Source organism: Mesorhizobium sp. LNJC391B00 (genome assembly GCF_000502535.1).
Classification (GTDB): Bacteria; Pseudomonadota; Alphaproteobacteria; order Rhizobiales; family Rhizobiaceae; genus Mesorhizobium.
Genome location: NZ_AYWI01000003.1, coordinates 60,172 through 173,935, shown reverse-complemented (window position 1 = coordinate 173,935; position 113,764 = coordinate 60,172). Strand labels below are relative to the sequence as shown.

Annotated in this window: 112 protein-coding genes and 1 pseudogene (2 of these 113 running past the window's edge); 50 read left to right on the top strand and 63 right to left on the bottom strand. The window is 63.4% G+C overall.

Going from position 1 to position 113,764, the window contains the following annotated elements:
- From X750_RS0132405 to X750_RS156125, 4 genes are all read right to left on the bottom strand, one after another.
- Positions 1-640 carry the 5' portion of a CoA transferase gene (locus tag X750_RS0132405; protein WP_031205140.1) on the bottom strand. Its footprint begins 539 nt before the window's first position, so 640 of the gene's 1,179 nt are visible here — the first part of the coding sequence; it begins with the start codon at positions 638-640; the stop codon falls past the left edge of the window.
- A gap of 15 nt (positions 641-655) precedes the next feature.
- Positions 656-2,179, bottom strand: a complete 1,524-nt coding sequence (locus tag X750_RS156115) for a tripartite tricarboxylate transporter permease (RefSeq protein ID WP_023747051.1) — start codon at positions 2,177-2,179, stop codon at positions 656-658.
- A gap of 4 nt (positions 2,180-2,183) precedes the next feature.
- The gene (locus X750_RS156120; RefSeq protein ID WP_023683087.1) at positions 2,184-2,720 is read right to left on the bottom strand and encodes a tripartite tricarboxylate transporter TctB family protein; all 537 of its coding nucleotides are present in this window, start codon (positions 2,718-2,720) and stop codon (positions 2,184-2,186) included.
- 125 nt (positions 2,721-2,845) lie between these two features.
- Positions 2,846-3,823: a tripartite tricarboxylate transporter substrate-binding protein gene (locus X750_RS156125; protein WP_023686552.1), complete on the bottom strand. Its 978-nt coding sequence runs from the start codon at positions 3,821-3,823 to the stop codon at positions 2,846-2,848.
- Between the two features lie 206 nt (positions 3,824-4,029).
- Here X750_RS156125 and X750_RS156130 point away from each other — a divergent pair, with 206 nt between their 5' ends.
- Entirely contained in the window at positions 4,030-4,803 is a 774-nt protein-coding gene (locus tag X750_RS156130) for an IclR family transcriptional regulator (protein WP_023686553.1), read from the top strand.
- Here the strand turns inward: X750_RS156130 and X750_RS156135 are convergent.
- From X750_RS156135 to X750_RS156145, 3 genes are all read right to left on the bottom strand, one after another.
- Positions 4,790-5,890, bottom strand: coding sequence for an OmpA family protein (locus tag X750_RS156135; protein WP_023747050.1), 1,101 nt, complete (start codon positions 5,888-5,890; stop codon positions 4,790-4,792). The two genes, X750_RS156130 and X750_RS156135, sit on opposite strands and share 14 nt — an antisense overlap.
- Positions 5,891-6,010: 120 nt before the next feature.
- Complete coding sequence (locus X750_RS156140) at positions 6,011-6,550, bottom strand: GNAT family N-acetyltransferase (protein WP_023686555.1); 540 nt, start codon at positions 6,548-6,550, stop codon at positions 6,011-6,013.
- A 142-nt stretch (positions 6,551-6,692) separates the two neighbouring features.
- Entirely contained in the window at positions 6,693-6,923 is a 231-nt protein-coding gene (locus X750_RS156145) for a YdeI/OmpD-associated family protein (protein ID WP_023683083.1), read from the bottom strand.
- Between the two features lie 141 nt (positions 6,924-7,064).
- Here X750_RS156145 and X750_RS156150 point away from each other — a divergent pair, with 141 nt between their 5' ends.
- The 4 genes from X750_RS156150 to X750_RS156165 all read left to right on the top strand — a co-directional run bounded on the left by X750_RS156150 (position 7,065) and on the right by X750_RS156165 (position 10,766).
- The gene (locus X750_RS156150) at positions 7,065-7,520 is read left to right on the top strand and encodes a DUF2214 family protein (RefSeq protein ID WP_023735112.1); all 456 of its coding nucleotides are present in this window, start codon (positions 7,065-7,067) and stop codon (positions 7,518-7,520) included.
- 178 nt (positions 7,521-7,698) lie between these two features.
- Positions 7,699-8,676, top strand: coding sequence for a tripartite tricarboxylate transporter substrate-binding protein (locus X750_RS156155; RefSeq protein ID WP_023683081.1), 978 nt, complete (start codon positions 7,699-7,701; stop codon positions 8,674-8,676).
- 98 nt (positions 8,677-8,774) lie between these two features.
- The gene (locus X750_RS156160; protein WP_023683080.1) at positions 8,775-9,248 is read left to right on the top strand and encodes a tripartite tricarboxylate transporter TctB family protein; all 474 of its coding nucleotides are present in this window, start codon (positions 8,775-8,777) and stop codon (positions 9,246-9,248) included.
- 9 nt (positions 9,249-9,257) lie between these two features.
- Positions 9,258-10,766 carry a tripartite tricarboxylate transporter permease gene (locus X750_RS156165; RefSeq protein ID WP_023683079.1) on the top strand — a complete coding sequence of 503 codons (1,509 nt, stop codon included), beginning with the start codon at positions 9,258-9,260 and terminating at the stop codon, positions 10,764-10,766.
- On the opposite strand, the gene nth is transcribed toward X750_RS156165, so the two are convergent.
- Positions 10,726-11,559: an endonuclease III gene (gene nth, locus X750_RS156170; RefSeq protein WP_023683078.1), complete on the bottom strand. Its 834-nt coding sequence runs from the start codon at positions 11,557-11,559 to the stop codon at positions 10,726-10,728. The genes X750_RS156165 and nth overlap by 41 nt on opposite strands.
- A 22-nt stretch (positions 11,560-11,581) precedes the next feature.
- On the opposite strand from nth, the gene X750_RS156175 reads away from it, so the two are divergent.
- Positions 11,582-12,076 (top strand): DUF2244 domain-containing protein, encoded by a 495-nt coding sequence (locus tag X750_RS156175; protein WP_023686559.1) that lies wholly within the window; start codon positions 11,582-11,584, stop codon positions 12,074-12,076.
- 10 nt (positions 12,077-12,086) lie between these two features.
- On the opposite strand, the gene X750_RS156180 is transcribed toward X750_RS156175, so the two are convergent.
- Positions 12,087-12,902 carry a class I SAM-dependent methyltransferase gene (locus tag X750_RS156180; protein WP_023686560.1) on the bottom strand — a complete coding sequence of 272 codons (816 nt, stop codon included), beginning with the start codon at positions 12,900-12,902 and terminating at the stop codon, positions 12,087-12,089.
- Positions 12,903-13,017: 115 nt separating this feature from the next.
- Here X750_RS156180 and X750_RS156185 point away from each other — a divergent pair, with 115 nt between their 5' ends.
- From X750_RS156185 to X750_RS156200, 4 genes are all read left to right on the top strand, one after another.
- Positions 13,018-13,923: a methylated-DNA--[protein]-cysteine S-methyltransferase gene (locus tag X750_RS156185; protein WP_031242721.1), complete on the top strand. Its 906-nt coding sequence runs from the start codon at positions 13,018-13,020 to the stop codon at positions 13,921-13,923.
- Between the two features lie 141 nt (positions 13,924-14,064).
- Positions 14,065-14,973 carry a ribokinase gene (locus X750_RS156190; RefSeq protein ID WP_023747048.1) on the top strand — a complete coding sequence of 303 codons (909 nt, stop codon included), beginning with the start codon at positions 14,065-14,067 and terminating at the stop codon, positions 14,971-14,973.
- Positions 14,970-16,430, top strand: a complete 1,461-nt coding sequence (locus X750_RS156195) for an amidase (RefSeq protein ID WP_031242719.1) — start codon at positions 14,970-14,972, stop codon at positions 16,428-16,430. Before X750_RS156190 ends, X750_RS156195 begins: the two co-directional genes overlap by 4 nt.
- Positions 16,431-16,527: 97 nt before the next feature.
- Positions 16,528-17,142 (top strand): LysE family translocator, encoded by a 615-nt coding sequence (locus X750_RS156200; protein ID WP_023704199.1) that lies wholly within the window; start codon positions 16,528-16,530, stop codon positions 17,140-17,142.
- Positions 17,143-17,344: 202 nt separating this feature from the next.
- Here the strand turns inward: X750_RS156200 and X750_RS156205 are convergent, their stop codons facing one another.
- Positions 17,345-18,286: a nucleoside hydrolase gene (locus tag X750_RS156205; RefSeq protein ID WP_023698210.1), complete on the bottom strand. Its 942-nt coding sequence runs from the start codon at positions 18,284-18,286 to the stop codon at positions 17,345-17,347.
- A gap of 144 nt (positions 18,287-18,430) precedes the next feature.
- Here X750_RS156205 and X750_RS156210 point away from each other — a divergent pair, with 144 nt between their 5' ends.
- Positions 18,431-18,856 carry an Hsp20 family protein gene (locus X750_RS156210; RefSeq protein WP_023669741.1) on the top strand — a complete coding sequence of 142 codons (426 nt, stop codon included), beginning with the start codon at positions 18,431-18,433 and terminating at the stop codon, positions 18,854-18,856.
- A 64-nt stretch (positions 18,857-18,920) separates the two neighbouring features.
- Positions 18,921-19,178: a DUF1150 family protein gene (locus X750_RS156215; RefSeq protein WP_023683072.1), complete on the top strand. Its 258-nt coding sequence runs from the start codon at positions 18,921-18,923 to the stop codon at positions 19,176-19,178.
- Positions 19,179-19,249: 71 nt separating this feature from the next.
- Here X750_RS156215 and ptsN read toward each other — a convergent pair whose 3' ends face one another.
- From ptsN to lptC, 6 genes are all read right to left on the bottom strand, one after another.
- Entirely contained in the window at positions 19,250-19,714 is a 465-nt protein-coding gene (gene ptsN / locus X750_RS156220; RefSeq protein ID WP_023669743.1) for a PTS IIA-like nitrogen regulatory protein PtsN, read from the bottom strand.
- Between the two features lie 108 nt (positions 19,715-19,822).
- Positions 19,823-20,407 (bottom strand): ribosome-associated translation inhibitor RaiA, encoded by a 585-nt coding sequence (gene raiA, locus X750_RS156225; RefSeq protein WP_023747046.1) that lies wholly within the window; start codon positions 20,405-20,407, stop codon positions 19,823-19,825.
- Between the two features lie 395 nt (positions 20,408-20,802).
- Complete coding sequence (gene rpoN / locus X750_RS156230) at positions 20,803-22,329, bottom strand: RNA polymerase factor sigma-54 (protein ID WP_023740839.1); 1,527 nt, start codon at positions 22,327-22,329, stop codon at positions 20,803-20,805.
- Positions 22,330-22,541: 212 nt separating this feature from the next.
- Positions 22,542-23,360, bottom strand: coding sequence for an LPS export ABC transporter ATP-binding protein (gene lptB, locus X750_RS156235; RefSeq protein WP_023700100.1), 819 nt, complete (start codon positions 23,358-23,360; stop codon positions 22,542-22,544).
- Positions 23,357-23,941, bottom strand: coding sequence for an LptA/OstA family protein (locus tag X750_RS156240; RefSeq protein WP_023683069.1), 585 nt, complete (start codon positions 23,939-23,941; stop codon positions 23,357-23,359). Before X750_RS156240 ends, lptB begins: the two co-directional genes overlap by 4 nt.
- Positions 23,928-24,641, bottom strand: a complete 714-nt coding sequence (gene lptC, locus X750_RS156245; protein WP_023747045.1) for an LPS export ABC transporter periplasmic protein LptC — start codon at positions 24,639-24,641, stop codon at positions 23,928-23,930. The genes X750_RS156240 and lptC overlap by 14 nt, the downstream gene beginning before the upstream one ends.
- 293 nt (positions 24,642-24,934) lie before the next feature.
- On the opposite strand from lptC, the gene sppA reads away from it, so the two are divergent.
- From sppA to X750_RS156265, 4 genes are all read left to right on the top strand, one after another.
- Positions 24,935-25,891 carry a signal peptide peptidase SppA gene (gene sppA / locus X750_RS156250; protein ID WP_023747044.1) on the top strand — a complete coding sequence of 319 codons (957 nt, stop codon included), beginning with the start codon at positions 24,935-24,937 and terminating at the stop codon, positions 25,889-25,891.
- An 80-nt stretch (positions 25,892-25,971) separates the two neighbouring features.
- The gene (locus X750_RS156255; protein ID WP_006200394.1) at positions 25,972-26,256 is read left to right on the top strand and encodes an integration host factor subunit beta; all 285 of its coding nucleotides are present in this window, start codon (positions 25,972-25,974) and stop codon (positions 26,254-26,256) included.
- 52 nt (positions 26,257-26,308) lie between these two features.
- Positions 26,309-26,653 (top strand): lipopolysaccharide assembly protein LapA domain-containing protein, encoded by a 345-nt coding sequence (locus X750_RS156260; protein ID WP_023698203.1) that lies wholly within the window; start codon positions 26,309-26,311, stop codon positions 26,651-26,653.
- Positions 26,654-26,684: 31 nt separating this feature from the next.
- Positions 26,685-27,650, top strand: a complete 966-nt coding sequence (locus tag X750_RS156265; protein WP_023747043.1) for an ornithine cyclodeaminase family protein — start codon at positions 26,685-26,687, stop codon at positions 27,648-27,650.
- Here the strand turns inward: X750_RS156265 and X750_RS156270 are convergent.
- The 4 genes from X750_RS156270 to X750_RS156285 all read right to left on the bottom strand — a co-directional run bounded on the left by X750_RS156270 (position 27,640) and on the right by X750_RS156285 (position 29,814).
- Positions 27,640-28,062 (bottom strand): VOC family protein, encoded by a 423-nt coding sequence (locus tag X750_RS156270; protein WP_023704206.1) that lies wholly within the window; start codon positions 28,060-28,062, stop codon positions 27,640-27,642. The genes X750_RS156265 and X750_RS156270 overlap by 11 nt on opposite strands.
- A gap of 120 nt (positions 28,063-28,182) precedes the next feature.
- A complete protein-coding gene (locus X750_RS156275; RefSeq protein ID WP_023704207.1) occupies positions 28,183-28,617 on the bottom strand; it encodes an EVE domain-containing protein in 435 nt (144 codons plus the stop codon).
- Positions 28,614-29,024 carry a VOC family protein gene (locus X750_RS156280; RefSeq protein ID WP_023698200.1) on the bottom strand — a complete coding sequence of 137 codons (411 nt, stop codon included), beginning with the start codon at positions 29,022-29,024 and terminating at the stop codon, positions 28,614-28,616. Before X750_RS156280 ends, X750_RS156275 begins: the two co-directional genes overlap by 4 nt.
- Positions 29,025-29,115: 91 nt before the next feature.
- Positions 29,116-29,814, bottom strand: coding sequence for a YafY family protein (locus X750_RS156285; RefSeq protein WP_023700107.1), 699 nt, complete (start codon positions 29,812-29,814; stop codon positions 29,116-29,118).
- Between the two features lie 127 nt (positions 29,815-29,941).
- Here X750_RS156285 and X750_RS156290 point away from each other — a divergent pair, with 127 nt between their 5' ends.
- The 6 genes from X750_RS156290 (at position 29,942) to X750_RS156315 (ending at position 37,019) form a co-directional block, all read left to right on the top strand.
- Complete coding sequence (locus X750_RS156290; protein ID WP_023686575.1) at positions 29,942-31,024, top strand: class I SAM-dependent rRNA methyltransferase; 1,083 nt, start codon at positions 29,942-29,944, stop codon at positions 31,022-31,024.
- A gap of 34 nt (positions 31,025-31,058) precedes the next feature.
- Entirely contained in the window at positions 31,059-31,916 is an 858-nt protein-coding gene (locus tag X750_RS156295) for an RNA methyltransferase (RefSeq protein WP_023683061.1), read from the top strand.
- Positions 31,913-32,401 (top strand): signal peptidase II, encoded by a 489-nt coding sequence (gene lspA, locus X750_RS156300; protein ID WP_023686576.1) that lies wholly within the window; start codon positions 31,913-31,915, stop codon positions 32,399-32,401. The genes X750_RS156295 and lspA overlap by 4 nt, the downstream gene beginning before the upstream one ends.
- Positions 32,402-32,489: 88 nt before the next feature.
- On the top strand, positions 32,490-33,479 hold the full coding sequence (locus X750_RS156305; RefSeq protein ID WP_023747042.1) for an MDR family oxidoreductase: 990 nt from the start codon (positions 32,490-32,492) through the stop codon (positions 33,477-33,479).
- Between the two features lie 101 nt (positions 33,480-33,580).
- Positions 33,581-35,869, top strand: a complete 2,289-nt coding sequence (locus X750_RS156310) for a response regulator (RefSeq protein WP_023747041.1) — start codon at positions 33,581-33,583, stop codon at positions 35,867-35,869.
- Between the two features lie 262 nt (positions 35,870-36,131).
- Positions 36,132-37,019, top strand: a complete 888-nt coding sequence (locus tag X750_RS156315) for a GNAT family N-acetyltransferase (protein WP_027049733.1) — start codon at positions 36,132-36,134, stop codon at positions 37,017-37,019.
- Positions 37,020-37,119: 100 nt separating this feature from the next.
- Here X750_RS156315 and X750_RS156320 read toward each other — a convergent pair whose 3' ends face one another.
- Positions 37,120-37,752, bottom strand: a complete 633-nt coding sequence (locus X750_RS156320; RefSeq protein WP_023683056.1) for a trimeric intracellular cation channel family protein — start codon at positions 37,750-37,752, stop codon at positions 37,120-37,122.
- A 110-nt stretch (positions 37,753-37,862) separates the two neighbouring features.
- Positions 37,863-38,492 carry a nucleotide exchange factor GrpE gene (gene grpE, locus X750_RS156325; RefSeq protein ID WP_023737533.1) on the bottom strand — a complete coding sequence of 210 codons (630 nt, stop codon included), beginning with the start codon at positions 38,490-38,492 and terminating at the stop codon, positions 37,863-37,865.
- A gap of 258 nt (positions 38,493-38,750) precedes the next feature.
- Here grpE and X750_RS156330 point away from each other — a divergent pair, with 258 nt between their 5' ends.
- Both X750_RS156330 and X750_RS156335 read left to right on the top strand, forming a co-directional pair.
- Entirely contained in the window at positions 38,751-38,951 is a 201-nt protein-coding gene (locus X750_RS156330) for a hypothetical protein (protein ID WP_023669766.1), read from the top strand.
- An 84-nt stretch (positions 38,952-39,035) separates the two neighbouring features.
- Complete coding sequence (locus X750_RS156335) at positions 39,036-40,058, top strand: fatty acid desaturase (RefSeq protein WP_023691976.1); 1,023 nt, start codon at positions 39,036-39,038, stop codon at positions 40,056-40,058.
- Between the two features lie 150 nt (positions 40,059-40,208).
- Here X750_RS156335 and X750_RS1000000167345 read toward each other — a convergent pair whose 3' ends face one another.
- The 6 genes from X750_RS1000000167345 to cysG form a co-directional block, all read right to left on the bottom strand.
- Positions 40,209-40,331, bottom strand: coding sequence for a hypothetical protein (locus X750_RS1000000167345; protein WP_023728539.1), 123 nt, complete (start codon positions 40,329-40,331; stop codon positions 40,209-40,211).
- Between the two features lie 42 nt (positions 40,332-40,373).
- Entirely contained in the window at positions 40,374-40,907 is a 534-nt protein-coding gene (locus tag X750_RS156340) for a DUF934 domain-containing protein (protein ID WP_023747040.1), read from the bottom strand.
- A gap of 114 nt (positions 40,908-41,021) precedes the next feature.
- On the bottom strand, positions 41,022-41,786 hold the full coding sequence (locus X750_RS156345) for a phosphoadenylyl-sulfate reductase (RefSeq protein ID WP_023700114.1): 765 nt from the start codon (positions 41,784-41,786) through the stop codon (positions 41,022-41,024).
- On the bottom strand, positions 41,761-43,431 hold the full coding sequence (locus X750_RS156350) for a nitrite/sulfite reductase (RefSeq protein WP_023747039.1): 1,671 nt from the start codon (positions 43,429-43,431) through the stop codon (positions 41,761-41,763). The genes X750_RS156345 and X750_RS156350 overlap by 26 nt, the downstream gene beginning before the upstream one ends.
- 35 nt (positions 43,432-43,466) lie before the next feature.
- A complete protein-coding gene (locus X750_RS156355; protein ID WP_023747038.1) occupies positions 43,467-43,760 on the bottom strand; it encodes a DUF2849 domain-containing protein in 294 nt (97 codons plus the stop codon).
- A complete protein-coding gene (cysG, locus tag X750_RS156360; protein ID WP_023747037.1) occupies positions 43,757-45,208 on the bottom strand; it encodes a siroheme synthase CysG in 1,452 nt (483 codons plus the stop codon). Before cysG ends, X750_RS156355 begins: the two co-directional genes overlap by 4 nt.
- A gap of 418 nt (positions 45,209-45,626) precedes the next feature.
- On the opposite strand from cysG, the gene X750_RS156365 reads away from it, so the two are divergent.
- Complete coding sequence (locus tag X750_RS156365; RefSeq protein WP_023704214.1) at positions 45,627-46,076, top strand: host attachment family protein; 450 nt, start codon at positions 45,627-45,629, stop codon at positions 46,074-46,076.
- Between the two features lie 185 nt (positions 46,077-46,261).
- Complete coding sequence (gene ybaL / locus X750_RS156370; protein WP_023747036.1) at positions 46,262-48,052, top strand: YbaL family putative K(+) efflux transporter; 1,791 nt, start codon at positions 46,262-46,264, stop codon at positions 48,050-48,052.
- Positions 48,053-48,073: 21 nt separating this feature from the next.
- On the opposite strand, the gene X750_RS156375 is transcribed toward ybaL, so the two are convergent.
- Positions 48,074-48,883 carry a helix-turn-helix transcriptional regulator gene (locus X750_RS156375; RefSeq protein ID WP_023747035.1) on the bottom strand — a complete coding sequence of 270 codons (810 nt, stop codon included), beginning with the start codon at positions 48,881-48,883 and terminating at the stop codon, positions 48,074-48,076.
- 111 nt (positions 48,884-48,994) lie between these two features.
- Between X750_RS156375 and X750_RS156380 the strand changes: the two genes are divergently transcribed.
- Positions 48,995-49,915: a zinc-binding dehydrogenase gene (locus X750_RS156380; RefSeq protein ID WP_023747034.1), complete on the top strand. Its 921-nt coding sequence runs from the start codon at positions 48,995-48,997 to the stop codon at positions 49,913-49,915.
- A gap of 15 nt (positions 49,916-49,930) precedes the next feature.
- On the opposite strand, the gene X750_RS156385 is transcribed toward X750_RS156380, so the two are convergent.
- The 7 genes from X750_RS156385 to X750_RS156415 all read right to left on the bottom strand — a co-directional run bounded on the left by X750_RS156385 (position 49,931) and on the right by X750_RS156415 (position 56,249).
- A complete protein-coding gene (locus tag X750_RS156385) occupies positions 49,931-50,683 on the bottom strand; it encodes an SDR family oxidoreductase (RefSeq protein WP_023669777.1) in 753 nt (250 codons plus the stop codon).
- 129 nt (positions 50,684-50,812) lie between these two features.
- On the bottom strand, positions 50,813-53,089 hold the full coding sequence (locus tag X750_RS156390) for a transglycosylase domain-containing protein (RefSeq protein ID WP_023747033.1): 2,277 nt from the start codon (positions 53,087-53,089) through the stop codon (positions 50,813-50,815).
- A 204-nt stretch (positions 53,090-53,293) separates the two neighbouring features.
- Positions 53,294-53,440, bottom strand: coding sequence for a hypothetical protein (locus tag X750_RS1000000164215; protein ID WP_023686592.1), 147 nt, complete (start codon positions 53,438-53,440; stop codon positions 53,294-53,296).
- 78 nt (positions 53,441-53,518) lie between these two features.
- A complete protein-coding gene (locus X750_RS156400) occupies positions 53,519-53,773 on the bottom strand; it encodes a GlsB/YeaQ/YmgE family stress response membrane protein (RefSeq protein ID WP_023704219.1) in 255 nt (84 codons plus the stop codon).
- Positions 53,774-53,878: 105 nt separating this feature from the next.
- Positions 53,879-54,085: a hypothetical protein gene (locus X750_RS156405; RefSeq protein ID WP_023683046.1), complete on the bottom strand. Its 207-nt coding sequence runs from the start codon at positions 54,083-54,085 to the stop codon at positions 53,879-53,881.
- An 80-nt stretch (positions 54,086-54,165) separates the two neighbouring features.
- Positions 54,166-54,786, bottom strand: a complete 621-nt coding sequence (locus tag X750_RS156410) for a ribonuclease D (RefSeq protein ID WP_023698188.1) — start codon at positions 54,784-54,786, stop codon at positions 54,166-54,168.
- 77 nt (positions 54,787-54,863) lie between these two features.
- Positions 54,864-56,249: a M20/M25/M40 family metallo-hydrolase gene (locus X750_RS156415; RefSeq protein ID WP_023704221.1), complete on the bottom strand. Its 1,386-nt coding sequence runs from the start codon at positions 56,247-56,249 to the stop codon at positions 54,864-54,866.
- A 444-nt stretch (positions 56,250-56,693) separates the two neighbouring features.
- Here X750_RS156415 and polA point away from each other — a divergent pair, with 444 nt between their 5' ends.
- Positions 56,694-59,621, top strand: a complete 2,928-nt coding sequence (polA, locus tag X750_RS156420) for a DNA polymerase I (RefSeq protein WP_023704222.1) — start codon at positions 56,694-56,696, stop codon at positions 59,619-59,621.
- A gap of 7 nt (positions 59,622-59,628) precedes the next feature.
- Positions 59,629-60,117, top strand: coding sequence for a macro domain-containing protein (locus X750_RS156425; protein WP_023747032.1), 489 nt, complete (start codon positions 59,629-59,631; stop codon positions 60,115-60,117).
- 8 nt (positions 60,118-60,125) lie between these two features.
- Here the strand turns inward: X750_RS156425 and X750_RS156430 are convergent, their stop codons facing one another.
- Complete coding sequence (locus X750_RS156430) at positions 60,126-60,530, bottom strand: Fur family transcriptional regulator (RefSeq protein ID WP_023669789.1); 405 nt, start codon at positions 60,528-60,530, stop codon at positions 60,126-60,128.
- 295 nt (positions 60,531-60,825) lie between these two features.
- On the opposite strand from X750_RS156430, the gene X750_RS156435 reads away from it, so the two are divergent.
- The 5 genes from X750_RS156435 (at position 60,826) to amrB (ending at position 69,141) form a co-directional block, all read left to right on the top strand.
- Positions 60,826-63,045 (top strand): caspase family protein, encoded by a 2,220-nt coding sequence (locus tag X750_RS156435; RefSeq protein ID WP_023747030.1) that lies wholly within the window; start codon positions 60,826-60,828, stop codon positions 63,043-63,045.
- Between the two features lie 101 nt (positions 63,046-63,146).
- Positions 63,147-63,527: a hypothetical protein gene (locus X750_RS156440; RefSeq protein WP_245260181.1), complete on the top strand. Its 381-nt coding sequence runs from the start codon at positions 63,147-63,149 to the stop codon at positions 63,525-63,527.
- Positions 63,524-64,237: a hypothetical protein gene (locus X750_RS156445; protein WP_023700125.1), complete on the top strand. Its 714-nt coding sequence runs from the start codon at positions 63,524-63,526 to the stop codon at positions 64,235-64,237. Before X750_RS156440 ends, X750_RS156445 begins: the two co-directional genes overlap by 4 nt.
- A gap of 33 nt (positions 64,238-64,270) precedes the next feature.
- Positions 64,271-67,273: a caspase family protein gene (locus tag X750_RS156450; RefSeq protein WP_023704225.1), complete on the top strand. Its 3,003-nt coding sequence runs from the start codon at positions 64,271-64,273 to the stop codon at positions 67,271-67,273.
- A gap of 149 nt (positions 67,274-67,422) precedes the next feature.
- Complete coding sequence (gene amrB, locus X750_RS156455; RefSeq protein WP_023747029.1) at positions 67,423-69,141, top strand: AmmeMemoRadiSam system protein B; 1,719 nt, start codon at positions 67,423-67,425, stop codon at positions 69,139-69,141.
- Positions 69,142-69,170: 29 nt separating this feature from the next.
- Here the strand turns inward: amrB and X750_RS156460 are convergent, their stop codons facing one another.
- Positions 69,171-70,973 carry a hypothetical protein gene (locus tag X750_RS156460; protein WP_245271820.1) on the bottom strand — a complete coding sequence of 601 codons (1,803 nt, stop codon included), beginning with the start codon at positions 70,971-70,973 and terminating at the stop codon, positions 69,171-69,173.
- A gap of 191 nt (positions 70,974-71,164) precedes the next feature.
- Entirely contained in the window at positions 71,165-72,244 is a 1,080-nt protein-coding gene (locus tag X750_RS156465) for a serine protease (protein ID WP_023686603.1), read from the bottom strand.
- 402 nt (positions 72,245-72,646) lie between these two features.
- Here X750_RS156465 and X750_RS156470 point away from each other — a divergent pair, with 402 nt between their 5' ends.
- The gene (locus X750_RS156470; RefSeq protein ID WP_023747027.1) at positions 72,647-73,738 is read left to right on the top strand and encodes a trypsin-like serine protease; all 1,092 of its coding nucleotides are present in this window, start codon (positions 72,647-72,649) and stop codon (positions 73,736-73,738) included.
- Between the two features lie 80 nt (positions 73,739-73,818).
- Here the strand turns inward: X750_RS156470 and mgrA are convergent, their stop codons facing one another.
- The 7 genes from mgrA to X750_RS156505 form a co-directional block, all read right to left on the bottom strand.
- Positions 73,819-74,865 (bottom strand): L-glyceraldehyde 3-phosphate reductase, encoded by a 1,047-nt coding sequence (mgrA, locus tag X750_RS156475; protein WP_023683033.1) that lies wholly within the window; start codon positions 74,863-74,865, stop codon positions 73,819-73,821.
- A 57-nt stretch (positions 74,866-74,922) separates the two neighbouring features.
- A complete protein-coding gene (locus X750_RS156480) occupies positions 74,923-76,065 on the bottom strand; it encodes a Gfo/Idh/MocA family oxidoreductase (RefSeq protein WP_023747026.1) in 1,143 nt (380 codons plus the stop codon).
- 11 nt (positions 76,066-76,076) lie between these two features.
- Positions 76,077-76,823 carry a sugar phosphate isomerase/epimerase gene (locus tag X750_RS156485; RefSeq protein ID WP_023747025.1) on the bottom strand — a complete coding sequence of 249 codons (747 nt, stop codon included), beginning with the start codon at positions 76,821-76,823 and terminating at the stop codon, positions 76,077-76,079.
- 118 nt (positions 76,824-76,941) lie between these two features.
- Positions 76,942-78,042 (bottom strand): ABC transporter ATP-binding protein, encoded by a 1,101-nt coding sequence (locus X750_RS156490; protein WP_023704231.1) that lies wholly within the window; start codon positions 78,040-78,042, stop codon positions 76,942-76,944.
- Between the two features lie 5 nt (positions 78,043-78,047).
- Positions 78,048-78,983 (bottom strand): carbohydrate ABC transporter permease, encoded by a 936-nt coding sequence (locus X750_RS156495; RefSeq protein WP_023669802.1) that lies wholly within the window; start codon positions 78,981-78,983, stop codon positions 78,048-78,050.
- Positions 78,976-79,869, bottom strand: a complete 894-nt coding sequence (locus tag X750_RS156500; protein WP_023669803.1) for a sugar ABC transporter permease — start codon at positions 79,867-79,869, stop codon at positions 78,976-78,978. The genes X750_RS156495 and X750_RS156500 overlap by 8 nt, the downstream gene beginning before the upstream one ends.
- An 81-nt stretch (positions 79,870-79,950) precedes the next feature.
- Entirely contained in the window at positions 79,951-81,189 is a 1,239-nt protein-coding gene (locus X750_RS156505) for an ABC transporter substrate-binding protein (RefSeq protein ID WP_023683028.1), read from the bottom strand.
- A gap of 392 nt (positions 81,190-81,581) precedes the next feature.
- On the opposite strand from X750_RS156505, the gene X750_RS156515 reads away from it, so the two are divergent.
- Positions 81,582-82,625 (top strand): LacI family transcriptional regulator, encoded by a 1,044-nt coding sequence (locus tag X750_RS156515; protein ID WP_023747023.1) that lies wholly within the window; start codon positions 81,582-81,584, stop codon positions 82,623-82,625.
- A 33-nt stretch (positions 82,626-82,658) separates the two neighbouring features.
- Here the strand turns inward: X750_RS156515 and gndA are convergent, their stop codons facing one another.
- Positions 82,659-84,086, bottom strand: coding sequence for an NADP-dependent phosphogluconate dehydrogenase (gene gndA / locus X750_RS156520; RefSeq protein ID WP_023747022.1), 1,428 nt, complete (start codon positions 84,084-84,086; stop codon positions 82,659-82,661).
- Positions 84,087-84,292: 206 nt separating this feature from the next.
- Between gndA and X750_RS156525 the strand changes: the two genes are divergently transcribed.
- Positions 84,293-84,730 carry a VOC family protein gene (locus tag X750_RS156525; protein WP_023747021.1) on the top strand — a complete coding sequence of 146 codons (438 nt, stop codon included), beginning with the start codon at positions 84,293-84,295 and terminating at the stop codon, positions 84,728-84,730.
- A 25-nt stretch (positions 84,731-84,755) separates the two neighbouring features.
- Here the strand turns inward: X750_RS156525 and X750_RS156530 are convergent, their stop codons facing one another.
- The 5 genes from X750_RS156530 to X750_RS156550 all read right to left on the bottom strand — a co-directional run bounded on the left by X750_RS156530 (position 84,756) and on the right by X750_RS156550 (position 89,104).
- The gene (locus tag X750_RS156530; protein ID WP_023747020.1) at positions 84,756-86,381 is read right to left on the bottom strand and encodes a copper resistance CopC/CopD family protein; all 1,626 of its coding nucleotides are present in this window, start codon (positions 86,379-86,381) and stop codon (positions 84,756-84,758) included.
- A gap of 53 nt (positions 86,382-86,434) precedes the next feature.
- A complete protein-coding gene (locus X750_RS156535) occupies positions 86,435-86,953 on the bottom strand; it encodes a YcnI family protein (RefSeq protein WP_023747019.1) in 519 nt (172 codons plus the stop codon).
- A 36-nt stretch (positions 86,954-86,989) separates the two neighbouring features.
- Positions 86,990-87,529, bottom strand: coding sequence for a copper chaperone PCu(A)C (locus X750_RS156540; protein WP_023747018.1), 540 nt, complete (start codon positions 87,527-87,529; stop codon positions 86,990-86,992).
- Positions 87,530-87,633: 104 nt separating this feature from the next.
- Positions 87,634-87,990, bottom strand: coding sequence for a DUF2946 family protein (locus tag X750_RS156545; RefSeq protein ID WP_023740810.1), 357 nt, complete (start codon positions 87,988-87,990; stop codon positions 87,634-87,636).
- Between the two features lie 211 nt (positions 87,991-88,201).
- The gene (locus tag X750_RS156550; protein WP_023747017.1) at positions 88,202-89,104 is read right to left on the bottom strand and encodes a GntR family transcriptional regulator; all 903 of its coding nucleotides are present in this window, start codon (positions 89,102-89,104) and stop codon (positions 88,202-88,204) included.
- Positions 89,105-89,361: 257 nt separating this feature from the next.
- Here X750_RS156550 and X750_RS156555 point away from each other — a divergent pair, with 257 nt between their 5' ends.
- The 6 genes from X750_RS156555 to X750_RS156585 all read left to right on the top strand — a co-directional run bounded on the left by X750_RS156555 (position 89,362) and on the right by X750_RS156585 (position 96,959).
- The gene (locus X750_RS156555) at positions 89,362-90,867 is read left to right on the top strand and encodes an altronate dehydratase family protein (RefSeq protein WP_023728563.1); all 1,506 of its coding nucleotides are present in this window, start codon (positions 89,362-89,364) and stop codon (positions 90,865-90,867) included.
- Positions 90,868-90,919: 52 nt separating this feature from the next.
- Entirely contained in the window at positions 90,920-91,918 is a 999-nt protein-coding gene (locus X750_RS156560) for an aldo/keto reductase (RefSeq protein ID WP_023735134.1), read from the top strand.
- 302 nt (positions 91,919-92,220) lie between these two features.
- The gene (locus X750_RS156570; protein WP_023669816.1) at positions 92,221-93,213 is read left to right on the top strand and encodes an ABC transporter substrate-binding protein; all 993 of its coding nucleotides are present in this window, start codon (positions 92,221-92,223) and stop codon (positions 93,211-93,213) included.
- A gap of 146 nt (positions 93,214-93,359) precedes the next feature.
- Positions 93,360-94,883, top strand: a complete 1,524-nt coding sequence (locus X750_RS156575) for a sugar ABC transporter ATP-binding protein (RefSeq protein WP_031242713.1) — start codon at positions 93,360-93,362, stop codon at positions 94,881-94,883.
- A gap of 23 nt (positions 94,884-94,906) precedes the next feature.
- Entirely contained in the window at positions 94,907-95,872 is a 966-nt protein-coding gene (locus tag X750_RS156580) for an ABC transporter permease (RefSeq protein ID WP_023683015.1), read from the top strand.
- A gap of 70 nt (positions 95,873-95,942) precedes the next feature.
- Positions 95,943-96,959, top strand: a complete 1,017-nt coding sequence (locus X750_RS156585; protein WP_023686620.1) for a zinc-binding alcohol dehydrogenase family protein — start codon at positions 95,943-95,945, stop codon at positions 96,957-96,959.
- Between the two features lie 287 nt (positions 96,960-97,246).
- Here X750_RS156585 and X750_RS156590 read toward each other — a convergent pair whose 3' ends face one another.
- From X750_RS156590 to X750_RS156600, 3 genes are all read right to left on the bottom strand, one after another.
- Positions 97,247-98,098 carry a sugar phosphate isomerase/epimerase gene (locus X750_RS156590; protein ID WP_023683013.1) on the bottom strand — a complete coding sequence of 284 codons (852 nt, stop codon included), beginning with the start codon at positions 98,096-98,098 and terminating at the stop codon, positions 97,247-97,249.
- A gap of 125 nt (positions 98,099-98,223) precedes the next feature.
- Positions 98,224-99,411: a Gfo/Idh/MocA family oxidoreductase gene (locus X750_RS156595; protein ID WP_023747015.1), complete on the bottom strand. Its 1,188-nt coding sequence runs from the start codon at positions 99,409-99,411 to the stop codon at positions 98,224-98,226.
- 18 nt (positions 99,412-99,429) lie between these two features.
- Complete coding sequence (locus X750_RS156600; protein ID WP_023747014.1) at positions 99,430-100,485, bottom strand: sugar phosphate isomerase/epimerase; 1,056 nt, start codon at positions 100,483-100,485, stop codon at positions 99,430-99,432.
- Positions 100,486-100,884: 399 nt separating this feature from the next.
- Here X750_RS156600 and X750_RS156605 point away from each other — a divergent pair, with 399 nt between their 5' ends.
- The 5 genes from X750_RS156605 to X750_RS156625 all read left to right on the top strand — a co-directional run bounded on the left by X750_RS156605 (position 100,885) and on the right by X750_RS156625 (position 105,111).
- Positions 100,885-101,772, top strand: coding sequence for a sugar phosphate isomerase/epimerase (locus X750_RS156605; RefSeq protein ID WP_023692016.1), 888 nt, complete (start codon positions 100,885-100,887; stop codon positions 101,770-101,772).
- Positions 101,773-101,781: 9 nt separating this feature from the next.
- Positions 101,782-102,951: a mandelate racemase/muconate lactonizing enzyme family protein gene (locus X750_RS156610; protein WP_023747013.1), complete on the top strand. Its 1,170-nt coding sequence runs from the start codon at positions 101,782-101,784 to the stop codon at positions 102,949-102,951.
- Positions 102,952-102,953: 2 nt separating this feature from the next.
- Positions 102,954-103,670: a FadR/GntR family transcriptional regulator gene (locus X750_RS156615; RefSeq protein WP_023683008.1), complete on the top strand. Its 717-nt coding sequence runs from the start codon at positions 102,954-102,956 to the stop codon at positions 103,668-103,670.
- 79 nt (positions 103,671-103,749) lie between these two features.
- Positions 103,750-104,730 carry an NAD(P)-dependent oxidoreductase gene (locus X750_RS156620; protein WP_023686626.1) on the top strand — a complete coding sequence of 327 codons (981 nt, stop codon included), beginning with the start codon at positions 103,750-103,752 and terminating at the stop codon, positions 104,728-104,730.
- Between the two features lie 3 nt (positions 104,731-104,733).
- A complete protein-coding gene (locus X750_RS156625; RefSeq protein ID WP_023692018.1) occupies positions 104,734-105,111 on the top strand; it encodes a hypothetical protein in 378 nt (125 codons plus the stop codon).
- A 22-nt stretch (positions 105,112-105,133) separates the two neighbouring features.
- Here X750_RS156625 and X750_RS156630 read toward each other — a convergent pair whose 3' ends face one another.
- On the bottom strand, positions 105,134-106,429 hold the full coding sequence (locus tag X750_RS156630) for an amidase (RefSeq protein ID WP_023747012.1): 1,296 nt from the start codon (positions 106,427-106,429) through the stop codon (positions 105,134-105,136).
- Between the two features lie 116 nt (positions 106,430-106,545).
- Here X750_RS156630 and X750_RS156635 point away from each other — a divergent pair, with 116 nt between their 5' ends.
- On the top strand, positions 106,546-106,893 hold the full coding sequence (locus X750_RS156635) for a GFA family protein (RefSeq protein ID WP_023747011.1): 348 nt from the start codon (positions 106,546-106,548) through the stop codon (positions 106,891-106,893).
- A gap of 2 nt (positions 106,894-106,895) precedes the next feature.
- On the opposite strand, the gene X750_RS156640 is transcribed toward X750_RS156635, so the two are convergent.
- Complete coding sequence (locus X750_RS156640) at positions 106,896-107,804, bottom strand: SDR family oxidoreductase (RefSeq protein WP_023747010.1); 909 nt, start codon at positions 107,802-107,804, stop codon at positions 106,896-106,898.
- 94 nt (positions 107,805-107,898) lie between these two features.
- Here X750_RS156640 and X750_RS156645 point away from each other — a divergent pair, with 94 nt between their 5' ends.
- Positions 107,899-108,477, top strand: coding sequence for a TetR/AcrR family transcriptional regulator (locus X750_RS156645; protein WP_023692022.1), 579 nt, complete (start codon positions 107,899-107,901; stop codon positions 108,475-108,477).
- Positions 108,478-108,515: 38 nt separating this feature from the next.
- Here the strand turns inward: X750_RS156645 and X750_RS156650 are convergent, their stop codons facing one another.
- From X750_RS156650 to X750_RS01000000162745, 6 genes and pseudogenes are all read right to left on the bottom strand, one after another.
- Positions 108,516-109,601 carry an ABC transporter ATP-binding protein gene (locus tag X750_RS156650; RefSeq protein WP_023669844.1) on the bottom strand — a complete coding sequence of 362 codons (1,086 nt, stop codon included), beginning with the start codon at positions 109,599-109,601 and terminating at the stop codon, positions 108,516-108,518.
- The gene (locus X750_RS156655; protein WP_023747009.1) at positions 109,601-110,704 is read right to left on the bottom strand and encodes an ABC transporter ATP-binding protein; all 1,104 of its coding nucleotides are present in this window, start codon (positions 110,702-110,704) and stop codon (positions 109,601-109,603) included. Before X750_RS156655 ends, X750_RS156650 begins: the two co-directional genes overlap by 1 nt.
- Positions 110,701-110,922 (bottom strand): hypothetical protein, encoded by a 222-nt coding sequence (locus tag X750_RS156660; protein WP_023704247.1) that lies wholly within the window; start codon positions 110,920-110,922, stop codon positions 110,701-110,703. The genes X750_RS156655 and X750_RS156660 overlap by 4 nt, the downstream gene beginning before the upstream one ends.
- On the bottom strand, positions 110,919-111,878 hold the full coding sequence (locus X750_RS156665) for a carbohydrate ABC transporter permease (RefSeq protein ID WP_023682998.1): 960 nt from the start codon (positions 111,876-111,878) through the stop codon (positions 110,919-110,921). Before X750_RS156665 ends, X750_RS156660 begins: the two co-directional genes overlap by 4 nt.
- Position 111,879: 1 nt before the next feature.
- Positions 111,880-112,785: a sugar ABC transporter permease gene (locus tag X750_RS156670; protein ID WP_023682997.1), complete on the bottom strand. Its 906-nt coding sequence runs from the start codon at positions 112,783-112,785 to the stop codon at positions 111,880-111,882.
- A 68-nt stretch (positions 112,786-112,853) separates the two neighbouring features.
- Positions 112,854-113,764, bottom strand: a pseudogene (locus X750_RS01000000162745) (extracellular solute-binding protein); it runs 482 nt beyond the window's last position.

Genomic DNA, 113,764 nt, shown 5'->3' with positions numbered 1-113,764 from the left:
GCCAGCCCAGCGCCGACAGCGTGCATTCGAGCATCGAGACATCGAGAAACGCGCCCTCGCCCGAGGTCTTCTGCTTGACCAGCGCCGCGGCGATGGCGAAGGCCCCGACCAGCCCGCCCAGCGTGTCGGCGACGGGATAGCCGACCCGCAAGGGTGCGGTCTCCGGCGTGCCGGTGATGCTCATGATGCCGGACAGCCCCTGGATGATCTGGTCGTAGGCCGGATTGTCGCGCATCGGCCCGGTCTGGCCGAACCCCGATATGGCGCAATAGACGAGACCCGGACGAACCGCTTTCAGCGCCTCATAGCCAAGCCCCAGCCGCCCCATCACGCCCGGTCGAAAGTTCTCGACCAGCGCATCGGCGGAGGCGACGAGATCGAGGAAGCGTTCGCGGTCGGCTTCGCTCTTGAGATCCAGCACCACCGATCGCTTGCCGGCATTCTGCGCCAGGAACGACGCGCCCATGCCCGCATTGTTGAGCGCCGGCGAGGCGCCGAGCTGGCGCGCCAGATCGCCGCCTTGCGGCGTCTCGACCTTGATGACATCGGCGCCGAGCAGCGCCAGCTGGTAGGCACAATAAGGGCCCGCCAGCACATTGGTCAGGTCGAGGATGCGGATGCCGGCAAGCAGATCGGTCATGATGCTCCAGGTTGCTCAGGCATCGCCCGGCACATGCTCCAGCCCGCGCCGGCGCCGATGCTCGATGAAGGCCCAGATATGCGGACCGGCGAGCCCGATGAAGGCGAGGATCAGCAGCACCAGCGACAGCTTGTGGGTGTAGAACACCGACCAGTCGCCGTTCGAGATCGTCATCGCCCGGCGGAACTGCGTTTCGGCGAGCGGCCCCAGGATCATGCCGATGATGACCGGCGCGGTCGGGAAATCGAAGCGCCGCATCAGGAAGCCGGCGGCCCCCAGGAGATAGAGGATGACGAGGTCGATCGGCGATTGCGAGATGCCGTAGGTGCCGACGGTGGCGAACACCAGGATGCCGGCATAGAGCTGCGGCGCCGGGATTTTCAACAGCCGTACCCACAGCCCGATCAGCGGCAGGTTGAGGACGACCAGGATGACGTTGGCGATGAACAGGCTGGCGATCAGGCCCCAGACCAGATCGGCCTGCGTCGTCAACAGCAGCGGTCCCGGATTGATGCCGTAGCTCTGGAAGGCCGACAGCATGATTGCGGCGGTCGCCGAGGTCGGCAGGCCAAGGGTGAGCATCGGCACCAGCACGCCGGCGGCAGACGCATTGTTGGCGGCTTCCGGTCCGGCAACGCCCTCGATGGCGCCGACCGTGCCGAACTCCTCCTTGTGCTTCGACAGCTTCTTTTCGATGGCGTAGGACAGGAAGGTCGGGATCTCGGCGCCGCCGGCAGGCATGGCGCCGATCGGGAAGCCGATGAAAGCGCCGCGCAGCCATGGCTTCCACGAGCGCCCCCATTCGGCCGCGGTCATGTAGAGCGAGCCCTTGAGCGGCACGATCTCGTCCTTGCCGGCATAGCGGCGCGAGGCCATGTAGAGCGTCTCGCCGACGGCAAACAGGCCGACCGCGGCAATGATGACATCGACGCCATCGAGCAGTTCGTTCATGCCGAAGGTGAAGCGCGGCTGTCCCGTCTGCAGGTCGACGCCAATCATGCCGATGACGAAGCCGATGAACAGGCTGGTGAGGCCGCGCACGGAGGACGAGCCGAGCACCGCCGACACCGTGATGAAGGCAAGCACCATCAGCGAGAAATATTCGGCCGGCCCGAAGGCGAGCGCGAACTTCACCACCACCGGGGCCAGGAAGGCGACGCCCATCGTGCCGATGGTGCCGGCGACGAAGGAGCCGATCGCCGAGGTCGCCAGTGCCGCGCCGCCGCGACCCGAGCGGGCCATCCTGTTGCCTTCCAGCGCGGTGACGATGGTGGCGCTTTCGCCCGGCGTGTTGAGCAGGATCGAGGTCGTCGAGCCGCCATACATGGCGCCGTAATAGATGCCAGCAAACAGGATGAAGGACGCCTCCGGCGCCACCTGGTAGGTGATCGGCAGCAGCAGCGCGATGGTCAGCGCCGGCCCGAGGCCGGGCAGCACGCCGATGGCCGTGCCGAGCGTGGTGCCGACCAGGCACCACAGCAGGTTCATCGGCGAGAAAGCGACGGAAAATCCGTGGGCGAGATGGCCGAGCGTCTCCATGGCGTCAGCCCCTCGCAGTGGCGATGATCGCGTCGATCACCGTGTTCAGCTGGTTTTCGATGAAGCCGGCGCCAATGTTGACGCCGAGCGCCCTGGCAAAGCCGAAATAGGCGGCAAGCGCCAGGATCAGGCCGGTCAGCGCATCGCGTAGCGTGTGCTTGCTGCCGAAGCCATAACAGACGAGCACGAACATGATGACCGAGGCGGCGGTGAAGCCGAGCGGCTGGATCAGCACCAGATTGGCGACCAGGCCGGCAACGACGATGCCCATGGCCTTCCAGTCGGTCGGCGTTTCCTTTTCCTCCTGCGGCTGCCAGCCGCCGCGCAGCGCGGCGACGATGAGCAGCAGCGAAAGCACGATCATGCCTGTCATGGTGATGTAGGGGAAGACGGTCGGCCCGACCTTGGAATAGAGCGGCGAAACCGGGATCGCCAGGGTCTGCCACGCCACGGCCGCGGCACAGGCGAGAAGCCCGATGCCGATCAACAATTCGGGCATGGCAAGGCGCGGGGGCGCCGGCTGCTGGTCGCTGGTGCTCATCGATGTCCTCCCGAGATGGCCGGCATCCTCCCGCCGGCCGCATCCGCAGTTTCACTCCCAGCGCATGATATGTCCATCTCGCAGGCTAATGTCGGAAGGGGCGGCCGTGGCCGCCCCTGAAGACATCAGGCGAGGCCGAGATCCTTGAGGATCGCGGTGATGCGGGCGGTGTCGTCGACGAGGAATTTCGCATAATCGTCGCCGGTCAGAAGGATGGGGGTCCAGTTGCGGTTCTTGCATTCGGCTGCCCAGGCATCGCTCTTGGCCATGGTCTCGATCATCGTGACCATCGCCGCCTTGTCGGCGTCGGAGACGCCTGGCGGTGCGAATACGCCGCGCCAGTTGAACAGTTCGACGTCGATGCCGGCTTCCTTCATCGTCGGTGCGTCGATGCCGTCCTGGCGCTTGTCGGCGGAGATCGCCAACAGCCGAAGCGCGCCCGCCTTGACCTGCTCGGAGAACTCGCCGAAGCCGGAAATGCCGGCCGCCACCTGGTTGCCGAGCAGCGCCGACAGCGCCTCGCCGCCGCCGGCGAAAGGCACATAGGAGAGGTTGGTTGCCGGAACGCCGACCGTCTTGGCGATCAGCCCGAACAGGATGTGGTCGGAGCCACCGGCCGAGCCGCCGGCCACCGGAACCTTGGTCGGATCCGCTTTGAGCGCGGCGACGAAATCGCCGGCCGTCTTGAACGGCGAATCCGCCGGCACCACCAGCGCCTCGAACTCGCCGGTGAGGCGAGCGATGGGCGTCACTTCGGAGAGGTTGTTGGCCGATTTGTTGGCGATGATGGCGCCGACCATGACCATGCCGGCCACCATCAGCGAATTGCCCTTGCCCTTCCATTGGCTGATGAACTGCGGCAGGCCGACCGTGCCGCCGGCGCCGCCGACATTGGTGATCTGCGAGCCGGAGATCAGTTTTTCACTGCGCAGCACCTGGTCGATGGTGCGCCCCGTCTGGTCCCAGCCGCCGCCGGGCGCGGCCGGCACGAAGATCTGGATCTGCGGTGCATCCTGAGCGAGGGCGGGCGTCAAATGCGTTGCAACGAATCCGGCAGCGCCTGCGGCCGCGGTGCTCATCAAAAATCTGCGTCTGTTCAGCATGGGATTCCTCCAAATCACGACACCTCCTCCGGTGCCTGCCAGAAACGTAGCCTGAAAACAGACCCGCTCGGCAAAAATTCATGCCGATTTCGGTACGTTCTGTCAACAGGAACGCTGTTCTACTAGACAGAACCATGGATGTGCGGCACAATCGCTTCGGCCGGCCTTTGTCCGAGCAGGTAAACTGGAATGAAACTGTTCGTGAGATGACCGAAGCGCGATCCCAGCCGTTGCCGGCCGATGGTGTTGCCGCGCTCGACCGCGCGATCGCCATTCTCGACGCGTTCGCGACCGCCGACCGCTCGCTCAGCCTGGCCGAGATCGCGGCGCGCACCGGGCTCTACAAAAGCACCATTTTGAGGCTAGCGAACTCATTGCTGCGTGGGCAGTTGCTGGAGCGGCTCGACGATGGCCGCTACCGCATCGGACCCGCCACCTTCCGGCTTGGCGCGCTTTACCAGCGCTCGGTCGTGGCGGTCGACATCTTGCTGCCGATCATGCGCGATCTTGCCGAACGCAGCTGGGAAAGCGTGGCGTTCTATGTCCGCTCGGGCGACGCCCGCACCTGTCTCTACCGCGTCGAATCCAAGCACCCGATCCGCTACACGATCCGGGAAGGCGACCTGCTGCCGTTGCTCACCGGCTCTGGCGGCCGCGTGCTGGCAGCGTTTTCAGGCCAGCCGGGCGAACCATACGAGACCATCCGCAACGCCTGCCACTATCTGTCGATCGGCGACCGCGACCCTGAGACGGCGGGCGTCTCGGTGCCGGTGTTCGGACCGGGCCGCGTTCTGCTCGGCGCCTTGACGCTCGCCGGCCCGTCGACACGCGTCGACACGGCGTTCCTGCGCCGCATGACACCGGACCTGCTGGAGGCCGCCGCTCGCGCCACCCGCGCCTTCGGCGAGGATGCCTCGATGCTGGAGCAGGCAGCGCGCCTAGCCGGCGCTGAAACCGTGATCGGCCTCAGTTCGCCTTGACCAGCACCACACGGCGGTTCTTGGCGCGGCCGGTTTCGCCGTCATTGCTGGCGACGGGCGCCATCATGCCGGCGCCGGCGGCGGTCAGCCGGCCGCCATCGATGCCGTATTTCGAGACCAGCGCCGCCTTCACCGACTGCGCCCGCCGCGACGACAGATCGATATTGTAGTCGAAGGCGCCCTGGTTGTCGGTATGACCGACGACGATCACCGCCATACCGGGCTCGTTGGTCAGAAGCGTCGAGATCTCCTTCAGCGTCGGTTCCGATTCCGGCTTGATGTCGGCCTTGTCGGTGTCGAAGAAGATGCCGTAGAGCGAGATGGAGCCGGTGGCCGACAGCGAATCCGCCATCTTGGCCGCTTCGACCACCACCATCTTCTTGTCGCGCGCCTTGGGCTCCAGCACCTGAACGACGGCGATGGTGCGGCCGTTGAGTTCCTTGCAGTAGAGGTCGTCGATCAGCGAATAGGCCTGAACAGTGACATAGGCGTCGCCGCCATCCTGCGGCACCTTGGCAGCGAAGAAGCGCTGGTCGTTGATACCGGTGGTTACCGCCCAGGCGCCATTGGAAAAGGCCGCGTCCTTGACGTCGCTTTCATGGAAGAAATACATCATCAGGCTCATGTCGCCGCCGCCACCGCTCGACGACCGGTCGGCGGCGCCGCCGCACTCTTCCTTCTTGCATTCGAACAGGACTTCGCCGCCGGCGGCCGCGATCACATCCTGGTAGTTGCGCAGCACTTCGAGCGGGGAGCGCTCGGCCGGCAGCACATAGGCGATGCGGGTCAGCGCGCCTTCGACCTCAGCCTTCTTGTCCGGCGCGAACACACGGTTGTTCATCGTGTCACGGGCATCCGGATCGGCGCTCGGCTTCAGCGGCGACAGCGGCACTGTAAAATCGGTATAGGCGAATTTTTCGTAGGAGACGATGAACGACCCCTCGTAGCGCTTGGCCAGATGATTGTCGGCACCGCCCTCGATGTCGGCGGTCGGCACCGTCGCATCGGCGCCCGCCAGTTGCACGGCCGCCAGGAGCAGCAGCCCCGCCCAGAAAAGCTTCAGAAATATCGCATTGATCGCACGCATGGTCGGCTCCCCCAAAGAGCAATTCCAGGAAAAGTGTGAGCGGTTTTCCCACAGGAATTGCGTAGCTAGATTAGAATAGCCAACCCTGGCAGAACGTGGAAATTGCGTCGATGAAGCGCTTCACACCCGCCGTTCGAGCAGGATCGTCAGCCCGTCGTGATAGGTGGTTTCCAGGACCTTGGTGTAGCCGCACTTTGCCGCAACGTTCAACGAGCCGGTGTTTTCCGGATCGATGATGCAGACGGTTCTCGCGCCGGCAAAGGTTTCGTCGCCCCAGGCCAGGGCCCTTCTGACGACTTCGCTGGCAAGACCCTTGCCATGCGCTTGCGGCGCCAGCGCCCAGCCGGCTTCCGGAATGCCCTCGAGCGACGGCTCGATGTCGCGCTTCAGGTCGTGGAATCCGGCTTCGCCGATGAAGCGACCGCTGGCCTTGTCCTCGACCGCCCAGAAGCCGTAGCCGAGCAGCGACCACAGGCCGGCATGCCGCAGGAACCGCATCCAGCTTTCCTCCCGCGTCCGCGGCTTGCCGCCTATGAAACGGGTGGTGACGGGGTCGGCCCACATGACGGCATAGTCGTCGAAATCTTCGATCCGGTGCGCCCGCATGATGGTCCGTTCCGTTTCGAGAACCGGGACGCCGGCTGTTTTTGGACTGCCCATGAAACTCTGCCTCCGTTGACGGTCAGCGCTTAGCAAACCAGCGCGCCCGGACAAGGGCCAAGCCGGATCATCATTCAGCCAGGGAAGCTTCCGAACGGCCCGGCGCGACCAGGCGGTCGAAGCGAACAGCGTCGGCTTACTTTCAGCCGTGCCAGACCATCTTCATGTAGAGCCCACCGCGCCGCAATTCGTCCAGCATCTGGTCGAGCCGCTTCTGCCTGGTGTCGCTGCGTTTGGCGCGGGCGACCCAGCCGAGATAATCGTTCTTCTGGTAGTCCGGCCGCGCCTCGTAGGCCGCTGTCAGTCCTTTTTCGGTCAGGGCGATGCGGATGTCGTCCGGCATCGGGTTCAGGGCGCGCTTCAGTCCGGTCATTTCAGAAAACCCCAGCTGTCAGGATGGCGACGCCGATGGTCCAACCCAGGTCCGCCTCTGGGAATTCTGCCGAACGATGCTACCTTTCGCAACCGGTCCGGCAAGGGCCGGTCTCGATACCGCCAATGGGAGGAGAACGCCATGGACACCACCGATCTCGTGCTTGCCATTTTCCATCATCTGCTGGTGTTGTCGCTGGCCGGCATCATCGGCGCCGAATTTGTCCTGATCCGCGGCGACCTCTCCGCCGCCACGCTCAAGCGGCTTGCCGGCATCGACCGCCATTATGGCATCATCGCCATGCTGATCATCATCATCGGCATCTGCCGCGTCATCTACGGCCTGAAGGGCTGGGAATTCTACGTCTACAACTGGGTGTTCTGGGCCAAGATGGCGGCATTCGGCATCGTTGGCCTGCTGTCGATCATCCCGACCATCCGCTTCATCTCCTGGAACCGGCAAGCCAGTGCAAATCCCGGCTTTCAGGTGCCGGTTGCGGAACTCGCCTCGGTGAAGACCTATGTGCGCGCCGAAGCCTTCATCTTCCTGCTGATCCCGATCTTCGCGGCGGCGATGGCGCGCGGCTACGGTTATTGAAGCAACGCCAACACCAAACCCATCTCCTCCGGGCATACTCCCCACTGATCGCCATGGTTGCGCACGACTGTATTTTGCAGTTTGCGTCAGGCGACAATCTGTTAGCTTGCCTTTGTTGCACCCTCGCTGCCTGACCTGCACAGCGATCGGAGATTGATATCCTGGGAGGAGAATTACGATGAGGAAAATTGTAGCCGCCCTGGCCGCCGCCGCGGCCGTCACGCTTTATTCGTTCACCGCCAGCGCACAGACCTATCCCGAGCGCACCATCACCGTCGTCGTGCCGTTTGCGGCCGGCGGTCCGACCGACACGGTTACGCGGCTCGTCGCCGAAGCCATGTCGAAGGATCTCGGCCAGCAGATCATCGTCGAAAATGTCGGCGGCGCCGGCGGCACGCTGGGCGCCGGTCGCGTCGCCAACGCCGACCCGGATGGCTACACGCTGCTCCTCCATCACATCGGCATGGCGACCAGCGCGACCCTCTACAGAAAACTCGCCTACGACACGCTGAACGCCTTCGAGTATGTCGGCCTCGTCACCGAGGTGCCGATGGCCATCGTCGCCCGCAAGGACCTGGAGCCGGCCGACCTGAAAGGGCTGGTCGAATACGCCAAGACCAACAAGGACACCATCACCGTCGCCAATGCCGGCATCGGCGCTGCCTCGCATCTGTGCGGCATGCTGTTCATGAGCGCCATCGGCACGCCGCTGGTCACCGTGCCCTACAAGGGCACCGGTCCGGCCATGACCGACCTTCTCGGCGGCCAGGTCGACATTATGTGCGACCAGACCACCAACACCACCAAGCAGATCCAGGGCGGCACGATCAAGGCCTATGCCGTCACCACGCCGGAGCGCCTCGACGTGCTGAAGGACGTGCCGACGACCATCGAAGCCGGCCTGCCCGCGGTGCAGGTCGGCATCTGGCACGGCCTCTATGCGCCGAAGGGCACGCCGGCCGAGATCACCGGCCGACTGTCGAAATCGCTCCAGGTCGCGCTGAAGGACCCCAACGTCATCGCCCGCTTCGCCGAACTCGGCACCAAGCCGTCGTCCGAGGCCGACGCGACGCCGGCAGCGCTGAAGGCCAAGCTGGAAGGCGAGATCATGCGCTGGAAGCCGATCATCGAAGCCGCCGGCCAATACGCCGACTGAGGCTTGAACGGGGCGCTGCCGGCGCCCCGTTTTCGCTTCGACGTCCGTTTTCACATTTGCAACGGCAAGCCCGTTGCAAGGGTCAGGGGAGGACCGCCATGAAACCTTTCGCCATCGACAGGGCAAACGGCCTGTGCGCCGCGCTGTTCATCTTTTTCGGCGCCTTTTTCGCGATACAATCGCTCGGCCTCGAAATCGGCACCGCCTTCCGCATGGGACCGGGCTATTTCCCGCTGGTGCTGGCGATCGTGCTGATCGTGCTCGGCGCCATCATCCTCGTCCAGGCGGTGCGCGTCGAGGGCGAGCCGATCGGCCCCATTGCGTGGCGCGGCATGCTGTTCATCCTGCCGGCGCCGATCTTTTTCGGCATGACCGTGCGCGGCCTCGGCTTCGTCCCGTCGATCTTCCTGACGGCGCTGATCGCCTCTTTTGCCAGCGCCCGCATGAAGCCGCTGACGGCACTTCTGCTGTCGGCCGGCCTGACGCTGTTTTCGGTGCTGGTCTTCAGCTACGCGCTCGGGCTGCCATTCCAGCGCTTCGGCCCCTGGTTGCCCCAATGGCTGGCATTGTGAGGCGCTGAGATGGACCTCCTCAGGAACCTCGAACTCGGCTTTTCGACGGCCACCACGCCGGCCAATCTGGGTTTTTGCCTCATCGGCGTTCTGCTCGGCACGCTGATCGGCGTCCTGCCCGGCATCGGCGCCACCGCAACCATCGCCATGCTGCTGCCGATCACCTTCCAGATCGGCGACCCGGTCTCGTCCCTCATCATGCTGGCCGGCATCTACTACGGCGCCCAGTATGGCGGTTCGACCACCGCCATTCTCATCAACATGCCCGGCGAATCCTCCTCGGCCGTGACCGCCATCGACGGCTACCAGATGGCCAGGAACGGTCGCGCCGGGGCGGCTCTGGCGATCGCCGCGATCGGCTCGTTCTTCGCCGGCACGGTGTCGACCTTCCTGGTCGCCGTCTTTGCCCCGCCGCTGACGGCAATAGCCCTGCAATTCGGCGCGGCCGAATATTTTTCGCTGATGATCGTCGGCCTCGTCTCGTCCATCGCTCTCGCCCATGGCTCGATCGTCAAGGCGCTGGCGATGGTCGTGCTCGGCCTGCTGCTCGGCATTGTCGGCACCGACATCTACACCGGCACGCCGCGCTTCACGCTCGGCATCCGCGAATATGCCGACGGGCTGAACTTCGTGGCGGTGGCGGTCGGCGTCTTCGGCGTCGCCGAGATCCTGCGCAATCTCGAAAACGAGCACGAGCGCTCGGTGATGATCAAAAAAGTCTCCGGCCTGATGCCGACCCGCGACGACTTCAAGGCGATGGCAGCACCCATCGTGCGCGGCACGATCATCGGTTCGGCGCTCGGCATCCTGCCCGGCGGCGGCGCGGTGCTTGCCGCCTTTGCCTCCTACACGGTCGAAAAGCGCGTGTCGAAACACCCGGAGGAGTTCGGCAAGGGCGCCATCGCCGGCGTCGCCGGACCGGAATCGGCCAACAATGCCGGCGCCCAGACCTCCTTCATTCCGATGCTGACGCTGGGCATTCCGGCCAATCCGGTCATGGCGCTGATGATCGGCGCCATGATAATCCAGGGCATCGTGCCCGGCCCCAATGTCGCGATCGAGCAGCCGGCGCTGTTCTGGGGCATCATCGCCTCGATGTGGATCGGCAATCTGATGCTGATCGTGCTGAACCTGCCGCTGATCGGGCTATGGGTGAAGCTGCTGACGATCCCCTATTATGTGCTCTTCCCGATCATCATGGCGTTCTGCTCGATCGGCGTTTACAGCGTCAACACCAACGCCTTCGATCTCTACGCGGTCGCATTCTTCGGCCTGCTCGGCTACATCCTGACCAAGCTGCGTTGCGAACCCGCACCCCTGCTGCTCGGCTTCGTGCTCGGCCCGCTGCTCGAGGAAAACCTGCGCCGCGCCATGATCCTGTCGCGCGGCGACCCCTCGACCTTCGTGACGCGGCCGATCAGCGCCGGCCTGCTGCTCGTCGCACTGGCCGTGCTCGTCGTCGTCTTCCTGCCGTCGGTCAAGAAGAAGCGCGAAGAGGTGTTCGTGGAGGAAAGCTAGTTGTCGGGACGCCGGGCGCCGCGATTTCCACGAGCGGCGCCGGCACGTCTGTCGTCTTCACCTCGGCCTTGCAGAGATCGGCGATGACGCAGGCCGGGCAATCGGGCTTGCGCGCCTTGCAGACATAGCGGCCATGCAGGATCAGCCAGTGATGCGCATGGCGCATATACTCGTCCGGGATGATCCGCAGCAGCCCTTGCTCGACCTGTTCGGGCGTCTTGCCTGGCGCCAGGCCGAGGCGGTTGCCGATGCGGAAAATATGGGTGTCGACCGCCATCGTGTGCTGGCCGAACGCCATGTTGAGCACGACATTGGCGGTCTTGCGCCCGACCCCCGGCAGCTTGACCAACTCATCGCGCTCGCTGGGCACCTCGCCGCCGTAATCGCGTATCAGCGCCTCCGAGAGCGCCACGACATTCTTGGCCTTGTTGCGCCAGAGTCCGATGGTGCGGATGTACTCGCCAACCCTGGCTCCGCCCAGCGCCAGCATCTTTTCAGGTGTGTCGGCGACCTTGAACAACGCCCGCGTCGCCTTGTTGACGCCGGCATCGGTCGCCTGCGCCGACAGCACCACGGCCACCAGCAGCGTGAAGGCGTTGACGTGCTCGAGCTCGCCCTTCGGCTCGGGCCGCTGCACCGAAAACCGCCGGAAGATCTCATGCACCTCGGCGGCGCTGTAGAGCGAACGGAGCCGCGCCGGCCGCGGTCGCGGCTTGGCATTCGAGCCGTCGCGCCGCCCGGGCGGCAGTTCACTTTTGGATAGGGAAAGATTTTTGGACTTGGGGCTGGCCATTTCCCTCCTATAATATCCTGGGATGAGCGACACAAACGCCTCGTTTCAGGCCGACGAGCCATTCTTCCAGGCGCTGCTGACACCGCACCGCTCGCTGGGCCGCACCGGCTTTGCCGTGCTGATGGGCGCGCTGCTGTTCGGCTGGGTGGTGACCGGGGCGTTTTTCCTGTCGCGCGGCGCTTGGCCGGTGTTCGGCTTCTTCGGCCTCGACGTCATCGCCGTCTACATCGCCTTCCGCGCCAACTATCGTGCCGCCCGTGCCCGCGAGGAAGTGTCGGTGTCGCGCACCAGCCTCGACATCCGCAAGACGGCGCCCTCGGGAAAGTCGGAAGCGCATCGCTTCAACCCTTTCTGGGCACGCTTTTCCGTCGCTCGCCATGCCGAGATCGGCATCACCATGATGACGGTGGAAGCACAAGGACAGAATGTGCCGATCGGGTCATTCCTGGACCCTGACTCCCGCGAGAGTTTTGCCACTGCATTTTCACGTGCTCTGACAAAAGCCAGGACGCGTTAGAGCCGGCGCGTCAGAACCGGTAGCGTAAAATCCTGCCGACCTTGCGCAATGCGGGAATGTGTCTCCAGAGCCCGATAAACAGTTTTGCGGACCAGCTCATATGCGCTGTGCATTCCGCGCTGTAGGCCGAGATATCGTCGACAAAGCGCAGCTTCGGAACGGCACGCTCCAGTACCTGCGGGTCGTCGATCGCCCAGTGAACCTCGGCGCCCGTCGCCCTGATGGTCGGATTGAGGCGCAGCATCTTCAGGCCGAAGTGGCTGTAGGCGTCGAACATCAGCTCGCCGCCGGCAAGATGCGCGACAAGGCGTGACAGCAGCCGTGGCCCCTCCTCTACCGGGAGATAAGGCGTCAACCCCTCCATCACCACGACGGCCGGACGATTGCGCGGCACTTCTGCCAGCCAGTCTGGGTCGGTTACCGAAGAGCCGACGAGGTGGTAGTGGTCCCGGGACGGGTAAAGCTTGCGCCGGAGCGCGATGACATCCGGAAAATCGACATCGAACCACTCCACGCCTTCGGGTGGATCGACACGGAAAATGCGCGTATCGAGCCCGCAGCCGAGATGCAGCACGATGGCGCCGGGATTTCTGGCGATGAAGTCCTGAACGCGGACATCATACGTCTTGGCCCGGATCGCCAGGCCGATGCCGAGATTGGTGTCGACCTTGAGGCGCGAGAAATCATAGTCGATCTTGCGCACGGCCTCGTCGGCGAAGCGATCCCCGAGCAGCGAATGCGGCAGCCGGCTTTCCAGTGCCTTGCCATAAAGCGTCATCAGCAAGGTCTCCCTTGCTCCGCTCAGATTCACCCTTTCGCCGGCCATTGGCATCTCCCGGGGCGCAATCCAGTATTTATCTGGGAACAGGCGGCAACAAGGCAAGTTTCGGGTGGTTGCAAGGGGCGGAAAGACCGATATTCGCGGTCAAGGAGATATTGCCATGAACGCCCAGATGACCACGAATACGCAGATGAAACCGACAGCGATCCTGCAGCACGACATCACCCCCAACGGCAGCGACTACGAGGTCGTGCGCCGCGCCATCGAGAAGATCAGCCTCGACTATCGCGACCAGCCCTCGCTGGAAGCCTTGGCCGCTGATGTCGGCGAGACACCCACGGGCCTGCAAAAGCTGTTCACCCGCTGGGCCGGCCTGTCGCCAAAAGCCTTCCTGCAGGCGGTCACCCTCGACCATGCCCGCAAACTGCTCGATTCCGGCATGCCGCTCCTCGAAACATCGTTCGAACTCGGCATGTCCGGCCCCGGCCGGCTGCACGATTTGTTCGTCACCCACGAGGCGATGTCGCCGGGCGACTACAAGACGCGCGGCGCCGGCCTGACCATCCGCTACGGCTACCACATCTCGCCCTTCGGCATCGCCCTGATCATGGTCACCGACCGTGGCCTTGCGGGGCTCGCCTTCAACGATCCGGGCGGCGAGCGGGCGGCTTTCGCCGACATGTCGGGCCGCTGGCCGAACGCCACCTATGTCGAGGACATGAGCGCCACCCAGCCCTATGCGGCGCGCATCTTCGATCCGACATTGTGGCGCGCCGACCAGCCGCTGCGCGTGGTGATGATCGGCTCCGACTTCCAGCTGCGCGTCTGGGACGCGCTGCTCAGGATCCCGATGGGCAAGGCCTGCACTTATTCTTCGATCGCCTCCAGGATCGGCGCGCCAAACGCCAGCCGGGCGGTGGGGGCGGCGGTCGGCGCCAACCCATTGTCCTTCGTCGTCCCTTGCCATCGGGCGCTGGGCAAGTCCGGCGCACTCACCGGCTACCACTGGGGCCTGACCCGCAAACGCGCCATCCTCGGTTGGGAAGCGGGCCAGACCGCGTCCTGAAGCTGCCCGCATCAAACAACACCGGCGAAATCCCTTCGCCGGTGTTTTTCTTTTTGCGAGCTCCCGGCGCAAAACATCCGCACGCTCTGGCAAGCCGCCGGCTTACAGGTTAGCTTCCCGCGCATTCCGCAGGAGGCTTTCTTGATCATCGTTGTCGGCTCGATCAACCTCGACCTTATCGCCAATGTCGACCGCCTGCCTTCGCCGGGCGAGACGGTTCGCGGCTCCGGCTTCACCACCGCGCCCGGCGGCAAGGGCGCCAACCAGGCGCTGGCTGCGGCGCGCGCCGGCGCCAAGGTGCGCATGGTCGGCGCCGTCGGCAAGGACAATTTCGCAACCGAAGCCCTCGCTTTGCTCGTGGCCGGCAAGGTCGATCTCTCCGGCGTCGGCCAGAGCTTCGCCTCCACCGGCACGGCGCTGATCCTCGTCGGCGCCGATGGCGAGAATGTCATCGCCGTCGTGCCGGGCGCCAATGATTCGGTGCTGCCCGGCGATCTCGCCAAGGCTTTCCTTGCGAAGGGCGACGTCGTCCTGCTGCAGCACGAGATCCCGCTGCAGACCGTCGATGCAGCGCTTGACGCCGCACGCGCCGCCGGCGCCGTCACCGTGCTCAACACCGCGCCGTTCCGTAGCGAGGCGGCAGCGTTGCTCGGCAAGGCCGACTACGCCGTCGCCAACGAAACCGAATTCGACCTTTACGGCGAGGCGCTGTCGCTGAAAGGCCGCGACCGCCCGGCGCGCATGCGCGACTTCGCCGGCAAAACCGGCCGCACCATCGTCGTCACGCTCGGCGGCGACGGCGTGCTGGCGGCGATCCCGGAGGATTTCCTGACCGTGCCGGCGCTGAAGATCACGCCGGTCGACACCGTCGGGGCCGGCGATACTTTTTGCGGTTATCTCGCCGCCGGGCTGGCGTCCAACCTGCCGCTGGAGCAGGCTCTCACCCGCGCCGCAGCCGCCGGCTCGCTCGCCTGCCTGAAGCCCGGCGCCCAGCCGGCCATCCCGCTGGCGGCGGATGTCGACACCGCCCTGCGCAACAACGCCGGATGACAGCCCTGCGCCCCGCAACGAAGCACGCCGTGCCCCCCGCCGGCGACATCTGCCGGATGTCCGCTGTCGACCTGGCCGAGGCGATCCGGCTGCGCCGCCTGTCCGTGCGCGAGTTGGTCGCCGCATTCCTCGACCGCATCGACGCGGTAAACCCGCTGGTCAACGCCATCGTCTCGTTGCGCGAGCGCTCCGACATCCTGCGCGAGGCCGACGCGGCGGACGCCGATCTGGCGCAAGGCGGGCCGGCCGGCTCGCTGTTTGGCCTGCCGATGGCGATAAAAGACCTCGCCATGACGCGCGGCTTGAGGACCAGTTTCGGCTCGCCGATCTTCGCCGATTTCGTGCCACAGGAGGATGATTTCTTCGTCGAGCGCATCCGCAAGGCCGGCGGCATCATCATCGGCAAGACCAACGTTCCCGAATTCGGGCTGGGATCCAACACCTACAATAATGTTTTCGGACCGACGCTGAACGCGTTCGATCCGGCGCTGACCGCCGGCGGCTCGAGCGGCGGCGCAGCGGTCGCCCTTGCGCTCGACATGGTCCCGGTCGCCGACGGCAGCGATTTCGGCGGCTCGCTCCGCAATCCGGCGGCGTGGAACAATGTCTATGGCTTCCGCCCGTCGCAGGGCCTTGTCCCCGGCGGGCCGGATCTTGAAGTCTTTCATGCCCAGATGGGCATAGACGGACCGATGGGCCGCAGCATCAGGGACATGGCGCTGCTGCTCGATGTGCAGGCGGGCTACCATCCGCATGCGCCCTTGTCCTGGGAAAAGCCTGGTTCGTTCCTCGAAGGGCTGGCAACGCCGGCAAGCGGCGGCCGCGTCGGCTGGCTCGGTGATCTCGGCGGTCACCTGCCGGTAGAGCCTGGCATCCTCGACCTGTGCGAGGCCGCACTCGGCCGCTTCGCGGAGGCATCCTTCCTGACCGAGCCCTTGCTGCCGGATTTCGATTTCGAGGCACTGTGGCAAGCCTTCGTGACGCTGCGGCAGGCGAGCAGCGGCTCGGCGCTGAAAGTCCATTATGACGACCCGCACAAGCGCGCCCTGCTGAAGCCGGAAGCCGTCTGGGAGGTGGAGAACGCCATGCGACTGACGGCGCCGCAGATCCGCGCGGCCTCGGTCATCCGCACCTCCTGGCACCGGACGCTGCTGTCGCTGTTCGAGCACTTCGATCTCATCGCGCTGCCGACGGCGCAGGTGTTTCCTTTCGAAGTCGGCACGCATTGGCCAAGTGAGGTCGCCGGACGCGCCATGGACAGCTACCATCGCTGGATGCAGGTTTCGGCCTTCGCCACGCTCGGCGGCTGTCCGGCGCTCAACGTGCCTGTCGGCTTCGACGACAAAGGCCGCCCCATGGGCATGCAGTTGATCGGCCGGCCGCGCGGCGACCTCGCCGTGCTCAGGGCCGGAGCGGCCTATGAGGCGACCTTGCCTTGGCAGGTGGGGGCGTCCTGACGCGAGGGGCGGCACGGTCTGCGACCGGCTTGCACCAGCCCCGCCGCCATGCATTGATTGCAGCCAGCCGCCTAAGCGCATCCTCGAGGAAATCCCCATGTCGCTGGAACTCTACGCCGCCTATGTCCTTGCCTGCATCGTCATCATCCTGGTGCCCGGTCCGACTGTGACGCTGATCATCGCCAACAGCATCCGCCATGGCTACCGCGCCGGCCTTGCCAATGTCGCCGGCACGCAGGCCGGGCTCGCCGTGATGATCGCCATTGTCGGCATCGGCCTCAACACGCTGATATCGGGCATGGGCCACTGGTTCGAATGGGTACGCCTGATCGGCGCCGCCTATCTGATCTGGATGGGGGTGCAGATGTTCCGTTCCAAGGGCGCGCTGAATGCCGACGGCACCGCGAGAAAGCCGCGCGGCGGCTTCTTCCTGCAGGGCCTGCTCGTGGCGCTGAGCAACCCCAAGACCCTGGTGTTCTTCGGCGCCTTCTTCCCGCAATTCATCGCCCCGCAGGGCAATTACACCCTGCAGATCGTCGTCATGGGCCTTACCGCCATGATCTTTGCCGCCGTCTCGGACTCGACCTACGCGCTCGCCGCCAGCCGCGCCGGCCGCCTGCTCTCGGCCAGCCGCATCAAGCTGATGTCCAGGATCAGCGGCAGTTTTTTGGTCGGCGGCGGCGTGTGGCTGGCGTTTTCAAAGGCGAAGTAACGGCGCCTTTTCCTTCTCCCCTTGTGGGAGAAGGTGGATCGGCGCGATAGCGCCGAGACGGTTGAGGGGTGTTCCAGCGGAGTGAGACGCTGGCGTTTCCTGGAACACCTCTCCGTCGCCTTCGGCGACACCGCCCGGGGGCGAGCCACTTGTCTCGCCCCGTCCCTTCGGAACCCACAATGGGGAGAAAGGAAAGACAGAGCTAAAGCCGAGCCAACCGCTCCACCAGCAGCGCGAAAAAGGCGTCATGGTCGATGTCGCGCATCACCATGGCGTTCTTCGGCCGCTTGGTCACGCCCCACCAGTCGATCACGGTCATGCCCATGGTGAGTTCGGAGGTGGTTTCGACGGTGACGTTGCAGTTGCGGCCCTTGAACAGCTCCGGCTTCAACAGATAGGCGATGACGCAGGGGTCGTGCAGCGGGCCGCCATCGGTGCCGTATTTCTCCTCGTCGAAGCGCTCGAAGAACTCCAGCATCTCGGCCGTCGCGGTGCCGACCCTGGTGCCGAGCTGGCGGATGGCCTGCGTGCGCTTGGCCGTGGTCAGCGCCTTGTGGGTGACGTCGAGCGGCATCATGACGATCGGAATGCCGGATTTGAACACCAGGTCGGCGGCTTGCGGATCGACATAGATGTTGAATTCTGCGGTCGGCGTGACATTGCCGCCTTCGAAGAAACCGCCGCCCATCAGTACGATTTCCTTGATGCGCGGCGCGATCTTCGGCTCACGGATCAGCGCCAGCGCGACATTGGTGAGCGGGCCGAGCGCGCACAGGGTGATCGTACCGGCCTCTTCCTTCATCAGGGTCTCGACGATGAAGTCGACCGCATACTGGCCCTGCAGCTTCATCTTCGGATCGGGCAGTTGCGGGCCGTTGAGGCCGGTCTTGCCATGCACTTCCTCGGCGGTGACCAGCTCGCGCGCCAACGGGCGGATGGCGCCTGCATAGACCTTGATGTCGGGCCGGCCGGCCAGTTCGCAGATTTTCCTGGCGTTCTTTTCGGTCAATTTCAGCGGCACGTTGCCGGCAACAGCAGAGATGCCGACGATCTCCAGCTCGGCGCTGCCGAGCGCCAGCAATATGGCGACGGCATCGTCCTGGCCGGGATCCGTGTCGATGATGATCTTGCGGGTCTGGGGCATTTCATTTCCTTATGCGGGGGAGTCTTTTTGGCGGGGGTGTTCGGCGGCTTGAACTTGGCCGCGGCGCGGACCATATCAAGACCATCGGGAAAAATGCCATCCGGGTTTTTCCAGTTTATGTCGCTCCAAAGAGGACAGTGTAACATGAGCCGAATGACGCCCTTCTCCAGCCCGCTTCTCCTTGGTTTCGATGCCATGGAAAAGACCCTGGAACGACTGGCGAAATCCGGTGACAGCTATCCTCCCTACAACATCGAGCGCCTCAGCGGTGCCGACGGCAAGGCCGAAAGGCTGCGCATTACGCTGGCTGTCGCGGGTTTCGCCGAAAGCGATCTCGATGTCACCACGGAGGAAAACCAGTTGGTCGTGCGCGGCCGTCAAACCGACGACACCGAGCGCGAATTCCTCCATCGCGGCATCGCCGCGCGCCAATTCCAGCGCTGTTTCGTGCTGGCAGACGGCATGCGGGTGATCGCAGCGGAACTGAAGAACGGCCTTTTGTCGATCGATCTCGATCGGCCGGATACCGAACGGCTGGTACGGAAAATAAATATATCGGTGAAAGACTGATCTTTACCGATGGCTCTCATGCGGGATGGCCTTGAGCGGCGTCCTCGCGCCAAGGAGGCTTGAAATGACCAGAACTGACGAAACCATCACCATGACCAGCGGCGAATTCGCCCATCTCGGCGAAGGCTCGGTCGCTTATCTCCGCAAGGTCTCGAGCGACGAGCTGCTCGGGCGCTTCCCCAACCTCGGCGAAATAGCGCCTGGTATGGTCCTGTGGGCCCTGTTTGCCGCCAACGGCCAGCCGATCCTGCTTTCGGATGCGAAAGACCGGGCTTTGGCCGGCGCCATGGAAAACGACCTGACCACTGTCGCCATTCACTAAGGCGACTGCTGGCGGTTGAAATGGAGAGGGCCGCCTTCGGCGGCCCCTGGAAGACTTAAATCCGAAGAACTTCAGGCGGCGTGCGAGGCCTGCGTGTCCGAAAGCAGCGCGTGGATGGCGACCGCGTCGCGCGTGCCTCTGATCTTGGCCACCGTGTCGGCGTCGCGCAAAACCCTGGCGATGCGCGACAGTGCCTTGAGGTGATCGGCGCCGGCGCCTTCCGGGGCCAGCAGCAAAAACACCAGATCGACCGGCTGGTCATCCAAGGCCTCGAAATCGACCGGCGTCTCCAGACGGGCAAAGACGCCGGCGATGCGCTTCACCCCGGCGAGCTTGCCGTGCGGAATGGCGATGCCGTTGCCGACGCCGGTGGAGCCCAGCCGTTCGCGCTGCAGGATGGTGTCGAACACTTCGCGCTCCGGAATGCCGGAAATCGCCGCCGCTCTCTCGGACAGCAACTGCAGAAGCTGCTTTTTGGAGTTCGCCTTCAACGCCGGCAAGATCGCCGGAACGTTGAGAAGATCGCTCAGATCCATATTTGAAATCCCTTATTCGCCTGCCGTCGCCAGTCCTCGCCCCTCGCGCGGCTGGCTATTATCCCTGTGCGACCATTGTCGTCACCTGTGCGACCATTGTCGTTGTCGTCACGCCTGTGCGACTTTGGTCGTCGACGGGTCGATCCAGCCGATATTTCCGTCCGGCCGCCGATAGACGATGTTGAGGTGGTCGTTTCCGGCGTTGCGGAAGACGAAAACCGGGCTGTCCTTGGTGTCGAGTTCGATGACCGCCGACGCCACCGACATGGTCTGCAGCGTCATGGTTGATTCGGCGACGATGGCCGGGGCGTAGTCCTCCGGAATGTCCTCATCGTCGTCGGTCAGCGGCGCCATCACCGTATAGGCGATGTCGGTGATTTCGCCATTTCCACTGCCTGAATTGTGCGATTTCAGACGGCGTTTGTAGCGCCGCAGCCTGGTTTCGAGGCGATCCGCGGCCGCCTCGAAGGCAAGTGTCGGATCCTGGGAATCGCCGGTTGCCTGCAGCGAAGCGCCGGAATCCAGCCTGATCATGCAATCGGCCGAGTAACGCGACCCCGATTTGATGACCGTGACGTGCCCTGAAAAACCGCGATCGAAATATTTTCCAATCGCCTCGCCGACACGATCGGTAATGCGCGTACGCAACGCATCGCCGATATCCATGTGTTTACCCGATATGCGCAATTTCATCTGAAAACTGACCTTCCTTGCTCAGGCTTCAAACTGGCCAGAGTTTATACTCGTGATCCGTGCGCACAAGCTTTGCGGCGTCAACTCGCGCCGATTTTAGATCCGAACTTTCCGGTGGATCACAATCCGCCTTCTTGGCCGTCCCGTGGCCTTCATCGTGACGGACCATCCGCATGCGGGCCGCGAGCCCGTCTCATGCGGGCGGGCTTCTAGACACTTCATTGCAGCTTGTCAATTAATGCATGTCGCCCAGAAGTGCCCTGCGGTTCTGGGACAACGACATGCATCAACAAAGACTTAAAGCGCGTCGTATGAATCCGTTTCAGCGCGACGCGCTTTAAGGTCGAAAGTTGTGGAAATCCAACCATAGCAAAAGCCTTGTCGGGCAAGCAGAGCTAGCGCCCCGCGCTTGCCAGAGCGCGCTTTTCACGCCGCCGCTGCACCGAGGAGGGAATATTCATACCCTCCCGGTACTTGGCCACCGTGCGCCGGGCAATATCGACGCCGCTTTCCTTCAACATGTCGACGATTGCGTCATCGGACAGCACATCGGCGGGCTTTTCCTCGTCGATCAGCTGCTTGATGCGGTCGCGCACCGCTTCCGAGGAATGCGCATCACCGCCGCCCGACGCCGCGATCGAAGCCGTGAAGAAATAACGCAGCTCGAACACGCCACGCGGCGTCAGCATGTATTTGTTGGCCGTCACCCGGCTGACGGTCGATTCATGCATGCCGATGGCATCGGCCACCGTGCGTAGGTTGAGCGGCCTGAGCTGACGCACGCCATGGACGAGAAAAGCGTCCTGCTGGCGCACGATTTCCGACGCCACTTTCAGGATCGTCTTTGCCCGCTGGTCGAGACTGCGCGTCAGCCAGTTGGCATTCTGCAGGCATTCGGCCAGGAAATCCTTCTCCGCCTGATTCTTCGCATGCGGCGAGACCTGGGCGAAATAGATGTGATCGACAAGCACGCGCGGCAGCGTCTCGGCATTGAGCTCGACCGTCCAGCTGCCGTCATTGGCGGCGCGGACTTCGACATCGGCGACGATGGCGTCGCTGGCGCCGCCCGAAAACGCCATGCCCGGGCGCGGGTCGAGCGCGCGGATTTCGGCCAACATGTCGAGGAGATCCTCCTCGTCGACCCCGCAAAGCCGCTTCAGCGTCTGGAAATCGCGCCGCGCCAACAGTTCGAGGTTGCCGACCAGCATCTTCATCGCCGGATCGAGACGATCGCGCATGGCAAGCTGCAGCGACAGGCATTCGGCAAGGTCGCGCGCAAACAGGCCGACCGGCTCGAATGTGTGGCAGGCTGCCAGCACATTGGCCACCATCGCCTGATCGGCGCCGAGCCGTTTGGCGATCTCGGCGGGATCGGCGCGCAGATAGCCGGCCTCGTCCAGGCCGTCGGCCAGTTCGGCTGCGATCAGCCTTGCGGCCGGATCGGCAAAGGCAAGCGCGATCTGCTCGCCGACATGCTGGCGCAGCGTGATCGCCGCGGCGGCCATGTCGCCGACGTCGAAGCCTTCGGACGAACCGGACGAACCATTGCCGGTGGCCGACTTCCACTGCGCCGTCAGGTCGGGACCGAGCCGCTCGCTGGTGCCGGGATCGTCAGGGAACAGATTTTCCAGCGAGCTGTCGAGCTTGTCGGAGATCGCTTCGGCGCTCCACGCCGTCTCGTTTTCGAACCAGTCGCCATCGGCGGCAGGCTCAGGAGCGACATCGCCCTTCTGCACCTGGTCGCCTGCGGCGTCATCCTGGGGCTCGGCGCGCTCCAGCAGCGGATTGCGCTCGATCTCGTCGTCGATGAAGTGGTCGAGCTCGACATGGGTGAGCTGCAACAGCCTGATCGACTGCATCAGCTGCGGCGTCATCACCAGCGACTGGGATTGTCGTAGCTGTAGTTTCGCCGCCAACGCCATGGTTCGGTTTCAAACGCCCTTCTGCACCCGGAAGCCTACACATCAGAAGCTGCCGAAAATGAATTTTCCGACCTTCCATAGAAACTGGCCCGGCTTTTGCTTGTCAAGGCGAACGATGGCAAAAGGCGCCTACCGAAGCATTATCTCACGCAAAATCGGAGAAAAAAGCCCCGCGGGGCGGCAAAAATCACGTCAGGAAACAAATTTCACGCTCAGAGCGTGAAACCTTCGCCCAGGTAGAGCCGGCGCACATCGGGGTTCGCCACCACCTCGTCGGCACGGCCATGCGTCAGCACCTGGCCGGCATGGATGATGTAGGCGCGGTCGATGAGGCCGAGCGTTTCGCGCACATTGTGGTCGGTAATCAGCACGCCGATGCCGCGCGCCGTCAGATGACGAACCAGCTGCTGGATGTCGGCGACGGCAATCGGGTCGATGCCGGCGAACGGCTCGTCGAGCAGCATGTAGGCCGGGCGCGTCGCCAAAGCGCGGGCGATCTCAAGACGTCGCCGCTCGCCACCCGACAGCGACATGGACGGCGACTTGCGCAGATGGCTGATGTGAAATTCCTCGAGCAGTTCGTCGAGATTGCGCTCGCGCACCTTGCGGTCCTTCTCAACCACTTCGAGCACGGCGCGGATGTTCTGCTCGACATTCAGGCCGCGGAAGATCGAGGCTTCCTGCGGCAAATAGCCGATGCCGAGGCGGGCGCGGCGGTACATCGGCATCGAGGTGACGTCGAAACCGTCGATCTCGATCGTGCCCTCATCGACCGGCACCAGGCCGGTGACCATGTAGAAACAGGTGGTCTTGCCGGCGCCGTTCGGCCCGAGCAGCCCGACAGCCTCGCCGGCGCGCACGCCGATGGTGACACCACTGACCACCTTGCGGCCCTTGTAGCTCTTGGTCAGACCCTTGGCGATCAGGGTGCCCTTGAACTTCGCGGAATCGACGGTGACTGTGGCCGGTGCAGCAAGTTTACTGGCCGCCCGTCCCGGAAGGCGGGTCAGCAGCGAAGATACGCCAGTCATTCGGGCTTCGGGGCCTCGGATTTCGGTGGCGGCGTCATCGACATGATGACGCGCCCGCCGCAGCCATCGACCTGAGCCAGGCCGCTTTTCATCTGCACGGTGAGCTTGCAGCCCTTGAGGACGTTGGGTCCTTGGGACAAGACGACCTCCTTGCCCGACAGGACGAGAACCTGCGTCTTCATGTCGAACGTGGCGTTGTCGCCGGTGGCGATCTGGTCATTCGACTTGATGTAGACTTTGTTCTTGACCACCAGATGGTCGATATTGGCCGAACCGGTCATCGCCGAAGCGCCGGCGGCAGCACCTTTGGCGGCGTTGGGGTCCTTGACGTAGTAGACCTCCATGCTGCCGGCCTTGAGCAGCGTTGGCCCTTGCGTGACGGTGACGTTGCCGCTGAACAGCGCCATGCTGTCGGCCTGGCGGACCTCAAGTTTGTCGCTCTCGATCTGGATCGGCTGGTCGCCCGACAGTTTGAGCCCGGATTGGCTGCTGGCGCTGGACTGAGCCCAGGACGGCGCCATACCCAGCAACAGCAAGGCCGAGGCTGCGGCGACAAGCCGTGCCGAATTACTGGGACGCATTCGTTTCTCCGCTCTTTGCCTCTGCCGCCTTCATAGTGGCCGGATCGATGTGAACGCTTACCTTGTTCTCGAAAACGATGACCTTGCCATTGTCTTCGACCGACATTGAACCCGCGGTGATCCGCGAGCCGTTACGGCTGACATCGACCGCATCACCTGTCTTCATAGAGCCTTTGCCCATATCGAGGAAGACCGATTTGAAGATGGCAGCGACGCCGTCGGTGGTGGTGACGGTAACGTTGCTGGTCATGTCCATCGTGTTGGCGTTTCTGTTGTAGATGCCGCGCTTGGCGTCGACGGTCGCCACATTGTCGGCCGTCAGCGGCAATTTGGCATGGATGCCTTCGAGTTCGATGATGTCCTGCTTGCCGACATCCTGGATGGCGCGCAAGGCCATCAGCGAATAGGGCAGCTTGTCCTTGGTGAAGCCGTTGAGCTTCGGATTGGCCATCACCAGCTTGCCATCCGCGAAAGCGGTGCCGTCTGCCTGTATCGAAATGTTGATCGGCGCCGCCAGATAGGAATAGACCGGAAACGCAACCGCGATCCCTGCGGCAAGCACCGGCACGGCAAACTTAAGCACGCGCACGCGGCGCGAGTGGCGCTGGGCGCGGTCGAAGGCGTCGCCGCGCGTGCCCGCTGGCGCCGTGGGCGCCAAGGCCGCATCGGCATTGGTCGGTTCGTTCGATCGCGCAAGCATGACTGACTTCTAATAAACCCTTGTCCGCCAAAACACCTGCTATAGGTGGGTTGCCGGCCCCCGCAAGCAAGCACAAGCGGAGGAAAACCGCAAAAATGTGACGGCCGCTGTTTTACAGACGGAACTCAGGCGACACAATTTCGCACTTCATAGCAGAAACGAACGCGCCGCGTCATTTTTTCCTGAATGCCTCCGTCGTGAAGGTCGCTTCGTCGCAGGCTCTTGAGGAAGAGGTAGCCGGGCGCGGACGCTTGCTTTAAAAGCATCGCTTCCCACCGACTGTGAGGCAGACCATGGCACTGAGAGCCGACGACCTGATCGACCGCCGCCGCTTGCGGCGCAAGCTGACCTTCTGGCGCGGCGCCGCCATTGCCATCGTGGCCCTTGGGGTGATTGCGCTTGCAAGCTGGTTCTATGGCGGCGACCTCGGCGGTTCTTCCGTCGACCACATCGCCAAGGTCAGGATCGAAGGCACCATCACCGAGGACGAGGAACTGATCAAGCGGCTGGAAACGATCCGCACATCCTCGCAAGTCAAGGGCGTCATCCTGGCGATCGATTCGCCCGGCGGCACCACGGTCGGCGGTGAATCGATCTACGAGGAGGTGCGCAAGCTTGCCGCCGACAAGCCGGTGGTGGCCGAGGTCGGCACGCTGGCCGCATCGGCCGGCTACATGATCGCCAGTGCCAGCGACCATATCGTTGCCCGCAAGACGTCGATCGTCGGCTCGATCGGTGTGCTCATCCAGTATCCCGATGTCAGCGGTCTGATGGACAAGGTCGGCATCAAGCTCGAGGAAGTGAAATCCTCGCCGCTGAAGGCATCGCCCTCGCCCTTCAAGCCGACCAATGAAGACGAGCGAGCCATGGTCCGCAAGCTCATCCTCGACAGCTATGACTGGTTCGTCGGCATCGTCGCCGAGCGCCGCAAAATGACCCGCGATCAGGCACTGGCCCTTGCCGACGGCTCGATCTTCACCGGCCGCCAGGGCCTTGCCAACGGTCTGATCGACGCTGTCGGCGGCGAGAGCGTGGCGATCGACTGGCTGGCGACCAAGGGTGTCGACGCCAAGCTCAAGGTGGTGGAATGGAAGGACACCGAGCGGCGTGGCGGCTTCCTGTTCTCGAAAGCAATAGCGCGCAGCGTCGGCAGCGCGCTCGGCATGTCGGAGGCCGGCGGCGACGTGCTTCACGAAATTGGCGCGGATCGCTTGTTTCTTGACGGTCTCGTTTCCGTCTGGCACCCTTGATCTGCCGGTTGGGGCGAGTAAAAAAGCAAATAAAATCATCCTGATAATTTGACCGCAGCGCTTTCACGGGGACCTTTCTGATGATCAAATCCGAGCTTGTGCAGATCATTGCCACGCGCAACCCGCATCTTTTCCTGCGCGACGTCGAAAACATAGTGGGAGCGATCTTCGACGAGATCACCGATGCCCTAGCGGAAGGCAATCGGGTCGAGTTGCGCGGCTTCGGCGCTTTTTCGGTGAAGAATCGCCCTGCCCGCACCGGCCGCAACCCGCGCACCGGCGAATCCGTCGAGGTCGAGGAGAAGTGGGTGCCGTTCTTCAAGACCGGAAAGGAATTGCGTGAAAGGCTGAATGGCGGCAAGTAGGCGCGGACCACGCGCCGACCTTATCAAGGCCTGCCTTCTCCAGGGAATTTCTATGTTGAACCGCTTCATACTTATCGTGGTCTTCGTGCCGCTCGCCGTCATCCTGATTGCGCTGGCCGTCGCCAACCGCGAGCTGGTCGCCTTCACGCTCGACCCGTTCAACCCCGGCAATCCGAAACTGACGCTGACCTTGCCGCTGTTCATCTTCCTGTTCGTGGCGCTCGCCATCGGCATGGTCGTCGGCAGCCTGGCGACCTGGGTCAAGCAGGGCCGCTACCGCAAGCTGGCGCGCCAGCGCGGGGTCGAGGCCGAGAATTTGCGCCAGGCGGTCAGCCGGGTACCCGCCGCACCGCAAGGCTCGGGCCAGGGTCCGGCGCTGCCGAAGCCAACGGCCTGAAGCCGAAGCTTTTGTCTTCGCGGAGTTTTGCATGCTGACCATTTCGGCCGACGCTGTCGACCAGGCGCTGACCTTTCCCGGGCTGGTCGAGACATTGCGCGCGGCCTTCCGCGAGGGTGCTGTGCAACCCGTCCGCCATCATCACGGAGTCGAACGGCCCGACGGTGCCACTTCCACGCTGCTGTTGATGCCGGCGTGGACCGACTTCCATGCGGCCGGCACGTCGGTCGGCGGTCATATCGGCGTCAAGATCGTCACCGTATCGCCCGACAACAACGCCATCGGCAAACCGGCGGTGATGGGGCTCTATCTCCTGCTCAACGGCGCCACCGGTGAGCCCGAAGCGCTGATCGACGGCCAACGGCTGACACAGTGGCGCACCGCTTGCGCCTCGGCGCTGGCCGTCTCCTATCTCGCCCGCGAGGACGCATCGCGGCTTCTGGTGGTCGGCGCCGGCGCGCTGTCGCCGTTCCTCGCCAAGGCGCACTCCGCGGTGCGGCCGATCAAGACCATCCGCATCTGGAACCGCACGCCCGCCAATGCCGAAAAGGTCGCGGCTGATTTGCGCGCGGACGGTTTCAACGCCGAGGCCGCAAGCGATCTCGACGCCGAACTCGCCGAGGCCGACATCGTCTCATCGGCGACGATCACGACGACGCCGCTGGTCAAGGGTGCGCTGCTCAAGCCGGGCGCGCATGTCGATCTGGTCGGCGGCTTCACGCCGACCATGCGCGAAAGCGACGACGACGCGATCGCGCGCGCCAGCGTCTATGTCGACACCCGCGCCGGCGCCACCAAGGAAGCCGGCGACATCGTCCAGCCGCTCGCCTCCGGCGTGCTGAAGCCGGAAGCCATCGTCGCCGATCTGCATGAGCTGGCGCGCGGGGAAAAACAGGGCCGGCAGAGCCCCACTGAGGTCACGCTGTTCAAGTCGGTCGGCGCCGCGCTTGAGGACCTTGCCGCCGGCATTGCCGTCTACAACGCGCTCAAGCAGTAGCGTCTGCGCCGGTTCTGCGATCGAACTTCCTGATCGCTTCCGCGCTGACCGGGGTGAAGAAGTTCACCAGATTGCCATCGGGATCGCGCAGCAGCAGCGACCGGTTACCCCATGGCATCGTCGTCGGCGTCTGTACGAAATCGCCGATAATTTTCGCCAGCCTGCTGTACTCAGCATCAACATCGGCGACGCGAAACTCGATGACCGCTGAGCGATTGGCGGCCGGCTGCGCCACGTCAGTTCCGAACAGGGCCAGCGTGCGGGTGCTGCCGATCGCCAGTGTGCAGGACGGCGTTGCCAGTTCGGCGAAATCGTCTGTGAACCAGGTTGCGGTAAGCCCGGTGATCGTCTCGTAGAATGCCACCAAGGGCTTGATCTGGTCGGTAATGATGCGGATCGAGACGAAGTCCATCTTATTCTCCTGGGGCAAGCGCGTCGCTATCTGAAGACAATCGTTTGTCGCACAAGGCTGCTGATAACTTGGTGTCAGCAGCCTTGTCACGCTGCCTTGCCGATCCGGCGGCTGGATGCTTCAGCCTGCCTTCATGGCCTTTGCGCCCATCGCCTCGGCGATCAGCGCGAAATCATGCGCGGTAATTTCGAACAGGCCAAAGCGCAGTTGATAACCCCAGTTCGATTTGCCCGCGGTGAAGTCGAGCTGCTCGAGCAGCGGCTTGATCGGCGCTTCCTCGGCCTTTGCCCATTCGACATCCCTGCGGAACGGCGTGAAGCCACCGCCCATGTCGCCCTGGTAAGGCTCGCCTTCGCGCACCGTGCCGATTGCCGTGAAGGCCTGCAGGCCGTCTTTCTCTCGCAGAATTGTGGTCGGCGAGTAGTAGACCACACCGTCGCCGGGCTTGATGCGGCGCAAAGGTGCCGCCTTGCCGTGGTTGACCTGCATGAAGCCGGCCTCGCGGCCGCGCCGGACATGTTCGGCGGAAGCGACCGCGATCCAGTGCGCACTCATTTCTGTTCTCCATTGGCCTGTTCCCCATTGGCCTGTTCTCCGTCGTTCAGCCAGTAGACGCGCAGCCGGTGCTTGTCGGGATCGAGCGCAACGAAGGTGCGGCCGAAGTCCATGTCGGTCGGCGTCTGCAGGATGGTCAAGCCGCGTCCTGCCCAGTCCGTGTAGGCGGCGTCCACCGCATCAGGCCGGTCCAACGCGAAGACGAGCTCCGCGCCGCCACCCGCGGCCGCGGCCGACGGCTCCACGGTGTGGCGCGACCACAGGCCGAGCTTGAAGCCATTGTCGAGCACAAACAGCACGAAGGTCGGCGACGTCTCCACCGGCTGGCGTCCCAGCAGCGCACCGTAGAAGGCGCCGCTCCGCTCCGGGCTGTCGACATAAAGGATGACGAAATTGGGGGTGTTCATGTCTGCTCTCCAGGGTTTCGATTGGAGGAGCATAGGTGACCCCACTGTCAGATTCTGGCAGCAGCGGCTTGCGAGGGCGTAGAAAGGAGCATTAAGCGCCGGGCTGGCGCTTCGGTGCGTCCAGCGTCGCGCGCCATTCCTTCAGCAGCGCCTGCCGACGACGTGGATAGCGGATATCCGTGGTGTTGAGCCCCGACATCCGGTCGGCGCGAAAATGTCTGAAATCCTGCCGCGTCTCGCACCAGGCCACCACCACCCGCACCTTGTCGAAAAAGCCGAGCGCGAATGGCCAGATCAAGCGCTCGGAGGCGGCGCCGCCGGCATCGCGGTAAAGAAAGCCGAGTTTTCTCTCGTTGCGGATCGCCTGGCGCACCAGGCCAAGGTCGATGCTTTCGACAGCATCGCCGTGCGGCCCGACCAAAAGCGCGGTCGCATCGAGGTCCTCGCGCAGATCATCCGGCAGCACAGCGGCGATCTTGGCCAGCGCGTCGGTGGCGGCGGCCGACAGCCGCTTGTCCGGTTGTCTGGCAACCCAACGCGATCCCAGAACGATGGCCTCGATCTCCTCGTCGGTGAACATCAGTGGCGGCAGCATGAAGCCGGGTTTCAGCACATAGCCCAGCCCAGCCTCGCCCTCGATCGGCGCGCCTTGCCCCTGCAGCGTGGCAATGTCGCGGTAGAGCGTTCGGATCGAAACGTCCATCTCGCCGGCAAGCGTGCGACCGCTCACCGGCCGGCGATGCCGGCGCAGGATCTGGATCAGGTCGAGCAGGCGTTCGGAACGGGACATGATTCGAGATTTGCCTGTTTCCTCAGCGAGGTCCACCACCTCAGACATTCGCACGCTCGACCATTTTGTTTGCGCAGCCGGTGACCCTATGCCAAAAGCGGCCTGCCGCCTCCGGAGACGCTCCTGCTTGAAGTCTTTTCGCGACAAACGCCGCGACAACCGTCCGCCCGCAAAAGGCAGGACCGAACATGCGCGGCCACAGCCGGAGACCGTACCAATCCGACCCGAAGCCAGACAGCAACGCCACGAAACAAAACCGGACGACCGGTCTGATCCGAAGCCCGCCCCCCGTGTCCTGGCGCGTCGCGAAGGCATCCTGCCCACTGAGCGCCTGCCGGTGATCCTCGAAGTGGCGCCCAATCAGGATTATGCACTGCTCGACAGCGGTGCCGGCGAGAAGCTCGAACAATACGGCCCCTACCGCATCGTGCGGCCCGAGGGACAGGCGATCTGGCAAAAGGCCTTACCGGCCAGGGACTGGGACCGCGCCGACGCCATCTTCACCGGCGACACCGACGAGGAAGGCATCGGCCGCTGGCGGTTCCCGAAGGTACCGCTGGGCGAGACCTGGCCGATGAAGCATGACGGCATCGACTATCTCGGCCGCTTCACCTCGTTTCGCCATGTCGGCGTCTTCCCCGAGCAGGCTTCGCACTGGGACCATATGGCCAGCCTGATCGCGGCGGCCAAGCGCCCGATCAAGGTGCTGAACCTGTTCGGCTATACCGGGCTCGCGTCTCTGGTGGCCGCCCGCGCCGGCGCCGAGGTCACCCATGTCGATGCCTCCAAGAAGGCGGTCGGCTGGGCGCGCGAAAACCAGGAAATGGCCGGTCTCGGCAGCAAGCCGATCCGCTGGATCGTCGACGATGCAGTGAAATTCGCCGAGCGCGAAGAGCGCCGCGGCAGCCGCTACGACATCATCCTGTTCGACCCGCCTGCCTATGGCCGCGGACCCAAGGGCGAGGTCTGGCAGTTGTTCGAGGACCTGCCCGGCCTGACCGACCTTTGCCGCGCGATCCTGACGCCGAAACCGGTCGCCATAGTGCTGACCGCCTATTCCATCCGCGCCTCCTTCTTCGCCATCCATGCCTTGATGCGCGACACCTTTGCCGGCATGGGCGGCACGGTTGAATCAGGCGAACTGATCATCCGCGAGCAGTCCGCCGGGCGGGCGCTGTCGACATCGCTGTTTTCGCGCTGGGTGGCCTGAATGCCCCGGAGACCTGAATGCCCGGGAGTCCCGAATGAATGAGCGGCACGCCGGCGCGCCCGGGCAGGTCAAGGAAGTCACCAGCCTTGCCAATCCGCTGATCAAGGACATCAAGGCGCTCGCCCAGAAGAAATTCCGCGACCAGCAGAACGCCTTCATGGCCGAAGGGCTGAAGCTGGTCATCGACGCCCTCGACCTCGGCTGGTCGATCAGGACGCTGGTTTTCGCCAAGGCCGGACGCGGCAATGCGGCGGTCGAAAAGGTGGCGGCGCGCACGGTTGCCGCCGGCGGCACCGTGCTCGAAGTGTCCGAAAAAGTGCTGGTCGCCATCACCCGCCGTGACAATCCGCAAATGGTGGTCGGCGTCTTCCGGCAAAAACTGCTGCCGCTAAGAGACATCCGCGCTCACGACGGCGACGTCTGGGTGGCGCTCGACCGGGTGCGCGATCCCGGCAATCTCGGCACCGTCATCCGCACCGTCGATGCCGTCGGCGCCAAGGGCGTCATCCTGGTCGGCGAGACTACCGATCCTTTTTCTGTCGAGACCGTGCGCGCCACCATGGGCTCGATCTTCGCCGTGCCGGTGACCAAGGCGACGCCGGAAGCATTTCTGGCTTGGCGAAACAGCTTCTCGGGCCTGGTGGTCGGCACCCATCTGAAGGGTGCGGTCGACTACCGCTCGGTCGATTTCTCCCGAGGACCGGTGCTCTTGATGATGGGCAATGAGCAGCAGGGCCTGCCCGACAATCTGGCGGAAAGCTGCGACCGGCTGCTGCGGATTCCGCAGGCCGGCCGCGCCGATTCGCTCAATTTGGCGGTCGCCACCGGAATCATGCTGTTCGAGATCCGGCGCGGCGCTCTGAAACTTGCCCCCGAGGACGCCACATCGTGAAATCATGGTCTCCCTATGCGCTGCTGGTGGTGGTGGCAATCGCGCTCGACCAGTGGATAAAGCATCTGATCGAGACCGGCCTCGCCTTTCAGGAAAAGCTCGACCTGATGCCGTTCCTGGCGCTGTTTCGCACCTACAATACCGGTATTGCCTTTTCGATGTTCTCGTCTTTCGGCGACACCGGCCTGGTCGTCATCGCGGTCGTCGTCGTCGCCTTCGTGCTTTATCTGGCAACGCGTACGCCATCCGGCCATGTGCTGGCCCGCATCGGCTTTGCCCTGATCATCGGCGGCGCGATCGGCAATCTGATCGACCGCGCCGTCTACGGCCACGTCATCGACTATATATTGTTCCACACGCCGGTATGGTCCTTCGCCGTCTTCAACCTCGCCGATGCCTTCATTTCGGCCGGCGCGGCGCTGGTCGTCTTCGACGAGTTCATCGGCTGGCGGCGCGAGGCCAAGCCGCAAGGCCCAGAAGCCTGACGGCCCGACTCTTTTGACCAATTGACCTCGCCGGACGGTCGCCGCACAGTTCGGCCAGAGCCAGCCTTTGCGAAGCCGAGGAGAAGAGATGCCTGAAACCTTCAAAGCCATCCTCGTTTCGCGCGACGCCGAAAAGAAGCAGTCGGTCGAGATCGTCGATTTCGGCGAAGCCGATCTGATGGAAGGCGACGTAACCGTCGCGGTCGAGGCGACGACGGTCAACTACAAGGACGGGCTGGCCATCACTGGGAAAGCGCCAGTGATCCGCCGCTGGCCGCTGGTGCCGGGCATCGATTTCGCCGGAACCGTCCTCTCCTCATCGCATGCCGACTGGCGCAAGGGCGACAAGGTCATCCTCAATGGCTGGGGCGTCGGCGAGACGCATTTCGGCGCCTATGCCGGGCGCGCCCGCGTCAACGGCGGCTGGCTGGTGCCGTTGCCCGACGGCATCAGCGCGCACGATGCGATGGCGGTCGGCACCGCCGGCTATACGGCCATGCTCAGCGTCATGGCGCTGGAGCGGCACGGCATCCTGCCGGATCGCGGCCCGGTGGTGGTGACGGGTGCAGCCGGCGGCGTTGGGTCGGTCGCAGTCTCGATCCTGTCCAGCCTTGGCTATCACGTCATCGCCTCGACCGGCCGCAACGCCGAAAGCTCCTATCTGATCGACCTCGGTGCCGCCGAAGTGATTTCGCGCGAGGAACTCTCCCAGCCGGCCAAGCCGCTGGCCAAGGAGCGCTGGGCCGGCGGCATCGATGCCGTCGGCAGCCACACGCTGGCCAATGTGCTGTCGATGACCGCCTATGGCGGCGCGGTCGCCGCCTGCGGCCTGGCGAGTGGCATGGATCTGCCGTCGAGCGTCGCCCCGTTCATCCTGCGCGGCGTCTCGCTGCTCGGCATCGATTCAGTGATGGCGCCAAAGGCTGTGCGGCTGGAAGCCTGGCGCCGCATCGGCAGCGATCTTGATCTCAAGAAGCTCGCCGGCCTGTCGACGACCATCGGCTTCGACGGCATCATCACCGCCGCCCACGACATCGTCGAGGGCAAGATCAGGGGGCGCATGGTCGTGGATATGTGAGGCCCCGAAGCCACCAGAACGGGCGGCAAAAATGCATGACCGCTAAAATTCGAACGATCCGCCGCGCTTTTCCATAATCTCTATCTGGCAAGGAGTTCCGCATGATCGCGGAGTCCGCCAGGAAAGAGAAGAGCCGCGCCGAAAGCATCGACGGGCCGAACCCGGCGACGCCCAAGCGGCAGCATGTTGCCGCGCCGCCGCTGGCGCCGGATTTGCCGCGCCCCACGTCCGAGGGCCTGCCGTTCCTGACGGTGGTCGCCAGTGTCGTGCTGGCGGGCCTCTCCCACCTCACCGGTGCGCCGATCTTCATCACCCTCGGCCTGCTGGCGACAGGCCTTGCCGGCGTCGCCATGCACCTGCGCAACCGCCGCACCGTCCACCGCGCGACGGCCTTGCTCGACGAAACCGCCGCGCGCAGCCGCGCCGAGATCGAGACGCTGGCCGACCGCATGTGGGAGATGCAGGAGAGCGAGGAGCGTTTTCGCGGGCTGATCGATGCGCTCGGCGATCTCGTCGTCCACCGCGACCGCGACGGCCACATCGTCTATGCCAACATGGTTTTCGCCGGCCTCGTCGGAACCGATCAGCGCGACCTTGCCGGCAGGACTCTGGCCGACCTCGGCATCGATGTCGGTATCGTTCCCGACGCCGCCTTTTCGGATCACGAATGCCTGAGTTCCACCGACGTCTCCATCCGCACGCCGAACGGTCCGCGCTGGTTCTCGTGGATCGAACTGTCGGTGCGCGACAAGGATAGCGGCGCCGTCTCGCACCGGGCGATTGCCCGTGACATCACCGCCCGCAAGCGCGCCGAATCCTCGTTGATCACCGCGCGCGAGCGCGCCGAATATGCCAGCCAGGCCAAGTCGCGCTTCCTCGCCACCGTCAGCCATGAGATCCGCACGCCGATGAACGGCATCATGGGCATGGCCAAGCTACTGGCCGACACCAATCTGTCGCCCGAGCAGCGCACCTATGTCGGCGCCGTCTCGACCTCGGCCAGCGCGCTTTTGGCGCTCATCGAAGACCTGCTCGACTATTCCAAGATCGAGGCCGGCCGCTTCGACCCGGAACCGCAGCCGACATCGTTGCGTGAAATTGCCGACAACATCATCGAACTGATGGCGGCGAAAGCCTTCGCCAAGAACATCGGCCTCGGCTGTCATGTCGAGCCAGACGTGCCGCAGATGATCATGGCCGATCCCGGCAGGGTCAGGCAGGTTCTGCTCAACCTGATCGGCAATGCGATCAAGTTCACCGACACCGGCGGCGTGCTGGTCTCGATTGCGCGCGCCCGCACCGATACCAGCGACCGCATCTGCTTCACCGTTACCGACACCGGCCCCGGCCTGCACGAAGACGACATGGAGCGCATCTTCGAGGAGTTCGAACAGTCCGACGGCACCTCGACCCGCACCCATGGCGGCGCCGGCCTCGGTCTGGCCATATCGAGGCGCCTGGTCGCCGCCATGGGCGGTGCCATTTCGGTGTCGAGCCGGCTTGGCGAGGGATCGGAATTCGTCTTCGAGATCCCGGCCGCAGGAGCAACCGAAGCACCGCAGAACCGGCAGAACATCCTGGCCGGCCGGCGCGCCGTGATCGTGTCGAAGAACGCCGTCGAGGCCGACGCCATCGCCCGCACCATCCGCGCCCATGGCGGCGCCGTCGACGTCGCCGCAACCGCTTCCCAGGCGACGCCCTTCGCCGAACATTGCGATGTGCTGTTGATCGACGCGGCCCTGGAGGACGGCGACGGCAGACTGCTCAAGCGCCTGCGCCAGAGTGGCTTTGCCGATTGCGAGGCGATCACGCTGATCGCGCCGACCGACCGCGGCATGCTTGGCGAATTCCGCACCAGCGGCTACGCCACCTTCCTGGCGAGGCCGGTGCGCGGCGAAACCCTGCTGCGCGTGCTGCTGACCAGTCATGCCCCTGCCTTGCCGCCGCCCAAGCCGGAAAAGACCGGCGCGTCCTCGCTTCGTGCCCATGGCGGGCGCCAGCAAGGTTTGTCGGTGCTGATCGCCGAAGACAACGACATCAACGCCATGCTTGCCCGCGCCACGCTTTTGAAGGCGGGACATCGCGTGAAAGTGGTCGGCAATGGCAAGGCCGCGGTCGAGGCGGTGACCGAAGCCGGGCTGAAAAATCGCTTCGATGTGGTGCTGATGGATTTGCACATGCCGGTGATGGACGGGCTGGACGCGATCGCCGCCATCCGCCGCCACGAAGAGGAAATGGCTGTGCCGCCGGTGCCAATCATGGTGCTTTCGGCCGACAGCCAGGAAAAGACCCGCCACGCCGTGCTCGCCCATGGCGCCAGCGGCTTTGTCACCAAGCCGCTCGATCCCGACGCGCTGGTCCATGCCGTCGAGGGCCAGGTGGCCGCCTGAATTCATGTCGCTCAAAAGTGGCCCCGGTTTTGAGAAGACGACACGCAAAACAAAGACTTGAAGCGCGTCGCGTGAATCGTCCCAGCGCGACGCGCTTCAAGGCGACGCTGGAGAAATCCTCGCGTCACGTAGGTAGCCGAATGAGGGTTTTCGCCAGCCGACGAAGTATTGCCCGTCGCGCCGTATCACGGTACTGTCACAATCCTGTTGCACCTACACCGTATCCCCGTGCCAAGAGGGATGGCTCGAAGGAGAATCACTCGTGCATACAGTTATGCCGGAATGTGACACTCGGCCCAGCGCAGGCGGCGCTTTGCTCGCCGCGCGGAACGCCGATGCCGTCGCAACAGGCGCACCGCTGGGCCGTATCGGCAATCTCGAAGTGCGGCTTGCCCGCAATGAGGCCGAGATCGCCGCCGCGCAGGAAGTGCGCTACCGGGTGTTTTATGACGAGCTTGGCGCCAGGAAGGACCTGTTCCAGGCGCAGGACCGGCGCGACGCCGACCGCTTCGACCCGCTGTGCGACCATCTCCTCGTGCTGGACACTTCGATCTCCGGCCCCGAGCATCGCCGCATCGTCGGCACTTACCGCCTGCTGCGGCAAGAGATTGCGGCGACCGCCGGCGGCTTCTATTCCGAAGGCGAGTTCGAACTGACCAAGCTGATCGCCCGCCATCCCGGCCAGCGCTTCCTTGAGCTCGGCCGCTCCTGCGTGCTGCCGGAATACCGCTCGAAGCGCACCATCGAGGCGCTGTGGCAAGGCATCTGGGCCTACATCAACCACTATGAGATCGGCGTGATGACCGGTTGTGCCTCGTTCCCTGGCACGGTGCCGGCTGCGCATGCCGAGGCGCTCACCTACCTTGCCCATCACTGCCGGACCAACTCCGCCTGGGATGTGCGGGCGGTCTCCGGCCGCTATTGCTCGATGGATCTGATGCCGATCGAGGCAGTCAACGCCAAGGCGGCGATCGCGGCCATGCCGCCGCTGGTCAAGGGCTATCTGCGCGTCGGCGCCCGCATCGGCGACGGCTGCGTCATCGACCGTGAGTTCTCCACCGTCGATGTGTTCGTGGTGATGCCGGTCAAGGAAATCGGCGCCCGCTACGTCAACTATTATGGCGGGGAAGCGCAGCGCTTTGCGGCGTGAGGCAGTAGGCAGTAGGCAGTAGGCAGTAGTGAAGGCTGCCGCGAATTGCTGACTACCAACTATTCCCTATTCCCTATTCCCTATTCCCTATTCCCTCTCCCTACGGAATATCCTCCGGTCGCCGTCCCGGGCGGCTCTTGTAGGACGGAAAGGTCCAGCCGAATTTCAGCGCGCCGCCGCGCACCAGGAAAGCCGCGACGAAGCCGGCAATATCCGAGGCGAGCGGCGGCAGGCCGGCAAGATCGCCAAGTGTGTAGAGGCCGGCGCCCGCGAGTGCGGCGGTGACGTAGATTTCGGGCCTGAGCAGCACCGATGGCTCGCCGGCCAGCAGATCGCGCAGGATGCCGCCAAATGTGGCGGTCAACACGCCCATAACAACGGAGACGACCGGCGAGCCGGTGATGGCCAGCCCCTTGGCCGCGCCCATTACGGAAAAGGCCGCCAATCCGATGGCGTCGAGCCAGAGCAGCCATTTCCAGCGGGATTCGACGCGGTGGGCGATGAAGAAGACCAGCACCGCAACCGCCGCGCAAACCAGCACATAGCCGGAGTTGGCGACCCAAAAGACGGGCAGGTTGAGGATGACGTCGCGAAGCGTGCCGCCGCCAATGCCGGTGACGCTGGCCAGAAACAGGAAGCCGATAATGTCGAGCTGCTTGCGCGAAGCCGCCAACGCCCCGGTCGCGGCAAAGACGGCGACGCCGGCATAGTCGAGGAGGTCGATGGGTGTCAGGGACATGAGGTAGTAGGGATTGGGAATTAGGGAAAGTATGAATAACACGAAGCCGCGCGATTGATACGCCTGCCTATTCCCTATTCCCTATTCCCTACTGCCTACCCTACTCACGCATCCTTCTCGGCCTGCTCGTTCACCGGCCCCGGCTCGACCGGCGCTTCGGTGGCCGCGATCTTGGGGCCGCCCTTGGCGACCCCGACCATGGCCGGCCGCAGCACGCGCTCGCCGATCGAATAGCCCGGCTGCACGACCTGGACGACGGTGTTGGCCGGCACATCGGGATTGGGCACTTCGAACATCGCCTGGTGGAAATTCGGGTCGAACTTCTCACCTTCCGGTTCGAGCTTCTTCACCCCATGCCGTTCCAGCGTCGACAGCATGGCGCGCTCGGTGATCTCGACGCCGTCGATCAGCGCCTTGAAGCCGGCATCTCCGGCCGCTTTCGCCTCGGCGGGGATAGCATCGAGCGCGCGGCGCAGATTGTCCGACACCGACAGCATGTCGCGGGCGAAATTGGCCACCGCATAGGCGCGCGCATCATGCACGTCGCGGGCGGTGCGGCGGCGCAGATTCTCCATCTCGGCTGCGACGCGCAGCGCGCGGTCCTTCAGCTCCTCGTTTTCCTTCAGCAACCGCACCAGCGCTTCATAGTCGCCGTCGATGCCGCCTTGCGTGCGCTCGGCCCCGGCCGTTTCGATATCCTCGGGCGCGCGTTCGTCTTTTGTCTGGTCGCTCATCGCCATTTCCCGTCATTCGAATGGTTTGGATTTGCGCCCGATATCGAGGTTTGGCGGCCAAAAATCAAGGGGCAAGCCCAGGAGGACGCCCACAGCAGGCAATGTTGCGGGCTGCCCGTCGGACTTGGTGCGGGGCGCAAGGACGTTCAAAATTAATTCAAACTTTACCGTAACGGCAGCCTTTGCTTGCCAAAACCCCGCTATGGGGAACCATTCAAAGCTTGGAGGAGTTTTGAAACCGACACAGGATTTGAGACAATGGACCGCAATACTGGCAACAGAAGCGAAGAGCTCGCCGCCGACATCAGGCGCCAGTTCGGCACCGAGGCGACGACGCGCTTCTTGCGCACCTTGCCGGCCTTCCGCACCGAGGCCGACATTCCCGCCCGTTTCCGGGACCTGCTCGACCGGCTGGACGGCATAGAAGCCAGCATGGCCGGCGGCCAACGCCGTCAATAGCGATGCTATCGCGCGACAATTACGCGCAGTAATTTTGCGTGAGCTTTTCCTTGCGGCAGCGGGACGCCCCGCCTATGCTTCCTGATGAACATGATTTCCCCCGAGACGGCCGCCAACAGCAAGCGCGCCTGGTTGAAGATCCTGGCGCGCTACAAGAAGCCCGACCGGCGACGCAGCACTCTTGAACTCGCCATCACCCTTATTCCTTTCGTTACGCTGTGGGCGCTGTCTTCGGCAGCCTATTCCTATGGCCACTGGTGGGGCTTGATCCTGATCCTTCCCGCCGCCGGTTTTCTGGTGCGGATCTTCATGATCCAGCACGATTGCGGCCACGGCTCCTTCTTCGCCAACCGCACTGCCGACGACTGGATCGGCCGCGCGCTCGGCGTGCTGACGCTGACCCCTTACGATTGCTGGCGGCGCGCGCACGCCACCCATCACGCCAGCGCCGGCAATCTTGACGAGCGCGGCATGGGCGATATCAGGACGTTGACGGTTGCTGAATACCGGCAGCTGTCTTGGCGGGGACGCCTTGCCTATCGTCTCTACCGCCATCCCCTGGTGATGTTCGGCCTTGGCCCGATCTGGCTGTTCATCTTCGAGCAGAGGCTGCCGGTCGGCATGATGCGCGGCGGCCTGACGCCCTGGGTGTCGTCGATGACCACCAATCTCGGCATCGCGGTCGCGGCAGCGCTGCTTATCTGGCTGGTCGGCCCCGGCGCTTTCCTGATCGTCCATTTGCCGATCGTGATCCTGGCCGGATCGGCCGGAATCTGGCTGTTCTACGTCCAGCACCAGTTCGAGGAGACGGAATGGGCGAAGGACGAAGAGTGGGAATTCCAGCGTGCCGCCCTGCACGGATCGTCCTATTACGATTTGCCCCCGGTGCTGAACTGGTTCACCGGCAATATCGGCGTCCATCACGTGCACCATCTCTCGGCCAAGGTGCCGGGGTACCGGCTGCAGGAAGTGCTGCGCGACTATCCGGAATTGCGCGGCATCGGCCGCGTCACGCTTCTCGACAGCCTGCGCTGCGTCAAGCTGGCGCTATGGGACGAGAATCGCCGCAAGCTGATCTCGTTTCGCGAAGCGCGGGCCTTGGCCTGAAAGCATTCCAGCAAAGTGAAGCGGTTTTCCCGGGAAAAGCGCGCAGCGCTTTCCCTCGGGATCGCATAAAACAAGAAATAAACCGCCGCACCAAAGGCGCGGCTGCATCTCCCAGAAGATCTGCTCAGGTGGCCTTGCGCTCCTCGCGCATCATGACCTTGCAGCCCTGATCACGTCAGCCGCCTTTTCGGCGATCATGATGGTCGCTGCATTGGTGTTGCCGCCGATCAGCGCGGCTTCCTCCCTGGCGGATACTTCCGTCCGGACAGCCAAGAGATCACAGTTTTTGTAAAGACAGGCGAAATTACCGCTGCGTCAGCTGTTGCGAACGCGCCGCCAGGAGTATTTCGGCCCCTTCGGCTCCGACGCTTCGGTCGGCTGATAGTAAAGGCCCAGCCCGCCTGTGCGGCCTTCTTCGAGGCGCTTCAGCAGAACCGGGTTGGATATCTCGAACTCGTCGAAGCCGAGGCGCAGCATATGCGGCAGCTGGTCGACGAGCACCTGGCCCGTGGCGCGGACCGCGCCCTCGAAATCGTAGCGGCTGCGCAACAATTCGCCCTTGGAAAACGAGCGGCCGTCGCTGAAGGCCGGAAAGGCCAGCGCCACCAGCGACAATTGGTCGAGCAGGTCGGCGATCTTTTCCAGCTGGTCGCCCGGCAGCAACGCGACGCCAAGCCGCTCCTTGGCCGAGCGCCGCACCTCGGCATCGAGGCCGAGAAATGCCTGCAACGGCAGGATGAAGCGGCCATTGCCCGCCAGTGCATCCGCACTTTCGGCATGTGTCCACTCGTCCTCGCGAAAACCCGTCCGGGTCCAGAGGCGGGTCTCCGCTGTCGTCGATTCAATCATCGAAAATTCCTAAAGCCCCAAAATCGAAGTCCGCGAAAGCCGGTCCACACGAAACCGGCGGCCTCCGGGCGGAAGCCGCCGTTGCAGGCCAGCCTCACCTGAATATCACCATAGCTAAAGGGATGCGTCGGTCAGCGACACTTCCAGTCCCGACAGATGGATGCCGCACTCGGTCTTGGCATGACCGGCCCAGCGTCCGCTTCGCGCATCTTCGCCCGGCTGCACCGGCTGCGTGCATGGGAAGCAGCCGATCGACAGATAGCCGTACGCAACCAGCGGATTTTCGCGCAGCGCATGCGCGCGCATATAGTCGGCCTGGTCGGATGTCGTCCAGTGCGCCAGCGGATTGATGCGTACGCGCGGGCCGACCGCCTCGAACACCGGCAGCGCGGCTCGCGTCGCCGCCTGGAAGCGCTTCCGGCCGGTCAGCCAGGCGCGGAAGGGGGCGACGCCGCGCGCCAGCGGCTCGACCTTGCGCACGTCGCAGCAGGCATCGGTATTGCTCTGGTGCAGATTGCCGGTCGGATCGACCCGCTCGAGCGCCGCGTCTTCGGGCTTGATCACCCTGATGTTGGTCAGCCCGAAATCGGCGACCAGCGCATCGCGATAGCCCAGCGTCTCTTCGAAATGCTTGCCGGTGTCCAGGAAGATGACCGGCAGCGTGCGGTCGACCTTGGCGATCATATGCAGCAGGACGGCGGAATCCGCGCCGAAGGACGACACGGCGGCGATCTCGTCATGAAACAATTCGCTCGCCGCGCGTTCGATGATGTCGAGCGGGCTCAGATGTCCATACAGCGCGTCGAAGCCCGCCGCTTTGGCGGCGATGCTGTCGTCGACGTCGACGATGCGGTCAAGCGGCCTTGGTTTCGCCAGCATAGAGCGCCTCCTTGAACGGCGCGGGACCGACACGGCGGTAGGCGTCGATAAAACGTTCACTGGGACCGAGCCGAAGGCCGAGATAGGTGTCGACGATCTGCTCGATGGCGTCCGTGATCTCTTCCGAAGAGAAGCCGCGGCCGATGATTTCGCCAACCGAGGTGTTCTCGTCGGCCGATCCGCCAAGCGTCACCTGGTACAGTTCGGAGCCTTTCTTCTCGACGCCGAGGATACCGATATGGCCGACATGGTGATGGCCGCAGGCATTGATGCAGCCGGAAATCTTGAGCTTCAATTCGCCGATCTCGCGCTGACGCTCGAGCGAGGCGAAGCGAAGCGAAATCTCCTGCGCGATCGGGATCGAGCGCGCCGTCGCCAGCGCGCAATAGTCGAGGCCAGGGCACGCGATAATATCGCTGATCAGGTTGGAATTGGCCGTCGCGAGGCCAATGTCGACCAAAGCGTCGTAGACCGCTTTCAAATCGGCGCGCGCCACATGCGGCAGGATCAGGTTCTGCTCATGGCTGACGCGCAATTCGTCGAAAGCGTATTTCTCGGCGATGTCGGCGACCGCTTCCATCTGGCTGTCGGTGGCATCGCCCGGCACCTCGCCGATGCCTTTCAGCGAAATCGTCACCGCGGCATAGTCGGGATGGCGATGGGTCACGACATTCTGGTCGAGCCAATCCGAGAAGCTTTTGGAATCGAGCCGCGCCAGCTTAATCGCCGCGTCGCCTTCCGGCCGGGCGGTCAGTGCCGGCGGCGCGAAATAGGCGTCGATGGCACGGATGTCGGCTTCCGGCAGCTTCAGCTCGGCGTCCTTCAGCTCCTGCCATTCGGCCTCGACCTGCCGGGTGATTTCCCCGACGCCGGTCTCGTGGACGAGGATCTTGATGCGCGCCTTGTACTTGTTGTCGCGGCGGCCATAGAGGTTGTACACGCGCAGGATCGCCGTGCAGTAGGACAGCAGGTCGGCTTCCGGCAGGAAGTCGCGGATCTTGCGCGCCACCATCGGCGTGCGGCCTTGGCCGCCACCGACATAGACGGCAAAGCCGAGCTCGCCGGCGGCGTTCTTCTTCAGATGCAGACCGATATCATGCGTCTGGATGGCGGCGCGGTCGCGCTCGGCCCCGGTCACCGCGATCTTGAACTTGCGCGGCAGGAACGAGAATTCCGGATGCACAGACGACCATTGCCGCAGGATCTCGGCATAGGGGCGCGGATCAGCGACCTCGTCGGCGGCGGCGCCGGCAAAGTGATCGGCGGTGACGTTGCGGATGCAATTGCCGCTGGTCTGGATGGCATGCATCTCGACGCTGGCGAGATCGGCCAGGATCGCCGGAATGTCGGACAGCGCCGGCCAGTTGAACTGGATGTTCTGGCGCGTGGTGAAGTGGCCGTAGCCCTTGTCGTATTTGCGCGCGATGTGGCCGAGCATGCGCAGTTGCGCGCTGTTCAGCGTGCCATAGGGCACCGCGATGCGCAGCATGTAGGCGTGCAGCTGCAGGTAGACGCCGTTCATCAGCCGCAGCGGCCGGAACTGATCCTCGGTGATCTCGCCGGACAGCCGGCGTTCGACCTGGTCGCTGAACTCGGCGACGCGGGCCTGGACAAAATCGTGGTCGAACTCATCGTAGCGGTACATGTTTCGTCTTTCAGGGCGCGTCCGCCCGTATTTTGTTAAGCTGCCCGCGCAGCCTGCTTGCCCAGATCTTCCCGGATGGTCGGGCCGGCGGCGCGGATCTTTTCGCGCAGCCGCACCGGCACGACGACGCCATTGACGACTTCAGCGTCGATCAGATTGACGTCGACAACCTGATTGTTGGCGTTGGCCTCGGCGCCGATTGCTTCCAGCCTGTCCTCTGCCGCTTGGTCATGGGCAAGGTCGGCATGGTCGACCGTCTCGGCCCAACCGCCATCGGCGTACCAGACGACGATGCCGTCGGAGAGGCGGTTTGCGGTCAGTATCTTCATGGCTCGACCTCTGCGTCGGCCGCGTTGGCGGCGCCCTCATAGTTATGTGCCGCAAGCGGCTCGGAACGTTCAAAGTTGGCGCCGGCAACCGCGTCGCCGATGATGGTCATCACAGGACCGGCCAGGTCGGCGCGCTCTTCCAGCGACGGCAAATCGGCCAGCGTGCCGTGGAAACGGCGGCGGTTCTGCAAGCTGGCATTCTCGACCACGGCAACCGCCGTGTCCGGCGACAGGCCGGCCTCGATCAGCCGTCCGGCGACTTCGGCGGCGACCGAGCGGCCCATATAGACGGCAACGGTGGCGCCGGAAATGGCAAGCTTGGCCCAGTCCGGCAGCGAATTGCCCTTCAGATCATGGCCGGTGGTGAACACCATCGACGAGGAGACGCCGCGCAGCGTCAGCGGCAGCTCGAAGTCGGCGGCGGCGGCAAAGGCGGCGGTGACGCCGGGGACAACATCATAGGCGATGCCGGCATCGCGCAGTGCGGCCATCTCCTCGCCGGCGCGGCCGAACACCAGCGGGTCGCCCGACTTCAGCCGCACGACGCGCTTGCCCTGCCTGCCAAGCTCGACCAGCAGCGCATTGATCTCGGCCTGGCTCTTGGTGTGGCATCCCTTGCGTTTTCCGACCGGCAGCCGCTCGGCGTCGCGGCGGCCCATGGCGACGATCGCCTCCGGCACCAGCGCGTCATAGACGATGACGTCGGCTTCCATCAAAAGCCGATGCGCGCGCAGCGTCAGAAGATCCTCAGCACCTGGCCCGGCGCCGACCAGGGCGATATGGCCCGAAGCCGGAGCCTTCGACAGCAACAGATCGGCGGCGGCGTCATGCGCCTGCGAAAGCTCGCCGGCTTCGACGGCGCGCGCCGGTGCACCCTGGAAAAAACTGCTCCAGAACTGGCGGCGGGCGTTGCCTTTCGGCAGCAGCTTTTCGGCGGCACCCCGGAACGAGGCGGCAAGCGCTGCCAGCGGCCCGAGCGACGGCGACAGCATGCGGTCGATGCGGCTGCGCAGCATCTGCGCCAGCACCGGACCGGCGCCTTCCGTGCCGATGGCGATGGCGACCGGGGCGCGGTTGACCAGCGCCGGGGTGAAGAAATCGCACAGCTCCGGCCGGTCGACGGCATTGACCGGAATGCCAAGGCGGCGCGCATCGTCGGCGACGCGGCGGTCGAGCGTCTCGTCGCCGCTGGCGGCAAACACCAGGATCGCGCCTTCGAGATGCGCGGCGTCGTAGGGGGCGTCGATACGGATGGCGCCGGTCGTGGCGATGAAGCTCAGCAATTCGGCGTCGGCAACATCCGCGATGATGCGCAGTGTCGCGCTTGACTGATCAAGCAGCCGCGCCTTGGCCAATGCTTCGCCTCCGCCGCCGACGATGGCCACGGCTTCGCCTTCGACCCGCATGAAGACCGGGAACGCGGTGAGCTTGGGATTGGCGTGCGGCATGACGAACAGATTCCGGAACAATTCGGCAGTTTTAGGCGCGGACGCGAAAAAGCTGAAGGAACCCACTCGCGCATCCCCTTGCGGGAGGCAATCGCTTTTCCGCAAGCCAAAGGGCCAAGAGAAAAATATTCCACATCCGCATACCAGGCGGATTCAAGCTGCTGCCGCAGGCCTTGTTCTGCGGCTCTTTTATCCGGCAGTCGGCCAAGCTGCAAAATTGTTTTTTCTAAATTCTACCAATTTAGTAGATTAAAGCCGTCACCTCGGACATTGCTCCGATGGACGATAGATCGGGCTCGATATGGCTGCGTGCGATCTCGGCGAACGAAGTGGAACGTTCCCGCTTCGCCACGCGTTCTGCCCCTGCCGTAACAGACAATCGTCGGCTGGATTTGAACCTTCAAACAGGAGCCCGCAAATGAGCAAGATCAACCTGAAACATGGCCTTCTGGTCATGGTGGCCGATGGCGAGAAAGCGCTGTTCCTGAAGAACGAGGGCGACAATCTCTATCCGCACCTGCAGCTCTTCCAGGAGATGAACCAGGACAATCCGGCAACGCGCGAACAAGGCAGCGACAGTCCCGGCCGCTACAATGACGGCCCCTCCGTACATCGCAGCGCAGTTGAGGAAACCGACTGGCACCGGCAGGGCAAGGAACGCTTTGCCGAAGAGATCGCGGACCGGCTCTACAAGCTCGCCCATCACGGCATCTTCGACGACATCGTGCTGGTCGCGCCACCGCTGGTGCTCGGCACCATGCGCAAGAAACTGCACAAGGAAGTCACGGACAAGGTGCAGGCGGAGATCCCAAAGACCCTGACCAACCGCCCGCTGATCGATATCGAGGCCATGCTGCAGGCGGCGTGACGCATCGATCATTCGGTATTGGCGCGCGCAGCGGTTTTGCTGCGCGCGCCTTTCGTTTTCGGTGCCTCTGGCCACCAATTTACGTCTTGCGGGTTGCGTCGCCCGCACCCCCTCCACCATATTGAAAAAGGCGGCGGCTTCGGGCGGCGCACACCCGACATTTCCCGAAAGGCGCTCCATCGACAATGCCGCATGACACGCCCCTTATCGCCACCATCGTCGCCGGTCTGGGGCTGGCATTCATCTTCGGGGCGCTCGCCAACCGTTTTCGCATCCCGCCGCTGGTCGGCTACCTCGTCGCCGGCGTACTGGTCGGACCGAACACGCCGGGTTTCGTCGCCGATGCCGGTCTTGCCAATGAGTTGGCCGAAATCGGCGTCATCCTGCTCATGTTCGGCGTCGGCCTGCATTTCTCGCTGAAGGACCTTCTCTCCGTCCGCGCCATCGCCGTACCCGGCGCCATCGTCCAGATCAGCTTTGCCACCGCGCTCGGCGCCGGCCTCGCATGGATGCTCGGCTGGTCGATGGGCGCAGGCCTCGTCTTCGGCCTGGCGCTTTCCGTCGCGTCCACAGTGGTGCTGTTGCGCGCGTTGCAGGAGCGACGGCTGATCGAGACCGAGCGCGGCCGCATCGCCGTCGGCTGGCTGATCGTCGAGGACCTCGCCATGGTGCTGGCGCTGGTGCTTTTGCCGGCGTTGGCCGGCGTGCTCGGCGGCCAGCCGCAGGTCGATGACCATGCGAGCCTTTTGTCGCTGCCGGCCAGCTACGGCATCTGGGGCGTCGTCGGCCTCACGCTGGCCAAGGTCGCCGCCTTCGTCATCGTCATGCTGGTGGTTGGCCGCCGCGTCATTCCGTGGATCCTGCATTACGTCGCCCATACCGGCTCGCGCGAACTGTTCCGGCTGGCGGTGCTGGCGATCGCGCTCGGCGTCGCCTTCGGCGCCGCCAAACTGTTCGGCGTCTCGCTGGCGCTCGGTGCCTTCTTCGCCGGCATGATCATGAGCGAATCCGAGCTCAGCCACCGCGCGGCGGAGGAATCACTGCCGCTGCGCGACGCCTTCTCGGTGCTGTTCTTCGTCTCGGTCGGCATGCTGTTCGATCCGTTCAGCCTGATGAGCAATGGCTGGCCGATCCTGGCGACGCTGGCCATCATCGTCATCGGCAAGTCGCTGGCCGCCTTCGTTATCGTCATCGCCTTCCGCTATCCGCTGGGAACCGCCTTGATGATCTCGGCCAGCCTCGCGCAGATCGGCGAGTTTTCCTTCATCCTGGCGGAGCTCGGCGTCGGGCTGAAGCTGTTGCCGCAACAGGGACGCGACCTGATCCTGGCAGGCGCCATCCTGTCGATCCTGGTCAATCCGCTGATGTTCCTCGCCCTCGACTGGATGAAGCCATGGCTGGACGCGCGCGCCGCCAAGGCAGCACCACCGGAAGAGGCCAAGCCGGTCGGCCCGGCGACGCAGCCCGGACAAGTGGCCTCGGTGGCCGCCGCGGCAAAAGAGAATGGCCCACCGCCACGCACAACGCTTTCGGGCCACACCATCCTGATCGGCTACGGCCGCGTCGGCAGCCTGGTCGGCGCGGCGCTGAAACAGGCATCGCTGCCCTTCCTGGTCATCGAGGACGCCGACAAGACGCTGGCGAGGCTCAGAGACGACGGCGTCGAAATCGTCTCCGGCAATGCGGCCAATGGGGGCGTGTTTGCCGTCGCCAATCCGCAGGGGGCCAAACGCTTGATCCTTGCCATCCCCAACGCGTTCGAGGCCGGGCAGATCGTGCTCAGGGCACGCGCCGCGAATCCCGGCATCAACGTCATAGCGAGGGCCCATTCCGATGCCGAGGTCGAGCATCTCAAAGGCCTCGGCGCCGACACCGTCATCATGGGCGAACGCGAGATCGCCCGCGGCATCGTGCAAGAAGTGCTGGAGCAAAAGCCGATGCCGCGCCCCGAAGCCATTGAGCCCTCCCCGGCCTGAGGCTTGCCACAGGCGCATCGATCATCCAACGAAGGCGGAGCCGCCATTGTGCGCGACGCTGGCGAGATACTTTGCCGGCGGCTTGCCAAGCGCCTTCTTGAACATGGTGATGAAGGCGGTGACGGAGCCATAGCCAAGATCGCCTGAAACCTGCTGCACGCTGGCACCCGAGGCCAGCTCCCTTATGGCGACGATCAGATGCAATTGCTGGCGCCAGCGGCCGAAGCTCAGTCCGGTCTGCTTCACCACAAGACGGGCGAGACTGCTTTCTGAGAGCGCGACGCGACTGGCCCACTCTGCAAGCGTGCTGCGGTCGGCAGGGTCCTGCGCCAATGCTTCCGCGATCCGCCGTAAGCGCGGCTCGGCGGAGATCGGCAGATGCAGTTGCTGGACAGGCATGCGCGGCAGTTCGGAGAGCAGGATCGTGGTCAGGAGCCCGTCCCTCGCCTCATCCTCCTCCACGCAATCGGCCAGCTCGACGATCAGTTCGCGCAGCAGCGGCGAGATCGACAGCGTGCAGCACCGGTCCGGCAGATCGGCGGCTCCCGGCTCGATATAGACGAAGAAAATCCGCGCATTGGCGGTCGCGATATTGCTGTGTTCCATGCCGCCGGGAATCCACACCCCGCAATGTGGCGGCACCATCCACAGGCCGCTCGGGACGCGGCATGTGACGCCACCGCCGAGCGCGAAGACGAGTTGGCCCTTGCGGTGCCAATGGGTCGCCACTTCCGCTTTGGTTTCGGTGACATCGACGCGAACCGCAATTGCAGGAGCGATCACATCATCGACGTCGAAATTGACCCAGGGGTAGCGGAGAGGCTGTCTCATGATTGACGGCTTTTAGCGACCATTCGCTATGATAGCTAAATTCTTTGATCCGGGATGTCGATAGGCTCTGGTTCGCGGCTGGCATTTCACAAACCGGCAGGAAGGCTTCCCATGCGCGCCCTCGTCATCTCTCCCGACAGCCCCACCGGACTGACGTTTGCCGAGGCCAACGAACCTCAACCCCTCGCCAACGAAGCGCTTGTCTGCGTCCACGCAACCTCGTTGAACCGCGGCGAACTGCGCCTGCTCACCATACGCCCAAAAGGCTGGATACCCGGCCAGGACATCGCAGGGATTGTCGAACGGGCGGCAGCCGATGGCTCCGGGCCTGCCGTCGGCGCCCGGGTTGTGGCTTTGGTCGACGAGGCCGGCTGGGCGCAACGGGTCGCCGTTCCGACCGACCGCTTCGCCGTCATCCCGGATGAGGTCAGCTTCGTTTCCGCCGCCACGCTTCCCGTGGCGGGCACGACGGCCCTAAGGGTCTTGCGCCATGGCGGCGACCTCGCGGGACAGCAGGTGTTGATCACCGGCGCCAGCGGCGCGGTCGGCCGTTTCCAGATCCAGATCGCCCGCGAGCAAGGCGCCGAGGTGACTGCAATCGCCGCCGCCCCGCACGCCGAGGATCTCCGCGGTCTTGGTGCTCACGAGGTCGTCGAGTCGATCGAACTGGCCGAAGGGCCATTCTCTCTGATCACCGAGTCGGTCGGCGGCCAAAGCCTCGCCCATGCCATCGAACGCGTCGCCCCCGGCGGCACCATCGTCATGTTCGGTTCGAGCAGCGGCGAACTCACGCCGGTTGGCTTCAGACAGTTCGTTCCGGGCCATGAGGGAGCGAGGCTTCAGACTTTCGCCTACTACACATCCGGTCCAGCCATTGGCGCGGACATCGCCTCGCTGCTCGCTCTGGTCGCGGCTGGCCGGCTGGAAACCCGTGTGTCCATGACCGTGCCGTGGACAGACATCGCCCGGGCTCTGGACGCCCTGCGACAGCGCAGCTTCGGCGGCAAGGCTGTTCTCACCATCGCTGAATGAGCAGTCTGTCAGTGCTCAGACGTGCTGGCCGCCATTGATGTGGATTTCCGAGCCCGTCACATAGGACGCCTGCTGCGAGCACAGGAAGAAGATGATGTCGGCGACTTCCGAGGTGGCGCCAAGGCGCCTGAGTGGGATCGTCTCGACGATCTTGTCGGTGCCAGGCGACAGGATCGCGGTGTCGATCTCGCCCGGCGCAATCGCATTGACGCGGATGCCGTGCGGGCCGAAATCATGCGCCATCTCGCGCGTCAGCGAGCCGAGTGCCGCCTTCGAGGTCGCATAGGCGGTGCCGGCGAAAGGATGCACGCGCGTGCCGGCGATCGAGGTGACGTTGACGATCGAACCTTTTGCTGCCGCAAGCTCCTTGAAGAGACCACGCGCGAGCATGATCGGCGCGAAGAAATTCACCTGGAACACATCGCGCCAGACATGCATCGGCGTGTCGATCGAATCCATGCGGCTGTTGCCGTCCTTGAGCTTCGGCGAAATGCCGGCATTGTTGACCAGCGCGTGCAATTGCCCGCCATGCGCTTCCAGCCGGTGACGGATCTCCGAGACGGCGATGCCGACATCCTCCTGGTCGGCGAGATCGACCTTGATGTGGTCCTCTGGGCCGGCTGGCCACGGGCAATCCTCGGCAAAAGCCTGGCGCGAACAGGTGATGACCCGCCAGCCCTCACGCGAAAAGCGCTTGACCGTGGCATGGCCGATGCCGCGGCTGGCTCCGGTCAGCACGATGGTTTTTCTGGTGTCGGTCTCAGCCATGTCTGTCACTCCGGCCGGAGATGTAGCCGAATGCCGCAGAGGTGGCGAGAGGCCGAATTGTCACCGCAGCTCTCATATGAGGAACGGATTGCAGCTAGCCATTGGTTTGAAGCCAGAATGACGAGCCGCTCAGCCGCCGCCGAGAATATCCAGGATTGAGGTTTTCCGCTTCTTGGCCGGGCCGCCGACGCTGCCCGGCGGTACCGGGTGCTTGATCGAGGCCGTGGTGCCGCCGTCGCCCGGCATGTTGAAACCGTCGGCATCGACCGTTTCGGCCGGACGGCGGACCGGTGCTTGTGCCGGTACAGCAGCAGGTGCCGGCGCGGCAGCAGGCTCCGAACGGCTGACGGCCACGGCAGGCAACGGCGCCGCCTGATTGTTATCGACTGACGGAATATCGTCGGGCACGATGGTGTCGGGCGGCGTCGACTTCCAGGTGCCGGGCAGCGGCCGGACCGGCACACCTTCATGCGCGGCCACCATGAACTCGTGCCAGGCCTGTGCCGGCAGCGCGCCACCGGTGACCTTCTTCATCGGCGTGCCGTCATCATTGCCGAACCACACGCCGGTGGTGAGGTTTGCGGTGTAGCCGACGAACCAGGCGTCGCGCGAATTCTGGCTGGTTCCGGTCTTGCCAGCAGACGGCCAGGCGAAGGCCGCCTTCTTCGCCGTGCCGATCTCGACCGTGCCGGTCATCATCGAGTTCATCATGCCGACGATGTTCTGCTTGACGACGCGCGGCGCGCTGCCGCCATTGTCGTCATAGAGCACCTTGCCTTCGGTCGTGGTGATGCGGCGGATGAAATGGATGTCGGGCTTGTAGCCACCATTGGCGAACGGCACATAGGCCGATGTCAGCTCCAGCGGCGTCACTTCCGAAGTGCCGAGCGCGATCGAGGTGTTGGCGATCAGATCGGATTGGATGCCCATGCGGTGCGCCGCCTCGACCACCGCGTCGGGGCCGACCTCCATGGTCAGCTGTGCCGCGACGGAATTCAGCGACTTCGCCAAAGCGGTCGCCAACGTCACCTTGCCGAAATACTTGCCGCCGTAATTGTCCGGTGTCCACTTGCCGATCTTGATCGGTGCGTCGTTGCGCACGCTGTCGGGCGTGCGACCAGCTTCCAGCGCGGCCATATAGACGAACGGCTTGAACGCCGAGCCCGGTTGACGGCGTGCTTCGGAGGCGCGGTCGAACTGGCTCGTCGAATAGTCGTAGCCGCCGACCATGGCGCGCACGGCGCCGGAATTGTCGATCGAGACCAGCGCGCCTTGGCTGACATTGAGCTTCTTGCCGCTCTCGTCGATCAGCCGGCGGATCGACTCTTCGGCGAGCTTCTGCAGGTTGAGGTCGACGGTGGTGTCGACGACGATGTCGCTGCGCACGTCACCAATCAGATCGGGCAATTCTTCCATGATGGTGTCGGCGACATAGTTTTCCGAGCCGGTCCAATAGGACGGCGCGCGCGTTGCCGGCGCGCTCATCGCCGAGGCCAGTTCCTTGGCGCTGATCTTGCCTTCGTCGCGCATGGCGGCCAGCACCAGCTGCGAACGCTCCTCCGCCGCCTTCGGATCCCGCGCCGGCGACAGTCGCGACGGCGCCTTCAAGAGGCCGGCGAGAAGGGCCGCCTCCGAAAGTGTGACATCGCGCGCGCTCTTGCCGAAATAGCGGCGCGAGGCCGCCTCGACGCCATAGGCGCCCGAGCCGAAATAGACCCGGTTGAGGTACATTTCGAGGATCTGGTCCTTGGTATGCTTGTGCTCCAGCCACAGCGCCAGCAGTACCTCCTGCACCTTGCGCTCCAGCGTGCGGTCGGGCTTCAGGAACAGGTTCTTGGCTAGCTGCTGGGTCAGCGTCGAGCCGCCCTGCGAGAAACGCCGGCCCAGAACATTGGTCACCATGGCGCGCGATAGGCCGATCGGGTCGATGCCGAAATGCGAATAGAAGCGGCGATCCTCGATGGCGATGACGGCTTCCGGAATGTAGGGCGACATTTCGTGCAGGCCGACCGCCTCCCCGCCGCTCATGCCGCGGTTGGCAAGCAGTTGCCCGTCGACCGAGACGATCTTGATGTTGGGCGCGCGGTCGGGGATCGACCAGGTGGTGGCCGCCGGCATCTTGGCGCCGTAATAGACGACAATGCCGGCCACCGCGATGCCGCCCCAGATGCAGAGCACGAAGCACCAGTAGAACATCCGCACCATCACGCCGAACAGCCCGCGCCGGGGTTTGCCGCGCTTGCCGCGTGACGATGATTTTGCCTTGGAGGTTTTGCGCGCCGAAGATGATTTGCGATTGGCCGGCACGACCCGATCCTCCTCGTTCACCGAAAAACCGGCCGCGGATTTCGCCTTTGGCGATCCCTCGAAGCTGGGTTCGATGCGACTGTCTCTGCGGTTCGCCATGCGTTGCGCTGTCTTCCCGGTGTCAATGGCGCTCGGGTTGGAGGGTAGATGCGGCGGTTTAAGGGCGCGTTAAAGCAGGGTTTATGCACCCTTCTGAAATTCCTTAAGAATTTCTAAAATCCGCTGCCGCCAACTGGGTCCGAAAGCCGCATCCTCGCGGCCTGTCTGCCGCAAAAGGCAGAGGCCCTGGCTACCCCGAATATTTCAATTCTGCTGGATCGAAATGCCCTTGTCGTCGATCTTCAGTTCGACGCCCTTGGGCTTGGTCTGTTCGTGATAGACATATGCACCGAGCGCGATGACGACGACAACGAGCGCGCCGACAAGGAGATAGAGAGTGTTCTGTTTCACGGCGCGCTCCTTTGGCAGCGATTCCAGGAAAGCACAGGCTTTCTCCTGAGGAATTGCGTTGAATGAAAACTTAGAGCGTCAAGCTCGCTTCAGAACCTTGACCAGCACCAGCAGGATGACGGCGCCGATCGTGGCGTTGATGATGGCAGCCAGAATGCCGCCGCCGATAGCGAAGCCGAGCCTTGGAAATAGCCAGCCGGCGATCAGGGCGCCGATAATGCCGACGATGATGTTGCCGATGAGGCCGAAGCCGAAGCCCGAGACGATGAGGCCGGCGAGCCAGCCGGCAATGGCGCCGATTATGATGAAGATGAGAAGGCTTTCGATGCCCATGACGCGTTCCTCCAGGAAGAGAGGCTACGGAGCGGAAGGCCCCGAATCGGCCTCGATATCAACGACTTCAGGCTATGCGAAAGCAGTTGCACCCGCCAGCGGCGCTCATTGATCGTCGTCATCGTCGCTGGAGACTGGCCGCCAGCTGGTCGGGTCGACCTTTTTCTGGGTATCGCTGTCGGTGTAGACCCACCAGGCGCCGTCGCGATATTGGCCGACGGATTCGCTGACGACGCCGGCGCCGTCTTTCCACAGAACAGTGACCTTGGATCCATCCGTCGGGGCGGTCGCTATCGGTTTGCGGTCTGCCACGTCATCCCCCTCATTGAGTCGACAGAACGCCACGACGCGTGTCTGGTTGCAAGGCTGCCGGAAGCGTTATCCGAAGGCCATCAGCTGTGGGCAAAAATATCCTCTTCGTCCCAACCCATCAAATCGAGCTTGGCACGCGTCGGCAGGAAGCGGAAGCAGGCGTCGGCTTCCTTGGTGCGCCCGTCCCGCGCCAGGCGTCCAGCCAGCACCTCGCGCAGACGGTGCAGATAGAGAACGTCGGAAGCGGCATATTCGAGCTGTTCGGGCGACAGGGTCTCGGCCGCCCAGTCCGACGATTGCTGCGCCTTCGACAAGCCGACGCCAAGCAGCTCGAAGCAGATGTCCTTCAAGCCGTGCCGGTCGGTATAGGTGCGGGTCAGCCGCGAGGCGATCTTGGTGCAGAACACCGGCTCCGGCATGACGCCGAAGGCGTTGTAGAGCACGGCGAGGTCGAAACGGCCGTAGTGGAACAGTTTCGATATGCCGCGGTTGCGCAGCAGGCTGACGAGGTTCGGCGCTTTCTTCTGGCCGGGCGCGATCTGGATCACGTCGGCCGAGCCATCGCCGGGCGAGATCTGCACCACGCACAGCCGGTCGCGGTGCGGGTTCAACCCCAGCGTCTCGGTATCGATGGCCACCGCGTCGACATTGTAGTGGGCGAGGTCGGGCAGATCGTTCTTGTGGAAGCGGATGTCGGGCATAGTTGTCTCCGGATCGCGGCGTAACTCGTCCTCGCCGCGATCCGCTGAAAAATCAACAAGAAAACTTCCCAGCCTCCTCAGCGCGTCAGCGCATCGAGAATGCGCGCCCAGGAGCGCTGGCCCTTGTGGAAGGAGGTCAGCTCGTATTTCTCGTTGGGCGAGTGGATGCGGTCGTCGTCGAGGCCGAACCCGACCAGCAGCGATTCCATGCCGAGATAGGTCTGGAAGTCGCCGACCACCGGTATCGAGCCGCCGCTGCCCGTTGTCACCGCTGGCTTCGGCCATTCATCCGACAGCGCAGTCTTGGCCTTGGCCAGGAATGGCGAGTCGTAGGAAAGCTGAATTGCCGGCCCGCCGCCATGCGGGTGGAATTCCACCGAGCAGTCGGCGGGAATGCGCGCCTCGACGAATTTTCGGAAGGCGGCGCGGACCTTCTCGGGGTCCTGCTTGTGGACGAGGCGGAAGGAGATTTTCGACGACGCTTCCGCGGCGATCACCGTCTTGAACCCCTTGCCAGTATAGCCGCCGATGATGCCGTTGAACTCGGCCGTCGGCCGCGCCCAGGTCAGTTCCAGCACCGAGCGGCCCCTCTCGCCCGACGGGATCGACAGGCCGATCGGCCCGAGGAAGCTTTCTGCGGTCTCGCCCAGCGTCTCCCATGACTTCAGGATCTGCGACGGCGTCTCCTCGACCCCGTCATAGAAACCGGGAATGGCGATGTGGCCGTTCTCGTCATGGATGTCGGCCAGGATTTTCGCCAGGATGCGGATCGGGTTGGCGGCGGCGCCGCCATAGAGGCCCGAATGCAGGTCGCGATCGGCGGCCTTGACCGTGACCTCCTCGCCGACCATTCCGCGCAGCGAAACGCAGATCGACGGCGTTTCGCGGTCCCACATGCCCGTATCGCAGACCAGCGCGAAATCGGCCTTCAGCTCATCGGCATTGGCCTCGAGGAACGGCTTCAGCGACGGCGAACCGGACTCCTCCTCGCCCTCGAACAGGATGGTGATGCGGCAAGGCAGATTGCCATGCACCTGCTTCCAGGCGCGGCAGGCCTCGACGAAAGTCATCAGCTGCCCCTTGTCGTCGGCCGAGCCACGGCCGGTGATTACCTTGTGACCGGGCTCGATCTCCTTGACCGCCGGTGCGAACGGGTCGTTCTCCCAAAGCTCGATCGGGTCGACCGGCTGCACGTCGTAATGGCCGTAAAACAGCACATGCGGCGAGCCGGCCGGGCCTTCATGCTGCGCAACCACCATCGGGTGTCCCGGCGTGTCGCGCACGGAAGCGTCGAAGCCGATCAGCTTGAGCTCCGACACCAGCCACTCCGCGGCCTTGCGGCAGTCGGCGGCATAGTCGGAATCGGTGGAGATCGACTTGATGCGGAGCAGGCCGAACAGGCGCTCCAGGCTCTGGTCGAGATTTTTATCGAGACGGTCGAGGACGGGGGTAATTGAGGACATGTCTTGCGGGCCTTTCTTTTCGGTGGCCGAACCGTAAAGGCAGCGCATCAAAACGAAAAGCCCGCGATCGTTAGACCACGCACCGTAACCACTTTTCAGAAGGCAAAAAAGAACCGCCGTGGTGGAGGGGAACCACGGCGGTCTTTACTCGAAACGATGCGGCAGCCCGGAGAGGGGGGATAGGCTGCCGCAATTGTCCGGGATAGGCGGGGGACGGGCCTTGCTCCGGACTCGGCGAAAACTGCCGATGACCTTTATTTGTGTCTCGGATCGTGGCGTTTCAAGGGCACAAAAATTACACTTTTGTAACATCGCCGTGAGCGCCGAGGCAAACAGCAGCAGGGCCTATCGGCAGGCAGGCTCTGTCAGCATGTCGCCGCAACACCTGTTGGAAGCCCGCCTTTGCCATGGACCGCGCCGTCCCGCCGCGCTATCCCTGCCGGCATGAAAAAAGGCGATCATCTCTTCCTTATCGACGGCTCCGGTTACATCTTTCGCGCCTATCATGCGCTGCCGCCGCTAACCCGCAAATCCGATGGGCTACCGGTCGGCGCGGTCTCCGGCTTCTGCAACATGTTGTGGAAGCTGATGCAGGACGCCCGCAACACCGATGTAGGCATTGTGCCGACGCATTTAGCGGTCATTTTCGATTATTCGTCGAAAACCTTCCGCAACGATCTCTACCCGGAATACAAGGCAAACCGCAACGCGCCGCCCGAAGACCTGATCCCGCAATTCGGTCTGATCCGCCAGGCAACCGTGGCCTTCAACCTGCCTTGCATCGAGATCGAAGGCTACGAGGCCGACGACCTCATCGCCACTTATGCCAGGCTGGCGTGCGAGGCCGGCGGCGACACCACTATCATCTCCTCCGACAAGGATCTGATGCAGCTGGTCGGACCCACGGTCGGCATGTACGACCCGATGAAGGACCGCCAGATCGGCATCCCCGAAGTCATCGAGAAATGGGGCGTGCCGCCGGAAAAGATGATCGACCTGCAGGCGCTGACCGGCGACTCCGTCGACAATGTGCCGGGCGTACCCGGCATCGGGCCGAAGACGGCGGCGCAATTGCTGGAACAGTTCGGGGACCTTGACGGGTTGCTCGCAAGGGCCAGCGAGATCAAGCAGGAAAAAAGGCGTGAATCGATCATCGCCAATGCCGACAAGGCGCGCATATCGCGCCAGTTGGTGACGCTGAAGAACGACGTGCCGGTGACCGACGGGCTCGACGATTTCGTGCTGCATGCGCCGGATGGGCCGAAGCTGATCGGCTTTCTCAAGACCATGGAATTCACCTCGCTGACCCGGCGCGTTGCTGAAGCGACCAGCACCGAAGCAGGCGATGTGCAGGCTGTCGCCGTCACCGTCGAGCGCGCCGACAATGCGCATGGCCCCGATGTCGGCTCCGGCACACCGGCGCCTGCGGCAACACAGGATGAAGCCAAAACCGAAACCGCCAAGGCCGGCGACGCCCCTTCGCTGCTTGCCGCACTTCGCCTGGAAACGGCCACCGCGGCCAAAATCGATCCCGCCGCCTATGTCGCCATCCGCGACACGCCGACGCTCAAGGCCTGGCTGGCCCAGGCCAAGGAGACCGGAACCGTCGCCTTCGACACCGAAACCACGTCTTCCGATCCGATGCTGGCCGACCTCATCGGTTTCTCTCTGGCGATCGGCCCCGGCCGCGCCGCCTATGTGCCGCTCGCCCACAAGAGCGGCGCCGGCGACCTGCTCGGCGGCGGCACGCTGGAGAACCAGATTCCGGTCCGCGAGGCGCTGGCGCTGCTGAAGCCGCTGCTGGAAGACAAATCGGTGCTCAAGATCGCCCAGGACGCCAAATACGACATCGTCGTCATGAGCCGCCACGGCATCGATATCGCGCCCTTCGACGATACTATGCTGATCTCCTATGTGCTCGATGCCGGCACCGGCCACCACACTTTGTCCTCGCTTGCCGACAAATGGCTCGGCCATGCCACGACGCCGCTCAAGGATCTCGCGGGCTCCGGCAGAAGCTCGGTCGGGTTCGACCAGGTCGACATCGACCGGGCGACCGCCTACGCCGCCGGCCATGCCGACGTAGCGCTGCGGCTATGGCAGGTGCTGAAGCCGCGGCTGGCCGCCAAGGGCCTGGTCTCGGTCTATGAGCGGCTGGAGCGGCCGCTGGTGCCGGTGCTGGCGCGGATGGAGCAGCGCGGCATCTCGGTCGACCGCCAGATCCTGTCGCGGCTCTCCGGCGAGCTGGCGCAAGGCGCCGCACGCCTGGAAGAGGAAATCTACGGCCTTGTCGGCGAGCGCATCAACATCGGGTCGCCAAAGCAGCTGGGCGACATCCTGTTCGGCCGCATGGGCCTGCCCGGCGGCTCCAAGACCAAGACCGGGCAATGGTCGACTTCCGCGCAGCTTCTGGAAGACCTCGCCGCCGAAGGCCACGAACTGCCGCGCAAGATCGTCGACTGGCGCCAGCTGACCAAGCTGAAATCGACCTATACCGACGCGCTGCCGGGCTTCATCCATCCCGACACCAGGCGCGTCCACACCTCCTATGCGCTGGCCGCGACGACCACGGGCCGGCTGTCTTCCTCCGACCCCAATCTGCAGAACATCCCGGTGCGCACCGCGGAGGGACGCAAGATCAGGACCGCCTTCATCGCCGACAAGGGCCAGAAACTGGTCTCGGCCGACTACAGCCAGATCGAATTGCGCGTGCTTGCCCACGTCGCCGAAATCCCGCAGTTGAAGCAAGCCTTCGCCGATGGCGCCGACATCCACGCCATCACCGCCTCGGAAATGTTCAACGTGCCGGTCGAAGGCATGCCGTCCGAAGTGCGCCGCCGCGCCAAGGCGATCAATTTCGGCATCATCTACGGCATCTCGGCCTTTGGGCTCGCCAACCAGCTGTCGATCCCGCGCGAGGAGGCCGGCGCCTACATCAAGAAGTACTTCGAGCGTTTCCCCGGCATCCGCGACTATATCGAGGCAACAAAGGCCTATGCGCGCGAACATGGCTTCGTCGAAACCATCTTCGGCCGCCGCATCCACTATCCTGAGATCCGGTCGTCAAACCCGTCGATCCGCGCCTTCAACGAGCGCGCCTCGATCAACGCCAGGCTGCAAGGCACCGCCGCCGACATTATCCGTCGCGCCATGGTGCATATGGACGAGGCGCTGGAGAAGGCCGGCCTGTCCGCCCGCATGCTCTTACAGGTGCATGACGAATTGATCTTCGAGACGGTTGAAGCGGAAGTCGAGGCGACGATCCCCGTGGTGCGCAGGGTGATGGAGAACGCGCCGATGCCGGCCATCTCGATGTCGGTGCCGCTGCATGTCGATGCCCGCGCAGCGAACAACTGGGACGAGGCGCATTGAAGGTGCGATGATTGTCTTTGTCACCGGAGACCTGCTGGCCGCCCAGGAAAGCTATATCGCTCAAGGCGTGGCAGAGGGCAATCAAGAGGGCCTTGGCACCGGACTTGCGCTGAAGATTTCGAAAAAGTGGCCGAATGTGCAGGCTGCGTTCAAGAAATATGCTCGGACCGGCAGGTTTATTGGGGGTCATATCTGGACATTGGAGCCAGACGGCAATCAGTCGGGCTTCATTTATCTGGCAACCCAGCCAGATATGTATCGCGCCACGCTTCCCTATTTACGGAAAGCAGTTCGCGGGCTTGTGAAATGGGCCGACAAAAACCGGGTAGAATCCATCGCCTTGCCAAAAATCGGGTCTGGCCTTGGCAAATTATCTTGGCTCGACGAGGTGAAACCCCTGCTTATGGAGCAGCTAACATCTGGGCCTACGCGGTACGTCGTCTATGAGAGATTCTTGAACGAATTCGAGAATAGCGCACCGCCTCGGCTCAAGTAGGAAGCAAGCTAAGCCGCCTCAGCCAGGCACTTGGCACACGTCCCTCGAAACTCGATCACCGCCTTCTTCGCAGCAAACCCGGTCGAGCGCACCCATTCGTCCAGCCGATGGTCGACGTCATGGTCGGACATCTCCATCACCTGCCCGCATGTGTCGCAGATAGCGAAGGCTGTCATCGAATGCGTATGGTCGTGCGGTTCGGCGCAGGCGACGAAGGAGTTGAGGCTTTCCAGCCGGTGCACGAAGCCTGACTTCACCAGGCTGTCGAGCGCCCTATAGACCTGCAGCGGCGCGCGGAACCCGCGCTCGCGCAGCTGGTCGAGAAGCGTATAGGCGCTGAGCGGTCCGCTGGCGGCCTCGAGCTTCTCGAGCACGCTCAGCTGATTCTTCGTCAGCACATCCCTTGCCGCCATGATCCCGTTTTCCGATCGTTTAGAGCATGATGCCGAAAAGTGTGAAGCGGTTCTCGGACGACATGATGTTCTATCTGTTTGATCCAGCGCCGCTCGCAAATCATTTCTGCCATGCGACGGTCTCAATTCCCTTGAGATAGCGACGAAGCAGGCTTTTTGCCACTGTTTCCGTTATCGCCATCGACACCATGACCACCACCGCCGATTGACGGCACCGACCACATTCAAAATACTGACAAAATTCGCGACGAAAGGTGCCGCACTTGCAAATTCGATCGGGCTTGGGGAAGCAATTATGATCAAACTGACACGACGGACGCTGCTCGTCGGCACGTCGGCGCTTGTGGCTGCCGGTACGGTTTCGTTCCGCGCTCTCGCCGCCTCGCGCACCTATCACGCGCTGCTGGTTGCCTGCACCGACTATCCGAACCTGCCGCAGAAGAACTGGCTGATCGGGCCGAAGAACGATGCCGGCCTGGTGCGCGACTATCTCCTGAAGAACACGCCCGATCCGGTGAAGTTCTCGGCCGAGAATGTGATCCTGCTCGCCAAGGACGTCGAAGGCGCCAACGGCCCGCCGACGCATGCGGCGATCAAGGCCGCCCTTGCCGACCTCGCCGGCAAGGTGCAACGCGACGATTTCGTCTATCTGCATCTGTCGGGCCACGGCGCCCAGCAGCCGCAAGCCAAGGCCGGTGACGAGACCGACGGCCTCGACGAGATTTTCCTGCCGTCCGATATCGACAAATGGATCAACCGCGAAGAGGGCGTGCCGAACGCGCTGGTCGACAACGAGGTCGGCGCCGCACTCGACGCCATCCGCGACAAGGGCGCCTTTGTCTGGGTGGTGTTCGACTGCTGCCATTCGGGCACCGCGACGCGCGCCGCGGAAGTCGATGACGAACTGGAGCGCAAGGTCGAGTTCGCCGACCTCGTCGGCGGCGACAACGCGGCGAGAGCAGCGGCGGTGAAGGCCTATGACGACATCTCGGCAAGCGCATCGCGCGGTTTCGACGAGAATGGCGGCCGCAAGCCGGCCTTCAACCTGACGCCGACCGGCGCAGAGCCGATCGCCAGGGGCAAGCTGGTCGCCTTCTATGCCGCGCAGACGGTCGAGACGACGCCGGAAATGCCGCTGCCCAAGGGCACGCCCGACGCGCCGCGCTTCGGCCTGTTCACCTTCACCATCCTGTCGAAATTGGCCGAGAACCCCAACGTCACCTATCGCCAGCTCGGCCAGGCCGTGCTGCAGCAATATTCGGCCGACGGCCGCACAAGGCCGACGCCCCTGTTCGAGGGCGAACTGGACGCCCGCGTGTTCGGCACCGACAAGACCGACGCCGTCATGCAATGGCCGATTGCCGTCAAGGACGGCGATGTCGCGATCGGCGCCGGGCTGCTGCAGGGTCTGACCCCCGGCAGCAAGCTCGCCATTTTGCCTTCGGCGCTGTCGAAGCTCTCCGACGCCGTCGGCTATCTCGAAGTGAAATTGGCAAAAAACCTCGAAAGCCAGCTCGCACCGGTCGAATTCGACGGCAAGCCGGCGCTTGCGCCGACGGCGGTGCCCGCCGGCGCCTATGCGCGCGTTGCCGAACTCGCAGTCGACTACAAGCTGCTGGTGGCAAAGCCGGCGCCGACCGCAGGGCTCGATAAAGAAACCGAGCTGGTCAATTCGGTTCTGGACGAATTGGTGGCGAAGCCGAAGTCCGGCTTCCACATCGCGCTGGTCGAGCCCGGCAAGAGCGCCGATCTGCGGCTTGCGGTGCTGCGCGAAAAATCCATGGACGGCGCTGCCGCCAACGCCAGCGACGAACCGGCGCTGTGGTTCCTGCCGGCGTCCGGCGACATCAGCTTGAAGGACGGCAGCAAGCCGCCGCGCATCGTCATCCACCAGAATGGCCGCGACAAGCTTGCGGAAAACACAGCCAAGAACCTGACCACGATCTTCCGCGCCACCGGCCTGTCGCGGCTCGCCGCGGCGTCCGACTACCGGCCGGACGAGGTCAGCGTCCAGTTCCTGATCAAGCGCCAGGACAGCGATGTGCTGGAGCCGATCGAATCCTCGACGGTGCCGCGCGTTTCGCCGGGCGATCAGGTACACATTGCGGCCAAGAACGGGTCCGACGAGTTCGTCGACATCAACGTGCTCTACATCGGCAGCGACTATTCGATCACCCATATCGTCGCCGAGCGGCTGGCGCCGATCAACCAGCAGGCCGATCAGGGCCTGAAGGAAGGGCTGCTCGCCTTCACCGACACCAGCTTCGGCATGGAGCGCATGATTGCCGTGCTGACCGAGGCGCCGCCGCAGAGCGAGAAAGAGGATCTGAGCTTTCTTGCCCAGGAAGGCGTGCGCGCCGTGACGCGTGCCGCATCGGGAACGCCTGGTTTTTCCGACATGCTGGCCGACATCGGCATGGCGCCGGTGACGCGCTCGGTGATGCGGCTTGCCGACAAGAGCGGTCCCAAAGGCGCGGTGATGATCTTCCCGATGGAGACGGTGCCCCGCGCCTGACCTGACATCGCTTCGCCGGCTCTTGCCGGCGTGATATATGAACATTCCCGGCTCGCGACACTTCTATGCGCCGCGGCTGAATGCAACAGATGAGGACATCAGTGACTATCCCCGTGCTCTCCTGGCGTGCAGCGACGGCCGGCCTTGCCGGAAGCCTGTTGCTGGTTGCCAGCGCCTCGGCGGACGAGAATTGCGGCCTGTGCGCCAAGCAGATCGTCACCAACTCCGAGCTCGCCACCTGCTTTCTCGACCAGTACGACCAGATCGCCAAGACCGGCAACACGGCCGTTGTCGTCGATCTCTCCAGCTGCGCCTCGCGCGGCGTGGTCGAGCCCTTGCCGTCACCCAGCAAGGCGGCTGCCGAACCGGACGTGCAGTTCATGATTTCGCGCACGCAGCTCGATTGCCTGAAAAAGAAGCTGGAGACACCCGGCATCGTGCTCGATCCCACCGCCATTATCCAACTGGACAGCTGCGGATGAAAAAGCCGGGGGGCACTGCAACGCAAAAATCGCCAGCCACATCGGCGCCGGCACCGGCCAAGAAGCCGGCGACCTTGCCCGAAACCACCGAAGGCTTTCCGTGGCCGAGCAGTCACGAGATCAAGAAGGAAGCCAACCCGTTCACCGACCGCGACTGGCGCATGCTGATCTATGCCTGGTCGGGTCTCGCCGTGCGCCTGGCGATCGTCTTCACCTTGGGCTTCTCGGTCTTCCAGTTTCTGGCAAACCAGGAACAGAAGCGCGTCGAGCAGACGATGTCGCTGGTCGAGCTTTGGGAAAGCAAGGATTTTCAGCAGGCGCAGCGCGCGCTCAAGGAGCGCCTCTCGTCGCTCAACGCCAAATACGACAATCTGCTCAGCGCCACGCCGTCGCCGACCGAGGAACGGGTCTTCCGGCAACGCATTGGCATTGAGGCGATGACTGCCGGCGGCGGCACCATGCCGATCGCCGATTTCAACGACAATTTTGATCGCATCGTCTATTTCCTCAATCGTCTCTCCATCTGCGTTGAGGGCAAGCTCTGTTCGCGCGATGTCGCCGATGCCTATTTCCGCGACTATGCGGTGTCGTTCTGGAGCTATTTTGCCGGCTACATCGAAAAAGAGCGCAAGGCCGGTTCCGCCAGTTATGCCCAGGCGATCGAGAATTATGTGCGTCACGGGTCGGCGCCGCCCGCCGACTCCAAATAGCGGCGCAACAAGGTGCCGGGCAGCTCCCATCCCTTGCGTGCTATCCGGTGGCTAATCCTGGTCGGTCTTCTGGCGTTAACGTCAACCGCCGGTGCCGAGGACCTCGATTTCCACCTCGATCTCAACACCGGCGGCCACAGCGCCAGGGTCACCGACCTTGCCTTCACGCCGGACGGCGAGGAACTGGTCTCCGCATCTGACGACAAGACCATCCGCATCTGGGACTGGCAGAGCGGGGTGACGCTGCGCACCATTCGCGGCTATCTTGGCAATGGCAATGACGGCAAGGTCTTTGCGATTGCCGTGTCGCCGGATGGCAAGACGATCGCCGCCGGCGGTTATTTCGGCGCCGGCATCGGCGACAAGGCCCCTTATGGCGATATCAGGCTGTTCGATTTCGCCACCGGCAAGATCAAAACCGTGCTCAAGGCCGCCGACTATGCCATCTATGATGTCGCCTTTTCACCCGACGGAAACACGCTCGCCGCCGGCGGTGGCGATGGTTTCGTCTACCTCTGGCGGGCGGACGACAAATCCGCGTCGGGCTGGACGCTGGCGGAAAAACTCGATGCCGATTCCTGGCGTGTGGAAAAGCTCGCCTTCGCCGCTGCGGGAACCCGGCTGGTGGCGACGACCACCGACAACGGCATAAGGCTCTGGGATGTGGCCAAGGCTGAGGAAATCGCCTTGCCGACCGAGGCCGAACCGCTGCGGGATGTCGGCGTCGCCGCACTCGCCGTGTCATTGGATGGCAGCCTGTTTGCCACTGGCAGCAAGGACGGTGACGTCCAGCTCTGGCGGGCCAGCGACGGCAAATTCGTCCGCGCCATGCCGAAGCAGGATTTCCAGATCGGCGCTCTGAGCTTCGCCACGGGTTCGCGGCTTGTTGCGTCATGCAGCTATCGCTGCGCCGACAAGCATCGCTCGGCGGTCTGGAATATCGACAGCGGCGAGCAACTGCTCGACTATAACGGCCATGACGGCACGGTCTTTGCTGGCGCCGGCAATGCCGACGGCTCGCTGGTGGCGACAGCCGGCGGCACCCGCAACGCCATCCAGGTCTGGAACCCCATGACCGGCGAGCGCAAGGCGCTGCTGCAAGGGGTCGGCGAACCGGTGACGGCGATCGGGATCGATGCGGCGAGCAGCTCCATCGCTTGGGGCAACACCAACCCCTGCCCTGAACGCGTGTCCTGTCCCGAGCTGCAGGGCACGCTGGACAAGGTGCTGGCGCTACCGACGGCCGAGCGGTTCTTCGAGGACCCGGTGGCGTTTGCGGAACAGGGCGCCTATGCCCGCGCGGCACTCGCAGAGGGTGAGTGGTCGCTCCGTGCTGCCCCCGGCGGCAAGGACGGCCTGGAGAATGCCGTGCTCGAAATCGCGAGCGGCGGAAAGGTGATGCACAGCATCGAGAATTCCGCCACCAATGGCTTCGTCCATTCGGCTTACACGCTGATCGGCAATGGGCTTGGCCTGATCACCGGCGGCAGCGACGGCACGCTGTTGGAATACAAAACCGCGACCGCCGATGTATCGGGTGAATTCACCGGCCACACCGGCGAGATCAACGCCATGGTTGCCGCCGAGAAGGAAGGGCTGTTGGTCACCGGCAGCGCCGACCAGACCGTGCGGTTGTGGAATTTGAAGAGCCACAAACTGATAGTGTCGATGTTCTTCGCCGGCTCCGAATGGATCGCCTGGATGCCGCAGGGCTACTATTATTCCTCCGCCGATGGCGACAAGTTGATCGGCTGGCACGTCAATCAGGGCCGCGACCACGAAGGGCGTTTCATCAGCGCCGGCCAGCTGAAGAAATATCTCTGGAGCCCGGAAATGGTGCGCCGGGCCATCATCCTGCGCAGCGCCGAACAGGCGGTCCAGGAAATGCGCCCCGGCGTCGACCGCGAGCTGGAAAAGCTGCTCGAGCGCAAACCGCCGGAATTCGGCATCAAGCTTGCCGCCGACCAGAGCAACGTCCGCGAGGGCTATGTCGCCGTCGAGATTTCGGGCGCGCAGGAAGCCGGCGCCGATGTCGCCGGATTTTCGATCCTGTCGGACAGCCGCAATGTCGGCGATGTCACCGCTCGGTCAATCGATGGCGGCAAGAGCACCATCGTCGAAGTGCCGGTCGAGAATGGCGAAAACACCATTCGCATCACCGGCACCAACGAGTTCGGCTATCTGACCGAGCGCAGTGTCACAGCACTTGCCAGGAAAACCGAAAGTCCAGCCAACAAGGGCAAGCTCTACGTCGCCGTGATCGGCGTCGACAAATATCCTTTCCTCACCGATGCATGCGCTGGCCACGCCTGCGATCTGCGCTATCCCGTCGATGACGCCACTGAATTCCTCAAGGTGATTTCGCAGAAATCCGCGCCCTTGTTTTCGGCGATGGAGACGCTGGTTCTGGTCAACCGCGAAGCGCTGGATGAGGCGCCCGATGCCGGCAAGGACGTTTTCAAGGTCGCCAACGCCGACAGCATCCTGGAGCCGGATTCCGACACGATCGACGACCAGCTCGCCGATTTCCTCGACAAACCCGGCGAGAACGACACCACCATCATTTTCGTCGCCGGTCACGGCATCAACATCGACGAAGACTATTATTTCATCCCCACGGACGGCCGCAAACAGGATCCCGACCGCTGGAAGCGCTCCTCGCTGGTCGACTGGGGCGACATCCAGAAATCGGTTGAGCGGGCCAAGGGCCTGCGCTTCATGCTGCTCGACACCTGCCACGCCGCCAACGCCTTCAACCCGCGCCTGGAAAAAGACGCGCAGGACGCACGCATCGTCGTCTTCTCGGCCACCGCTGCCAACAACACCGCCGCCGAACTGCCCGAGCTCGGCCATGGCGTCTTCACCTATTCGATCCTCGAAGGCCTGCGCGGCCGGGCCAAGACCTCCGACGGCGGCGTGACGCTGTTCGGCCTCGCCGACTACATTTCGCGCGAAGTGCTGCGGCTGACCGCGTCCAAGCAGAAGCCGTTCTACTATGTCGGCGGCGTGGAGAACATTGTGCTGGCTGAGCCGTGAGAGGTCGGCGCCCAGGCACCCCCCTCTGGCCTGCCGGCCATCTCCCCCGCAAGGGGGGAGATCAGTCTCTTCATTGCTGGAGATCTATTTTCAAGGTTGATGATTGGCGAAAGCCGAGGCGACATCCAATCTCCCCCCTTGCGGGGGAGATGTCCGGCAGGACAGCGGGGGGTGCCTGGGCACGGACCAGCATTCTGGTCTTTGCCACCGCCTTGCTTATCCTCTCAGTGCTTCAAGCGTCTGCCGCCCCCATCACCTGCCCGCCCGGCGACACAAACTTCCCGTCCTTCTACTCCGACCCCACACTCTTCACCGACGCCATCGCCGCCGTCGCCAGAATCGAGCCGTCCAACCAACGCCTCACCGGCATCACAGTCCCCCACCACCTGCTCGTCGCAGATCTCGTCGCACTCGGTTTGCACGCCGCGTCCGGCTTCCGCTACAAGCGCATCGTCATCCTGTCGCCGGACCATTTCCACGAGACGCAGAAACTCTTCGCCACGACGCCGCGCGGTTTTGAAACAGTGCTCGGTCCAGTCCAGGCCGACACGGAAGCCGTGCACCTTCTGGAAGCGAACAGCGACATGGTCGAAGACTCCTGCCTGTTCGCCAGGGAGCATGGCGTGCAGGCGATGCTGCCTTTCCTGCATCACTATTTCCCCGAAGCTGAAATCGTGCCGGTGGCGATGTCGGTCAAAGCCAAGCGAGCCGACTGGGACCGGCTGGCGCAGGCGCTGAAAGCGATCGTCGACAAGGACACGCTGATCGTCGAATCCACCGATTTCTCCCACTATCTGCCGCAGCACGAAGCCAGGCGTTTCGACCAGCAGACGCTGAACATGCTCGCCGCCGGTTCGCTCGACGGCATCGCGGCGCTGCGCCAGCCGGATCACGCCGATTCGGTCGGTGCGCTCTATATCCAGACCAGGCTGCAGCGCGAACTGTTCGGTGCTGCGCCGCTGGTCGTCGCCAACGAGAACTCGCAGGCGCATTCAAGCGACTATGTCGAGCGCACCACCAGCTATGTCGTGGCGCTGTTCGGCACCTTCGGCCCCGGCTTCAACAATCCAGCCCGTCCCGACGACAAGCTCTACTATTTCGCGGGCGACGTGAATTTCGGCCGCGCCATGAAGAAGATCCTGGTCCGCGACGGTGTTGCCGAGAAGATCGTCGAAAGCGTGCTGGCCCTGACCCGCTCGCGGCCGCTGATCGTCAATCTCGAAGGCGTGATCCTGCCCAACGTCCCTGAAGCGATCGACGACATGACGCTGGCCATGCCCGCAGACCTCGCCATCGACATGCTCAAGAAATTGCATGTCGCCGCTGTCAGCCTGGCCAACAATCACGCCTACGACCTCGGCCCGTCAGGCTATGCCGAGACGCTGGCCGCACTCGATGCGGCCGGCATCGCCCATTTCGGGCAGGGCGAGACGCTGGCGCTTGCCGATCTCGACCTGGTCGGGCTGACCGACATCGATACCAACGGCTCCAGGAACACCGACCTTCTGACGCCTGCTTTGCTCGACCGGCTGCTGCACGACAATGCCGAGCGGCCGGTGATTGCCTTCGTCCATTGGGGCCGCGAGTACAAGACGGAGCCGTCGCCGCGCGAGGAGATGCTTGCCGACCAGATGCGGCTGCGCGGTGTCACGGCAATCGTCGGCGGTCATCCGCATGTATCGAGCGAGGCGATCCTGCCGCTCGGCGGCGGCGATGTTGCGGAGATCTATTCGCTCGGCAATTTCCTGTTCGACCAGAAAGCCGAACGATCGTCCGGGTCGATGCTGGAACTCAGGGTGTTCAGCCAGGACACGATCTTTGCCCGGCTGATCCCGCTGCCCAATTTTTTCGAGATGGGCTCGAAATGACGCGATTCCCGAAAGGACGTGACAGGACCTCAACAGCCTTGCATATCTTCCGGCAGATAGCAGACCGCCGGCTTGGTGCTGGTTTCAAACAGCGACTGCTTCGGCCTGAAATAGAAGAACGTGGCCGGCTTGCTCTCGCGTGTGCTGCCATCGGCGAAATGGGCGGCGATGCTGAAGCGATGGATCGACGACATTGACGACCACATTTTCAGCCGTGCCGTGTAGGCGCTGAGATTCTTATTGCCGCGCACCGGCATGGGGATGCTGTAATCGGTCTTGCCGATCGGAAATTCGATGTTCTGGTAGCGCAGCGCTTCGGGCGACGCGCCGCCGCCATCGCCGCATTCGGCGAGCGATTCTGGAACCTCGATGCTGACCAGCGAGACGATGACGCGAAACGGCTCGCTCTGTTGGTAGATAGCGCCCTGTTCGTCCGCCCAGGAATAATCGAGCTTGCCAATCCCGGTCACGCTCATTTTCTCGACGCTGCCGCTGATGTAATCGGCAACGTCGCCGAACTTGACCTTGTTGGCCACCTGGGCGCGGCAGACATCCAGGCTGTCCCTTGACGGGCAAGTGAAGCGCTCGGTCTCGAGCGTGGTTGTGTCGACGCCGGCTTCAATCAGCACGTTCTTGATCGAGACGTCGACGCCGTCGCCGAAAGTGCCGATGTCCTTCGTGAACGTGCGGCTCGGCTCGCCGGTCGCGTTGTCCTCCTCGTCGGTCCTGGTGAACTGGATCGACATCTTCATGTCTTTCACGTCGCCCCAGCCATTGTTGACGATCGAGAAGTCGGGGCGGAAGCCGACGCAGCCATAATGCTCGCTGATCGACAGCATCGGCTTGCGGTAGGCCTCGCTCGCGGCCACCTTCATTTCCAGGCTGTCGATCTTGACCCTCGACTGGTCGATGGTCTTGAGGTCGACTTCGGCGAAGGCCGGCGCCGTCTCCCAGTCCATGCCTTCATAGACATTGCCGGTACGAATCTCTCCGGTGCCGTTCCAGGCATCATTGTACTGGTCCGACACCGGATAGATCGCGATGTCTTCGTCGCGCACGAGATGCTGGTACTGCATGTCGGCCTGCTGCGTCATGCGCTGGTCGACGGCAATGCCGATCTCGACCTTGTCGGCGGAACCGCCGCCGGTCTGCGCCTTGAGCAACCCGCCCACTCTGGCATCGGCCAGCACATCGGAGCGCGCACCGCCGATCTCCTTGCCCTTCGCCCATTGCGACCAGTAGACGGTGCCGCCGGGCAACCGGGTGCGGCCCTTGCCGTCCTTCAGCCCATCGGCAAAAGAGCCGACGAATATCTTGCCTGTCTTCGTCTCCAGCCTGCCCTCGCCATTCGGCACACCGGCCCTGAATTGCCCTTCATAGCGATTGCCGTCGGCATCGACATGGATCGCATGGCCGTCGAGCTGGCCGGCGACCCAACGGCCGTCGAGAATCTCGCCCGAACGCAGCTCCAGCCGGCCTTGTCCTTCGGGGCGGCCATTCCTGATCTCGCCGAAATAGCTGGAATAGATCGTCTTGGGGTCGTAGCTCGCCGAGCCGCGTACGCGCCAGACCAGCCTGCCCTTGCCGTTGACGGTGCCGTCGGCTGCGACGGTGCGGTCCGGCGACACGCCGGCTGCCGGCTCCCAGGTGAAATCAAGACCCAATTCCGGGTGGGAATCCCAGACCCGTACATTCTTGCGCAGCACCGAACGTGTTTCGCTTTGATAGAGGATTTGCACCCGCTCGGCCCAGGCGCCATCGGGTGCGGCACCGCCTTGATCGGCCATAGCGGAAAAGCATGTCAGTGCGGCCAGCATGGATGCAGCCGCCATCGCTTTGACCCCGAAGATCATTCTTGCCCGCGCCATCTTACCCAACCCCTTGGATCGCCTAGCGTAAGCACCGCTGCAACACAGTGCAAGAGAGGTGTTTCGATACAAAAAAACCGGCGGCAGGAACGTCCCGCCGCCGGTTTGGTAGTGCTGGTTATCGCCGCTGTTTGCCGGCGAAAGATCATTCAGCCTTATTTGTACAGGCTGTTGATCCACGCCACGTTGGCGGCGTTCAGGCGCACCGCAGTGTTGGCGTTGGGGCTTTCGGCCACGTTCACGCCGGTGACGACGCGCTGCTTGGCGCCATTATCATAGGCGTAGACCGAGCTGCCGCTCGATCCCGGATAGGTGTCGCAGTCGTACTGGAAATACTCCGCGCCGACGTTTTCGGCTTTCACTTCGCAGGTCGCCTTCCACATCGTTCCCATCGGCTTGTCGCCGGGGTAGCCAACGATGTTTGCGGTGAAATCGCCGAGGTTCTCATAGTTGGCATAACCCAGCCAGCCGAGATTGGTGCCGACATCCTGCTTCAGCGTGATGATGCCGAGATCCCACGGAATGACCGAGCCGTAGTAACCCTGATAATTGTCGATGAAGCCCTGCAAGATATAGACGCTCTCGTAGCTGAAAGCGCCAAAAGGTGCATCGTCGGCGGTGTTGCCGTTGAGCGACGGCACGAAGATGACGTCGTCGAGCCAAGCCTTGTCTTCATTGCTGTAGAGGCAATGCGCCGCGGTGAGCACCGTGCGCGGACCGATCAGGGTTCCCGAGCAGCTGCCGTAACCGCTCTTGGCTTTGCCTTCGATATAGCCGATCGCGGTGAACGGGTACGTCTTGGTGTTCTTGATCTGCTCGCGGTCGTCGGCCCCGAACACCTGGCGGCCGGCTTCGTCGCCGCCCGTCAGCCCGGTCTTGTTGGCCGCTGGTGCGTTAGCGGGCGCATTCAGTTCCTTGATGACAAGGTCCTTCAGCGTCTCGCCGGCATCGATCTTGATGTCCTTGCCATCGGCGGAACGTCCGACGATGCCATAGGATTTGACCGCCGTGCCCTCGTCGGTCAGCGGCGCTGCCCGGCTGGCTTCATCTTCGGTCAGTTTCGGCGGCGCGATCGGCTTTGCACGGCCGGGCTGGTAGTCGCCCGTTCCGAGATCGCGCATGCTTTCGCCATTGCCGGCATTCGCTGAGCCGGGATCGGCGGCGAAGGCAGGCATCGTCCACAGTGCGGTGGATAGCAGTGCGGACGCAATGATAGTGCTTGTCAGTTTCGTCATGGTGAGACTCTCCCAAAAGTCAGCAAGGAGTGGAGCAAAATACAGAAATATTGTCGAGATCGTGGTGGAGTTAAAAAATTAGTTTGGTTACCCGCCCGTATCGGATCATCGGTCCGGGCGGCCTCGTTAAAGCCCTCCGCCAAACGCACCCGCGTCGATATACTGCCTAAAATAATCCAACATTGGCAATGACAAATCGCTTCCACGTAGCCCGTGGGGGGCTATAGGGTTTGGGTGGGCTCTGCCCGATGGGGCACGATTAGCAAAAGTCGTATTTCGGTTTTATGACCGCGCGGATGTCGTTCGTTCTGGCAGAAGGCGATCGAGGTACCGGTACCGCTTCTGTTGGTTATGCGTCATGGCGGCATGGCTCGGCATTTTTCATCTCAGGAGGGTTTCAAGGTGAACATTATCCATCGGTTCAGGCCGCTTGCCGCTGCATCGCTGCTGGGCATCGCGGCCGCTTTCCCCGCCGTCAACGCGCTCTATGCAGCCGACGACGCCGTCAGGCCGGAAGCGGCGGTCTCGCCGATGCAGCGCGTCGCCGAATCCCGGGACAAGGCCAAGGCCGAGAATCCCGACGGGGCCGACCGCGTCTATGGCGGCAAGGAAGCCGACAAAGGGGCCTATCCGTTCCAGGTGGCGCTGCTGACCAGCGCCCGGCTGGACCCCAGCCCGGCCTCGCAGCCGAACGCGCAATTCTGCGGCGGCAGCCTGATCGCGCCGCAATGGGTGCTGACGGCGGCGCACTGCCTCAACGACAAGGGCCGGCCGATTTCGCCCGACACGGTGACCGTGCTGACCGGCGCCACCGATCTTACCGAAGGCAAGCGCTACAAGGTGGTCGAGGTCATCGTCAACGAGGGCTACAGCGAACAGACGCTGGACAATGATCTCGGCCTGCTCCGGCTGGCGGAGCCCGCCGATGCGCCGGTCATCAAGATCACCAATGAGCCGACGCCAGACAGCGGCAAGACCACGGTCATCGGCTGGGGCAAGATGCAGGACGGCACCTTCCCGACCGCGCTGATGGTGGCCGATCTCGATCTCGAGCCGAGCGCTGCCTGCAACAGCGGCATCAAGTCGATCTATGCGCATGACCTGAAGGCGGCACTTGGCGATCTCTCGCATCGGATGCGTTATTCGGAAAAGGGCATCGATGCCGCCGCCAATGCGATCGCCGCCGATATGTCGGATCCGCTGACCAAGAACATGATCTGCGCCGGCACCGACAGCGGCGAACGCGACGCCTGCAACGGCGACAGCGGCGGTCCGCTGTTCATGACCGGCGCCAACGGTCCGGTCCAGGTCGGCGTCGTCTCCTGGGGCGAAGGTCCGTCCGACGGCACCGCCGCTTGCGGCCACAAGAATGCCTATGGCATCTACACGCGATTGGCCAACTATACGGGTTGGATCGAAGCCAAGATGAAGACCCCGGCTCCGGCAGCCGCGGCGGCGCCCAAGGCCGGTCTCGGCACGGCCAAGAAGCCCTGAACGGGCCCGAAGCTTGATAAACGCAAAACGGCGGGATCTTTCCCGCCGTTTTGATTCATGTCCGGTGCCGGCTGTTCCGCTTACTTCCGCGGCGGGCCTTTGCGCTCGGCCGACGCCGCCCACAGATTGATGTCGGACTCGCGTGCGTAAGTGTCGATTTCGGCGAGCTCGGCATCGCTGAACTCGAGCACCTTGAGCGCGCCGACGCAGTCCTCGACCTGTTCGGGCCGGCTGGCGCCGATCAGCGCCGAGGTGACCCGGCCCTTGCGCAGCACCCAGGCCAGCGCCATCTGCGCCAGCGTCTGGCCACGCTTGCCGGCGATCGCGTTCAGCGCCTGGATGTTAGCGATGGTCTTTTCGTTGATGAAGGCGGGCCGCAGCGACTTGCCTTGGCTGGCGCGGCTACCCTCGGGAATGCCGCCGAGATATTTGTCGGTCAGCATGCCTTGCGCCAGCGGCGAGAACACGATCGATCCGACACCGAGCCCTTCCAGCGTATCGAGCAGTCCGTCCTCTTCGACCCAGCGGTTGAGCATCGAATAGCTCGGCTGATGGATGATGCAGGGCGTACCGAGCTGCTTCAATATGTCGGCCGCCTCGCGCGTGCGCTGCGAATTGTAGGACGAGATGCCGGCATAGAGCGCCTTGCCGGAACGCACCGCATGGTCGAGCGCGCCCATCGTTTCCTCAAGCGGCGTATCCGGATCGAAGCGGTGCGAATAGAAGATGTCGACATAGTCGAGCCCCATCCGCTTCAGGCTCTGGTCGAGGCTCGCCAGCACATATTTGCGGCTGCCCCATTCGCCGTAAGGCCCTGCCCACATCTCATAGCCGGCCTTGGTCGAGATGATCAGCTCATCGCGATAGCTGGCGAAGTCGGTGCGCAATATCTCGCCGAAGGCGATCTCGGCCGAGCCCGGCGGCGGACCGTAATTGTTGGCGAGATCGAAATGGGTGATGCCGAGATCGAAGGCCTTGCGCGCGATCGCCTGCTTGGTCTTGTGCGGCGTGTCGTTGCCGAAATTGTGCCACAGGCCGAGCGAGATCGCCGGCAGTTTCAGGCCGGATCGCCCACATCTGTTGTAAAGCATTTTCTCATAGCGGTGTTCAGCCGGCTGCCAGCGCATGGGTACAGATCCTGGATTGTATGGGTGTCGGCGCGAGCGCGCCGACACCCTTCTACCTCATTTCTGCTTCGCCAACAGTCCTTTTGCGTCCTTGACGCCGAGTGCAGCTGGCCGCTCGCAGCTGGTCTGCATGGCGACGAACTTGCCGGTCTCGCCCGACCGCAACAGGCCGGTCATGACATCGACGGCATGCAGCGCGAGCTCCATCGAGCAACGATGCGGCCGGCCCTCGGCGATCGCCAGCGCCATGTCGGCAAGGCCTGCTGTGCGGTAGTTGGCCATCATGCCCTGGCCGTGCATTTCGTTGGGCACGCCGAACGGATGCTGCCATTTCGGCAGTTTCTTCACCGGTTTTGCCGCCTCGGTTATGCGCACGTCGCCACCGAAGAAATTCGGATCCGGCACAAACACCGTGCCCGTTTCGCCATAGAGTTCCATCGGCGCATGACCATGCGCCCAGACGTCCCAGCTGGTGTTGAGCGTGACCACGGCGCCGTTCTCGAACTCCAGCAGGCCGTGGATCGTCGTCGGCGTGTTGACCGGGATTTTTTCGCCCGCGCGCGGTTTCGACGAGATCGTGCGTTCCTTGGCAGGCGTCGTCGCGAAGGCCGCCACCTGCTTCACCGGCCCGATCAGCTGGATCAGGTTGGTGATATAGTAAGGCCCGATGTCGAGCACCGGCCCGGCGCCCGGCTGGAAGAAGAAATCGGGATTGGGGTGCCAGTGCTCCATGCCGTGGCCCATCACATGACAGGTGCCGCTGGTGATCTTGCCGAGCGCGCCGGTGTCGATGAGGTTGCGCACCAGCTGGTGCGCGCCGCCGAGGAAAGTGTCCGGAGCCGAACCGATGCGCAGCCCTTTCTTCTCGGCCCGGCTCTTGAGGTCGAGGCCTTCCTTGACCGACAGCACGAACGGCTTTTCCGAATAGACGTGCTTGCCGGCATCGAGGATCTGCTTCGACACCCCGTAGTGCACCGCCGGGATGGTGAGGTTGACGACGATGTCGATCTCGTCATCCTTGAGCAGTTCTTCGACGGTCTCGGCGCGCAGCTTGAACTCCTTCGCCCGTGCCTTGGCCGCGTCCATGTTGATGTCGGCACAGGCGCGCATCTCGATGCCGCGAAACAGAGGCGCCAGCGAGAAATACGCTTTCGAGATGTTGCCGCAGCCGATGACGCCGATACCCAGTTTCTTTGCCATGATGATTGTTCCTAGTAAGCCTTGACGGATGCGAGCGAGCGGCTGGCGAAGCGCTCGATGTCGTTGGGGTTGTCCTGTTCCATGACGTAATATTTGGCCGCGCTCTTCGCCCGAAGTGTCTTGATCAGGTCGGCCCAGTCGATGGTGCCGTGGCCGACATCCGCCCAGCCGTCCTCGTCAAGGCCTTCGCCTGACTTGGCCATGTCCTTGATATGGACGGCGCTGATGCGCTTGCCGTGCTTTTCGATCCACGGCAGCGGATCAACGCCGCCGCGGATTACCCAGGCGACGTCCATCTCCCAGCCGATGTCGGGCGCAGCCGACAGGATGTGATCCTGCGGCACCGAGCCGTCGGCGAGTGTCTTGAACTCGAAATCATGGTTGTGCCAGGCAAAGCCGTAGCCGGCTTTTTTTGCGGTCTCGCCGACCTTGGCCAGACGCTCGCCAAAGCCGCGCCAGCCGGCAGCGTCGGCCGGCCGCTGCTCGGCCAGCAGATAGGGACAGATGACGAGCGTGATGCCGAGTGCGTCGGCTGTTTTGCGTACGCCGTCGAAATCATTCTCCAGCGCATCGATCGAGAAATGTCCGGTCGGCATCGAAAGCCCGTTCTTGTCGAGTTCGGCGCGGAACGCCTTGGGGTCGTCATAGACGCCGCCGAAACCTTCGACTTCCTTGTAGCCGAGCTTACCAAGCATTTTCAGGATGCCGTCCCACGGCTGGAAATTGCGGGCGCTGTAGAGTTGGAATGACCAGTTCATCGTCTCTGTCCGTTTCTTGGGTGGTTAAGGCTTGGGGATGTTTTCGGGGGATCGTTTTCGCGAGATCGTTTTAGGGGGATCGTTCTTGGGAGGATGGTTTGCGGATGATTCTAGAGGGTCACAGGCGATTGCCGGTCGCAGCGTCGAACAGCGAGGCGCGCGCCGGATCGAAACCGAACTGGATCGGATCGCCGCTGCGCAGCGTCCGTTCCGCCTCGACGCGGAAGGAGAGGTTGCGGCCGGCAAGCTTCGTCCACACCAGCGTGTCGGAACCCATCGGCTCCACGATCTCGACCGAACCGCCGGCGGAAAACGGCATCGACTTCGCCGCGTCACCGAAAGCGATATGTTCAGGCCGGATGCCCAGCACGCAAGCGCCGGCCGGGCGCTCCGTGCCGTCAAAGGTATAGCGATCGAGCGGCACCGAAACACCGTCGGTCCTGAACACTGGAGCAGCATTGGCCTCCAGCTCCCCTTCGAGGAAATTCATCGCCGGCGAGCCGAGGAAGCCGGCGACAAACCGGTTGACCGGCCGGTTATAGATCGTCTGCGGCGCGTCAAGCTGCTGGATGACGCCGCCGCGCATGACCGCGATACGGTCGGCCAGCGTCATCGCCTCGATCTGGTCGTGGGTGACGTAGATCATGGTGTTCTGCAGCTTGCGATGCAGAAGCTTGATTTCGACGCGCAGTTCCGAGCGCAGCTTGGCGTCGAGATTGGATAGTGGCTCGTCGAACAGGAAGACGTCGACGTCGCGCACCAGCGCCCGCCCGATCGCCACGCGCTGGCGTTGGCCGCCGGACAAGGCCGCGGGCTTGCGCTGCAAAAGCGGCTCGATCTGCAGGATCTCGGCGGCGCGGGCGATGCGCTTGGCGATCTCGTCCCTGGGCACGCCGGCAACGCGCAGGCCGAACGACAGGTTCTTCTCCACCGTCATTTGCGGATAAAGCGCATAGGACTGGAACACCATGCCGATGCCGCGATCCTTGGGCTCTTCCCAGGTGACGTTCTTGCCCTTGATGAAGATGCGGCCTTCGGAAATATCGAGCAGCCCGGCGATGCAGTTGAGCAAGGTCGACTTGCCGCAGCCCGAGGGACCGAGCAGCACGATGAACTCGCCCTCTGCGACCTCGAGATTGAGGGTCTGCAGCACCGATACAGAGCCGAAGTTCAGGGACAGGTCCTGGATCGAAACGCTGGTGCCGTTGGCTGCCGTCATCGCCATCACCCTTTCACCGCACCGGCGGCGATGCCGCGCACGAAAAGCTTGCCGGAAATGAAGTAGACGATGAGTGGCACAAGGCCGGTCAGGATGGTGGCGGCCATGTTGACGTTGTACTCCTTCACGCCTTGCACCGAATTGACGATGTTGTTGAGCTGCACCGTCATCGGATAGGTGTCGGGGCGGGTGTAGACGACGCCGAACAGGAAGTCGTTCCAGATGCCGGTCACCTGCAGGATGATGGCGACGACGAAGATCGGCAGCGACATCGGCGCCATGATCCGCAGGAAGATGCCCCAGAAGCCGGCGCCGTCGACCCGTGCCGCCCTGAACAGCTCTTCCGGCATCGAGGCAAAATAGTTGCGGAACAAAAGCGTGAGGATCGGCATGCCGAAGATGGAATGGACGATCACCAGGCCGCTGAGGCTGCCGTAGAGGCCGATCTCGCGCAGGATGATGACGATCGGATAGATCATCACCTGATAGGGGATGAAGGCGCCGACGATCAGGATGACGAAGAATGTGTCGGCGCCCTTGAAGCGCCAGTTGGCGAGCGCATAGCCGTTCACCGAGGCGATCGCGATCGACAGCAGCACCGACGGCACGGTGATGCGCACCGAATTCCAGAAGCCGCGCGAAAGCCCGTCGCAATTGAGGCCGGTGCAGGCGGTCGCCCACGCCTTCACCCACGGTTCGAACGTGATTTCGAGCGGCGGCGAGAAGATATTGCCCATCCGTATCTCGGGCATGCCCTTGAGCGAGGTTACGACCATCACGTAGAGCGGCAGCAGATAGTAGACCGCCACCACGATCAGCGTGCCATAGAGGAAGATATTGCGGCGCGAGAAGACATGCCGCGGCTTCGGCCCGCGCGGCCCGGAGGCTTCGCGCTCGGCGGCACCCGCGCTGGCGGGCAAAGGGACGGCCGGGTCAGCCACGCTTCCTGCCTCCAAATTCAAGGTAGGCCCACGGCACGACGACGATCACCACCGAGAGCAGCATCATGGTCGAGGCGGCAAAGCCCTGGCCAAGATTCTGTGCGAAGAACATGTAGTCATAGACATATTTGGCCGGCACTTCGGAGGCGATTCCGGGGCCGCCGCTGGTCTGGGCGACAACGAGGTCGTAGACCTTGACGATGCCCGACGCGATGATGACCAGCGTGGTGATGAAAACCGGCCGCATCATCGGGATGACGATGAACAGATAGGTCTTCCACATCGGGATCCCGTCTACCCGCGCCGCCTTCCAGATGTCCTCGTCGATGCCGCGCAGGCCGGCCAGCATCAAGCACATGATGAGCCCGGTGCCTTGCCACAGCGCCGCAATCGAAATGCCGTAGATGACGATGCTGGAATTGTATAGCGGGTCGAAGTTGAAGCTCGTCCAGCCGAGGTCCCGCACCACATGCTGGATGCCGAAATCCGGATTGAGCAGCCACTGCCAGACCAGGCCGGTGACGATGAAGGAAAGCGCGAACGGATAGAGGAAGATGGTGCGGAACGTGTCCTCGAAACGGATCTTCTGGTCGAGAAGCGCTGCAAGCAGGAAGCCGATGACCAGTGAGAACACCAGCGAGATCGCGCCGTAGATCAAAAGGTTCTCGATCGAGATCAGCCAGCGCGGCGTCGCCCACAGCCGGTAATACTGATCGAGCCCGGCGAAATTCAGCCGTGGCAGCAGCTTCGAATTGGTGAAGGAATAGAACACCGTCCAGACGGTGCCGCCGACGAAAACCACCGACGCGGTGAGGATCATCGGGATCGAGGCGACCTTCGCATTGAGGTTGCGGAACAGCGGGTTGGGGCGTTCGCTCTTGCTCATCTCGTCAGCCGGCTGGGTAAGGGCGGTGCTATCCCGGCCCTGCTTTCGCAAGACCGGGAGCGAGGTGTATTGCCTCCAACGTCAGTCTGCCGAAGCGATGAGGTCGGCGAAGCGTTTCTGCGCGTCTTCGATGGTCAGGTCCGGCTTGGCGAAGAATTCGGCGAAGAGATCTTCCTTCTGCTTCTGGGTGTCCTGCGAAAGCAGTTGGTCAGTCCACGGGATGACGGCGCCCTTGGCGAGGATCGCCAGACCCTTCTTCATGCAGTCGTTCGCCGCATTGAGATCGACGTCACCGCGCACCGGCAGCGAGCCCTTCTTGAGATTGAAGGCGACCTGAGTCTTAGGGTCGAGCAGCGTCTCTGCCAACACCTCCTGCGCCTTGGACTTGTCGGCATCCTTGAGCAGCGGGAAATAGAAGGCGTCGCCGCCGGTGGCGATCACTTCGTTCAGACCGAGGCCCGGCAGGCAGGCATAGTCCTTGCCGGCGACCTTGCCGGCAACCTGGAACTCGCCTTGCGCCCAGTCACCCATGATCTGGCCGCCGGCCTTGCCGGTGATGACGAGATTGGTTGCCTGGTTCCAGTCCTGCACATTGGTGTTCTTCGCCATCTTGCGGGCATCGTCGGCGGCCTTGAAGACCTTGGCGATCTCGGGCCCGGCGGCGAACTTGGCATCCTTGTCCTTGTAGACCTTAAGGAACGCGTCGGTGCCGCCGACCGCCGCCAGCAGCACGTCGAAGGCGCCGGAAGATTGCCAGGCCTGTCCGCCGACAGCGAGCGGGATGATGCCCGCCTTTTCCAGGGCGGGCGCTGCCGCCACGAATTCATTCCAGTCCTTCGGCAGCGGCACGCCGGCCTTCTCGAAGGCTTCGTTCGACAGCCACAACCACTGCCAGGAGTGGATATTGACCGGCACGCAGTAGATCTTGCCGTCTATGGTGCAACTGTCGAGCAGGCTCTTCGGCCGCACGATTTCCGTCCACTTGCCCTTGGTGGCGACATCGGTGAGGTCGCGCATCAGGCCGGCCTGCACCAGTTCTTCGGCCTGCCGGCCGTGATTGAACTGGGTGGCGCCCATCGGATCGCCGCCGGTGATGCGGCTGATCATGATCGGCCGTGCCGTGCCGCCGGATCCGGCAATGGCGCCGTCGACCCAGTGATTGCCGGTCGCGTCAAAAGCCTTCGCGAATTCCGCAACCGCCGCCGCCTCGCCGCCCGACGTCCACCAATGGGTCACTTCCAGGTCGGTGGCGGCCGCCGGGCCGGCAAGCTGAAGCGCGGCCGTCGCGGCAAGGGCAGCGGTCAAAAGTCTATAGCGCATTTCGGTTCCTCCCAGAATCTGAAACGTTACAGATTTTCGATACGGCAATTATGCGGAGCGTGCAACCCCTGAGATAAACGCGCTCGAATGTTTTTTCGAGGCGCGAACAAATTCGTTGCGTGCAAACCGGCAAACTCCGCGCAAAACCGGGTGCTGCGCTGCAAAATCATGCTGCAGCGCAAGAAAACCGTCTCGAACCTGATTCTCGCGCAACGTTTCTGGCCGCCAAAACCCTGCCAAAACCATGGCTTGAGAGACCCACGCGCTGCGATGTTGGAAATCTGCAACGTTTCAGTATATTGAGGCCTGACGGCGAAGAACCGTGCCACATCGTCATCGAAGCGATTGTCGGCTGGTCCGGCGGCTGCTATGCGCCTGACGGGGCGGGACGAATGGACAGGGACCAGACGGAGAAGGACGACGAGGCGTCGGCGCATGAGCGGCCGACGCTGAAAACGCTTGCCTTCATGACCGGGCTCGGCGTCACCACCGTCTCGCGCGCACTCAAGGATGCACCCGAGATCGGCGCCGAGACCAGGCGGCGGGTTCAACTCGTCGCCAGGCAGATCGGCTACCGGCCGAACCGCGCCGGCGTGCGCCTGCGGACTGGCAAGACCAATGTTATCAGCCTCGTGCTCAATACCGAGCGCGAGATCATGAGCTTTGTCTCGGACATCATCTACGGCGTCTCGGAGGTCATTGCCGACACGCCCTATCACCTGATCGTCACGCCCTACTCGCGCTCGCAGGATCCGCTGGACCCGGTAAAGTATCTGGTCGAGTCCGGCTCGGCCGATGGCGTCATCATCTCACGCACGCAGCCCAACGATCCGCGCGCCCGCTACATGCTGGAGCGTGGCATACCCTTTGCCACGCATGGCCGCACCGATATGGGGCTTGTCCACCCCTATCACGACTTCGACAATTACGCCTTCGCCGCCGAAGCGGTGCGCCATCTGGCCAGCGTCGGCCGGCGCCGGCTGGCGCTGGTAGCGCCGCCGGTCGGGCTCACCTATTACGACCACACGGTCAATGGCTTTGCCGACGCACTGAGCGAGGTCAACGCCAGCGAAGTGCCGTTCAACGCTGTTTCGATCGACCAGTCGATCGATCAGATCAGGACGCGGACCGCGCAGTTGATGCGCCGCGACGTCAGGCCGGACGGTTTCGTCAGCAGCGCCGCCGCAGCAACGCTGGCCATCGTCGCCGGCATCGAGGATGCCGGCCTGAAACTCGGCCGCGACGTCGATGTCGTGTCCAAGCAATCGTCGGAACTGCTGCATCTGTTCCGCCGGGAGTTGCTGATCGTCAACGAAGACTTCCGCCTCGCCGGCACCGAGCTTGCCCGCGCCGTGCTGGGCTGGATAGGCGGCGCGGCACCTGGCTCTTTGCAGACTGTGGTCAAGCCAGGCGACGTCGTCGCGTATCAGGGCTGACTGGCACGACCTGAGAGGCCGCCTCACCTGACCCTAGCCGGCAGCGCCGCTGCCCCATGGGCCATGGAAAGCCCCCTGCTCGCCGATGCGCTCGAAACCATGCGCGCCGAAGAAATCGCGCTGCGCCTGGATCAGGTTCGAGGTGCCGCGGCCCTGGCGGTAGCTGTCGAAATAGGCAAGCGCCGACGCCAGCGCCGGCACGGGCGAACCGGCCTCCGACGCTCTTGCGACGATGCGCCGGAGCGACGGATGCGCCTCCTGCATCATGGTGGTGAAAGCCGGCGCCATCAAAAGGTTGGTGGACGCGCCGCCCGAGCCGAAGGCTTCCGCCATGGTGTCGAGCATCTGCGAGCGGATGATACAGCCGGCACGCCAGATCTTGGCGATGGTCGGCATCGGCAAGTTCCAGTTGAACTCCTTCGAGGCGGCGCTCATCACCGCGAAACCTTGTGCATAGGCGGCGATCTTGCCGGCGAGCAGCGCCAGCTCCAGGTCTTTCAGAAGTGCCGCCTTGTCGCCGGAGATCTTGATGACGCCGATATTGCCATAGGCTTTTTCGGCCGCCTGCCGCTCATCCTTGATCGAGGACAGCACGCGGGCCGCCACCGCCGCCTCGATGGCCGTCGCCGGAATGCCGAGCTGCTGCGCCTCGATGACAGACCATTTGCCGGTGCCCTTCTGGCCGGCACGGTCGAGGATGATGTCGACCACCGGCTTGCCGGTCTTTGCATCGTCAGCGGCCAGCACCTTGGCGGTGATCTCGATCAGATACGAATCGAGCCGGCCCTTGTTCCAGCCCTCGAAGACCTTGCCGATCTCCTTCGGCCCCATGCCGAGACCGTCACGCAGGATACCGTAGATCTCGGCGATCATCTGCATGTCGGCATATTCGATGCCGTTGTGGATGGTTTTCACGAAATGCCCGGCGCCGTCTGTGCCGAGCCAGGCAGCACACGGTTCATCCTTGAACTTGGCCGAGATCGCGGTCAGCACGCGTTCGACGCGCTTCCAGGAGTCTTCGGTGCCGCCGACCATGATCGACGGTCCATGGCGCGCGCCTTCCTCGCCGCCGGATACGCCCATGCCGATGAAGGTGAGACCTGAGCCCGACAGTTCCGAAAAGCGCCGCATCGTATCGCGGAAATTGGCGTTGCCGGCATCGATGACGATATCGTTGTCAGACAACACGCCGCGCAGCGCTTCGATCTGTTCGTCGACCGGCTTGCCGGCCAGCACCATGATGATGACCGGGCGTGGCGGCTTGATCGCAGCTGCCAGTTCCTCCAGGCTGTAGCAGGGCACCACCATGTCCCTGAGCGAACCGGCGCCTTCGAGGAAGGCATCGGTGCGCGCCTTGGTGCGGTTGAAGACGGCGATGCGGTGCCCGTGCTCGGCAATGTTGAGCGCGAGGTTGGAGCCCATTGTGCCAAGGCCGATCAGGCCTATTTCGGCTTTTTCCATCGTTTCTTCCCTGCTTTCGGATTTTGTTGAGGCCGCGTTTTTCGGGATGCCCACTTTTCGGCGAGATGATTGACGGGCCTTTCGCGCCACGTCAACCGCCTCGCCGAATTGTGTTGCGTCTGCGTTGTGTCAGACCGAGTCAGGAAGGGTCAGTTGGTGACCAGGCGACGCCTTGCCGATCGAACATATGGCGATAGGTTGGACATATGGCAGTCAAACGGATGGACAATGTCGGAATCGTCGTCGAGGACCTCGACGAGACGATTGCTTTCTTTTGCGAGCTCGGCCTCGAACTGGAAGGGCGGGCGACGATCGAAGGCGAGTGGGCCGGACGTGTCACCGGGCTCGGCGATCAGCACGTCGAGATTGCCATGATGCGCTCACCGGATGGCCATAGCCGGCTCGAGCTCTCCCGCTTCCTCACGCCGACTGTCGTCGCCGATCACCGCAACGCCCCGGTCAACGCCCTGGGCTACCTGCGCGTCATGTTTACCGTGGACGACATCGACGACACGCTGGAAAGGCTCCGCAAGCGTGGCGCGCAGCTGGTCGGTGAAGTCGTCCGTTACCAGGAGGTGTATCGGCTCTGCTACATCCGCGGGCCGGAAGGGCATCTCATCGGGTTAGCCCAGGAACTCGGCTGAGCGCCCTTCGCAGGCGGGCTGAATATCACTCGGCGCGGATATCGATCGGCGCTTCGATCTTTACCACTTCGAAATCCGAAACCAGAATATCGAGCCGCGCCGTCCAGCGGCCTGGAATCGGAATGACGAGATTATCGACGCGCCAGGTGCCGTCGCCTGGCTTGGTCGCCGGACGCTTGATCGGCTCGATCCCCGAATCGGGCTTGGACAGCACCAGCGTCACTTCCTTGGCGTCGAGCGGGCCGAAATCGCCATCCATGATGACGATGGAGGCGGTGACCTCCCCGGTATGGCCGGGCGTGATGTCGATGTCGGCCATCGCCTTCATAGTGTGGATATGGGTCGACGTCGGTTGTGCCGCGGCGATTGCCAGGGCCCGTGGCGGCGGCGTGAAGCGCCAGCCGGCGGCAACGCCGAAGATCAGGAGCACGATCAGCATTTCGACTGAGATCGAGCGGCTAAGCCGTCGCCGCACTTCCGTCGCTCCGGCCTCGGCCAAGGCGGTGAGCCGCCATCGATTGACCGCCGCCAGCGTGAACAGAAACACCAGCAGCGCCAGCTTGATCAGCAGCAGCCGGCCATAGGCGGTGTTGACCAGTGCCGCCGGTGTCTGCACCTGGATGATGGCGAGCACCACACCGGCGGCGGCAAGCACTACCACCACGGGCATGATCGCGCGCGAAAACCGCCGCAGGAACGCCCCGGCTTCCACCGATTGGCTGCTCAACGCCAGGCCGAGCGGCAGCAACGCTCCAGCCCAGAAAGCGATGCCGGCGCCATGCAGGAACACCATAGGCCGCGTCAGCCATTGCGGTTCGGCTGCACTGGCATGGCCGCTGGCGGCAAGGGCTGCACCCACACCGGCCAGCCCGGCGAGCGCCAACGGCCTGGCGCCAGCACGCGATCCGACCAACGACAGCAGGCCAAGCCCGAGCGCCGCCAGCGAAATCAGCACCGTCCAGCCGAAGCTGGTGCCAAGCGCCGTCCGCCAGACCACCGGTTGCGCCAGCCGGGCGAGTGGCGCGCCCAGCGCGTCCAGCCCCTGGAACCCGAGCGACAGGGGTGCTGCGACCAGCCCGCACAGGATGGCGGCAATGACGAAGCGCTGGCCTGAGCGCTGGCCTTGCGCCAGCCATGTCAGCGCGAAGGCTCCGCCAATGCCGAGGAAAAGCCCGATGTAGAGAAGAACCTTGCCGGTCCAGATCGCTGACCGCAAATCTATATCGACAGCTTCCCCCACCGCCGGCGCCGCACTTGGCGCGCCAACGGAAAACAGCACCGAGCCGCCGACCGGATGGCCATCGGCGGAAATCACCCGCCAGCTCAAGACATGGGTGCCCGGCCCGAGCCTTTGTGGATTGTCGATCTCAACCGTTTGGTCGCTCAACCGAAACGAGGTCAAAGCGACAGGCGTACCGTCGGGCCGCACCAAGGTCAGCACCAGCGGCGACACAGGCTCGCTGAAGGTCAGCGAAAATTGCGTCGGCGCTCGCTCCAGAACCGCGCCGTCGGCAGGCTCGGCCTTGATCAGCGCCGCATGGGCAAAGGCCTGGTTTGGCGTGGCAAGGACGGCAAGCAGCAGGATCGCGGCCAGCAGGCCGAAGCACCTGCCGGCTGTCCGTTCTATCCGCTGAAAACAGGCCACGTTCATGCCATCCACCAAAACAGTGGCGCGCCGCTTCGAAGCAGCGCGCCGCCAATGCATCATTTCTTCGGCAGCAGGTTGAGGCCGGGCGCCGGATCTTCCAGCGCATCCTCCTCCTGACCAGCCGCCGGAATCTCTATCCAACGCGTGGTGGCGCCATCGCATTCCTGCACCACCGGAAAATAGAGTTTTTGCCCGGCCGGCAGATCGGCGGCCAACGTGCCGCGGAAGACGAACTCGTCATAAAATTCATCCGGCAGGCTGCCGCCGCTCCAGTCGACTTCCTTGACGCCCGAGGTCACCGCCTCGCCATAGAGCTGGTAGGATTTCTCGTACTTGCCTTTCTTGACCTGCAGCGTCCAGCCGGGCTTGGGCATCGGCTTCACCCCGATCACCCCTTCCGGGATCTGCACGCGCACGGCAATCGTCGCCTTGCCTTCGCAGCCATGCGGCACGCGCAGCACGGCCTTGTAGGTCGAACCGACCGCAACCTCCTGTGTTTCGAGCGTGATATGGGCGAAGGCGGCACTTGTCCCCAGGACGAGGAATGCAGCGGCCGGCAAATGATGCTTGTTCATGATGGGTCCCTCTCGAAAAACGGTTGGCAATATTGGTCAGTCGTTGTCTTCCTCTGGCGGTGCGCTGCCTATGGCTTGCACCGCGAACTCGACGGTCACCGCTCCGGCCTTCTCGAAAGTCAGCGTGGCGGCAAACATCTGGCCTTCTTTAGGCGGCTGCTTCAAATCCATGAACATCACGTGGTAGGCGCCGGGACCCAGCGTGATCTTGCCGCCCGCCGGAATGTCCAGGCCGCCACTGACCGGGCGCATGGTCATGACGCCGTCTTTGACTCCCATTTCATGCAGTTCGGCCTTGCCCGAAATATCGGAGGCAATCGACAGCAGCCGGTCCGGCGCGCTGCCCTTGTTGACGATGGTGAAATAGCCGCCGGCAACCTTGGCGCCGGCCGGCGTGGCGCGCGACCAGGGATGCTCGATCTCGATGTCACCGGCCTTGAATTCATGCGCAAGGACGGAATGGGAGCCGACGAACAACAGTGCAAAGGCGAACAGGGCGCTGCCGAGACGCTGCTCGATAGTGCTGAATAAACGGGTGCTGCGGTGCAACGCGCCGGCACGAAGAAAACGGAACATGGGTAGGCTCCATGAATATAAGGTCGCGCCGTTGTCGGGCTGCGAACGTGTTTGTCATTGGATGATTATCGCCTGCGCAGGTTACGCAAAGCGAGCGGCGGTTTTCAGCCCGCAAGCGGCGGCGCGCGCGGATTGGCCGGAGAGCGCTCGCGCGTGACGTCGGGATACCTGACTGCCGGCGGGGCAAAAGCGACTGTTTCCAAGGACTGGCTGACCGGCGCCAGGCCGACGCCTGCCGGCGGCGCATAGGCGACGGAGGCCATGCTGCAGCCGAGCATGCAGCACGCCGGCATATGCTGCTGGTGCGGATCGCCGCCGGGAAGCTTGACCGCTCCCTCATGGCTGCAGATGACATTGCCGAAAGCGTCGAGTCGCGAGGCATCCGGCGCAATGCCGAAGGCAAACACGCCGAGCGTCGACTGGAGCAGCAGCACACAGGTCGCGACAAACGCGGCCGTCATGCTCAATCTCTTACGCCGGAAGTCCAAAGACCTGCCTCTTCACGCAGCAACGCGTGGATATCTAGCACGCGGCATGTCGGCGGAAAATCGCCAAATCATCGCTGCGGCAACGCGGCGCGTTCGATCCATGTCGCACAAAAGTGCGCAGCGGTTTGGGATAACGGCATGAGGCAGAGATCTTGTGCGCATAAGGTCCCTTCGGACGTCGCGCTCAGGAAGCCGGGCGGCCGCCGATTTCCGGAATCGACGTCAACAGCGTGTGGCGTGCCGACTTCAGATGCTTGCGGCAGGCGGCGTCGACCTTGCCGAGATCGCGCGATTTCAGCGCCGCGATGTAGGCGAGATGCTCGCTCACCGCGACTTCGTTGCGCTCGCGCTCTTGCGCCTTGTTCCACTGGTAGTGGTAGTGAAAGATCATGGCGATGACGTCGTAGAAATCGACGATGAAGCGGTTGTGCGACGCCCGGTGGATCAGCCGGTGGAAGCGCTCGTCTAGCTCAGAGAATTCGTTGAAGCGGATGGCGATTTCGCTGGCCAGAAGCCGGTGCTCGTCTTCCAGCCGGTCGAGATCCGCCCAGACCGGACTATCCCCAGGCAAGGCGGCAAAGGCCGCCGCCGAGCGTATCTCGAACATCTCGCGGATTTCAGTGAGTTCGAGCGCGAAGGCTCGCGTAAATCCTTTCAGCACCCAGTGGCTGTTGCGCCGCTTCTCGATCAGGCCGAAGCGGGAGAAGCGGATGAGGAACTCTCGCACGCTGGTGGTGCCGACGCCGATCTCGCGCGCCAGTTCGAGCTCGTTGATCTGCATGCCGGCCTCTGCACCGCCGGCCAGCAACCTGCGCATAAACGACCGCTCGATGATCTGGGCCAGTGTGTCTGTCTCCTCCTCGGGGAAGAAATCATCCTGCTTCGGCGTCCTGAGCACTGTCTTGCTGCGTTTGTTCCACGCGATCAGCCCGGTCTCTTCCATGCGCGCCAGAATGGTGCGCACGGTGGTACGGCTGACGCCAAGCAAAGTGCCCAGCTCCGGCTCCGACGGCAGGCTCTGCGTCTCATCGAGCAGCCGCAGACCCCTGTTGTAAGCGTCCTTGTAGACGTTGTTGCTCTTCGACATCCCTGCCCCGTTGCGCGCCGGCGCTTGCTGTGGCTGGCTTGAAGCGCGATATCACATATGTCCTGGCGCTGACCCGGCAAAGCAAAACGCTCTGCGTGTCAGACGCCGCTCCCCACAAGCCAAGCGTCCATCGGACGCATGGTCTCCTCCTGAAAAAACAATTGACGCACAAATGTTTTTTCACGATAAAAGACATTATATGTAAACAGACGCGTGTCAATCCGCGCATCCCCAGGAACAGACCCAGGAAACTGCCCGTGAACGCCTCGAACAGCATTCTTCTGTCCCCCGCCGACAATGTCGCGGTCGCCAATGGCCGCATCGAGATCGGCACCCCTCTGCCCGGCGGCGCCGTCGCCACGGCCTTGATCGAGCCCGGCCACAAGGTGGCGATCAAGCCTATCGCCGCCGGCGAGGCGGTGGTCAAGTATGCCCAGGCCATCGGCCGCGCCACCCAGGACATCGCGCCCGGCGACCACGTCCATTCGCACAATCTGGTCTTCGAGTCCGGCCGTCTGCCGGTCGTGCCGCCGAGCGAAGCGGAGCATGCCACCGAAGCTGACCGCGCCCGGACATTCATGGGCTATCGTCGCGCCGATGGCCGCGCCGGCACGCGCAACTTCATCGGCATCATCGCCAGCGTCAATTGCTCGGCCACCGTCTGCCACGCCATTGCCGACGAGGCCAACCGCGTGCTGTTGCCGAAATATCCGGGGATCGACGGCTTCGTCCCGATCGTCCATGGCCAGGGCTGCGGCATGAGCGGCACCGGCGACGGCATGATGGTGCTACACCGCACGCTCGCCGGTTACACCCGCCATCCGAATTTCGGCGGCGCGTTGATGGTCGGCCTCGGCTGCGAGGTCAACCAGCTCACCCTTTACGGCCAGAAGGGTGCGGCGGCGGGAAAACGCCATTTCAACATCCAGGACGCCGGCGGTTCGCGCAAATCGGTCGCAAAGGCGATGGGCGTGCTCGCCGAAATCGCCGAGGAAGTCGGCCAGTATCAGCGCGAGCCGATCCCGGTCTCGGAGATCGTCGTCGGCCTGCAATGCGGCGGTTCCGACGGCATGTCGGGCATCACCGCCAATCCCGCGCTGGGAGCGGCGGTCGACATCCTGGCCGGCGTCGGCGGCATCGGCATCCTGTCGGAGACGACGGAGATCTATGGCGCCGAACATCTGCTCGCCTATCGCGCGGCAACGCCGGAGATCGCCAAGAAGCTCGACGGTTTCGTCAAATGGTGGGAGGACCATGTCGCCAAGCACGGCGCCTCGATCGACAACAACCCCTCGCCCGGCAACAAGCGCGGTGGCCTGACCACCATCCTGGAAAAGTCGCTGGGCGCCGTGGCCAAAGGCGGCCAGACTCCGCTCAACGGCGTCTTCGGTTATGCCGAAAAGGTCACCGGCAGTGGCCTGGTGTTCATGGACACGCCCGGTTACGACCCGGTCTCGGCGACCGGTCAGGTGGCGGGCGGCGCCAACATCATCGTCTTCACCACCGGCCGCGGCTCCTGCTTCGGCTGCCGGCCCACGCCGTCGATCAAGGTCGCCACCAACTCGACCATGTACCACCAGATGGAAGAGGACATGGACGTCAATTGCGGCGTCATCGCTTCGGGTGAGAAGACCATCGCCGGCATGGGCCGGGAACTCTTCGAACTCATCGTCGAGACGGCATCGGGCCGCAAGACCAAGAGCGAGGCGTTCGGCTACGGCGACAACGAGTTCGTGCCGTGGCACCTCGGCGCGACGCTCTAACCACCGACGAAAAAAGCGGGCTGCAAAGACGGCTCACAAGGGGAGGCTGTGGATGGACAAACGCCGCATCGGCACGACTGCGCTCGAGGTCACTGAGATAAGCTTCGGCGGGGCGGCGATCGGCGGGCTCTACCGGGCCTGTCCGCGCGAAGCGGCGATGGAGACGCTGCAGACAGCCTGGGATGCCGGCCTGCGCTATTTCGACACCGCGCCCTTCTATGGCTTCGGCCTGTCGGAGCGGCGGACCGGCGACTTCCTGCGCTACAAGCCGCGGGATTCCTATGTGCTGTCGACCAAGGTCGGCCGCCTGTTCCGCCCGGTGCCGGAAGACCAGGTTCCCGATCATTCCTATGTCGACCCGCTGCCTTTCGCGCTCGACTACGACTACTCCTATGACGGCATCATGCGCTCGGTCGAGTTCTCCTATGCGCGGCTCGGGCTGAACCGGATAGACATCCTGTTTGTGCACGACATCGGCACCTACACACATGGCGTCGAGAAGACGAAGCTGCACTTTCGCCAGCTGATGGACGGCGGCTTGAAGGCGCTGGACGAGCTTAAAACGTCGGGTGTAATTTCCGCCTATGGGCTCGGCGTCAACGAGGTGCAGATCTGCCTCGACGTGCTGCGCGAAGCACCGCTCGACTGCATCCTGCTGGCCAGCCGCTATTCGCTGCTCGACCGCTCGGCTGAAGCCGAGTTGCTGCCGCTGTGTCGTGAGCGACAGACTTCGCTGATCATCGGCGGCGTCTTCAACTCGGGCATCCTGGCGACCGGACCGGTGCACGGTGCGCATTTCGACTATCTGCCGGCGACGCAGGACATACTCGAGCGTGTCGGCGCGATGGAGAAAATCGCTGATGAGGGCGGATATCCGCTGGCGGCGGCTGCATTGCAGTTTCCGCTTCAGGAGCCTGTCGTGGCCAGCGTGCTGACCGGAACGGCCAAGCCCGCCAACCTGACGCGCAACCTCGACCTGTTCGACGTCCAGGTGCCGCAAGCGGAATTCGCCCGCTACGCACCCTACACCATCGTGCAGGAGCTCGGCTGACGAAACGCCACGTTCACGCGGCTCTCAAGAAAGAATGAATATTCCATATTGACTAGACAGTGGAATTAATATTCCATGACGATCAAGGAGGCCCGGGAGCGTCTGGGCGTGGCACTGAGGATCGGCAGGAAGGTTTCCCCGCCAAGCCATGCGCAGGCCGATATGAAACACCGCTTGCGTCGGCCGGACCGATGCACTATCAAAAAGCGGCAACTGTTTTTTATTGATAAAGTTCTGTTGGGCCGCGCCTATCCAAATGGAGCTTCCGTAACCTTCACCGGGCGATCTAGGGAGGATTCCTAATGAAATTCGTGACCAGCATTCTCAACCGCCGCTCACTGATGGCACTAGCTGCCGCCTCGATGCTTGCCGGCACGCTGCACACGGCGCCGGCTTCGGCGGCGGACGTGACCATTCCGATCATCGTCAAGGACACCACGTCCTTCTACTGGCAGATCGTCCTGGCCGGCGCCCGCAAGGCCGGCAAGGATCTCGGCGTCAACGTACCCGAACTCGGCGCCCAGGCTGAAACCGACGTCAACGGCCAGGTCTCGATCCTCGAGAATGCCGTCGCCGGCAACCCGGCCGCGATCGTCATCGCGCCGACCGAATTCAAGGCGCTCGGCAAGCCGATCGATGAAGCGGCCAGCAAGGTCAAGGTCATCGGCATCGACTCCGGCGCCGACTCCAAGGCGTTCACCTCGTTCCTGACCACCGACAATGTGCAGGGCGGACGCGTCGCCGCTGACGGTCTTGCAGCAGCCATCGGCGAAGCCAATGGCGGCAAGATCGAGGGCGACGTCGCCCTGATCACCAACGCGCCGGGCGCCGGTTCGCTGGAGCAGCGCAAGCAGGGCTTCACCGAGCAGCTGGCCGCGAAATATCCGGGGCTGAAGCTCGTCGCCGACAAATATGCCGACGGCCAGGCAACGACCGGTCTCAACATCGCCACCGACCTGATCACCGCCAACCCGAACCTCAAGGGCATCTTCGCGTCCAACCTGATCATGGCGCAGGGCGTCGGTCAGGCAGTCGCCGAGAACAACCTTGGCGGCAAGCTGGCGCTGGTCGGCTTCGACAGCGATGAGAAGCTGATCAAGTTCCTCAATGACGGCGTCATTTCCGCGCTCGTCGTCCAGGATCCGTACCGGATGGGCTATGACGGCATCAAGACCGCGCTCGCCGCCTCGAAGGGCGAGAAGGTCGAGGCCAATGTCGACACCGGCGCCAACCTGGTGACCAAGGCAAACATGAAAGACCCCAAGATCGACGCCCTGCTCAACCCGAAGCTCTGAGCCCGTCAGGCAAAAATCGTTTCCGGGGCCTCGCGCCCCGGAAACATTCGATACCGGCTTGAATATCCACCGGCTTGAATTACCTCGGCGATGTGGCTGACTGCATCGCGACGTGCCAACCGTAAGGCCAACCTGGGAGGATTGTCATGACGCCCACGGCGCAGGAACTGCACCCGGCCCCAACGCTAGCGCCCGGCAGGACGATCCTCGAACTGCACGGGCTGGAAAAGCGCTATCCCGGCACGCATGCGCTGAAGCCCGTTCACCTTGCCTTCAAGGCAGGTGAGATCCACGCCATCGTCGGCGAGAACGGCGCCGGCAAATCCACCCTGATCAAGCTTCTGACCGGCGTCATGCCGCGCACCTCCGGCGATGTCATCTGGGAGGGCAAACCGGCAGCGCTGGCAACCCCGCACGAGGCGATGGCGCTGGGCATCAACGCCGTGCATCAGGAGGTCGTGCTCTGTCGCCATCTCACCGTCGCCGCCAACATGTTCCTCGGCGAGGAGAATTCGCGCTTCGGCATCCTGCAGCAGCGCGCCATGGTCAAGGAAGCGCAGAAGATCATCGACGGTCTCGGCTTCGACCTGCCGGCGCATGTCATGCTGGGTGACCTCACCATCGGCCAGCAGCAGCTGATCGCCGCCGCCCGCGCCACCGTGCGCGGCACCAAATTCCTCATCTTCGACGAGCCGACCGCCTATCTCACCCGCAAGGAAGCCGACCAGCTGTTCACGCTGATCCGCAGGCTCAAGGGCGAAGGCGTCACCATCATCTACATCAGCCATCGCATGGAAGAGGTGTTCGAGCTCGCCGATCGCGTCTCGGTGCTGCGCGACGGCACGCTGGTCGGCACCCGCAACATTGCCGAGACCAATGACGCCGAGCTGGTCAAGATGATGATCAACCGCTCGATCGAGCAAGTCTACCACAAGGAGCATTTCACCCCCGGTGCCGTGATCGCCGAAACCAGAAACCTGTCGGGCAAGGGCTTCGAAGACGTCTCGATGTCGGTGCGCGCCGGCGAGATCGTCGGGCTCTATGGCCTGATCGGCGCCGGGCGGAGCGAGTTCGTCACCACGCTCTATGGCCGCCACAAGAAGTCGGCCGGACAGGTCCTTTGGCAAGGCAAGCCGGTCCACATCAATTCCGAGCACGACGCGATCAAGCTCGGCATGGCGCTGGCGCCGGAAAGCCGCCGCGACCAGGGTCTGTGCCTGAACCTGCCGGTCGGCCTCAACCTCAACCTGCCGATCTACAAGCGCATCTCCAGCAACATGCTGATCTCCGGTGCGAAGGAAAAGGCCGAGGCCGATCGCCAGATCGCCGGCCTCCGCATTAAGACGCCGACGCGCGGCGCACTGGCCTCCAGCCTGTCCGGCGGCAACCAGCAGAAGATCGTCATCGGCAAATGGCTGGCGCACGGCGCTAAGCTGTTCATCTTCGACGAGCCTACGGTCGGCGTCGATGTCGGCACCAAGGCCGAGATCTACCGCCTGTTCGGGGAACTGTTGTCCAAGGGCGCCGGCATCATCCTGATCTCGTCCTATCTGCCCGAGGTTTACGAGCTCGCCGATACGCTGCACGTGTTCCGGCGCGGCAAACTGGTCGCCAGCCATGGCTTTCGCGCCGCTAGCCACGAAGACGTGCTGACGCAGGCGATCGGCTGACAAAACAAGAAACGGGAGGAACCATGAGCATCGAAACCGTCGCGATCGAAAAACCGAAACGGAACTACAACGTCCTGTTCGGGCTGACGCTTCTGGCGTTGCTGGTTCTGCTCTGGATCGTGCTGTCGGTGGCGACGCCGAGCTTCGCCTCCTCCAACAACATCGCCAATCTTTTGCGGCAGGGCTCGATGATCGCCATTATGGCGGTCGGCCAGACCTTCGTCATCATCACCGGCGGCATCGACCTCTCGGTCGGCGCCGTGGTCGGCTTCGCCACCGTCATTGTCGCCATGATGATCAATGCCGGCTTCCCGATCTGGGTCGCCATTCTGGTGACGCTGCTGGTCGGCGTTGCCATCGGCCTGTTCCATGGCTTCGGCATCGTCAAGATGGGCCTGCCGCCCTTCATCATCACGCTGGCGACGCTGACCTCGTTGCGCGGCATCGGCCTGTTGATGACCAACGGCAATTCGATCAACATCAACAGCGACAGCTTCACCGCGTTCTCGCGCAGTTCCTTTGTCGGCATCCCCAATCTGTTCTGGATGGTGATCCTGGTCGGTATCCCGGCCTACATCTTCCTGCACCACAGCCGCTGGGGCCGCTATCTCTTCTCCGTGGGATCCAATGCCGAGGCCTCGCGCCTCTCGGGCGTCAATGTCCAGCGCACCATCTACATGGCCTACACGCTGTCGGGCCTATGCGCGGCCTTCGTCGGCGTGCTGCTGGCGGCGCGCATCGGCATCGGCAACCCTACCCAGGCGGAAGGTTGGGAGTTGCAGGCGATCGCCTCATCGGTGATCGGCGGCACTTCGCTGTTCGGCGCCGTCGGCTCGGTGCATGGCCCGCTGCTCGGCGCCTTCATCCTGGCCACCATCAACAACGGCGCCAATCTGCTCAACGTCAACTCGTTCTGGCAGCGCATCATCACCGGCGCGCTGATCATAATCATCGTCTATTTCGACGGGCTGCGCCGTCGCGGCAAGTAATTCTCCCTGACCTTCCGTGTCGGTCCGCTCAACAACGGACCGGCGCCTTTTTGAACACTGGAATTGCCGAATGAAAGCTGTTGTCTGCCGCTCGCCCGGCGAGCTTGTCCTGGAAGACCGGCCGGCGCCAGGAGCGCCGCCTGCCGGCTGGGCGCTGGTCGCCGTCAGCCATGTCGGCATCTGCGGCACCGACTACCACATCTTCGAAGGCAAGCATCCGTTCCTCGCCTATCCCCGCATCATGGGCCACGAAGTGTCGGGCACCGTCGTCGAGACCGGCGAAGATGTCGACCTTGCCGTGGGCGAGCCCGTCATCATCAATCCCTATCTCGCTTGCGGAAAATGCATCGCCTGCCGACACGGCAAGCCGAATTGCTGCGTCAGGATCGAAGTGCTTGGCGTGCATCGCGACGGCGCCATGGCCGAGCAGATCCTGGTGCCGGCACGGAATCTTTATCCGGCAAACGGCTTATCGCTGGCCGATGCGGCGGCGGTGGAATTCCTCGCCATCGGCGCGCATGCCGTGCGGCGCGCTCGCGCCGAACCAGGCGCCCGCACGCTGGTCATCGGCGCCGGGCCGATCGGCCTTGGCGCAGCGCTGTTTGCGCGCATCGCCGGGCTCGATGTCAGCCTGCTCGACATGAGCACGGAGCGGCTGGATTTTGCAAAAGGCGAACTCGGCTTCGCCACGCTCGACGGCTCACAAAAAGCGGCAGCCGAACTGGTGCGCGAGGCAACCGGCGGCGAAGGGTTCGACATCGTCTTCGACGCCACCGGCAACACCGCCTCGGTGCAGTCGGCCTTCGCACATGTCGCGCATGGTGGCACGCTCGTGCTGGTCAGTGTCGTCAAGGACGACATCGTCTTTTCCGACCCGGAATTCCACAAGCGGGAAATGACATTGATCGGCAGCCGCAACGCGCTGAAAGTCGATTTCGACCACGTCGCCGCCTCGATCCGCAACGGCGCCGTGCCTCTGGCAAAACTCGTCACCCACCGCACCACGCTGGCCGGCACGCCGGATGATCTCGCCCGCTGGGCGCATGAGAAATCGGGGTTGATCAAGGCTGTGATCGAGGTGGGGTAAGACATCCGAAAAATTTGGTGGAGCGATAAGTGCCGAGTTAAGGCAGATCGCATACCTCGGCGATTTGCGAAAAGGCCCGTCGCTTCCTCATCCACGGGCGGAGCAAGGAGCGAAGCGACGCGGCGCAGACCCGAGGATTCATTCGGTGACGTCTGCGCTAGAATCCAGCGGTGCAAAAGAGGCGTCCATTCGCATCTCCTACCTGCACCGCTGCGGCGCGCGACAGTCGCGGCATGGGTCCTCGAGTCTCCGCGTCCGCTGCGCCCGTGGATGAGGGAAGTGAGCGGCTAAGCCGCCCGCTTCCACCCATCCCTGATATGCCTGTATCCCTCGCGATAAACTGCCTCCGGCGTCTCGGAAAAATCCCGCCACACCTTGGTCGCCGCCGCCAGATCCTTCAGCGACCTGCCAAACGCCTCGATCGTCAGCCAGTCGTCATAGCCGCTCTTGCGGATGGCCGCGAAAGTCTCTTTCCACGGAATGTTCCCGCGTCCCGGCACGCCGCGATCGTTCTCCGAAATGTGGATGTGCACGACATTCCTGCGGTGCTTCATGTAGGCGCCGATCGGGTCGGCTTCCTCGATATTGGCGTGGAAGGTGTCGTACATCGCCTTGATGTGCGGCCGGTCGATGGCATCGACGTGCTCGGACAGATCGGCCATCGTGTTCAGCAGATAGCACTCGAAACGGTTGAGCGCCTCCAACCCGATGGTAACGTTCCGCTTGCCGGCATGATCGCCAATGGCGCGCTGCGAGGCGATCGAGCGCTTCTTCTCGGCAGCGGTCGGCCCGCTGCCGGAGAAGGCGCCGAGCGTCGAATGCAGCGGCCCGCTCAGCGTACTCGCGCCGAGCGCCTGGGCGCAATCGATCGCCCATTTCATGTAGCCGATGCCGGCCTTGCGGGTCGCGGCATCCGGCGAAATCAGATTCATCGCCGGGTCGCCCATCGCCGTAACAGCCGTGCGCTCCAACCCGATGCGGTCGAGCAGATCGCCAAGGTTCTTGTAGTCCTCTGGCGTGCCTGAGAAGATCGGTATCTCGACGCCGTCGAAGCCGGTCGCCTTGATGTCGCGCAGCAACGGCTCGTGTTTCTTAGACACGGAAGTCGTCCACAAAAACATGCACATGCCGATTTTCATCGACAGCCCCTCCCCGTTTGACGGCGCGCGCTGGTTTCTTTCGCACCTCGCACCATGCGCCCTCATTCGGCCGCTTAGCGGCCACCTTCTCCCCGAAGGGAGAAGAGACTTGGCGCCGGCGCTACCTAAAGTTTCGTCCACGCCCCGTTCTTCTTCGACGACTTCACGCAGGCCTCGATGAACGCCATACCTTCGACGCCGTCCTGGATGGTCGGGAACACCACGTCCTTGCCCGGTCTGCCGCCCTTCTTGCGTGCCGCGCGGATCGCGCGCGCCGCCTCCTGGTAGATGTTGGCGAAGCCTTCGAGATAGCCTTCCGGATGGCCAGACGGAACGCGGCTGACGCGTCCCGCAACCGGCAGCGCGCCGGCGCCGTTGCGGGTGAGCAGCTGCTTGGGCTGGCCGAACGGCGTGTACCAGAGATAGTTCGGATCGGCCTGCACCCATTCCAGCCCGCCTTTAGAGCCATAGATGCGCAGCTTCAGCCCGTTCTCGTGGCCCGGCGCCACCTGGCTCGCCCAGATCATGCCCTTGGCCGGATGCACCTTGCCGACCGGCTTGAAGCGCAGCATGACGTTGACATTGTCGTCGAGCAGCCGCCCCGGCACGAAAGCGTCGAGATCGGCCGACAGGGAATCGAGCTCCAGACCCGAGACGAAGCGCGCCAGATTGTAGGCATGCGTGCCGATGTCGCCGAGCGCGCCGCCCGCGCCCGCCTGCTTGGGGTCGGAGCGCCACGCCGCCTGCTTCTGGCCGGTGGCGGCAAGATCCTCGGTCAGCCAGTCCTGCGGGTACTCGGACTGAACGATGCGGATGTCGCCAAGCTGCCCCTTGGCCACCATCTCGCGCGCCTGCCGGATCATCGGATAGGCAGTGTAATTGTGCGTCAGCACGAACACCTTGCCGGTCTTTTCAACCACGGCCGCGAGCTTCTTGGCCTCGGCCAAAGTCGTCGCCAGCGGCTTGTCGCAGATGACGTGGATGCCGGCCTCGAGAAACGCTTTGGCCGCCGGCACGTGCACATTGTTGGGGGTGACGATCGCCACCGCTTCGATGCCGTCCGGGCGCGTGGCCTCGGCCTTGGCCATCTCGGCATAGGAGGCGTAGCTGCGCGCCGGGTCGAGACCGAGTTCGGCGGCGGAAGCCTTGGCGCGCTCGGGATTGGCCGACAGGGCGCCGGCCACCAGCACGAAGTCATTGTCCATGCGCGCCGCGATCCGGTGCACCGCGCCGATGAAGGCGCCTTGGCCGCCGCCAACCATGCCATAGCGGATCGGGCCGCCTCCCGCTTCCGACTTCGATGCGCCGACCATGTCTTTCTCCTGCTTGTCTCAAATACCCATCATGGCGCGCAGCATCTTCTTGTCGGTGGTGCCGCCGGCGAAATCATCAAAGGCCTTTTCCGTCACCCGGATAATGTGGTGCTGGATGAAGGGCGCGCCTTCGGCCGCGCCGTCCTCCGGATGCTTGAGGCAACACTCCCACTCCAGCACCGCCCAGGAATCGTAGCCATACTGGGTAAGCTTGGAGAAGATGCCGCCGAAATCGACCTGCCCGTCGCCAAGCGAGCGGAATCGCCCCGCGCGATTGGTCCAGCTCTGATAGCCGGAATAGACGCCTTGCCGCCCCGTCGGATTGAACTCGGCATCCTTGGCATGGAAGGCCTTGATCCGCTCGTGATAGATGTCGATGAATTCGAGATAGTCGAGCTGCTGCAAAAGGAAATGCGATGGGTCGTAGTTGATGTTGCAGCGCTTGTGGCCGCCAACCGCATCGAGGAACATTTCGAAGGTGGCGCCGTCGAAGATGTCCTCGCCGGGATGGATCTCATAGCCGACGTCGACGCCGTTCTCGTCATAGACGTCGAGGATCGGCTTCCAGCGCTTGCCGAGTTCGGCAAAGGCCTCCTCGATCAGCCCGGCCGGCCGCTGTGGCCAGGGATAGAGATACGGGAAGGCCAGAGCGCCGGAAAACGTCACCGAGGTTTTCAGGCCAAGATTCTTCGAGGCCTTGGCGCCGAACTCCATCTGTTCGACCGCCCATTTCTGCCTGGCCTTGGGGTTGTTGTGCACCGCAGGCGGTGCAAAGCCGTCGAACTGGGCATCATAGGCCGGGTGCACCGCCACCAGCTGCCCTTGAAGATGCGTCGACAGTTCGGTGATCTCGACGCCGGCATCCGCGCAGATGCCTTTCACCTCGTCGCAATAGGTCTTGGAAGATGCCGCCTTCTTGAGGTCGAACAGGCGTGCATCCCAGGTCGGGATCTGCACGCCCTTGTAACCGAGACCGGCCGCCCATTTGGTGATCGAGCCCAGCGAATTGAACGGCGCGGTATCCCCCGCGAACTGCGCCAGAAACAGCCCCGGACCCTTCATTGTCGACGGCATCGGCATCCTCCCAATTCATTTTTCCAAGGACCAAGCATAGCGCCTGATGAAAGCAGGGCCAGCCTCTTTGGTCTCTTGCGATGTGCATTCTCGTATCGGCATTCTGGTATTACCAAATACCGAAAATGGGTCAAGCCATTTGACTCGCGCGCAAAGCTGCCAGGGCATTCCATTTTTGGCGATATATACCAGCATAATCAATACGGTACACAGATGCCGGTATCGCATGGCGGCGGTTCTTGCCGCGCGACAAAAATTGCTGTAGACCTCCATTAGGGCCCAATTGGTCGAACCAGTTGCGCAAAAACGCTGGAGCGCCTTGGGGAGGAAACACGCGACGCGCCTTGTGGGGCGCATCGCAGGCGAACTGGCACAGACGAATTCTGGGAAGGATAGACCATGCATCTTTCGACGCACAACTGGATGCGCGCGGAACCGTTGGAGGTGACGCTGAAGCGCATCAAGAAATTCGGCTACGAGTCGATCGAGATTTCCGGCGAGCCCGAGCAATACAAGACCAAGGAGACCCGCGCGCTGCTGAAAGAGTACGGCATCCGCTGCTGGGGGTCGGTGACGCTGATGCTGGGCGAACGCAACCTTGCCGCCAGGGACCAGGGCCAGCGCGAACGCTCGGTGCAGTACGTCAAGGACGTGCTGACCATGGTCAGCGAACTTGATGGCGAGATCATAACGCTGGTGCCCGCGACCGTCGGCAAAGTGGTACCGGACGGCACCGAGGAAGAGGAATGGAAGTGGGTGGTCGACGCCACCCGCGAATGCTTCACCCATGCCAAGAAGGTCGGCGTCAAGATCGCGGTCGAGCCGCTCAACCGCTTCGAGACCTATCTGTTCAACCGCGGCGCGCAGGCGTTGGCCCTGGCCGATGCGGTCAGCCCCGAATGCGGCGTCTGCCTCGACGCCTATCACATCCATATGGAAGAATTTAACGTCCATGACGCGATCCGTCAGGTCGGCAAACGGCTGTTCGACTTCCACGTTGCCGACAACAACCGCTTTGCCGCCGGCCTTGGCCAGATTGATTGGCCACGGATCGTGCAGACGCTGAAGGAAGTCGGCTATGACGGCGCGCTGACGAACGAATTTGTCGCGCCAGTCGACCGCACACCCGCCGCGCCCTATCCCGACATGGTCGAGCGCAATCCGGTCGACATTTCTCCCGAACAGCTGAAGTTCATCCAGGATCACGGCTCCAGCGTGCTGACGGAGAAATTCTACACCGACCAGATGCGCATCACGGCCGAAACGCTGCTGCCGCTGATCAAGTAGCCGATCGGGATGCGCATCAAAACGGTCCAGGCGTGGTGGGTCCGCGTGCCGATTGAGGCCGCGAAGCAGCATCGCAGCGACTTTGGCCAGGTGACGACGTTCGACGCCGCCATCCTGCGCATTGAGACTGACGACGGGCTGATCGGCTGGGGCGAGGGCAAGAACGCCGCCGGCAGCGCCGGCAGCTATGGTGCGCTGGTCTACATGCTGAATCACGAGGTCGGGCCGCAGCTGATCGGCCGCGACCCCGCCGACATCGGCATGATCTGGGAGTTGCTCTACAACGGCGTGCGCCATGACAGTGCCGCGCGCGCCGGCCATGCCATGCCGCAGCTGGCGCGGCGCGGCATGAGCATTGCGGCAATCAGCGCCGTCGATATCGCGCTCTGGGATATTCTGGGCAAGTCGTTGGGACAGCCGGTGTGGCGGCTCATCGGCGGCCGCAAGCTCGACCGCATGCCGGCCTACGCCTCCGGCGGCTGGGCTGCCGCCGACGCTATCGGCGAGCAGCTCAAATCCTACATCGCCAAAGGCGGCTTCAAGGCGCTGAAGATGCGCGTCGGCGCCATGGACGGCGCCCCGCACATTTCCGCCGCCCGCGTCCGCGCCGCACGGCAGGCGCTCGGTCCTGACGTCGAGTTGATGGTCGACGCGCACGGCACCTATACGGTGGCCGAGGCCAAGCGCTTCATCAGCCTGGCCAGCGATCTCGACCTCGCCTGGTTCGAGGAGCCTGTTATCGCCGACGACAAGGCTGGTATGGCCGAGGTGCGCGCCTCGGGTTCGATCCCGATCGCCACCGGCGAAAGCGAAGCGACGCGCTACGCCTTCCGCGATCTCGCGGTGCTGAAATCCGCCGACATCTTCCAGCCGGATCCGGCCTTTTGCGGCGGTATCAGCGAGGCGATGAAGATCGGCACCATCGCCAGTGCCTTCAATCTGCGCTTTGCCCCGCATCTGTGGGCCGGCGCGCCATGCTTCTTCGCCGGCCTGCATGTTTGTGCGGCCTCGCCTGCCAGTTTTACCGTCGAATATTCGCTCGGCGCCAACCCCATGATCCACGATCTTATCGAAGAGACTGTCGAAGCAAGGGACGGTATGATAGCGATCCCTGAAAAGCCGGGTCTGGGATTCACCATTTCGGAGCGGTTCCTGGAGGCGCACGCGCAACGCGGTTGACGATGAAAGAAAAGAACCTTCTCGCCGAACTCGCCGCCTATCTGTTCGCCCATTCGGACAAGGAGAGCGGCCGCACGCCCTCGGAGCGCGAGCTGGCGGAGCATTTCGGTGTCAGCCGCGGCCAGATCCGCGAGGCGCTGGCCATTCTGGAGGCCATGCGCATCGTCGAGCGCCGCGCCAAATCCGGCATCTATGTCGACACCAGGCAGGCCAGTGTAGAAGCCTTGGCTCTTTTCGCCCGCGCGGGCCTGCCGCTCGATCCGGTGCAGATCTACGAGACCGTCGAACTGCGCAAGATCCACGAGATCAAGGCCGCCGAACTTGCCTGTTCGCGTGCCACCGAAGAGAATTTCGAACGCCTGCGGGAGATCCTGAAAGCCTCGGAGGAGTGCATCGCCGCCGGCGAAGGCCTCGCCAAGGAAGACCGCGAATTCCACCTCGAAATCGTGCGGGCGACCAAGAACGGCGTCTTCCACAATATCTGCAGCGTCTATTACCTGATGGGCGAGCAGCGGCTGCCGATCTACTTCAACGATCCCGAGCGCTCAGTGCGCTCGCATGCCGAGCATATCCAGATCTACGAGGCGCTGCTGCGTCGCGACGGCAATCTCGCCCAGGCGCTGATGAGCGCCCACCTGCAAGGCGCGGAAAGCTACTGGAAGGGGATCATCGAGGGCCGCGAGGCGCAAGCGCAAAGCCTGGCATTTGAGAAAGCCTAGAGCAATTCCAGGAAAAGTGTGAAACGGTTTTCCCGGGAAAGCGCGCAGCGCTTTCGCTTGCGACAAACACGAGAGCCCCATGCCCAGAATCCTGTCGACGCACACGCTGCATCCGCGTGCCTCCGCAATGCTGGCGGGCGCCGGTGAACTCGTCGTCGCCTCAGCGCTCGATGCGGCAACGCTGACCGCCGAGGCGAAGCATGCCGACGTCATCATCGTTCGCGCACCGCTGCCGCCGTCGCTGTTCGAAAACGCCACGAAACTCAGAGCAGCGGTCCGCCACGGTGCCGGGCTCGACATGGTGCCCATGGAGGCCGCGGCCGCGGCCGGCGTGCTGGTCGCCAACGTGCCGGCGGTCAATGCGCGTTCGGTCGCTGAATATGTGATGTTCGCGGCCCTTGCCCTGCTTCGGCGCTTCCGTTCGGTCGACCGCGACTTGCGCGCCAAGGGCTGGAATGCCGGCCGCGACCACGCCAGCCATGCCAGCGAGCTTGCCGGCAAGACCATCGGCATCATCGGCTTCGGCGCCATCGGTCAGGCGGTCGCCCATATCGCCGCGCACGGCTTCGGCCTCGACGTCGTGGCGACGACCCGCAGCATGCAGCCGGCACCCGACAGGATCGGCTTCCTGTCGATCGATGCGCTGATCGAACAGAGCGACATCATCGTGCTCTGCTGCCCGCTGACGCCGGAAACGCGCGGCCTGATCAGCCGCGAACGCATTGCCCGCATGAAGCCGGACGCGCTTTTGATCAACATTTCGCGCGGACCGGTGATCGACGACGAGGCGCTGATCGAGGCCTTGCGCCAAGACCGGATCGGCGGCGCCGCACTCGACGTCTTTGCCACGCAGCCGCTGCCGGCAAACCATCCCTATTTCGGTTTCGACAATGTTATCGTCACCCCGCATATGGCGGGGATTACCGAGCAATCGATGATGCGCATGGGCGTGGGCGCGGCCGGCGAGACCTTGCTGGTGCTGGCCAACCGGCTGCCTGTCAATCTGCGCAATCCCGACGTGGTCGAGCATTACCGCAGACGGTTCCCGGCGGACGCGTGAACCATGTCCGGTTTTCGCTTCGCATCTCTGGTTCTCGCAGTGTCGTCGATCGTGGCCTTACCTTCGCTCGCGGCGGCACAAAGCAGCGATTATGTCTATTGCAGCAATGGGATCGTCTGCATGATGGCGCCCTGCCCGTCAGGCAATGCGCTGGATCTGACCACCGGCAATGTCGTTAAAGGCGTGGAGCTCAACACTACGGAATTGCCGCCGCTGGACAGATCGGCACCTGACCTCTCCGACAAGCTTTATGCTGGAAAACTCGTCGTCCGAGGATCGATCCAGCATCGCGGCCAGCCGAACGATCCGCCGATGCTGGTCGTTACCAAAATCGAACGCTCCTCCAAGAAAAGCGAGCGCAAGCGCTGCGCGGCACGTTGACTGCCGACCTACGGCTCGCTGCCTATCGGAGCAGCCGCTCGACTTCAGCCGCGATGCGCAGCAGATGGTGGTCGTGGCCATTGCGCGCCACCAGCATCAGTCCGGCCGGCAGCGTCATGCCGGGCATCGGCAGCGAGATCGCGCAGAGGTCGAACTGGTTGGCGACCTGGGTATTGCGCAGCAGCAGACCTTCGGTGCGTTCACGCAGAGCCGTATCCTCGGCCATCGAAACGATAGTCGGCGCTGTCACCGGCGTGGTCGGCAGAGCCAGCACATCGACCGAACCCAACCGCTCGTCCATGGCTATGCACAGTGCCGCGCGACGACGCATTGCCCTGATATAAACCGGCGTCGGTATGGCCGCCGCCCGCGACAGCGGCCCGCTGACATGGGGATCGACCGGCACCGATGCGCCCGTCGCCAGCCAGTCGGCATGGATTTCAGCACCTTCCATTGCCGCGATCGAGCCGCGTTTGGTGGCCAGGCGCAGATCGGCAATGAGGTCGTCGATCGAAATGTCCGTGAGCCACGCGCCTGCCTGCTCGATCCCGGCAAGGCTGCGATCGAACGCGGCGGCAATCTCCGTTTCCGTGTCTTCGAAAAGCAGGCCGCGCGGAATGCCGACACGAAGCCCGGCAAGCGCTAACGGCAGGTGCAGTTGCGGCATCTGCTCGCCCGTCATCGCGGCGTCAGCCAGGGCACACGCAGCAACACTCAGCGCCAGCGGCCCGATCGAATCCAGCGTCGCGGAAAGGGGATAGGCACCAGTCAGCGGCACGCGCCGCGCCGTCGGCTTGAAACCGACGACGCCGTTCAGCGATGCCGGGATGCGCACCGACCCGCCGGTGTCGGAGCCGATGGAAATGTCGCTCGTCCCCTCGCCAACGGACACGGCGGCGCCCGACGACGAACCGCCTGGAATGCGGCTGGTGTCGGCGGCATTGCCCGGTGTGCCGTAGTGCATGTTGTCGCCGATAGCGGTGAAGGCGAATTCGGTCATGTTGGTCTTGCCGATGATGACGGCGCCGGCCTGGCGCAGACGGCTGACGACCGCAGCGTCGTGCCGACGGGGCGCGGTGTCCCTCAGCATCAGCGACCCGGCCGTGGTCGGCTCGCCGGCGACATCGAACAGATCCTTGATCGACACGATGGTGCCGTCGAGCGGCCCGAGCGATACGCCGGCCTTCTTGCGCGCATCGGTGGCCTCGGCCGCTGCGCGCGCCGCCTCGGCATAGAGTTTGGTGAACACCTTCTCGCCTGCCGCGCAACTGGCAAGACGTGACAGGATGATCTCGAGACGATCGCGGATTGATTGCATGTCGATGTCGGATTCCGTCAAGGTGGAGCGTCTTTAAGGCATATGGGCCGCTAGGTCAGCGGAAGGAATAGCCCGGACAGCGTGCCTTTGCACCTGCCAGCGATAGGAAGGGACTGATGCTATACAAAGGCAGCTGCCACTGCGGCAAGGTAGCGTTCGAATTCAAAGCCGAACTGACCGGCGCCGTGCGGTGCAATTGTTCGATGTGCAGGCGCAAGGGCGTGCTGTTATGCGCCATCCCGCATGACAGCCTGAAGGTGCTCGCATGGGGCGATGATCTCGGCACCTATACGTTCAACAATCACGTATTGGCGCATCGCTTCTGCCGGACCTGCGGCATCCATCCCTTCGCCGAGGATGTCAGTCAGGGCAACGAACGCAGCGCCTACGTCAACCTTAACTGCGTTGCGGATATCGATGCTGCCGGTCTGTCGATTTTCGACTTCGATGGCCGCTCGGTCTAAGCTTACCGGTAACCCGCGGCATCGGCAGGTTTGCCGGCGTCCTGTACCTCCGGAACATAGCGCCAGGCGTCCGGGCGTGAGCCGTCGAGATCGGTAAAACCATAAATCTGCGCCAACCCACCGCTGGACAGCGACTGGCCGTTCCAGCGCGCACGATCCGGATCCGCCGCAAGCGACGCGACCGCGCGGCCGACAAAGCGCGGCGTTTCGGAAATGACGAAATGCGGCACGTTGGCGGTGGCGTCGCGCCAATTGTCTTCGGTGACGCCAAACGCCTCCAGCATCATTTCGGAACGCAGCCAGCCGGGCGTCAGCGACACCGAGGTGGCGCCATGCGCAGCAAGATCTTTGGCGTGTGCCCATGCCATGCGGTTCACCGCGACCTTGGCGAGATCGTAGAACGGCGACAGCCGATAGTGATCGGCATTGTACTCGGCGGTGCCGTCAGTGACCTCGACCAGCAGCCCGCCCGGCCGCTCGATCATCAGCGGCAGCGCTTGATGCGCGGTGATCAGATGCGTGTCGATGCCGAGCCGCAACAGGCGCAGGCCGTTTTCCAGATTGTGGTCCCAGACCGGCTTATTCCACTCGAACAGCTTTTCGCCGCCCCAGATATCGTTGACCAGAATGTCGAGCCGACCCTGTTCGGCCCGGATGCGCTCGACCAGACTGCGCACATCATCAGTCACCATATGATCGACTTGCACGGCAATGCCCTTGCCGCCATGCGAACAAACCAGCTCCGCCGTCTCCTCGATGGTTTCGGGCCGGGCATAGTCGGATTGCTGGCTGCGTGTGGTGCGCCCGGTGACATAGACGGTGGCGCCGGCGGCGCCGAGTTCAACCGCGATCCCCCGCCCGGCACCACGCGTGGCGCCGGCGACCAGGGCGACCTTTCCTTGCAACGTCATGGTAGTCTCCAACCGAATCTATCGACCAAACCGATCTGGCTTACGCCGCTCGCATTATATATAAATGATCATTCGGTTATATTGAGATGTCAAGGTGACGCGACCAAAAACCAAATCCGACGAGCAGGTGCTGGAAGCCGCGTTGGGATTGATTCACGAACATGGACCCGAGGCGCTCACCTTCGAGCGGCTGGCAAAGGCGTGCGGCCTCTCTGGCGCAACACTGGTGCAGCGTTTCGGCAACAAGGCGCAGCTGAAGCAGCGCACCTTGCTGCAAGCGTGGGATGGCCTCGATGCCAAGACGAGGGAACTCGCAGCCACCGTTCCCAAAACGCCGGCCGGCGCGATCGAATTGCTGGTGGGGCTGTCGCAGGGCTACGGCGGCATCGAAGCCTACGCCGAGGGCCTGCTCGTCCTGCGCGAGGATCTGCGCGACCCCGTGCTCAGGGCGCGAGGCGCCGCCTGGAAAGCGTTCCTGAGCGAGGCCCTTGCGGCTTGCTTGGCCGGAACGCCCGACACCCCGCGCGACATCGGCCTGCTGATGGCATCGCATTGGCAGGGCTCACTGCTGTGGTGGAGTTTTGACCCGACGATCGAGGTGGCCACCTATGTCGAGGAAAGCCTCAAGTGCTTCGTTGCAGCCATCACCAAAACAGCGGCCCGAAAACCGTGATGGGCCGCTGCGCAAGCTGGGAGTGGATGTAGTCTAAATTAGCTGGCGTGCCGCAAGCTCACGCCGCTGCCCTTGTCGAACAGCACCACCTTGTCCTGGTTCCAGGCAAAGCGCACCGGCTGCTCGATCTGGACATCGGTTCTGGCCGGCACCGTGGCGCGTAGCGTCGTGTCGCCGACCCGCAGAGTCAGGATCTTTTCCACGCCATGGTTCTCGACATCGTGGACGCGTGCCTCGACCGGCGCACCGCTTTCAAGATACACATCCTCAGGTCGAATACCGAAGACGAGCGGGCGACCGTCGGTCGCACCGCCCGCCTTGGCACCCCCAGAGAAAGGCAGTTCGAAATTCAGCGGCGCCATCACCGCGCGGCCGTTGACCAGCTTGCCATCGATCAGGTTCATCGGCGGCGAGCCGACGAAGCTCGCCACATAGGTATCGCGCGGATTGTTATAGATCTCGTGCGGCGTGCCGGTCTGGATGATGCGGCCATGGTTGAGCACGCCCACCTTGTCGCCCATCGACATCGCCTCGATCTGGTCGTGGGTGACGAACAGGAAGGTGGCGCCAAGCTGGATCTGCAGGTTCTTCAGTTCCGTGCGCAGCGCCTCGCGCAGTTTGGCGTCGAGCGCCGACAGCGGTTCGTCCATCAGGAACACGCGCGGCTTGCGCACGATGGCGCGCCCGATAGAGACGCGCTGCATTTCGCCGCCTGAAAGGCGGTCGGTCTTGCGGTCGAGCAGATGCTCGATCCGCAGTGTCTTGGCCGCTCGTGCAACACGGTCCTTGATCTCGGCATCCGGCAGCCGACGTATCTTCGGCTTCAGCGGGAATTCGAGATTTTCGCGGACCGTATAGCGCGGATAGAGCGAATATTGCTGAAGCACCAGCGCCACGTCGCGCTCGGCCGCACCCCAGTCGGCGACGTCGACGCCGTCGATGAACACCTGACCCTCGGTCGGCTTTTCCAGACCCGCGATCATGCGCAGCGTCGTCGTCTTGCCGGCGCCGGTCTCGCCGAGCAGCACGAAGAACTCGCCATCGGCGATCTCGAGATCGAGCCCGGTCAGTGCGGTGTGGTTGCCGAAGCTCTTGGAAATATTCTTGAGCTGGATATGAGCCATCAGAGCCTCACCTCAAGCGACTTGCCGCTTGCCGTGTCGAAGAAATGTGCCTGCGTCGGATCGATCCTGGCGAAAACCTTTTCGCCCGGGCCGCCGACGAAGCCGCTCTTGGTGCGCGCGCGCAGCATCTTGGAGCCGACCTTGAGATCGACAATGTCGAACGAGCCGAGCGGCTCGACGATCTGTGTCTCGACCGGCACGAAACCCTCCGCCGCTTCATGGCGCACCAGCACGCCTTCCGGCCGGATGCCGAGCGCCAGCTGGCCGCCGGCATGGCCGTTGAGCTTGGACAAAAGCGCGCGCGGGAATTCGAAGCCGGCGGCAGCGCCACCGAGGGTGACCGAGGCCGCCGAAGCGGTCTCGGCGATCGCCGCGTCGGCGACGTTCATCACCGGGCTGCCGACGAACTGCGCCACGAACAGATTGGCCGGATGCGAATAGACCTCGTCGGGCGAACCGACCTGCTGCAGCACGCCCTCATGCATGATCACGATGCGGTCGGCGAGGCTCATCGCCTCGATCTGGTCGTGCGTGACATAGATGGTGGTCGAGCCCTGTTTGATGTGCAGCCGCTTGATCTCGGCCCGCATCTCTTCGCGCAGCTTGGCGTCGAGGGCGCCGATCGGCTCGTCCATCAGCATCGCCTTCGGCCGCCGCACCAGAGCCCGGCCGATGGCCACACGCTGCATGTCGCCGCCCGACAGCGCCGACGGCTTCTTGGCCAGCAGTTCCGTGATCTGCAGCGTCTTGGCGACCGAGCGCACCTCGCTATCGATCTCGGCCTTGCTCTTGCGCGTCGCGCGCAAGGGAAAAGCAATGTTCTCATAGACGCTCATATGCGGGTAGAGCGAGAACGATTGGAACACCATGGCGATGTCGCGGTCGGCGGCCTTGAGGTGTTGCACCGGCTTGCCGTCGATGAGGATGTCACCGCCGTCGATCGTCTCCAGCCCGGCAACCGCCCTCAATGTCGTCGTCTTGCCGCAACCCGACTGACCGAGCAGCACGATGAACTCGTTGTCGTCGATCTTGAGGTTGAGGTCCTTGATGACCTGGACCGCACCGAAGAATTTCTGGACGCCGCGAAGCTCAATCTGGGTCAATGCTCTGCTCCCGGATTGCGCACCTGGCCGGTACCGGCCTTCTCCGCCGGCGCGATCTTCGAGGTGATGTTGAAGCCGATCAGGCCGATCAGGGTGATGGTCACGCCATAGCTGTGCAGCAGCAGGTTCCACGGCTGGCAAAGCGCGATGATGCCGAGGACCATCAGCACCTGAGACCCCGGTTCGAGATATTTCTGGTTGATGGCTCGAAAGCTCATTTGCGGATCGCTCCGAAGGACATGCCGCGCAGCAAATGGTTGCGGAGCAGGAAGGTGAAGATTGCGACCGGCAGCAGGAACAGGAAGGTTCCGGCGGCGATCACCGTCCAGTCGGGCAGGCCGGCGCCGACCTGGCTGGGGATGAAGGGCGGCGCCGTCTGGGCGCGGCGGTTGGTCATGATCAGCGCGAAAGCATACTCGTTCCACGCCGTGATGAAGCAGAAAACCGCGGTCGCGGCGATGCCGGTGGCGGCCTCCGGCAGCACGATCTTGAAGAAGGCTTCCATGCGGGTGTAGCCGTCGACCAGCGCTGCCTCTTCATACTCCTTCGGGATCTCGTCCATGAACCCCTTCATCAGCCACACCGAAAAGGACAGGTTGAAGGCGGTATAAAGGATGATCAGCCCGATATGGGAATCGTTGAGGCCGACGGCCCGGTACATCAGGAACATCGGGATCGCGACCACCACCGGCGGCAGCATGCGCGTCGACAGGATGAAGAAGAGCAGATCCGCCTCCCCCTTCACCTTGAAGCGCGAGAAGCCGTAGGCGGTGAAGGTACCCATGCCGACAGCCAGCACCGTCGAGGTGATGGCAATGATCAGCGAGTTCATGAAGCGGCTCGGATAGCCCGACCATTGCACCTGGCCCTTGCCGTCGCGCACGATCTTTTCACCGCCATCGAAGACGACACGTTCCCACCAGGGTGCCGCCGCATACTCTTCCGGCGACGGCGGGTTGCGCATTTGCGAGCGCTTGGTGAACAGCTTGACGAAGGGCGAAATCTCCGGCTGGAACACCACCGTGGGCGGGATGGTCGTGGCAAGGTTGCGCGGCTTGAACGCCGTCGAGGCGATCCAGTAGATCGGCGCCAGGAAGATGATCGTCACCAAAAGGACGGCGACGATGGCGACGCGATTGAAGCCGATTTCGGAAGAAGTGCGGACGGCGGCCATCTCAGCGCTCCTTCACCTTGTTGAGGTACTTGACGTAGATGTTGGTGATGGCCAGCACCATGATCAGCACGATGTAGGCGAGCGCGCAGGAGCGCCCGGTCTGCCATTCCTGGAACGCCATCTTGTACAGCCGGATAGAGATCAGCTCGGCCGTCGGCTGGCTGGTCAGGATATAGGCGAGGTCGAAGGTCTTGAACGCTTCCATGGTGCGGAAGATGACCGCGATCATCAGGATCGGCGCGACCAGCGGCAGCGTGATGCGGAAGAAGGTGTAGAACGGTCCGGCGCGGTCGATCGCCGCTGCTTCGTAGAGATGCTTCGGCACCGCTGAAAGGCCGGCCAGCGACAACAGCATGACAAAGGGCGACCACATCCAGATGTCGGTCAGCGCAACCGCATAGAGCGCCATCTTGGGATCGGCCAGCCACTCGAAATTGCCGAGGCCAAGCGCATAGTTGATGACCCCCCATGACGGATCATAGAGCAGTTTCCAGAACAGACCGACGACGGCCATCGACAGCATCATCGGCAGCAGAAGCAGCGTTGTGATGAGACCCTTGAGGGGAATATCCCGGTTGAGCAGCATGGCCACGCCGAAGCCGACGAGCAGCTGACCCGCGACCGAGATGATGACGTACTTCGCGGTGATGGCGAAGTTGGACCAGACATAGGGATCGTTGAGCAGATCGCGATAATTCTGCAGCCCGACGAAATTCGCCGGCGCGTTGGTCGACGCGCGGAAATCGGTGAAGGAATAGCCCAGCGAATAGATCAGTGGGAAAATATTGAAGACGATCAGGAACAGGATCGTCGGGATTATGAAGAGGTTGCGGATCGACATGTCGCTCAAGCCGCGTGCAGCGGCCCGCGAGGAAGTGTCCAGCGTGGTGATCATCGTGGTCGCCAAGACCCTGCTCCCGTTTCGGAAAAAAAGAACGGAGGAGGCACGGATGCCTCCTCCGCGAGAAAAGCTGCTTATTGGCCGCGGCCGTATTTCTTGAACGTCGCGTTCCAGTCGCCTGCGAGCGCGTCCAGCGTTTCCTTGGCGGTGCCTTCGCCGCCGATCATGTAGGGATAGACGCGCTGGTTGAGCTGCTGCAGCAGCTCGGCATATTCCGGCACCGCNGCCTTCGCCGCCGATCATGTAGGGATAGACGCGCTGGTTGAGCTGCTGCAGCAGCTCGGCATATTCCGGCACCGCCCAGAAGTCCTTCACCTTGAACATGGTCTCGTAGAAGGCCTTGTTGTACGGCGTGGCGTTCTGGAATTCCTCCGACTTGAGCACGGCGGCGCTGCAGGTGTAGCCGCCGAGCGCCGCCCACTTCTTCTGGGTCTCGTCCTTGATGAACCATTCAAGGAACTTCGTCGCCTCTTCCTGCTTCTTGGAGTAGGAGACGATGGAGATGCCCTGACCGCCGAGTGCGGCGAACTGATCGCCGTTCGGGCCTGGAGGATTGGCGAAGAAGCCGGTGTTCTTGGCGTTCGGGTTCGACGCCTCGTTGATCAGCGAGGGGAAGAACGCGAAGTAGTTCATGCTCATCGCGGCCAGGTTTTCGGTGATCGCCTGGTTGTCCTCGACGAAGAACGACTTGGCCCAGCCCGGAGGCGTGAACGTGTAGAGTTCCTTGTAGGCGTCGAGTGCGGCGATTGCCTTGTCGGAGTTGATGAAACCGTCGACCTTGTAGGTCTTGTAGTCACCCAGTTCGCCGCCGAAGGAGAACAGCGCGTTTTCGAAGCCCATCGCCATCGCGTCATAGGAATTGTCGGTGTAGATGGCGATGCCGTATCGCTTCTGATCCGGCCGATAGAAGAACTCCGCGATGTCGCGCAGCGCCTTGAAATCCTTCGGCACGTCGAGATCGTAGCCGTATTTGGCCTTGAAGGCT

Coding starts and splice junctions, on each gene's coding strand:
- X750_RS156115 (WP_023747051.1), bottom strand. CDS start 2,179: ATGGAGACGCTCGGCCATCTCGCCCACGGATTTTCCGTCGCTTTCTCG.
- X750_RS156120 (WP_023683087.1), bottom strand. CDS start 2,720: ATGAGCACCAGCGACCAGCAGCCGGCGCCCCCGCGCCTTGCCATGCCC.
- X750_RS156125 (WP_023686552.1), bottom strand. CDS start 3,823: ATGCTGAACAGACGCAGATTTTTGATGAGCACCGCGGCCGCAGGCGCT.
- X750_RS156130 (WP_023686553.1), top strand. CDS start 4,030: ATGACCGAAGCGCGATCCCAGCCGTTGCCGGCCGATGGTGTTGCCGCG.
- X750_RS156135 (WP_023747050.1), bottom strand. CDS start 5,890: ATGCGTGCGATCAATGCGATATTTCTGAAGCTTTTCTGGGCGGGGCTG.
- X750_RS156140 (WP_023686555.1), bottom strand. CDS start 6,550: ATGGGCAGTCCAAAAACAGCCGGCGTCCCGGTTCTCGAAACGGAACGG.
- X750_RS156145 (WP_023683083.1), bottom strand. CDS start 6,923: ATGACCGGACTGAAGCGCGCCCTGAACCCGATGCCGGACGACATCCGC.
- X750_RS156150 (WP_023735112.1), top strand. CDS start 7,065: ATGGACACCACCGATCTCGTGCTTGCCATTTTCCATCATCTGCTGGTG.
- X750_RS156155 (WP_023683081.1), top strand. CDS start 7,699: ATGAGGAAAATTGTAGCCGCCCTGGCCGCCGCCGCGGCCGTCACGCTT.
- X750_RS156160 (WP_023683080.1), top strand. CDS start 8,775: ATGAAACCTTTCGCCATCGACAGGGCAAACGGCCTGTGCGCCGCGCTG.
- X750_RS156165 (WP_023683079.1), top strand. CDS start 9,258: ATGGACCTCCTCAGGAACCTCGAACTCGGCTTTTCGACGGCCACCACG.
- nth (WP_023683078.1), bottom strand. CDS start 11,559: ATGGCCAGCCCCAAGTCCAAAAATCTTTCCCTATCCAAAAGTGAACTG.
- X750_RS156175 (WP_023686559.1), top strand. CDS start 11,582: ATGAGCGACACAAACGCCTCGTTTCAGGCCGACGAGCCATTCTTCCAG.
- X750_RS156180 (WP_023686560.1), bottom strand. CDS start 12,902: ATGGCCGGCGAAAGGGTGAATCTGAGCGGAGCAAGGGAGACCTTGCTG.
- X750_RS156185 (WP_031242721.1), top strand. CDS start 13,018: ATGAACGCCCAGATGACCACGAATACGCAGATGAAACCGACAGCGATC.
- X750_RS156195 (WP_031242719.1), top strand. CDS start 14,970: ATGACAGCCCTGCGCCCCGCAACGAAGCACGCCGTGCCCCCCGCCGGC.
- X750_RS156200 (WP_023704199.1), top strand. CDS start 16,528: ATGTCGCTGGAACTCTACGCCGCCTATGTCCTTGCCTGCATCGTCATC.
- X750_RS156205 (WP_023698210.1), bottom strand. CDS start 18,286: ATGCCCCAGACCCGCAAGATCATCATCGACACGGATCCCGGCCAGGAC.
- X750_RS156210 (WP_023669741.1), top strand. CDS start 18,431: ATGAGCCGAATGACGCCCTTCTCCAGCCCGCTTCTCCTTGGTTTCGAT.
- X750_RS156215 (WP_023683072.1), top strand. CDS start 18,921: ATGACCAGAACTGACGAAACCATCACCATGACCAGCGGCGAATTCGCC.
- ptsN (WP_023669743.1), bottom strand. CDS start 19,714: ATGGATCTGAGCGATCTTCTCAACGTTCCGGCGATCTTGCCGGCGTTG.
- raiA (WP_023747046.1), bottom strand. CDS start 20,407: ATGAAATTGCGCATATCGGGTAAACACATGGATATCGGCGATGCGTTG.
- rpoN (WP_023740839.1), bottom strand. CDS start 22,329: ATGGCGTTGGCGGCGAAACTACAGCTACGACAATCCCAGTCGCTGGTG.
- lptB (WP_023700100.1), bottom strand. CDS start 23,360: ATGACTGGCGTATCTTCGCTGCTGACCCGCCTTCCGGGACGGGCGGCC.
- X750_RS156240 (WP_023683069.1), bottom strand. CDS start 23,941: ATGCGTCCCAGTAATTCGGCACGGCTTGTCGCCGCAGCCTCGGCCTTG.
- lptC (WP_023747045.1), bottom strand. CDS start 24,641: ATGCTTGCGCGATCGAACGAACCGACCAATGCCGATGCGGCCTTGGCG.
- sppA (WP_023747044.1), top strand. CDS start 24,935: ATGGCACTGAGAGCCGACGACCTGATCGACCGCCGCCGCTTGCGGCGC.
- X750_RS156255 (WP_006200394.1), top strand. CDS start 25,972: ATGATCAAATCCGAGCTTGTGCAGATCATTGCCACGCGCAACCCGCAT.
- X750_RS156260 (WP_023698203.1), top strand. CDS start 26,309: ATGTTGAACCGCTTCATACTTATCGTGGTCTTCGTGCCGCTCGCCGTC.
- X750_RS156265 (WP_023747043.1), top strand. CDS start 26,685: ATGCTGACCATTTCGGCCGACGCTGTCGACCAGGCGCTGACCTTTCCC.
- X750_RS156270 (WP_023704206.1), bottom strand. CDS start 28,062: ATGGACTTCGTCTCGATCCGCATCATTACCGACCAGATCAAGCCCTTG.
- X750_RS156275 (WP_023704207.1), bottom strand. CDS start 28,617: ATGAGTGCGCACTGGATCGCGGTCGCTTCCGCCGAACATGTCCGGCGC.
- X750_RS156280 (WP_023698200.1), bottom strand. CDS start 29,024: ATGAACACCCCCAATTTCGTCATCCTTTATGTCGACAGCCCGGAGCGG.
- X750_RS156285 (WP_023700107.1), bottom strand. CDS start 29,814: ATGTCCCGTTCCGAACGCCTGCTCGACCTGATCCAGATCCTGCGCCGG.
- X750_RS156295 (WP_023683061.1), top strand. CDS start 31,059: ATGAATGAGCGGCACGCCGGCGCGCCCGGGCAGGTCAAGGAAGTCACC.
- X750_RS156305 (WP_023747042.1), top strand. CDS start 32,490: ATGCCTGAAACCTTCAAAGCCATCCTCGTTTCGCGCGACGCCGAAAAG.
- X750_RS156310 (WP_023747041.1), top strand. CDS start 33,581: ATGATCGCGGAGTCCGCCAGGAAAGAGAAGAGCCGCGCCGAAAGCATC.
- grpE (WP_023737533.1), bottom strand. CDS start 38,492: ATGAGCGACCAGACAAAAGACGAACGCGCGCCCGAGGATATCGAAACG.
- X750_RS156330 (WP_023669766.1), top strand. CDS start 38,751: ATGGACCGCAATACTGGCAACAGAAGCGAAGAGCTCGCCGCCGACATC.
- X750_RS156335 (WP_023691976.1), top strand. CDS start 39,036: ATGAACATGATTTCCCCCGAGACGGCCGCCAACAGCAAGCGCGCCTGG.
- X750_RS156340 (WP_023747040.1), bottom strand. CDS start 40,907: ATGATTGAATCGACGACAGCGGAGACCCGCCTCTGGACCCGGACGGGT.
- X750_RS156345 (WP_023700114.1), bottom strand. CDS start 41,786: ATGCTGGCGAAACCAAGGCCGCTTGACCGCATCGTCGACGTCGACGAC.
- X750_RS156350 (WP_023747039.1), bottom strand. CDS start 43,431: ATGTACCGCTACGATGAGTTCGACCACGATTTTGTCCAGGCCCGCGTC.
- X750_RS156355 (WP_023747038.1), bottom strand. CDS start 43,760: ATGAAGATACTGACCGCAAACCGCCTCTCCGACGGCATCGTCGTCTGG.
- cysG (WP_023747037.1), bottom strand. CDS start 45,208: ATGCCGCACGCCAATCCCAAGCTCACCGCGTTCCCGGTCTTCATGCGG.
- X750_RS156365 (WP_023704214.1), top strand. CDS start 45,627: ATGAGCAAGATCAACCTGAAACATGGCCTTCTGGTCATGGTGGCCGAT.
- ybaL (WP_023747036.1), top strand. CDS start 46,262: ATGCCGCATGACACGCCCCTTATCGCCACCATCGTCGCCGGTCTGGGG.
- X750_RS156375 (WP_023747035.1), bottom strand. CDS start 48,883: ATGAGACAGCCTCTCCGCTACCCCTGGGTCAATTTCGACGTCGATGAT.
- X750_RS156380 (WP_023747034.1), top strand. CDS start 48,995: ATGCGCGCCCTCGTCATCTCTCCCGACAGCCCCACCGGACTGACGTTT.
- X750_RS156385 (WP_023669777.1), bottom strand. CDS start 50,683: ATGGCTGAGACCGACACCAGAAAAACCATCGTGCTGACCGGAGCCAGC.
- X750_RS156390 (WP_023747033.1), bottom strand. CDS start 53,089: ATGGCGAACCGCAGAGACAGTCGCATCGAACCCAGCTTCGAGGGATCG.
- X750_RS156400 (WP_023704219.1), bottom strand. CDS start 53,773: ATGGGCATCGAAAGCCTTCTCATCTTCATCATAATCGGCGCCATTGCC.
- X750_RS156410 (WP_023698188.1), bottom strand. CDS start 54,786: ATGCCCGACATCCGCTTCCACAAGAACGATCTGCCCGACCTCGCCCAC.
- X750_RS156415 (WP_023704221.1), bottom strand. CDS start 56,249: ATGTCCTCAATTACCCCCGTCCTCGACCGTCTCGATAAAAATCTCGAC.
- polA (WP_023704222.1), top strand. CDS start 56,694: ATGAAAAAAGGCGATCATCTCTTCCTTATCGACGGCTCCGGTTACATC.
- X750_RS156425 (WP_023747032.1), top strand. CDS start 59,629: ATGATTGTCTTTGTCACCGGAGACCTGCTGGCCGCCCAGGAAAGCTAT.
- X750_RS156430 (WP_023669789.1), bottom strand. CDS start 60,530: ATGGCGGCAAGGGATGTGCTGACGAAGAATCAGCTGAGCGTGCTCGAG.
- X750_RS156435 (WP_023747030.1), top strand. CDS start 60,826: ATGATCAAACTGACACGACGGACGCTGCTCGTCGGCACGTCGGCGCTT.
- X750_RS156445 (WP_023700125.1), top strand. CDS start 63,524: ATGAAAAAGCCGGGGGGCACTGCAACGCAAAAATCGCCAGCCACATCG.
- amrB (WP_023747029.1), top strand. CDS start 67,423: ATGTCCGGCAGGACAGCGGGGGGTGCCTGGGCACGGACCAGCATTCTG.
- X750_RS156460 (WP_245271820.1), bottom strand. CDS start 70,973: ATGGCGGCTGCATCCATGCTGGCCGCACTGACATGCTTTTCCGCTATG.
- X750_RS156465 (WP_023686603.1), bottom strand. CDS start 72,244: ATGACGAAACTGACAAGCACTATCATTGCGTCCGCACTGCTATCCACC.
- mgrA (WP_023683033.1), bottom strand. CDS start 74,865: ATGCGCTGGCAGCCGGCTGAACACCGCTATGAGAAAATGCTTTACAAC.
- X750_RS156480 (WP_023747026.1), bottom strand. CDS start 76,065: ATGGCAAAGAAACTGGGTATCGGCGTCATCGGCTGCGGCAACATCTCG.
- X750_RS156485 (WP_023747025.1), bottom strand. CDS start 76,823: ATGAACTGGTCATTCCAACTCTACAGCGCCCGCAATTTCCAGCCGTGG.
- X750_RS156490 (WP_023704231.1), bottom strand. CDS start 78,042: ATGACGGCAGCCAACGGCACCAGCGTTTCGATCCAGGACCTGTCCCTG.
- X750_RS156500 (WP_023669803.1), bottom strand. CDS start 79,869: ATGAGCAAGAGCGAACGCCCCAACCCGCTGTTCCGCAACCTCAATGCG.
- X750_RS156505 (WP_023683028.1), bottom strand. CDS start 81,189: ATGCGCTATAGACTTTTGACCGCTGCCCTTGCCGCGACGGCCGCGCTT.
- X750_RS156515 (WP_023747023.1), top strand. CDS start 81,582: ATGGACAGGGACCAGACGGAGAAGGACGACGAGGCGTCGGCGCATGAG.
- gndA (WP_023747022.1), bottom strand. CDS start 84,086: ATGGAAAAAGCCGAAATAGGCCTGATCGGCCTTGGCACAATGGGCTCC.
- X750_RS156525 (WP_023747021.1), top strand. CDS start 84,293: ATGGCAGTCAAACGGATGGACAATGTCGGAATCGTCGTCGAGGACCTC.
- X750_RS156530 (WP_023747020.1), bottom strand. CDS start 86,381: ATGAACGTGGCCTGTTTTCAGCGGATAGAACGGACAGCCGGCAGGTGC.
- X750_RS156535 (WP_023747019.1), bottom strand. CDS start 86,953: ATGAACAAGCATCATTTGCCGGCCGCTGCATTCCTCGTCCTGGGGACA.
- X750_RS156540 (WP_023747018.1), bottom strand. CDS start 87,529: ATGTTCCGTTTTCTTCGTGCCGGCGCGTTGCACCGCAGCACCCGTTTA.
- X750_RS156545 (WP_023740810.1), bottom strand. CDS start 87,990: ATGACGGCCGCGTTTGTCGCGACCTGTGTGCTGCTGCTCCAGTCGACG.
- X750_RS156550 (WP_023747017.1), bottom strand. CDS start 89,104: ATGTCGAAGAGCAACAACGTCTACAAGGACGCTTACAACAGGGGTCTG.
- X750_RS156560 (WP_023735134.1), top strand. CDS start 90,920: ATGGACAAACGCCGCATCGGCACGACTGCGCTCGAGGTCACTGAGATA.
- X750_RS156570 (WP_023669816.1), top strand. CDS start 92,221: ATGAAATTCGTGACCAGCATTCTCAACCGCCGCTCACTGATGGCACTA.
- X750_RS156575 (WP_031242713.1), top strand. CDS start 93,360: ATGACGCCCACGGCGCAGGAACTGCACCCGGCCCCAACGCTAGCGCCC.
- X750_RS156580 (WP_023683015.1), top strand. CDS start 94,907: ATGAGCATCGAAACCGTCGCGATCGAAAAACCGAAACGGAACTACAAC.
- X750_RS156585 (WP_023686620.1), top strand. CDS start 95,943: ATGAAAGCTGTTGTCTGCCGCTCGCCCGGCGAGCTTGTCCTGGAAGAC.
- X750_RS156590 (WP_023683013.1), bottom strand. CDS start 98,098: ATGAAAATCGGCATGTGCATGTTTTTGTGGACGACTTCCGTGTCTAAG.
- X750_RS156595 (WP_023747015.1), bottom strand. CDS start 99,411: ATGGTCGGCGCATCGAAGTCGGAAGCGGGAGGCGGCCCGATCCGCTAT.
- X750_RS156600 (WP_023747014.1), bottom strand. CDS start 100,485: ATGCCGTCGACAATGAAGGGTCCGGGGCTGTTTCTGGCGCAGTTCGCG.
- X750_RS156605 (WP_023692016.1), top strand. CDS start 100,885: ATGCATCTTTCGACGCACAACTGGATGCGCGCGGAACCGTTGGAGGTG.
- X750_RS156610 (WP_023747013.1), top strand. CDS start 101,782: ATGCGCATCAAAACGGTCCAGGCGTGGTGGGTCCGCGTGCCGATTGAG.
- X750_RS156615 (WP_023683008.1), top strand. CDS start 102,954: ATGAAAGAAAAGAACCTTCTCGCCGAACTCGCCGCCTATCTGTTCGCC.
- X750_RS156620 (WP_023686626.1), top strand. CDS start 103,750: ATGCCCAGAATCCTGTCGACGCACACGCTGCATCCGCGTGCCTCCGCA.
- X750_RS156625 (WP_023692018.1), top strand. CDS start 104,734: ATGTCCGGTTTTCGCTTCGCATCTCTGGTTCTCGCAGTGTCGTCGATC.
- X750_RS156630 (WP_023747012.1), bottom strand. CDS start 106,429: ATGCAATCAATCCGCGATCGTCTCGAGATCATCCTGTCACGTCTTGCC.
- X750_RS156635 (WP_023747011.1), top strand. CDS start 106,546: ATGCTATACAAAGGCAGCTGCCACTGCGGCAAGGTAGCGTTCGAATTC.
- X750_RS156640 (WP_023747010.1), bottom strand. CDS start 107,804: ATGACGTTGCAAGGAAAGGTCGCCCTGGTCGCCGGCGCCACGCGTGGT.
- X750_RS156650 (WP_023669844.1), bottom strand. CDS start 109,601: ATGGCTCATATCCAGCTCAAGAATATTTCCAAGAGCTTCGGCAACCAC.
- X750_RS156660 (WP_023704247.1), bottom strand. CDS start 110,922: ATGAGCTTTCGAGCCATCAACCAGAAATATCTCGAACCGGGGTCTCAG.
- X750_RS156665 (WP_023682998.1), bottom strand. CDS start 111,878: ATGGCCGCCGTCCGCACTTCTTCCGAAATCGGCTTCAATCGCGTCGCC.